The following is a 112,700-nucleotide window of genomic DNA, read 5'->3' on the forward strand; positions in this document are numbered from 1 at the left end:
GCTGGGAAAGCTTCGTCGGGGCCGGGCCGATGCCGATGCGGCACGGGATGACGATGGGCGAATTGGGCCTGTGGTTCATCGACCAGTTCAAGCTGGATGTGGATTATCGGGTGATGGAGATGCAGGGCTGGGCGCCCGAGGCGGCGCCCGGCTTCGGCTGGCCGCTTCTGGACCGGTCGTGGGTCAACCCCAGCCCGAATGCGCCGAACCTGTCGATGGCACGCGCCTATGCTGGCACGGTGATGCTGGAAGGGGCGACGCTGTCGGAAGGGCGGGGGACGACACGGCCGCTGGAGCTGTTCGGAGCGCCGGACATCGATGCCCGGGCGGTGATCGCGGAAATGCACGCCTTTGCCCCGGAATGGCTGGGCGGCTGCGTCTTGCGCGACATGTGGTTCGAGCCGACCTTCCATAAGCACGTCGGAAAGCTGTGCAGCGGGGTGCAGATCCATGTCGATCACCCCGGCTATAACCACGCCGCCTTCAAGCCGTGGCGGGTTCAGTCCCTGGGCTTCAAGGCGATCCGGCGGCTGTATCCCGATTACGATCTGTGGCGAGATTTTCCGTATGAATATGCGTTCGGCAAACTGCCCATCGACGTGATCAACGGCGGGCCGGGCCTGCGGGAATGGGTGGACGACTCAGGCGCGACGCCTGGCGATCTGGACGCGGCGACGACGCCGGACGAGGCGGCGTGGGAAGAGGCGCGTCGGCCGTTCCTGCTCTACTGAGCAGCCATAACCAAAATCTATTGCGCATCTGCAAATAAGTGATTGGGCTTATTTGGTGCGGTGCGGTAGGGAGAGCGCCTCCCAACCACCTTGCATTGGATTTTGCGCATGGCCCTCATCAACACGACCATCAAACCCTTTACGGCCGAAGCCTATAAGGGCGGCAAATTCCTGACGGTCACGGACGCCGACGTCGCGGGCAAGTGGGCGATCTTCTTCTTCTATCCGGCCGACTTTACCTTCGTGTGCCCGACCGAACTGGAAGACCTGGCTGACCACTACGCCGAGTTCCAGAAGCTGGGCGTCGAGATCTATTCGGTGTCGACCGACACCCACTTCTCGCACAAGGCCTGGCACGACTCGTCGCCGGCGATCGGCAAGATCGAATACACGATGCTGGGCGACCCGTCGGGCCTGGTGACCAACAACTTCGACGCCATGCGACCGGGCGTGGGCCTGGCCGACCGCGCGACCTTCCTGGTCGATCCGGACGGCGTGATCCAGTTCACCGAGACGACGTCGGAAGGCATCGGCCGCAACGCCACCGAACTGCTGCGCAAGGTCAAGGCCGCCCAGTATGTGCGTTCGCACCCCGGTGAAGTCTGCCCGGCCAAGTGGGAAGAAGGCGAAGCCACCTTGGCCCCGTCGCTCGACCTCGTCGGCAAGATCTAAGACTGACTACGCCTATCGGGTCCGGCCTTCGGGTCGGACCCACCCGGCCGCCTCCCAAACGCGGGACGCGGACCTTATCGCGCAGGCCTCGCCGGGATCGGCTCGAAGGCGGCGCGTTACCCTGAAATTTGAGGAGCATCCGATGCTAGACGCCAATCTGAAATCCCAGCTCGAAGCCTACCTCAAGAACATCGTCCATCCCGTCGAACTGGTCGCCTCGCTGGGCGCGGGGCCCAAGTCGATCGAGCTGAAGACCCTGCTGGAGGAGATCGTGTCGGTCTCGCACGGCAAGGTGGAGATGGGCCGCGACTATGATGACGAGCGCCAGCCCAGCTTCCTGATCCGTCGCAAGGGCACGGACATCGGCGTGCGGTTCGCGGGCATTCCGCTGGGCCACGAGTTCACCTCGCTGGTGCTGGCCCTGCTGCACGTCGGCGGCCATCCGTCCAAGGCGGCGCAGGAGGTGATCCAGCAGGTCAGGGACCTGGACGGCGACTATGTGTTCGAGACCTACTTCTCGCTGTCGTGCCAGAACTGCCCGGACGTGGTGCAGGCGCTGAACCTGATGAGCGTGATCAATCCGCGCATCAAACACGTCGCCATCGAGGGCGGCCTGTTCAAGGACGAGGTCGAGGAACGCAAGATCATGGCCGTGCCGACGGTCTTCCTGAACGGCGAACTGTTCGGTCAGGGCCGGATGGAGCTGGAGCAGATCGTGGCCAAGCTGGATTCCGGCGCCGAAGCCCGTGCGGCCGAGCGGCTGAAGTCCAAGGATCCGTTCGAGGTTCTGGTGGTCGGTGGTGGGCCGGCCGGGGCGGCGGCCGCCATCTATACGGCGCGCAAGGGCATTCGCACGGGCGTCGTCGCCGAACGCTTCGGCGGTCAGGTGCTGGACACGATGGCGATCGAGAACTTCGTCTCGGTCCCCTACACCGAAGGGCCCAAGCTGGCGGCCCATCTGGAGCAGCATGTCCGCGAGTATGAAGTGGACCTGATGAACCTGCAGAAGGCGGCCAAGCTGATCCCGGCCAAGGTGGCGGGCGGCCTGCACGAGGTGGTGCTGGAGAACGGCGCATCGCTGAAATCGCGGACAGTCATCCTGTCGACCGGGGCGCGCTGGCGCCAGATGAACGTGCCGGGCGAGGACCAGTACAAGAACAAGGGCGTGGCCTATTGCCCGCACTGCGACGGGCCGCTGTTCAAGGGCAAGCGGGTGGCGGTGATCGGCGGCGGCAACTCGGGCGTCGAGGCGGCGATCGACCTGGCGGGCATCGTCGCCCATGTGACGCTGATCGAATACGACAGCGAACTGCGGGCCGATGCGGTGCTGCAGCGAAAGCTGGCGACCCTGCCGAACGTGCGGATCGTGACCTCGGCCCTGACGACCCAGGTACACGGCGACGGCGAGAAGGTGACGGGCCTGTCCTACAAGGACCGCAACTCCGACGCCCATCACGACGTCGATCTGGAAGGCATCTTCGTCCAGATCGGTCTGGTCCCGAACACGGAATGGCTGCACGGCGCGGTGGGCCTGACCCCGCGCGGCGAGATCGAGGTGGATCACCGCGGCGAGACCTCGCAGCCGGGCATCTTTGCGGCCGGCGACGTTACGACCGTGCCCTACAAGCAGATCGTCATCGCCATGGGCGAGGGGTCCAAGGCAGGGCTGTCGGCATTCGACTACATGATCCGTACCGAACCGGCGAAAGAGGCGGTGGCCGAACCGGCGTGACCGCTTAACGGTGAGGGCAGCCGGGCCAGCAACAGGGGCGGCGCTTGCCGTCGGTCAAGCTCGCCCGGCCCCAATCCAGCCGTTTGCGCCGGGTTTCCGACTTCTTGGCGGACTCGATCCAGCAGATCCATTCGTTGCGGGCCAGGGGCGTGATGTCGCGCCAGGTCGCCAGGGCGTCAGGCGCGGCGACCAACGCCGCGCGCAGGTCGTCCGGCAAGTCGTGAACCACGCCGCCGGTGATGTCGGTCGCATCGGCCATGCCCATTTGTCGCAGCGACAGGTCTGGTCCGCAACGGCGCGTTAGAACCGCCGTGCGAGACCGACTCCGAACTCCACATCCGGGCTGTCGTCGTTCAGGCCGAAGTTGAGACCGAAATCCAGTTGGGCGTCGGGCAGGAACGGGGGCGACCAGACGGCGGTCAGGTCGAAGGTGGACTGGGTGGTCGCTTCCACCGGATCATCGTCGCGGCTAACCCAAAGCTCGGCACTCAGATCCCAGCGGCCGAAGCCGCGGCCGACGCCGGCGACCATCGTGTAGGCGGCGTGGCGGCCGTCCCCGTCCGCGTCCGAGACCCAATCGACTTCGGGTGACAAAGCCAGGCTCCAGTCGTCGTTCAGCGGGATGGAGACCGGCAGGATGACGCCGCCCTCGAAACCGTCGGCGCGAATGCCGCGCGCACCGGTCGGCGCGGTGATGAAGCCGGAAATCGCGACGGACAGGCCCGAGCCATCCGGGTTTTTCAGAGAATGGCGCAGGCCGAGACTGAGATCGCCGACGCCTTCGTTCACATCACGATCGCCGGTCGCGCGGTCGAGAATGCGTTCGTGGTTCCAGGTCGTGAGCCCGACTTGAAGCTCAGTCAGGCCGGTCAGGCCATAGCGCACGAACAGGTCACCGGCGTCCCAGGTGTCGTTCCGTGTCGTGCCGTCCGTCTGACGCGCGCCGTCGAACAGGCCGAGTTCGACCTGCCAGCGGCCTTTGTCGAGGATGCAGGTCGGGGTGCCCTTGCCGGGGCGATCGGCGCAGAAATCGCGCTCTTGCGCGGGAGTCGACTGAGCCGCAACGGCCGTGGGCAAGGCCAGGGAGGCGATCAAGGCGATCAGAAGGGGCGGACGCATGGCGGATCTCGTAGCGATGTCTCGCCCGATCATGCCGCCCGCGCCTTAATCAGCCGTGACGCCAAGCCGGATACTAGGCCGGCTTTTCTTCCAGACGCTTGTCCAGATAGGCGCCGACGCGGGTTTCGACCGCGCTCATGTGGTCCTGCCAGAAGTGGCTGGCGCCCTCTTCCAGTTCGTAGTCGATGATGATGCCCTTTTGGGTGCGCAGCTTGTTGACCACGCGCTCGACCTCGACCGGCGGGACGATGGTGTCGGCCGTGCCGTGCAGGAACAGGCCGGACGCAGGGCAGGGCGCCAGGAAGCTGAAGTCATACATGTTCGACGGCGGCGAGACGGAGATGAAGCCGTCCGTCTCGGGGCGACGCATCAGAAGCTGCATGCCGATGTAGGCGCCGAATTGATAGCCGGCGACCCAGGTCTGGCTGGCGCCGGGGTTGTTGGCCTGAAGCCAGTCGAGGGCCGTAGCGGCGTCCGCCAGTTCGCCGATGCCCGAATCGAACTCGCCCTGCGACTTGCCGACGCCGCGCGAGTTGTAGCGCAGGGTCGCAAAGCCGCGCTGCTGGAACAGTTGGTGCAGGGTGACCGCGACCGGGTTGTTCATATGTCCGCCCGCCTTCGGATGCGGATGCAGGATCAGCGCGATCGGGGCGTTCGGGCGCTTGCCCGGGGAATAGCGGCCTTCGATGCGACCGGAGGCGCCGGGCAGGATGACTTCAGGCATAGGGGCTCTGGAATCCGTTCAACTGTCATTTCGCGAGTGCGTAATACTTGACCGCGGAGGTGGGACTTTCTAAGTCCCTCCGCAAGCGCGCCGCCTTTGCGAAGGCGCGGGTTCTAGCACAGGAGCCCCGAAAAGCGCGCAATTTTTGAAGGTGCGAAATGCGTCTGTCGACCAAGGGACGATACGCCGTGATGGCGATGGCCGATCTGGCGAAGAACGGACGCGGCGAGAGCGGTGAAATCCGGGCGGTTTCGCTGGCCGAGATCGCCGCGCGCCAAGAGATTTCGCTGAGCTATCTGGAGCAGTTGTTCGCCCGTCTGAGGAAGAGCGAACTGGTCAAGAGCGTGCGCGGGCCGGGCGGCGGATACCGTCTGGCCAAGGCGGCGCACGAGACGGTGGTCGCCGAGATCGTGCTGGCGGTGGATGAGCCGATCCGGGCGACGCGGTGCGTGGCGCATGGCTCGCCCAAGGGCTGCATGCTGGCCGGCGAACGCTGCATCACTCACAATCTTTGGGAAGACCTGGGCGACGAAATCCATCGCTATCTGGCCGGCGTCTCGCTGGAGGATGTGGTGATGAACCGCACGGGCCAGCGTCGGCGCAACGTTGAGCCCTCGGCCGTGGGGGTCGCGGCATGAGCGGCGTCTATCTGGATTATAACGCCTCGGGCCTGGTGCGGCCGCAGGTGCTGGAGATCATGGCCAGGGCCCTGGCCGACAACGGCAATCCGTCGGCGGTCCATGCGGCGGGCCGGCGGGCGCGGGCGCGGGTCGAGACCGCACGGGCGCAGGTCGCGGACCTGGTCGGGGCCGATCCGACGGCGGTGGTGTTCAACAGCGGCGGCACCGAAGCCAACGCCCAGGGCATCGCCAGCGCCCTGGCGGCCGGGTGCGAACGGTTGATCGTGTCGGCGACCGAGCATCCTTGCGTGGCCGAGACGGCGGCGAATGCGGGGGCGCCGGTCGAGGTGCTGCCGGTCGATGCGAACGGCGTGGTCGATCTGGACTGGCTGGCGCAGGCGTTGAGCCGCCCGGGCCGGGCCGTGGTCGCCATCCATCATGCGAACAATGAAAGCGGCGTCATTCAGCCGATCGCCGAGACGGCGACTCTGGTGCGGGCGGCGGGCGGCTGGCTGCATGTCGACGCCATCCAATCGGCGGGCAAGATCGCGGTCGATATGCGCGCGCTGGACGCGGACACCCTGACCCTGTCGGCGCACAAGCTGGGCGGGGCGCAGGGCGTGGGCGCCCTGATCTTCAAGGAAGGCCTGTCGGGCGTGCGGATTTTGCACGGCGCGGGGCAGGAGCGAGGCCTGCGCGCCGGGACCGAGAACGTGCCGGGCATCGCCGGGTTCGGCGTCGCGGCCGATTGCGCCGTGCGGGATCTGGAGACGATGGCCTCGCACGTCGCCTGGCGCGATGCGGCCGAGGCGAAGGTCAAGGCTGCGGGCGCGACCATCATCGGCGGCGGGGTGGCGCGGCTGCCCAACACCCTGTTCATGGCGGTCGAGGGCTGGGACAGTCCGCAGCAGCTGATCACCCTGGACCTGACGGGCGTCATGGTGTCGGCCGGCTCGGCCTGTTCGTCGGGCAAGGTCAAGCCGTCCAAGACCATCAGCGCCATGGGGCTGAACAGCTTGGCGACCGGGGGCGTTCGCGTGTCCGGCGGCTGGGGCACGGTCGAGAGCGACTGGGCAAGGTTCGCCGACGCCTGGGTCGCCGCCTACAACAAGCACAAGACGCGCGCCGCCGAGCGCGTGAGAGAGGTCGCCTGATGGCCGCCGTCAAGGAAACCATCGACGCCGTCGCCGCGCTGGAGAAGTACGAGCACGGCTTCACGTCCGACATCGAGACGGAATATGCGCCGAAGGGATTGAGCGCGGAGATCGTGCGCTTCATTTCCGAAAAGAAGGGCGAGCCGGAATGGATGCTGGAATGGCGTCTTGCCGCCTATGAGCGCTGGCTGGCGATGGAAGAGCCGACCTGGGCGGCGGTCCGTTACGAGCCCGTCGACTATCAGGATCTGTTCTACTATGCGGCGCCCAAGAAGAAGGACGGGCCCAAGTCGCTGGACGAGGTCGATCCCGAAATCCTGGAAATCTACAAGAAGCTGGGCATCCCGCTGAAGGAGCAGGAGGTGCTGGCCGGGGTGCAGGGCGCGCCCAAGGTCGCCGTGGACGCCGTCTTCGACAGCGTGTCGGTCGTCACGACCTTCAAGGAGGAACTGGCCAAGGTCGGCGTGATTTTCATGCCGATTTCTGAGGCCTTGCGCGAATATCCTGATCTGGTTCGGCAATATCTGGGGTCGGTGGTGCCGGTCTCGGACAACTATTTCGCAGCGCTGAACAGCGCAGTCTTTTCGGACGGGTCGTTCGTCTACATCCCGCCGGGCGTCAAATGCCCGATGGAGCTGTCCACCTATTTCCGCATCAACGCCAGCCAGACAGGCCAGTTCGAGCGGACGCTGATCATCGCCGACAAGGGGGCTTACGTTTCCTACCTCGAGGGCTGCACCGCGCCGATGCGCGACGAGAACCAGCTGCACGCGGCCGTGGTCGAGATCGTGGCGCTGGACGACGCCGAGGTGAAATATTCGACGGTCCAGAACTGGTATCCGGGCGACGCCGAGGGCAAGGGCGGCATCTACAATTTCGTGACCAAGCGCGCCGACTGCCGGGGCGATCGGTCCAAAGTCAGCTGGACACAGGTCGAGACCGGCTCGGCTGTGACCTGGAAATATCCGTCCTGCATCCTGAAGGGCGAGGAATCGTCCGGCGAGTTCTATTCCATCGCCATCACCAACGGACATCAGCAGGCCGACACCGGCACGAAGATGATCCACCTGGGCAAGAACACCAAGTCGCGGATCATCGCCAAGGCGGTGTCGGCGGGTCGGTCGGATTCGACCTATCGCGGCCTGGTCTCGGTGCATCCGAAGGCGACGGGGGTGCGCAACTTCACCCAGTGCGACAGCCTGCTGATCGGCAAGGAGTGCGGCTCGCACACCATCCCCTATATCGAGGCCCGCAACGGCTCGGCCCAGCTGGAGCACGAGGCGACGACGACGCGCCTGTCCGACGACCAGATGTTCTACGCCCAGCAGCGCGGCCTGTCGCAGGAGGAGGCGGTCGCCCTGCTGGTCAACGGCTTCGTCCGAGACGTGATGCAGAAGCTGCCGATGGAGTTCGCCGTTGAGGCGCAGAAGCTCGTGGCGATCAGTCTGGAAGGGAGCGTGGGGTGATGTTCGGCTGGTTGAAAAGACCCAAATCAGTCAGCGTTGAACCTTGGGCCGAGTATGACCCCGTGGGCGACACGCCTGACGGTTGGTCTTCGTTGTTCCGCCATCCGCGAGACGGATCGCTCTGGGAGCGGACCTACGCGCAAGGCCAGATGCACGGCGGCGGCCCCGTCAGCTTCAAGAAAATCGGGCTAAGCGAAGCCCAGCAAAAATACGGCTTCAACTAATGCTTTCCATTTCCAACGTCCACGTCTCCGTCGGTGAAAAACCGATCCTCAAGGGCCTGACGCTCGACGTCCCCGCCGGCGAGGTGCACGCGATCATGGGTCCGAACGGGGCCGGGAAGTCGACGCTGGGTTACGCTCTCTCGGGGCGGCCGGGCTATGAGGCGACCGAAGGCGCGGTCGAATGGGCGGGCGAGGACCTGCTGGCGCTGGACACGGCCGAGCGGGCGGCAAAGGGCGTCTTCCTGTCGTTCCAGTATCCGATCGAAATCCCCGGCGTGCCGGCCCTGACCTTCGTGCGGACGGCGCTGAACGCCCAGAAGCGGGCGCGGGGCGAGGAGGAGGTGGCGGCGCCCGCCTTCCTGAAGCTGGTTCGCGAGGCGTCGAAGGCGCTGAAGATGGACTTCGACATGCTGAAGCGGCCGCTGAACGTCGGCTTCTCCGGCGGCGAGAAGAAGCGGATGGAAATCCTGCAGATGGCCCTGCTGGAGCCGTCGTTGCTGATCCTGGACGAAACGGATTCGGGTTTGGACATCGACGCCCTGCGCATCGTGTCGGAGGGCGTGAACGCGCTGCGTCGTCCCGACCGCGCCATGTTGGTCATTACCCACTATCAGCGCCTGCTCGACTACATCAAACCGGACCGGGTGCACGTGCTGGCCGGGGGTCGAATCGTCGCGTCGGGCGGGCCGGAGCTGGCCCTGGAGCTGGAGGCGGAAGGGTACGACAAGTATTTGCCGCCAGTCCTAGAGGGGGCGGCATGAGCGCGGCCTTCGCCATCGACCTGACCGACGCCGAGACCTACCCGTCGCGCCGGACGGAGACGTGGAAATACAGCGACCTGAAGCGCCATCTTCGCGCCGCGCCGGAGCCGTCAGGCACGGCTGAGGTCGGGCCGCCGGGACCGTTTTATGATCTGGGCGGGGAGGCGATCGTCTTCGCCAACGGGCGCGCTGTCGGCGTGACCGACTTCATTGCCTCGGGCGAGCGGACCCTGCGACTGCGCTATGTGTCGGACGCCGTCGGCACGGGTCACACGGCCAGCGCGCGGGTTTCGGCGCGCGCCGGCGCCAAGCTGCTGCTGCTGGAAACGCACGAGGGCGCGGGCTCGGCCTATGTCGCGCACAATACGCTGGAACTGGACGTGGCGGCCGGGGCCGAGGTGACGCGCGTCGTCCTGGTCGAGGAGCCGGAGGACGCCATCTCCATCGCCGAGGCCCATGTGAAGGTCGAGGCGGGCGGCGTCTATCGCCAGACCATCGTCACGACCGGCGCCAAGCTGCAGCGGATCGAGACCCGCATCACGCATTACGCCCAGGGCGCCCAGGTTCAGGCGGACGGCCTGTATCTGCTGAACGGATCGCGTCACACCGACCTGACCAGCGTGGTGCGCCACGTCGAGCATGACGGCGCGACCAGCCAGTTGATAAAGGGCGTGGCCCGCGACACGGCGCGCGGCGTCTTCCAGGGCAAAATCGTGGTCGAGCGCGGCGCCGACGGCACGGATGCGCGCATGGGCCATCACGCCCTGATCGCGTCCGAACGGGCCGAGATCGACGCCAAACCGGAACTGATCATCTATGCCGACGACGTGCAGTGCGCGCACGGCAATACGGTGGGGACGCTGGACGAGAGCGCCCTGTTCTACATGCAGCAGCGCGGCATTCCGGCCGAGGAGGCCCGCGCCCTGCTGACCCAGGCCTTCCTGATCGAGGTCATCGACCGGATCGAGCACGAGGGCGCGAGAGAGGTGGCGCGGGAATGGCTGACGGCGCGGTTGTGAAGACCTTCGATCCCTACGCCGTGCGGGCGCAGTTCCCGATCCTGTCGCGACAGGTGAACGGCAAGCCGCTGGTCTATCTGGACAACGCGGCCTCGGCGCAGAAGCCGCGCGCGGTGATCGACGCCCTGGTCACGACGATGGAGGGCGGCTACGCCAACGTCCACCGCGGCCTGCACACCCTGTCGAACGAGGCGACCGAAGCCTTCGAAAAGGCGCGCGAGATCGTCGCCCGTTTCCTGAACGCCGAAAGCGCCGAACAGGTGGTCTGGACCAAGGGCGGGACCGAGGCGATCAATCTGGTGGCCAATGGGCTGGGCCTGTCGATCCAGCCAGGCGACGAGATCATCGTCTCGGAGATGGAGCATCACTCCAACATCGTGCCCTGGCATCTGCTGCGTGAACGCCGCGGGGCGGTGATCAAATGGATTCCGGTCAAGGACGACGGGTCGCTGGACATGGCGGCCTATGCCGACCTGCTGGGGCCCAGGACGCGGATGGTCGCGGTCACCCACATGTCCAACGTGCTGGGGACCATCAATCCGGTCGCCGAGATCAGCCGCCTGGCCCATGCGGCCGGGGCTCAGGTGCTGATCGACGGCTGCCAGGGGGCGGTCCATGCGACGCCGGACGTGCAGGCCATCGGCTGCGACTTTTACGTTCTGACCGGGCACAAGCTGTTCGCCCCAACCGGCATCGGCGCCCTGTACGGGAAGGCCGAAGCGCTGGAGGCGCTGCCGCCTTATCAGGGCGGGGGCGAAATGATCGAGACGGTCGAGCAGGACCGCGTGACCTATGCCCGGCCGCCTCACCGGTTCGAGGCGGGGACGCCCCCGATCCTGGAGGCCATCGGCCTGGGCGTGGCGTTGGAATGGCTGGCGCAATACGACCGGGCGGCCGTGCAGGCGCATGAGCACGCCCTTTATCAGCACGCTGTTGACCGACTTCAGGGTGAGACCTGGCTGCGGATTCTGGGGCAGGCGGAAGGCAAGGGCGCGATCCTGACCTTCGCCGTCGAGGGCGCGCACGCCCATGACGTGGCCCAGATCATGGATCGTTACGGGGTCGCGGTGCGGGCGGGTCTGCACTGCGCCGAGCCACTGGCGAAAAGAATGGGGGTGACGTCGAGCACCCGCGCCTCCTTCGCCCTATATAACACCGTGGAGGATGCCGACGCCTTCGTGGATGCGCTGATCAAGGCGCGGAACTTCTTCGTGTAAGCCGATGACAGATCAACCGATTCAAGACAGCGACGCCTTCAAGGACGCCTGGGACGAACCCCAGAAGAGCGCCCTGTCGCAGGCCGAGCTGGACACTCTGACCGATCAGCTGATCGAGGCGCTGAAGTCGGTCTATGATCCGGAAATTCCGGTCGACATCTATGAGCTGGGCCTGATCTACCGCGTGGACGTCAACGATGACCGCGATGTGGTGGTGGACATGACGCTGACGGCGCCGGGCTGTCCGGTCGCCGGCGAAATGCCGGGCTGGGTGGAGACGGCGGTGGAAAAGGTCGAGGGCGTGCGCAGCGCCAAGGCCAATCTGGTGTTCGATCCGCCGTGGGACGCTTCAAAGATGAGCGACGAGGCCAAGCTGGCCCTGAATATGTTCTGATGGATATGTTCTGATGACCGAGCTTCAAGCCACATCCCGTCCGCGCCGCCCGCGCCCCAAGGCCGTCACCCTGACGGACGCGGCCGCCGAGCGGGTGCGTGAGATCCTGGACAATGCCGAGAACGATCACATCGGCCTGAGGATCGGCGTCAAGAACGGCGGTTGCGCCGGACAGGAATACACCTTCGCCTATGCCGACGAGATCGGGCCGATGGACGAGGTGGTCGAGGACAAGGGCGTCACCATTCTGATCGAACCTCGGGCCGTGCTGTTCCTGATCGGCACCGAGATCGACTATGAGACGACGCGTCTGGCGTCCAAGTTCGTGTTCAACAATCCGAACCAGACCGACGCTTGCGGCTGCGGCGAGAGCGTGACCATCGTGCCGGTCGCCGCCGACTGAGAGGGGTCCGGTCTGATGGCTTATGACGCGGACTTCGGCGAATGGGTTCGCGAGCATTTCCACGCGCTCGGCCGCCTGGAGATCAGGCGCATGTTCGGCGGGGCCGGGGTCTATGCCGCCGGCGTCATGTTCGCCCTGCTGGACGACGGCGTGGTCTGGCTGAAGGGCGACGAGGCGCTGGGCGAGGCCTTCGTCGACGCCGGCTCGCGTCAGTTCACCTATCCGACCAAGGACGGCCGCATGATGAGCATGGGCTACTGGAGCCTGCCCGAACCCGCCCTGGACGATCCCGACGAGGCTGTCGCCTGGTCGCGACGATCGCTGGACGTGGCGGTCAAGAAGGCGTCGGGGAAGAAGCGCTAGGCCGTATCGGGTCGAACCATCCGAACCGAGTGCCACGGGTGCGCCTCGGCCTCCGCTCTGGCGCATCGGACGGCGCTTTTGGCGTCGGTGAAGACGCCTTCGAACAGGCCGTCGCTTGAGGTGATGCGCCAGCGATCGCCGACAGGCTGGATCGTCAGGATTTCGAACGCGGGTGGTGAGGCTAGCGGCATTATCATTGTGTGAGGCGATGTTGGTCGCGGTTCAGGCGGTCGGCCTCGGCCTGAAGTCGGGCGGCGAGACGTTCGGCCGAGATGCGATCGGGCAGGGGGCGGGTGCAGGCGTTGTTGACCGCCACGGCCCAACCGCTGGCGCGAGGCACGACCCTGTATCGTCGGGGAGGGGCGGCGCGTGTCACGCCGCCCTCGACATGGCCCTGCATCATCGCGCGCGGCCTTTGCGAATCGGGGCGCCGAACAGGGCGCCGATGAAGGTCAGCGCCATTTGAAGGGTTGTCGGCGCTGGGGCGGGACGTTTCAGGGTCTCGGCCAGCAGGTGGGAACGGCTCATGGTCATCTCCTTGGAGCGGCAGAAGACGCCCGATCCCCGTAAAGCGGCCATGTCGAAAGCGCCGCCGGGCGTAATGCGGACCTAAAGCGACGTGATCGGAAGGGCTTGTGGCCACGCAGATGTGGGCCGTTCCGCGGTCACGCTTGAACCGCGGGTCTTTCAAACCACATACTCATCCGAACGCCGTCGGAATCGACGGGCCGTCATGCGCCGGTCGGGCCTCTTGCCCGGCGGACCCTGACGGCGGGCCGGAGATGATCAATGGCCCAGGAGTACGCATCATGACTGAACCAAAAATCCTGCCCGTCCTGCCGCTGAGAGACATCGTCGTCTTCCCGCACATGGTCGTGCCGCTCTTCGTCGGACGCGAGAAGTCGGTGAAGGCGCTGGACGAGATCATGAAGGGCGAAAAGCAGATCCTGCTGGCGACCCAGAAGAACAGCGTCGACGACGATCCGTCGCCGGACGCCATCTATCCCATCGGCGTGCTGGCCTCGGTGCTGCAACTGCTGAAACTGCCCGACGGCACGGTGAAGGTGCTGGTCGAGGGCAAGGGCCGCGCGCGCCTGACCCGCTTCACCGACCGTGAGGAGTATTTCGAGGCCGAGGCCGTCGAGATCGAAGACGAAGCCGGCGACGCCTCGCAGGCGGAAGCCATGCTGCGCGCCGTGGTCGAGCAGTTCGAAAACTATGTGAAGCTGAACAAGAAGGTTCCGCCCGAGGCCCTCAGCTCCATCCCCCAGATCACCGACGCCTCCAAGCTGGCCGACTCGGTCGCCGCACACCTGTCGGTCAAGATCGCCGACAAGCAGGGCCTGCTGGAAACCTTCGACGTGCCCAAGCGGCTGGAGAAGGTCTATGGGCTGATGGAGGGCGAGATCTCGGTCCTTCAGGTCGAGAAGAAGATCCGCTCGCGCGTGAAGCGCCAGATGGAGAAGACCCAGCGCGAATATTATCTGAACGAGCAGATGAAGGCGATCCAGCGCGAGCTGGGCGAGACCGACGACGCGCGCGACGAGATCATGGATCTGGAGAAGCGCATCCGCAAGACGCGCCTGTCCAAGGAGGCGCGCACCAAGGCCGAGGCCGAGGTCAAGAAGCTGCGCAACATGAGCCCGATGTCGGCGGAGTCGACCGTCGTGCGCAACTATCTCGACTGGCTGCTGTCCGTGCCGTGGGGCAAGGCCAAGCAGAAGCCGATCGACCTGGCCAAGGCCGAGGACATCCTGGAAGAGGATCACTTCGGCCTGGAGAAGGTCAAGGAACGGATCATCGAGTATCTGGCGGTTCAGGCCCGCACCGGCAGCCTGAAGGGTCCGATCCTGTGCCTGGTCGGCCCTCCCGGCGTCGGCAAGACCTCGCTGGCCAAGTCCATCGCCAAGGCGACAGGGCGTGAATACGTTCGCATGTCGCTGGGCGGCGTGCGCGACGAGAGCGAGATCCGCGGCCACCGCCGGACCTATATCGGCTCCATGCCCGGCAAGATCATCCAGTCGATGAAGAAGGCCAAGACCCCCAACGCCTTCGTCCTGCTGGACGAGATCGACAAGCTGGGATCGGACTGGCGCGGCGATCCGTCGTCGGCCCTGCTGGAGGTGCTGGATCCGGCCCAGAATTCGACCTTCGGCGACCACTATCTGGAGGTGGACTACGACCTGTCCCAGGTGATGTTCGTGACGACCGCGAACAGCCTGAACATGCCGCAGCCGCTGATGGACCGGATGGAGATCATTCGGGTCTCGGGCTACACCGAGGACGAGAAGGTCGAGATCGCCAAGCGCCACGTCCTGCCCAAGCAGTTGGCGGACCACGGTCTGAAGGATGGTGAGCTGATCGTGCCGGAAGATACGATCCGCGACCTGATCCGCTACTACACCCGCGAAGCCGGCGTGCGGTCGCTGGAACGCGCCCTGGGCGGTCTGGCGCGCAAGGCCGTGCGCGAGATGGCAAAGACGGGCGCCAAGTCGATCACGGTCAATGAGGCCAAGTTGGCCGAATACGCGGGCGTCAAGAAGTTCCGCTACGGCGAGACGGATGAGGAGGATCAGGTCGGCATCGTCACCGGTCTGGCCTGGACCGAGTTCGGCGGCGACATCCTGACCATCGAAGCCATCAAGATGCCGGGTCGCGGGCGCATGACCGTGACCGGCAACCTGAAAGACGTGATGAAGGAGTCGATCTCGGCTGCGGCGTCCTATGTGCGGTCGCGGGCCCTGGCCTTCGGCGTCAAGCCGCCGGTGTTCGAGAAGACCGACATCCACGTCCACGTGCCGGATGGCGCCACGCCCAAGGACGGCCCGTCCGCCGGCGTGGCCATGACGGTGGCGATGGTCTCGGTCCTGACTGGCATTCCGATCCGTAAGGATATCGCCATGACCGGCGAGATCACTTTGCGCGGCCGGGTCACCGCCATCGGCGGCCTGAAGGAGAAGCTGCTCGCGGCCCTGCGCTCCGGCGTCAAGACGGTGCTGATCCCGCAGGAGAACGAGAAGGATCTCGCCGACGTGCCGGACAATGTGAAGTCGGCGCTGGAGATCGTGCCGATCTCCACGGCGGACGAGGCGCTGAAGTGGGCGCTTGTCGGCACCCTGACGCCGGTGGAGTGGGACGAGGCGGCCGAACCCCTGCCGGCCCCGGTCGCGGCTCCAGAAGGGCCGGCGGCGGCGGTCAGCCACTAACGCCGAGTTGAACAGCGAGCGCCGCCGGTGCCCCCACCGGCGGCGTTTTCGTTTTTGACGCAACCGCCGATCTGTCCTTTAGTGATTCGTTCTGGAGGGGGACGGATGACCAAGGCGGAACTGATCGGCCGGATGGCCAGCGCGGCGAACATCAGCCGCGACCAAGCCAAGACGGCGCTGGAGGCGTTCACGGACGGCGTGACCGAGTCGCTGACGCGGGGCGCGGACGTGAAGCTGATCGGCTTCGGCAGTTTCGTCGCCGTGGACCGCAAGGCTGGCGTCGCCCGTAACCCGCAGACCGGCGCTGCCGTCGCGCGCCCGGCCTCGCGCACCGCGCGCTTTCGCCCGGGTGAAGGTTTGAAAAGCGCCTTGAACGGTTGAGGCGCGACGGGCATAAGCCCGTCTCTCCCTTGGGGGCGGCTAGCTCAGCTGGTCAGAGCATCTCGTTTACACCGAGAGGGTCGGCGGTTCGAACCCGTCGCCGCCTACCAAACAAAAAGGCCGCCGGAGCGATCCGGCGGCCTTTCGTTTGTGTGAATCAGGGTGCGATCAGAAGCGGAAGCTGGCCCGCAGCAGCAGCGAGTAGCGGACGTAGTCTTCCAGCAGCTCGGCGTCGCCGGTCAGCGACAGCATGCCCAATTCGTTGCCGAAGTTCAGGCGGAAGCCCAGGATCGGCCCGCCGCCTTCGATGGCGTCCGGCGACAGGATGAAGTCCGGGCCGCCGCTGGCGAAGCGGGCGATGGTTTCGCCGGCGTCGACCGAGATGTTCTGACGATAGCCAATGCGCAGTTCCGGACGGATCCAGCCGTTGCGGCCGAAGCCATAGCCGACGTTCATCGCCGCCACCGCCGAGAAGATGTGGCTGTCGCGCGAATCGATGTCGAGATCGAAGCCGTCGCCGCCGCCCTTCTCGCTGCGCGACCCTTCCGACAGGCTGAAATACTCGCCGTAGATTTCGGGGCGGATGTTCAGGCGGCCGAAGTTGCGCTCATAGGAGGCGCCGCCGGCGACCGCCGCCGTCCAGCCGTGCCAGTCGGACTTGTTGTTCAGATAGACGCCGGTGGCGACCAGCGAACGATCGGCGCTGAAGGAGGCGTAACCGCCCGCGGCACGGGCCCAGGTCGTCCAGTACTGACCCTGGGCGCGCCAATAGAGGCCCAGCTCCAGCAGGTTGGCGGACAGGACCTCTTCGGCCTCGGCCTCGGGATCCTTGATGTCGGACGAGGTGAAGGCGGCCGAGATGCCGACGGCGCCCAGGCTGGTGCCCTTTTCGACGCCGCCGGCGACGCCGAAGCCTTCGGACCGGAAGCCGTAGGAGTCGGTCTTGTCCTTGTCGGCGTAGAAGTTGATCTCCTGGACCCAGGCGCTGGTTTCACCCGGCGCAGCGGCAGCGTTACGTCCGGTCAGCGCGCGGGTGACCGCGTCCACGCCGGCCGACAGCGACATCAGCGGTCCGCCGGAGTGGTCGGGCAGCATCTGCTCATAGGCGTCGATGAAGCCGTCGCGCGACGTTTGCGACAGGAACAGGTTGCGCAGCGCCTCATTGGAGCCCAGCGCGCCATAGACGGCGTCGTAGGCGGACGCCTCGACCGGGATCAGCCCAGCCTCGGAAGCCGTGCGGCGACGGGCGTCGACATAGACGGTGTTGCCGGCGACGCCACCCTGCACGACGTAGAGATAGGGCGAGTTGTCCGACAGCAGGGTCTGGTTGATCTGACCCACATTCAGCGTGCCGGCCGTGATGACGTTGAACCGCTCAGGCTGATCGATCAGCGAAGAGAAGCGGACGCCCAGGGTGGACCCTGTCGCCAGGGTCGCATTGCCGCTGACGTTGAAGCCGCCGGCGCGGTCGTTTGCGGGGTCAAGATTGACCAGCAACGTCCCTTCGGCTCCGATGTTCAGGTTGGAGATGGCCGTGGCGCCGGTCTGGGTGGCGGCCAGGGTGCCCTTGGACACATTGATGTCCAGCAGGCCATCGCTGTTGGCGATGGCGCCGGTCACGACCGCGCCGCCGCTGATGTTCAGCCGGTCGGCGCCGGCGCCGAAATCGATGTCGCCGTTGACGACGCCGTTCTCGATATTGACCGTGTCGGCGCCAGAGCCGAGCTTGATCGCGCCGACGATGGCCGGTTCGTTCGCGTCCGGCACGCCGTCGCCGTCCGTGTCGGTCGCCGTGCTGCCTGCTGCGGCGGAAATTCCATGCTGACGTAGGGTGACGCCGGTCGTGTTGGCCGACAGGTCGATGGCGGTGACAGTGCCAGTTACGGGATTCGTGTCAGTGGTGTCTAGGCTGAGCGCCCCGATGATCGAACCGGCGTTGTTCAACTGGGTCAGGCTGCCGGACTGGTCACGAATAACGGTTGCCGAACCCTGATTGCCTCCGAACGTGGCGACGAGATTGCCGGTGTTGGTTAGGGAGCCAACGTTGGCCCCCGCACCAATCAGAATACCGGTAGCACTTTGGGTCTGCTTGCCCGAAGCGACGGCCTGAATGGAGCCGGAGTTGTTGATCGTAGGAACGGTCACGCCCGAGCCGATCCAAAGACCGGTAGCGTTGGCGTTCACGGCGGTCGATGAGATGCCGCCCTCGTTACGCACGCCGCCGACGACGTTGACGGCCTGGCCACCGGTCACGCCGAGTTGCACGGCGCGCGACTCCACGCCGGAATAGAGGCCGGAACCGACAATGGTGCCGCGGTTGATCAGGCCATAGGCCGCGTCGCCTGTACCGACGGCGCCGAGGGTCACGGTGTTGGTCGTCGAGCCGATCAGCAGGGCAGGCGCGCCGCCTAGCGACGTGAGGGAGGCAGTCGTCTCGCTGGCGTCCGGGACGCCGTCGCCGTCGCGGTCCGTGTCGTCGCGGTTCTTGACGCCGTCGCCGTCATCGTCCTCGTCGCCGTTCTTGATGCCGTCTCCGTCGTCGTCGCCTTCGATGCCGGCAGCAGAATAGGCGAGCGCCTTATCCAGAAGCACGCCGCCGGCGACATTGGCGCCAACGCGCACAGCCGGTCCGCCCTGCAACAGATCGTCAGCGTCGAGTTCGTCTAGGAAGAGGGTTGTTGCGTTGTCGAATGTGCCGGTTGTTGGGCGCGCGGCTGGCGGGGTGGTGTACCGATATCCCGTGGCGACGACCGAGGAATGAATCTTGAGCGCGCCGCCGACATCGCCCTCGATGGACACACCCGTCGCATTGGCGCCGAGAGCGGAGATGGCGCCAGCGAGATCGACATTGCCGGAAATCGGGCCCGTCGTGCGGATGGCGGCGCTGTCGTTGCCAGTGACACGGACGGCACCCAGGCTTTGGAGTTTGCCGTTCAGCGCTGATTCGACCGCAAGTCCGTAGGAGTTGTTGCCCTCGACGGCGATGACGCCCGTGCCCTCGACAAGGATGTTGCCGGTGAAGGGCGAGGCTCCAGTGACCCGTACGCCGTAGCGGCCAGTTCCGCTGGCGAAAGAACCGTCCAGATCGCCGTCGCCGTCCGTGTCCTTGATGTCTGCCGTTTCTTGAGTGTCGTTGACGGTGATCGAGCCACCGACGATCACCGAACCGGTGTTGCCGCCGTTGACCAGAAGACCCGTCGAGCCGTCGGCCGACTTGTCCATCGTGATGGAACTGCCGCTGTCCAGATCGACCGTGTTGTTGCTGTTCAGCGTAACCGCCGCGCCCGAGGCGATGGCGACGCTGCCGCCGCTGGCGATGCGGATGTTGTCGGCGGCCGTGCCCGTCGCATTGGACGTCTGGATCGGCGTGGTCCGGGCGTTCGAGATGACGATCTCGGCCTGGGATCCTGTGGCGACCATCAAGGGGGCGATCGCCACGGCGGTCGCGAGCAAAATACGCATTCGGTAGAAACCCCTGGTGGTCACGCGTCACGTTACGGGAGACCCCATAGCAGGGTCCGCGCCAGCGTTCCAAGTTTATCGAATTTGAGGCGAATGCAAGGCCGTGATGGTCCTGAGGCGATCCTGTAAGGCGACCCGCGTTCGCTCGTCGATGCCTCATAGGCCGAATGCGGAGGAAATCGCGACGGCGCGCACTTGAGCTTTGCCGCGCCCGGGTCTACGGGCGTCGAACGGTCCAAAGGCCGCGTCCCGTGGACGCATCCATCGAACCCCTCCGGCGTTCGACAGCCCAGACCAGGCGAGAACACTCCATGAGCATGACAGACCTCGACGTCCAGGAAAGCGAACTCCGACTGATTCCGGGGCTGGATGTGGAAGTCGCCGATACGCTGCGGGCTCTGAAGGCGGCGGCGATGGACGAGCGGCCCCGCTTGGTGGACACCACAATGCTTTATGCACCGCGCTCGGGCGGCGTGAAGCGATATATCCTGTCCAAGAAGGCGTGGATTGAGGCCAATCGGCCGGGGGTCAGTCACTCGCTGATCGTGCCCGGCGCGCGTCACAAGGCGCGCGCTGACGGCATCGTGCAACTGAGGGCGACCAAGCTGCCGTTCGGCGATGGCTATCGCTGGCCCAGTTCAGTCAAACGCTGGAGCGCCTGGGTGGCGGCTATGAAGCCGTCGATTATCGAGGCCGGAGATCCTTACACGCCCGGGCAAGGGGCTTTGGAGGCCGGTCAGCGAGTCGGATGCCCGGTCGTCGGCTTCTGCCACTCCGATCCGGCGGGCCTCGCGGCGCTGCATTTCGGCGAATGGGCCAAGAAGCCGGTGGAAAAGCGCTGGGCGAAGCTGTTTTCACAGTTTGATCGGGTGGTGTCGCCCAGCCGCTTTATCGCACGGCGCCTGGAAGAGGCGGGTGTGAACAACATCGTCATTCGGCCTCTGGGCGTGGAGATCGACACTTTCCGTCCGGACCGTCGTGACCGGCAGTGGCTGCTGAAACAGCTGGGTCTGGGCGATGACGCGCGGCTGCTGTGCTTCGCCGGTCGTCCGGCCAAGGAGAAGAACGTCGATGTGCTGATCGAGGCGGTCCAGAAGCTGGGGGCGCCCTATCATCTGGTTCTTGTCGGCGCAGGCGCGGGGATGCCTGAAGAGGATCGCGTCATCTCCATGCCCTATGAAAGCGATCCCAAGGCGGTCGCAAAGATCATCGCCAGCTGCGACGCCTTCGTTCACGCCAATGACAAGGAGCCGTTCGGGCTGATCGTGCTGGAGGCCATGGCCTGCGGCCGGCCCGTCGTCGGGGTCAACGCGGGCGGGGTCGCCGAAACCGTCGACGAAAGCGTGGGGCAACTGGCCGCCAGCGCGGACGCCGACGATTACGCCCAGGCGGTCGAGGCCCTGTTCACGCGCGACATCGAAGCGATCGGTCGGGCGGCGCGCGAGAAGGCCGTCAGCCAATTCGCCTGGAACCGCGTCTTCGAAGACCTCTGCATGGTCTATGGCGAGCTGACGGGCGAAGCGGCTTTCGTGAACCCGGATATTGCACTGCCGCTGCACTGAGGCGGCCAGGGCCACGACGCGTTCGAATGGCGCGTTTCCGAAAACGGGAGTGCGCCACTTCTTTTATCGATGTCTTGAAAAGAAGTGGCGCGAGTGACGGGGCTCGAACCCGCGACCTCCGGCGTGACAGGCCGGCACTCTAACCAACTGAGCTACACCCGCGTATCAGGTCGAAACTTTTGAGCTGTTTCGAAAGCTTTTTGGGAAGGCGGTGTGCGCCACTCTTCTATTTCTAGAAAGAGTGGCGCGAGTGACGGGGCTCGAACCCGCGACCTCCGGCGTGACAGGCCGGCACTCTAACCAACTGAGCTACACCCGCGTTTCCCGGCCGAAGCGGCTGTGCGCCCCGGCGAGGGGCGTCGTTTAGGCGGGCTGACACATCGCGTCAAGCGACCTTTTCGGAGAAACGCGCCGCTCAACGCGAAGGGGCTGTGGACGGTGCCACCATCGCCGCCTGGGGCGGGCTGTGCGGGCCCGCTACGCCGCCGTCGGCAGGCTCATGGGCCGCCACGGCGGGAGGTGGCGGCTCATAGTGGACGCCGACGCCCGGCCCCAGCGGCAGGTCGAAAGCGACCCAGGCCGCCACCATGGCCAGACCGGCGACCAGGAAGGCCCCGGCGTAGGGAAGCATGGTCGCCATCAAGGAACCGAGGCCGAATCGCGGATCCCATCGCTGGGCGAAGGTCAGGATCAGCGGGAAGTAGCTCATCAACGGCGTGGCGATGTTGGTGACGGAATCGCCCATCCGATAGGCGGCGGTCGTCATCTCGGGCGAAATGCCCAGCAGCATGAACATCGGCACAACGATGGGCGCCAAGGCCGACCACTTGGCCGAGGCCGAGCCGATGAAAAGGTCAAAGAAGCAAGAGACAAAGACCACGCAGATCAGCAGCAGCGGGGCGGGCAGGGCCAGGGTCTTCAGACCCGCCGCCGCATTGACCGCCAGGATCGGCCCCAGGCCCGACCAGTTGAACATGGCCACGAAGTGGGCGGCGAAGAAGGCCAGCACGATATAGGGCGCCAACTGGGCGATGCCGTCGCGCATCATCGTGACCATGTCGCGATGCGACTGGATCGTGCCAGCTCCCGCGCCATAGGCGCCGCCGGTGACGAAGAAGGTGATGGCGAAGAAGGCGACCAGGGACTTGTAGAGCGGATTGAACTTCTGCTCCGGGTCCACCTCGGGATCGACGAACGGCGAGCCCGGTATGAAGGTCAGCAGGGTCCAGAGCGCGATCATGCCGAGAAGCGCCAGGCCGGCGAACTTCAGGCCACGCTTTTCGGCGGCGGTCAGGGGCTGTTTTTCCGAGGCGTTCGCTGCGGCGACGCCTTCTGACGGTTTCCAGACGCCGAGGCGCGGCTCGATCACCCGGTCGGTCAGGAACCAGACGATGGGGGTGAAGACGAAGACGACGCCGACGATGAAGAACCAGTTGCCGGCGATGTTCACGGAATAGGACGGATCGATCAGGCGGGCGGCCGGCTCGGTGATGCCCAGGATCAAGGCGTCGCTGGCGCCGGGAAACAGGTTGCCGGCGTATCCGCCCGACACGGCGGCGAAGCCTGCGGCCAGACCCGCCAGCGGATGTCGGCCCGCTGCGGCGAAGATGACGGCCGCCAGCGGGATGACCACCACATAGGAGGCGTCCGACGCGTGATGGGACACCATGCCGGTGATCACGACGACAGGCGTCAGTATGGAACGCGGGGCGTTCAGCAGGGCGCCGCGAATGGCGGTGGCGAACATCCCTGTGCGTTCGGCGACCGAAGCGCCATAGATGATGGTGATGACGATGCCGAGGGGCGGGAAGTCCGCCAGCGTGCGCGGCATGCCGATGATCAACTGTTCCAGATTTTCTGCAGACAACAAGCTCTTGGCGACCAGTTGATCGCCGGTGACCGGATTGACGGCCGACCAGCCCAGGCCGGCGCCGACCATGCTGAGGACGATCAAACCGCCGATCAGCCACAGGAACAGGAAGACAGGATCGGGAAGTCGATTGCCGATCCGCTCGACAGCGTTCAGGGCGCGGCTGGCTAGGCTCATTCGGATGACTTTCGGTTACGCGATCGGCTCGCCAATAGGCCTTTGCAGCCCGGCGACGCGCAAGCGTCGGCCCTGCGACATATGGCGCGCAAAGTTGCGAGCCGTTCTCAATGAAAATCCAATGGCCGCAGGGGTTTGAACGGCGGCGGTCTTGGGTCTAAGAAGCGCCGAATCCCGCCTCTCCCCGGCGGACGAGGTTCTTCGAATGAACGCATTCCTTCTCGAATATCTTCCGGTCCTGGTCTTCGCCGGCGTAGCCGCCTTCATCGGCGTTCTTTTCATCGTGCTGCCGCTGCTGCTGGCGCCGAAGAGCCCCGATAGCGAGAAGCTGTCGGCCTATGAGTGCGGCTTCAACGCCTTCGACGATGCCCGGATGAAGTTCGACATCCGCTTCTATCTGGTGTCGATCCTGTTCATCATCTTCGACCTGGAAGTCGCCTTCCTGTTCCCATGGGCAGTGTCGATGTTCGATCTGTCGCACGCCGGCATGGTCTTCGCCTTCTGGTCGATGATGGTCTTCCTGGGCGTGCTGACCATCGGCTTCATCTACGAATGGAAGAAGGGAGCCCTGGAATGGGAGTAGTCGCCGCTTCCAAGCCCGCAGGCCTGGTGTCTGCATCGGGCGCGCCGCTGGTTCCGGCCGGCGCCGGCGCGCGTTCGACCGTCGAGGGTTATGACCCAAAGGTCCACGACAAGTTCTTCGAAGCCGTGAACATGGAGCTCGGCGAGCGGGGCTATCTGGTCGCCGCCGCCGACGACGTCATCAACTGGGCCCGCACGGGCTCGCTGATGTGGATGACGTTCGGCCTGGCCTGCTGCGCCGTCGAGATGATCCAGATGTCGATGCCGCGCTTCGATGTCGAGCGCTTCGGCATGGCGCCGCGCGCCAGCCCGCGTCAGTCGGACCTGATGATCGTCGCCGGCACCCTGACCAACAAGATGGCCCCGGCTATCCGCAAGGTCTACGACCAGATGCCCGACCCGCGCTACGTCGTGTCGATGGGCAGCTGCGCCAACGGCGGCGGCTACTACCACTATAGTTACAGTGTCGTGCGCGGTTGCGACCGCGTCGTGCCGGTCGACGTCTATGTGCCCGGCTGCCCGCCGACGGCCGAGGCGCTGCTTTACGGCCTGCTGCAACTGCAGAAGAAGATCCGTCGCACGGGGACCATCGACCGATGACCTCTCTGGCTGTTCAAGCGCAACTCGAAGCCGCCCTGACGCCGCTGGGCGCCGAGATGGTCGGGGCGCTGGGCGTCGAGGCCCAGGTGGCGTTCGGCGAACTGACGCTGGTCGCGCCGCGCGAGCGGATCGTCGAGGTGCTGACGGCGCTGCGCGATCAGTTCGGCTTCCAGCAGCTGCTGGACCTCTGCGGCGTGGACTATCCGGATCGCAAGGAGCGGTTCGAGGTCGTCTATCACCTGCTGTCGATGACCCGGAACGCGCGCCTGCGCGTCAAGGTGTCGACCGACGAGACCCAGCCGGTGCCCTCGGTCATCTCGGCCTATCCGGCCGCCAACTGGTTCGAGCGTGAAGCCTACGACATGTACGGCATGCTGTTCTCGGGCCACCCGGACATGCGTCGCCTGCTGACGGACTATGGGTTCGAAGGCCATCCGCTGCGCAAGGACTTCCCGATGACGGGCTATGTCGAGGTCCGCTACGACGAGGAACAGCGCCGCGTGGTCTATGAGCCGGTCAAGCTGACCCAAGAGTTCCGCACCTTCGATTTCCTGTCGCCCTGGGAGGGCGCCGAATACCCCGCGCCGGTCCTGCCCGGCGACGAGAAGGCGGGAGGCCAGGCGTAATGGCTGACGGAAACCCCACCCTGCCGCCGCTGGGCGTCGATGTGTTCGAGGACGACCTCGACACCCGCACCGCCCACGCGCGCGAGATGGAAGACCGCAAGTTCACCATCAACTTCGGTCCGCAACACCCGGCCGCGCACGGCGTGCTGCGCCTGGTGCTGGAGCTGGACGGCGAGATCGTCGAGCGCGTCGATCCGCACATCGGCCTGCTGCACCGCGGCACCGAAAAGCTGATGGAGGCCCGCACCTACCTTCAGAACGTGCCGTATCTGGACCGGTTGGACTACGTCTCGCCGATGAACCAGGAGCACGCCTTCTGCCTGGCCATCGAGAAGCTGCTGGGCATCGAGGTTCCGTATCGGGCGCAGTTGATCCGCGTCCTGTACTCTGAAATCGGCCGTATCCTGTCGCACATGCTGAACGTGACGACCCAGGCCATGGACGTCGGCGCCCTGACGCCGCCGCTCTGGGGCTTTGAGGAACGCGAAAAGCTGATGGTGTTCTACGAGCGCGCTTGCGGCGCCCGTCTGCACGCCAACTATTTCCGTCCCGGCGGCGTCCACCAGGACCTGCCGATGGACCTGATCGACGACATCGGCCGCTGGTGCCACGAGTTCCCGCCGGCGCTGAAGGACATCGAAAGCCTGGTCACCGAGAACCGCATCTTCAAACAGCGCAACGTCGACATCGGCGTGGTGTCCAAGCAGGAAGCCCTGGAATGGGGCTTCACCGGCGTGATGCTGCGGGGCTCGAACATCGCCTGGGACCTGCGCAAGTCGCAGCCCTATGAGTGCTATGCCGAGCTCGACTTCGATGTGGTGGTCGGCAAGAACGGCGACTGCTGGGACCGCTATCTGGTGCGCATCGAGGAGATGAAGCAGTCGGTGCGGATCATGGAGCAGTGCATCCATAAGCTGCGCAACTGCCCCGGCGAGCCGGTGATGGTCGAGGACAACAAGATCGTCCCGCCGCGCCGTGGCGAGATGAAGCGCTCGATGGAGTCGCTGATCCACCACTTCAAGCTCTACACCGAAGGCTTCAAGACGCCCGAGGGCGAGGTCTACGCCTCGGTCGAGGCGCCCAAGGGCGAGTTCGGCATCTATCTGGTGTCGGACGGCACGAACAAACCCTATCGCGTGAAGATCTCGGCGCCGGGCTTCCGCTCGCTGCAGGCGATGGACTGGATGAACCGAGGCCACCAGCTGGCCGACGTGTCCGCCATCCTGGGCTCGCTCGACATCGTTTTCGGAGAAGTGGACCGATGAGCGTTCGTCGTCTCGCCAAGGAACAGCCCGCCTCGTTCGCCTTTTCGGCCGATACGACCGCCAAGGCTGAATGGTGGATCAAGAAGTATCCCGAAAGCCGCCGTCAGTCGGCGGTGATCCCGATCCTGTGGCTGGTGCAGAAGCAGGAAGGCTGGGTGTCCGAACCCGCTATCCGCGCGATCGCCGAGCTGCTGGACATGGCCTACATCCGGGTGCTGGAGGTCGCGACCTTCTACACCATGTTCATGCTGGAGCCGGTCGGCAAGACGGCGCTGATCCAGGTGTGCGGCACCACGCCGTGCATGCTGCGCGGCGCCAATGAGCTGATGCGCGTCTGCAAGGAAAAGATCGGTCCCAAGGATCATCTGTCCGCCGACGGTCGCTTCACCTGGCAGGAAGTCGAGTGCCTAGGCGCCTGCTCCAATGCGCCGATGGCCCAGATCAACGACTATTATTTCGAGGACCTGACGCCCGAGACGATCGGCCGGATCATCGACGACTTCGCCGCCGGAAAGACGCCCGAGCCGGGCTCCTACATCGGTCGCACCAATGCGGCGCCGGAAGGCGGGCCCAAGACCCTGCTCGATGCGACGCTGTATAACGGCTCGGCCGCCGAGCCGATCAAGAAGCTGCCGAACAGCGACCCCGCGCCGGTCGAGAAGGCGCCGGCCTGATGTCGCCGCCGGATCTGAACACTGAGGAGGGCCGCGCAGCCTACCGCAAGGAACTGCGCAACGTCGGGCGTCCGCTGCGCGCGGGCGGCCTGGCCATGGTCGTCGGCGCGGCCGTTCTGATCCTGATCTCGCGTCAGGGCGTAGTCGGGCCGTGGGCGGTCAATCTCTCCTACTTCATGCTGGCGGCGGGCTGGGTGATGGTCATCGCGGCCATCTGGATGCGCACGCGCCACCACAAACGCCGTCTGGCGGAAGGACTCTGAGGGCCATGGTCGGCATTCTCGAAGACAAGGATCGCATCTTCACCAACCTGTACGGCTTCCACGACTGGACGCTGGACGGGGCGAAAAACCGCGGCGCCTGGAACGCCACCAAGGACATGCTGGACCTTGGGCGCGACTGGATCATCAACAACGTCAAGGCCTCGGGGCTGCGCGGCCGGGGCGGCGCGGGCTTCTCGACCGGCCTGAAATGGTCCTTCATGCCCAAGGAAGTGAAGGATCGTCCTCACTACCTGGTCATCAACGCCGACGAATCCGAGCCCGCGACCTGCAAGGACCGCGAGATCATGCGCCATGATCCGCACCTGCTGATCGAAGGCGCGCTGATCGCCAGCTTCGCGATGCAGGCCCATGCCTGCTACATCTATCTGCGCGGCGAATACGTGCTGGAGCGCGAGCGGATGGAAGCCGCCGTCAAGCAGGCCTATGAGGCTAAGCTGATCGGCGACGGCAACGTCCACGGCTGGGACTTCCACGTCTATATCCACCACGGCGCGGGCGCCTACATCTGCGGCGAAGAGACGGCGCTGCTGGAATCGTTGGAAGGCAAGAAGGGTCAACCGCGCCTTAAGCCGCCGTTCCCGGCCGGCGCGGGCCTGTACGGCTGCCCGACCACGGTGAACAACGTCGAGTCGATCGCCGTCGTCGGCACGATCCTGCGTCGCGGCGCCGACTGGTTCGCCGGCTTCGGCCGTCCGAACAACACCGGCACCAAGCTGATGTCGCTGTCCGGCCACGTGAACACGCCGTGCGTGGTCGAAGAGGCCATGTCGATCCCGCTGCGTCAGCTGATCGAGGATCACGGCGGCGGCGTGCGTGGCGGCTGGAGCAATCTGAAGGCCATCATCCCCGGCGGCGCGTCCTGCCCGGTGATCACGCGCGAACAGGCCGAGACGGTCCTGATGGACTTCGATTCCATGCGCGAGGTTCGCTCTTCGTTGGGCACCGCCGGCGTGACGGTGATGGACGAGTCGACCGATATCGTGAAGGCGATCGCCCGCATTAGCTACTTCTTCAAGCACGAGAGCTGCGGCCAGTGCACGCCGTGCCGCGAAGGCACCGGCTGGATGTGGCGCGTACTGGAGCGGATGGCCGTGGGCGAGGCCGATCCGTCGGAAATCGACCTGCTGCTGGACGTCGCCGGCCAGGTCGAGGGCCACACCATCTGCGCCCTGGGCGACGCCGCCGCCTGGCCGGTTCAGGGCCTGATCCGTCACTTCCGTCACGAGATCGAAGAGCGGATCGCCAACTATCGCAGTCGCCGCGCGAACTTCGCCGGCCACGCGATCGCGGCGGAGTAGAGATGCGCCTCGCCGTCGCCCTGTTGCTGATGCTCCCGATCCTCGCGGCTTGCGACGAGGGGGGAAGGGTTGCGCCCGAAGCCCCGCCAGCGCCCGAGGCGGCGTCGGCCGAGGCTGCGCCGGTCGCGGCTCAAGCGGCGTCGGCGGCTCCGGCGAACCTCGAAGCGGTCTGCCGCGACGTGGTGAACCGCATGTATGGCCAGGAAGGCGACTCCGTCGCCTTCACCGCCACCGGCGAACGCACGGCCCAGGTGTCGTGGCGCGGGCCGGTCGATGGCGGCAGGCTGGAATTCGAATGCCGGGCGCAAGCCGACGGCGCGGGCCTGTTCCGCGACGGTCAGCCGATGTCCGTGGATGTACAAATGGCGGCTCCCGCCGCCAAGCAAGAGGCCCGCTGATGCCTATCGCCAAGGTCAACGGCGTCGAAACCGAGTTTGAGCCCGGGATGACCGTGCTCCAGGTCGCCGAACGTGCCGGACAAGAGATTCCGCGCTTCTGCTATCACGAGCGCCTGTCCATCGCCGGCAACTGCCGCATGTGCCTGGTCGAGGTGAAGCCTGGACCGCCGAAGCCGCAGGCCTCGTGCGCGCTTCCGGCCGCCGAAGGTCAGGAAATCTTCACCGACACGCCGATGGTCAAGAAGGCCCGCGAAGGGGTGATGGAGTTCCTGCTCATCAACCACCCGCTGGATTGCCCGATCTGCGACCAGGGCGGCGAGTGTGACCTGCAGGACCAGTCGGTCGGCTACGGCCGCGACGGCTCGCGCTATTCGGAGAACAAGCGCGCGGTCGAAGAAAAGGCGATGGGTCCGACCATCAAGACCTTCATGACGCGCTGCATTCAGTGCACGCGCTGCGTCCGCTTCATCACCGAAGTCGCCGGCGTGCCGGACATCGGCATGATCTCGCGCGGCGAGGACGCCGAGATCACGACCTATCTGGAGAAGTCGGTCGCCTCGGAACTGTCGGGCAACGTCAACGACCTGTGCCCTGTCGGCGCCCTGACACACCGTCCGTGGCAGTACCACTATCGTCCGTGGGAACTGAAGAAGACCGAGACCATCGACGTCATGGACGCCCTGGGCTCGAACATCCGCGCCGACTACCGCGGGTCCGAGGTCATGCGCGTGCTGCCGCGCGTCAATGAGGGCATCAACGAGGAGTGGCTGTCGGACAAGAGCCGCTACGTCGTCGACGGCCTGACCGCGCGTCGTCTGGACCGTCCGTGGATCCGTGAGAATGGCAAGCTGCGCGCCGCCTCGTGGAATGAGGCGCTGGACGCCGTCGCCGCCAAGCTGAAGGCCGCACCGGCCGACCGCATCGGCGTGATCGCCGGCGATCTGCAGGACGCCGAGTCGATGAAGGCGACGCTGGACTTGTTCCGCGCGCTCGGCTCGAACAACACCGACTGCCGCCAGGACGGCGCCGCCGTGGGCTACGGCCCGCGTGAGGGATGGCTGTTCAACTCCGGCCTGGAAGGCATTGAAAAGGCTGACGCCGTTCTGATCGTCGGCGCCAATCCGCGCACCGAGGCGCCGCTGCTGAACGCCCGCCTTCGCAAGGCCTGGCTGAAGGGCGACATGGAGATCGGTCTGATCGGCGAACAGGCCGACTTGACGTTCGACTACGCCTATCTGGGCGCAGGTACGCAGACCCTGACCAAGCTGCCCAAGTCGGCGCTCGACTTCCTGACCAAGGCCGAGCGTCCGGCGATCATCGTCGGCTCCGGCGCGCTGGGCGGGGAGGGCGGTCCGGCCGTCCTGAACGCACTCGGCGCCCTGGCCAAGAAGGTCGGCGTGGTCGCTGACGGCTGGAACGGCTTCAACGTCCTGCACCACGCCGCCTCGCGCGTCGCCGGTCTGGACATGGGGTTCGTGCCGGCAGAGGGCGGCCTGACCGTCGCCGAAATGCTGAAGCCGGATGCCCTGGACGTTCTGTTCCTGTTGGGCGCCGACGAGGTTGATCCGACCGGTTCGAACGCCTTCCGCGTCTATCTGGGCAGCCATGGCGACCGCGGCGCGCACGGCGCGGACGTGATCCTGCCGGGCGCGGCCTACACCGAGAAGGCCGGCCTGTACGTTAACACCGAGGGCCGGGTGCAGCTGGCCGAACGCGTCGTCTTCCCCAAGGGCGAGGCCAAGGAAGACTGGGCCATCATCCGCGCCCTGTCGGCGCGCGTCGACAAGACCCTGCCTTACGACACGCTGGAGCAGCTGCGCGCCAAGCTGATGAGCGATCACCCGACCTTTGGCCGGATCGACTATCTGCCGGCGCCGGCGACGTTCGACGTGGCGGCCTTGGGCGCCAAGGGCGATCTGGGCGACCGTGCCTTCGTCTCGGCCGTGACCGACCCGTATCTTTCCAATCCGATAGCGCGCGCCAGCGCGACGATGGCCGAGCTGTCCGCCCTGCGGACCCAGCCGGTCGCAATGGCGGCGGAGTAAGCCATGGACCCCGTTTCCTTCTGGGCCACGCCTCTGGGCTGGACGCTGATCACGGTCGGCCAGGTCCTGCTGATCACGGTCGGCGTGCTGATCGCCGTCGCCTTCCTGCTGTTGGCCGACCGCAAGGTCTGGGCCGGGGTGCAGATGCGCAAGGGTCCGAACGTCGTCGGTCCCTTCGGCCTGCTTCAATCCTTCGCCGACATGATCAAGTTCGTGCTGAAGGAGGTCGTGATCCCGGCCGGCGCGGACAAGGCGGTCTTCATCATCGCCCCGATCATCACCGTCATCCTGGCCTTCATGGCCTGGGCGGTCATTCCGTTCGCGCCCGGCTGGGTGGTGTCGGACCTGAACGTCGGCATCCTGTACATCTTCGCCGTGTCGTCGCTGGGCGTTTACGGCATCATCATGGGCGGTTGGGCTTCGAACTCGAAGTATCCGTTCCTGGGTTCGCTGCGTTCGGCGGCGCAGATGGTGTCGTATGAAGTCTCGCTGGGCCTGATCATCATCAATGTGATCCTGCTGGCCGGCACCATGAACCTGTCGGCCATCGTCGACAGCCAGAAGGGCATGTTCTGGAACTGGTACGGCTTCGGCGGCGGCGCCGATACCTGGCCGCTGGTCGTGATCCTGTTCCCGATGTCGATCATCTTCTTCATCTCGGCCCTGGCCGAGACCAACCGCCCGCCGTTCGACCTGCCCGAGGCCGAGTCCGAACTGGTCGCGGGTTATCAGGTCGAATACAGCTCGACGCCGTATCTGCTGTTCATGATGGGCGAGTACGTCAACATCGTCTTCATGTCGGCGATGATCAGCCTGCTGTTCTTCGGCGGCTGGAACCCCGGCGTGCCGCAGGCGTGGATGGATGGGCTGCCGGCCTGGATCGCCTATACGATCTATCTGCTGACCTTCATGGCCAAGACGGTCTTCTGGTTCATCATGATCTCGATGGTGAAGGCGTTCGTGCCGCGCTATCGCTATGACCAGCTGATGCGTCTGGGCTGGAAGATCTTCCTGCCGACGTCGCTGGTCGCGGTCGTGATCGTGTCGGCATGGCGCGTCTTCGTGGTGGGGTCGTGATGCGCGGCGTCATCATCGGCCTCGGTCTTCTGACGATGACCGCCGCATGCGCGCCCGACGCGTCGCGCATGCCCGAGTCGAGCTATCAATGGCAGCAACGCCAGGACCGCATCGAACAGGACTGGCGCGCCAGCCAGCCCGCACCCCAGACGACGCCCGCCCCCAAGGATAAGCCCTGATGTTCACCCGTATCGTCCAGGCGACCAAGGGCGCGATGATGCTGGACGTCATCGGCGCCATCGGTCTGTCGCTGAAATATATGGCCCGTCCCAAGATGACGGTGAACTATCCGTTCGAGCGCAATCCGCAGTCGCCACGTTTCCGTGGCGAACACGCGTTGCGTCGCTATGCGAACGGTGAGGAACGCTGCATCGCGTGCAAGCTGTGCGAAGCCATCTGCCCCGCCCAGGCCATCACCATCGAGGCCGAGCCGCGCGCCGACGGCAGCCGCCGCACGACCCGCTACGACATCGACATGGTCAAGTGCATCTACTGCGGCCTGTGCCAAGAGGCCTGCCCGGTGGACGCCATCGTGGAAGGGCCGAACTCGGAGTTCGCCGTCGAGACGCGCGAAGAGCTGCTCTACGACAAGCAACGCCTGCTTGATAACGGCGACCGCTGGGAACGGCAGATCGCCAAGAATCTGGAACTCGACGCGCCTTACCGCTAAGGCGCATCTCGCTAAACGGGTCGGCGATTCCTGAATGGGGGTCGCGGCCGATACGAAAGGGGCTTCGTCCCGACATGCTGCAAGGCATAGCCTTCTATCTGCTGGCGGCGGTCGCCACGGTTTCCGGCCTTTTGGTCGTGACCGCGCGCAACCCGGTGCACAGCGTGCTGTGGTTGATCCTGGCCTTCTTCTCGTCGGCGGGTCTGTTCGTCCTGCTGGGCGCCGAGTTTCTGGCGATGCTGCTGGTGGTCGTCTATGTGGGCGCGGTCGCGGTGCTGTTCCTGTTCGTCGTCATGATGCTGGACGTGGACTTCCTGAAGCTGCGCGAAGGTTACGCTCGCTATCTGCCGCTGGGCGCCATCATCGCCGCCGTGCTGCTGGTCGAGATGATCATCGTCTCGGTCGCCGTGGTTCAGGGCGGCGCTGCTGCGGGCCTGCCGGCGCCGGGCGCGCCGGACGCCAGTGTGACGAACGTCGAGGCCATCGGCCGCGTGCTCTACACAGACTATGTCTACTTCTTCCAGGCGGCTGGGATCGTTCTGCTGATCGCGATGATCGGCGCCATCACACTGACCCTGCGCCACAAGCCGCACATCAAACGCCAGAACCCCGGCGACCAGGTGAACCGTGACCGTCGCAAGTCGGTCGAGATCAAGTCCGCCGCCACGGGCGAAGGCGTCAGCGCCGAGGAGCTTCTCTGATGATCGGTCTGACCCACTATCTGACGGTCGCTGCGATCCTGTTCACCATCGGTGTGTTCGGCATCTTCGTGAACCGTAAGAACGTCATCATCATCCTGATGTCGATCGAGCTGATCCTGCTGGCGGTGAACATCAACTTCGTCGCCTTCTCGGCCTATCTGAACGAGATCAGCGGGCAGATCATGGCGATGTTCGTCCTGACCGTCGCCGCGGCCGAGGCCGCCGTCGGCCTGGCGATCCTGGTGACCTTCTTCCGTAACCGCGGCGACATCGCCGTGGACGACGCCTCCGTGATGAAGGGCTGAGCGTGACCTTCCATACCCTCGTCATTCTCGGGATCTTCGCCCCGCTGCTGGGCGCGGCGATCGCCGGCTTCTTCGGACGCCGGATCGGCAACATCCCGTCGCAGGCCGTTACGACCGGCCTGCTGTTCTTCTCTTGCGTCGTGGCCTGGACGGTGTTCGTCCAATGGACCTGGGGCCATCTGGAGCCCTTCACCATTCGCCTGGCGCCCTTCATCAACGTCGGCGACTTCCAGTCGGCCTGGTCGATCCGTATCGACGCCCTCTCGGCGATCATGCTGATCGTGGTCACCAGCGTGTCGTCGCTGGTTCACCTGTACTCCTGGGGCTACATGACCGAGGACGACAGCCGGCCGCGCTTCTTCGCCTATCTGTCGCTGTTCACCTTCATGATGCTGGCGCTGGTGACGGCGGCCGACTTCATGCAGATCTTCTTCGGCTGGGAAGGCGTGGGCCTGGCGTCCTATCTGCTGATCGGCTTCTGGTTCAAGAAGCCGACGGCCAGCGCCGCCGCCATCAAGGCCTTCGTCGTCAACCGCGTCGGCGACTTCGGTTTCGTGCTGGGGATCATGACGATCTTCTGGATGTACGGCACCATCAACTTCGCCGAACTGTTCCCGCTGATCGCCACCAAGGCCGGCACGACGTGGGAGTTCCTGGGCGTCCAGTGGTCCGCGCTGGATCTGGCCGGCTTCCTGCTGTTCATCGGCGCCATGGGCAAGTCGGCTCAGTTCTTCCTGCACACCTGGTTGCCGGACGCGATGGAAGGCCCGACCCCGGTGTCGGCGCTGATCCACGCCGCGACCATGGTCACCGCCGGCGTCTATATGGTCTGCCTGTTGAGCCCCATCTATGAATATGCGCCGGGCGCGTCGCAGATCATCGCCATCATCGGCGCCATCACGGCCCTGTTCGCCGCCACGGTCGGCCTGACCCAGAACGACATCAAGCGGGTCATCGCCTATTCGACCTGTTCGCAGCTGGGCTACATGTTCTTCGCGGCGGGCGTCGGCGCCTATCAGGCGGCCATGTTCCACCTGTTCACGCACGCCTTCTTCAAGGCGCTGCTGTTCCTGGGCGCCGGTTCGGTCATCCACGGCATGCATCACGAGCAGGATATGCGGAAGATGGGCGGGCTGTGGAAGCTGCTGCCGGTCACCTATGCAGTGATGACCATCGGCACCATCGCCATCACCGGCCTCGGCATCCCCGGCGTCGGCGGCTTCGCCGGCTTCTACTCCAAGGATTCGATCATCGAGAGCGCCTATGCCTCGGCGGCCTCGGGTCACTCGGCCATCGGTCTGTTCGCCTTCTTCGTCGGCATCATCGCCGCCGGTCTGACGGCCTACTATTCGTGGCGCCTGGTCTTCATGACCTTCCACAACAAGCCGGTGTGGAAGGAAGAGGGCGACGCCCATCATGCTGACGACCACGCTTCCCACGCCCAGCTGGAAACCCATTCCGAGCCGGTCGGCGATCATCACGACGATCATGCGCATGACGACCACGGTCATCATGGTCCGCTGAAGCCGCATGAGAGCCCGCTGGTCATGCTGGTTCCGCTGATCCTGCTGTCGGTCGGCGCCGTCGCCGCCGGCTTCGTCTTCGCGCCGCACTTTATCGGCCACCATGAGGGCGAGTTCTGGCGCGGCGCGATCTTCACCGGTGCGAACAACCACGTCCTGCACGAAAGCCACGACGTTCCGACCTGGGTGAAATGGTCGCCGCTGATCCTGACGCTGATCGGCACCGCCTTCGCCTATTGGATCTACGTCGCTCGCGAGGGCATGGGCCGTCGCATGGCCGAGCGGAACGGCGTCATCTACCGCTTCCTCTACAACAAGTGGTACTTCGACGAGCTGTACGACTTCGTCTTCGTGCGCGGCTTCCGCGCCATCGGGAACTTCTTCTGGAAGATCTGCGACGTGAAGATCATCGACGGTCTGGGCCCGAACGGCGCCGCCTGGGTGTCGCTGAAATCCGCCGCTCGACTGGGCAAGATCCAGTCCGGCTATGTCTATCACTACGCCTTCGTGATGCTGCTCGGGGTGGCTGGTCTGCTCACCTTCGCCATCCTCGCGTGGGGAGCCTGATCTCGTGCCCTACATCCTGAGCCTCGTTACATTCCTGCCCCTGGTCGGGGCCCTGGCGATCTTCGCCGCCCGGCTGACGTCAAAGTCGGCCGATGCGACCGCACCGGCCGCGCGCTGGATCGCGTTGATCACCACCCTGGTGACCCTGGTGGTGTCGGTCGCGCTGGTCGCCGGCTTCGATCCGGCTAACACCGGCTATCAGTTTGTGGAGATGGTCCCGTGGTTCGCGGGCGCCAGCTATCACCTGGGCGTCGACGGGATTTCGATCCTGTTCGTGCTCCTGACGGCCTTCCTGATGCCGATCTGCATCCTGGCCAGCTGGAAGTCGGTCGAAACGCGCGTCGTCGAATATATGATCGCCTTCCTGGTGCTGGAGACGCTGGTCATCGGGGTATTCACCTCGCTGGACCTGTTCCTCTTCTACATCTTCTTCGAAGGCACCCTGGTCCCGATGTTCCTGATCATCGGCATCTGGGGCGGTCAGAACCGCATCTATGCGGCCTACAAGTTCTTCCTCTACACCCTGCTGGGGTCCGTCCTGATGCTGCTGGCCATGCTGTGGATGGCGCATGAGGCGGGCACCACCAGCATTCCCGAGCTGAAGCGTTTCGCCTTCGATCCCGCCGTCCAGCCGATCCTGTGGTTGGCCTTCTTCGCCTCGTTCGCGGTCAAGATGCCGATGTGGCCGGTCCACACCTGGCTGCCCGACGCCCACGTTCAGGCGCCGACGGCCGGTTCGGTCATCCTGGCGGGCATTCTGCTGAAGCTGGGCGGCTATGGCTTCATCCTGTTCAACGTGCCGATGTTCCCGATGGCGTCGGAGATGTTCCGGCCGCTGGTCTTCACCCTGTCGGTGATCGCCATCGTCTATACGTCGCTGGTCGCCTGGCGTCAGACGGACATCAAGAAGCTGATCGCCTATTCGTCCGTGGCCCACATGGGCTTCGTGACCTTGGGCATTTTCGCCGGCAACGACATCGGCATGCAGGGCGCCATCTTCCAGATGATCAGCCACGGCCTGATCTCGGGCGCCTTGTTCCTGTGCGTCGGCGTCGTCTACGACCGGATGCACACTCGCGAGATCGCCTTCTACGGCGGCCTGACGTCCAAGATGCCGTGGTACGCCGCCATCTTCCTGATGTTCACCATGGCCAACGTCGGCCTGCCGGGGACCTCGGGCTTCATCGGCGAAGTTCTGACCATGACGGGCGCCTACAACGCCTCGACCTGGGCGGCGCTGGTCGCGGCCTCGGGCGTCATCTTCTCGGCGGTCTACGCCCTGACCCTGTACCGCGCGGTCATGTTCGGCGAGATCACCAATCCGAAGCTTGAGACCATCACCGACATCGACAAGCGCGAACTCCTGCTGTTCGTGCCCCTGATCGTCGGCACCATCTGGCTGGGGGTCCATCCGGCCTCAGTCCTTGATTATACCGGGCCTGCCGTCGAGGCCCTGACCAGCGCGTATCGCGCCGCGATCGGCGGGTGAGACTTACAGATGCCTGATCTATCCTCCGCCCTGCATCTCGCCGCCTCGGAAGTCACCCTCGCGGTCGGCGCCCTGGTCCTGCTGATGGTCGGCGCCTTCATGGGCGACAAGAGCGCCCGTCTGGTCTCGATCCTGTCGGTCCTGCTGCTGATCGCTGCATCGGTCATCTCGATCGTCGGACCGTGGGGCGTCGCCTTCAACGGCGCCTATGTCGCCGATCCGCTGGCCATCTACGCCAAGAGCCTGATCTATTTGTCGGCCGCCGTGGCGGTCGTGCTGGGTGACGGCTGGATGAAGCGTACGCGCATCGCCAAGTTCGAATATCCGGTCCTGATCGTGTTGGCCTCGGCCGGCATGGGGATGATGGCGTCCTCGGGCGACCTGATCTCCATGTATGTCGGGATCGAGCTGCACTCGCTGGCCCTGTATGTGCTCGCCGCCTTCCACCGCAACGACGTCAAGGCGTCGGAAGCGGGCCTGAAGTATTTCGTCCTGGGCGCGCTGTCGTCGGGCCTGCTGCTGTATGGCGCCAGCCTCATCTACGGCTTCGCCGGCTCTATGCGGTTCGAGGACATCGCCGCCGTCGCCGCCGACAATCCCGGCCCGGGCCTGGTCTTCGGCCTTGTCTTCCTGATCTGCGGCCTGGCGTTCAAGGTATCGGCCGCGCCGTTCCACATGTGGACGCCCGACGTCTATGAAGGCGCGCCGACGCCGGTCGTGGCCCTGTTCGCCACGGCGCCCAAGGTGGCGGCCATGGTGCTGATCGCTCGCGCGCTGGAAAACGGTTTCGGCGACGCCCACGCTCAGTGGTCGCAGGTCCTGATCGCCATCTCGCTGATCAGCTTCGTCGTCGGCGCCTTTGGCGGCCTGGCGCAGAAGGACATCCAGCGCCTGCTAGCCTATTCGTCGATCGCCAACATCGGTTACGCGCTGCTGGGAATTGCGGCGGGCACGGCCGAGGGTTTGCAGGCCATGCTGATGTTCATGACGCTGTATGTCATCGACCAACTGGGCTTCTTCGCCATCCTGCTCAGCCTGTCCAAGTCGGGCCGTCCGATCCGCCGCATCGCCGATCTGGCCGGATTGAAGAAGGATCGTCCGCTGACGGCCGTCGCCCTAACCATCCTGTCGCTGTCGGTCCTCGGCATGCCGCCGTTCTCGGGCTTCTGGGGCAAATACTATGTGTTCGGCGCCGCCGCCGATGCGGGACTGTGGCCTGTCGCGGCCGCCGGTCTGGTCGCGTCGGTCGTCGCCGCCTTCTACTATCTGCGCATCATCAAGCTGATGTGGTTTGATGCGCCGGTGGATGACATCGCCACCGACGCCGCGCCGGTCGAGGCCAAGTGGATCGGCTGGGCGTGCGCCGCCTTCGCCTTCCCCCTGGTGATTGTCGGTCTGACCTGGTTGGAGCCGCTGACCAAGGCTGCGAGCGCCGGCTTCGGGAACGGGTAGGGCGTTGGCGCCCGTCCCTCTGGTCATCCTCGACGAGATCGACTCGACCAACGCCGAGGCGCGCCGTCTCGCCGAGGCCGGAGAGGCGGGGCCGCGCTGGATCGTGGCGCGCCGCCAGACAGCCGGCCGCGGTCGGCGGGGTCGCCAGTGGGACACCGATCAGGGCAATCTGGCCGCCACCCTTCTGATCACCACGCCCAAGTCGGCGGCGGAGGCGGCCCAGGCCACCTTCATCGCCGCCCTCGCCGTCGCAGACCTGTTGGACGTCTTCGTTTCGCCCGCACTCGTTTCGATCAAATGGCCCAACGACGTCCTGCTGGACGGGGTCAAGGTGTCGGGCATCCTGGTCGAATCCGGCAGGCATGCGAACGGCGACCTCTGGCTTGCGGTCGGCATCGGCGTGAACTTGGCCCATGCGCCTGAGGGCACCGAACGGGGGGCGACCTCGGTTGCCGAACGACTGCGCGCCGACCTGGCCTATGTCCCGCCGATCGAGGCCGCTGCCGAAATCCTGGCCGAGACCTTCGCCGTCTGGTGGGGGCGTTGGCAGACGATGGGATTCGAGCCTGTGCTGGACGCCTGGACCAGCCGCCTGACGGGCCTGAACGGACCGTGCGTCGCGCGACTAGATAACGAGACGATCGAGGGACAGGCCGAGGGCGTGGAGCCGGATGGCGCCCTGCGCCTGCGTTTGGCCGACGGCTCCGTGCGTTTGATTTCCGCCGGCGACGTCTTCTTCGGGAAAGCCGCCTGATGCTTCTCGCCATCGAGCAGGGCAACACCAATACGCTGTTCGCCGTTCACGACGGTTCGGATTGGATCGCCCAGTGGCGCGCCGCGACCGAGGCCAGCCGCACGGCCGATGAATACGCCGTCTGGCTGAACCAACTGATGGTGATGAAGGGGCTCAAGTTCGACGCCCTCGGCGGCTGCATCATCTCCAGCGTCGTGCCCCAGTCGATCTTCAACCTGCGCAATCTGGCGCGGCGCTATCTGAACATCGAACCGCTGGTCATCGGCGAGAACGCCGAACTGGGCATCGAGGTGCGGATCGCCAAGCCCAGCGAGGCGGGAGCCGACCGTCTGGTCAACGCTGTGGGGGCCTCGCTGATGTATCCGGGCGACCTTCTGCTGATCGACAGCGGCACGGCGACGACCTTTGACATCGTTTCGGGCGACGGCGCCTTCGAGGGCGGTCTGATCGCGCCCGGCATCAATCTGTCGCTTCAGGCGCTGCACGAAGCGGCCGCCAAACTGCCGCGCATCGCCATTCAGAAACCCGAACACATCATCGGCAAGGGCACGGTCGAGGCCATGCAGTCCGGCGTTTTCTGGGGCTATATCTCGTTGATCGAAGGCCTGGTCGGGCGCATCAAGGCGGAGTGGGGCAGGCCCATGACCGTCATCGGCACCGGCGGGGTCGCCAGCCTGTTCGAAGGCGCGACCGACAGCATCGATCACTTCGATCCCGACCTGACTATTCGCGGCCTCCTCGAAATCTGGCGTCGTAACGCCCATTTGACTGATTGAATGAAAAAGCAAACCCAAGACGAACTCGTTTTCCTGCCGCTAGGCGGCTCGGACGAGGTCGGTATGAACCTGAACGCCTATGGCTTTGGCCCAGAGGCGAACCGTGAATGGCTGATCGTCGATGTCGGCGTCACCTTCGGCGACCTGTCTACGCCCGGCGTGGACGTGATCGTGCCGGATCCCACCTTCCTGGAGGGTGAGAACATCAAGGGCATCGTGCTGACCCACGCACACGAAGATCACATCGGCGCTCTGGGCTGGCTGTGGCCGCGCATCAAGGCGCCGATCTACGCCACGCCCTTCACCGCCTATCTGATCCGCGACAAGCTGCGCGAGCGCGGCATTCTGGACGAGGTCGAACTGATCGAGGTGCCGCTCGGCGGGACCGTGGACATCGGCACCTTCGGCGTGACCTTCGTCAACATGACCCACTCGATCGCCGAGCCCAGCGGCTTGGCCATCGATACGCCGCTGGGCATGGTGTTCCACACCGGCGACTGGAAGATCGACGACCAACCGGTGATCGGCACCAAGACCGATGCTCCCGTCATCCGCGCCCTGGGCGACGAAGGCGTGCTGGCCATGGTCTGCGATTCGACCAATGTCTTCGTGCCGGGCGTTGCCGGGTCCGAAGGCGATGTCGCCGTCGCCATCTCCAAGCTGATCGCCAGCCTGAAGGGGCGCGTCGCGGTCGGCTGTTTCGCCTCCAACGTCGCCCGGATGGACAGCGTGATCCGTGCGGCCGAGGCCTGCGGGCGTCGCGTGGCCCTGGCCGGCCGGTCGATGCACCGGATCACGGCGGCGGCCAAGCACGTCGGCATGCTGAAGGACGTGAAGCCCTTCCTGTCGGACGAGGAGGCCCGCGTCTGGCCCGCCGATCAGATTCTGTATCTGTGCACCGGCAGCCAGGGCGAGGCGAGGGCGGCGCTGTCGCGCGTCGCCGACGGCACCCACCCGGTCGTGAAACTGGGTCTGGGCGACCACTGCATCTTCTCGTCGCGCCAGATCCCCGGCAACGAACTGGCGATCGGCAATCTGCAGGACCGGCTCGCGGACCGCGGCGTGCGGCTCTACACCGAGAAGGATCACCCCGGCATCCACGTCTCCGGCCACCCCTGCCGTGACGAGCTGAAGCAGATGTACGAATGGGCCCGGCCGCAGATCGCGGTGCCGACCCACGGCGTGCGTCGCTTCCTCTTGGAACACGCCAATCTGGCCAAGGACATGGGCGTTCCCGAAACGGTGACGCCGCGCAACGGCGACATGGTCCGCCTGGCCCCTGGCCCGGCCAAGATCATCGACGAGGTGCCGAACGGTCGCCTGTACGTCGACGGCGGCATGCTGGTGACCGAACAGGGCGAGGCTCTGAAGGAACGTCGTCACGCCTCGACCAACGGCGTGCTGATCGTCAGCTTCGCCTTGGACAAGCGCGGCCGCATCGCCAGCGACATCGACATCCGCAGCGTCGGTCTGCCCGGCGATACCGCCACGCCGCTGGGCGATGCCTTGGACAAGCTTGCCGAGCGCGTCGAACAGGTGGTCAAGGGTCTGAAGGGCGATGCGCTGGACGACGAAATGGTCATCGAACAGGCCGTCGCCCGCGTGCTGAAAAAGGCCAGCCAGCAGATCTGGGATCGCCGTCCCATCGTCGAGACTGTCGTCCTGCGGGTCTGATGCAACCTTGACCGTTCGGGCGCATTTTTTGCGCGCCTGAACGGTCGGGAGAGCCCATGTCTGACAAACCCACCCGTGCGCGCCGTCTGCTTGAGCGGGTGCGTCATGCCCGCCATCCGTTGCACGGCTGGCGGCGCTGGGCGGTGATCGCAGGGCAGGGGGTGATCGGCTTCGTCGCCCTGTTCGCCGTCGTCAATCTGGTGCTCAGCCTGTCGACGTTCCGGGGCGAGGATCTGTTGGCGCGGACGGTCCACGAACTGCGCGTCCTGTGGTTCAGCCCGCCGGACGGCACGCCCATGTCGCCCACGGCTTTTCCCACTGTCTATGGCCGCGACCTTGGGTCGGCGCCCGACACGGTCGCCATCCATGCCTATCTGGAGCGCGAAGCCGAGGATGGCGTCTTCCTGCTCGACCATGTGATGGTGGATCGAATCCTGAAGCTGAACGGCCGGATGGATGCGCGCAGCGTGCCATCGGGAGTCTATGTCGGCGCCCACGCCCTAGGGCCGGACGGCATGCCTTTGGTGCCGGTGACCAAGTTCCTGGCTCAGTATCTGCTGTTTCCGCGCCACGCATATATTTTGGTGGTGCCGGAGAGCGGGCCGGCCATCGCCTTTTCCGCCAGCCAGAACGCCAAATTCGGCATCGACACGCATCCAGACCGGCTGTCGGCGGAGATCGCGCCGTTCGACCCGAACGCCTATGACTTCCCCAGTTCGGGTGAGGCTCTGCACGAGATGACCCGCATCACCAACGATCCCGCCCGCGTCGCCACGGCCATCGAGACGTTGAAGGGCGCCCAGGCGCGACTGGCGGCCGAGGGGCTGACCTATGGCCTTTTGGCGCCCAACTCCAACACCGCGGTTGGGTGCGTGCTGCAAGGATCGGGGGCGATCAGCCAACAGGCTCGGTCGTCGATCCTGCTGGCCCTGCGGGCGCCGGGGTTTGGCGCATCGTGCGAATAGCGGTCGCGCCGACGGCCTCAACTCGGATATATCCACGCCGATGACCGAGCGACTCTTCCTGCTGAACCCCGACTGGCACGACGACCAGGGCGGTCCGTGGTTCTGCCCGCCCGGGGCCTATATCGAGGGCGTCCTGGGCTTCTATCCTCAGCTTCGCGATGCGCTCGACGTCGTCTATCTGGACCATCCGCGCCCGCGCCTGCCGGTCATCGACCAAGTCGGTGAGGCGCATCAAAGCTGCCCCATCCTGATCCTGGACGGCGAACTGGATTGGCCCGAGGCCGAGGTCAGCGAAACGACCGGCCGGCCATTTCTTCAAGATCACGCCATCGCTCCCTATCTGGCGGCCCGCTACGGCGTCGGCCGGCCCCATCCCTAGAGGTCCGTCATGCCCATCGGCGTCTTCACCATGGTCGGCATCTACATCATCGCCTGGTGGACGGTGCTGTTCGCCGTGCTGCCGCTGGGCACGGCGAGCGAGACGCACGAGCCGCCGACCGACGGCTCACAATGGGGCGCGCCCAAGACGCCCAATCTGAAGAAGAAGTTTCTGACGACCACCTGGGTCTCGGCCTTGGTCTGGGTGTTCGTGATGGTGCTGATCTTCACGGGCTGGCTGCCCCTGCCGAACTTCGCCAGCGGCCCGGCTGTCTAAACGACGCATCGGCCTAGCTTTCGCCCCGTCCGAGCGTCTAAAGCCTTGTTCCGTCTCTACGCCTAGGATTCCCGACCATGCGCCTGTCGCGCTTTTTCCTGCCCACGCTGAAGGAAGCCCCTTCGGACGCCCAGATCGTCTCGCACCAGCTGATGCTGCGCGCCGGCATGATCAAGCAGGAGGCCGCCGGCATCTACGCCTGGCTGCCGCTGGGCCTGCGGGTGCTGCGCAAGATCGAGCAGATCGTTCGTGAAGAGCAGCAGCGGGCCGGGGCGGTCGAACTGCTCATGCCGACGCTGCAACTGGCCGATCTGTGGCGCGAGAGCGGCCGCTATGACGCCTATGGCCCCGAGATGCTGCGCATCACCGACCGCCACGAGCGCGAGCTGCTGTACGGGCCGACGAATGAGGAGATGATCACCGACATCTTCCGGGCCTATGTGAAGTCCTACAAGTCGCTGCCGCTGAACCTGTTTCACATCCAGTGGAAGTTCCGCGACGAGCGCCGTCCGCGCTTTGGCGTGATGCGCGGGCGCGAGTTCCTGATGAAGGACGCCTATTCGTTCGACGTGGACGAGGCCGCGGCCCGCGTCGCCTACAACCGCATGTTCGTCGCCTATCTGAACACCTTCGCCCGCATGGGCCTGAAGGCCGTGCCGATGCGCGCCGACACCGGCCCCATCGGCGGCGATCTGAGCCACGAGTTCATCGTCCTGGCCGACACCGGCGAGAGCGAGGTCTTCTGCGACCGCAAGCTGGTCGAGATGCCCGCGCCCGGCGACGACTTCAGCCCGGAAGCCGTCCAGGCCGTCTTCGACGAACGCACCGCCCTCTACGCCGCCACCGAAGAGATGCACGATCCGGCGCAGTTCGAGGCCAAGACCGCCGAGGGCGACCGCCTGTCGGCGCGCGGCATCGAGGTCGGCCACATCTTCTACTTCGGCACCAAATACTCCGCCCCGATGAAGGCCAAGGTCGCCGGTCCGGACGGTCAGGACGCCGAGGTCCACATGGGCAGCTATGGCGTCGGCGTGTCGCGCCTGCTGGGGGCCATCATCGAAGCGAGCCACGACGCCGGCGGCATCATCTGGCCCGATGCGGTCGCGCCGTTCGACGTGGTCGTGATCAATCTGCGCGCCAATGACGAGGCCGTCTCGGCGGCCTGCGAGGACGCGGTGGCCCAGCTTGAAAAACTCGGCAAGGACGTCCTCTACGACGACACCGACGAGCGTCCGGGCGGCAAGTTCGCGACCGCCGACCTGATCGGCGTGCCGTGGCAGTTGACCATCGGTCCCAAGGGTCTGGCCGACGGCGTGGTCGAACTGAAACGTCGCGCCACCGGCGAAAAGGTCTCCGTGCCGCTCGCCGAAGCCATCGAAAGGCTGACCGCTTGAGCCTGCCGTCCCGTCCGTCCGGCGCCTTCTCCTCGTGGGAGATCGGCCTTGCCCTCCGCTACCTGCGCGCCAAGCGCAAGGAGGGCGGCGTCGCCACCATTGCGGTGATCAGCTTCATCGGGATCATGCTGGCCGTCGCCGTGCTGATCAGCGTGATGAGCATCATGTCCGGCTTCCGCAGCGAACTGCTGGGCCGCATGCTGGCCTTTAACGGCCACATGTATGTGCAGGGGCAGGTCCTGACCTCGCCCGATCGGGAAGCCGCGCTGAAACGCATCCAGGCCGTGCCGGGCGTCGCCAGCGCCAGTCCGCTGAACGAGGCGCAAAGCCTGATCCGCGTCGGCAGCTATACGACCGGCGCCATCGCCAAGGGCATCCGCCCTGAGGATCTGGCCAAGACCCAGTATGTCTTCGACAGCTTAAGCCCGCAGGAACGCGCCAGCTTCGGCAAGGGCCCTTACGGCGGCGACCGCATTCTAGTCGGCGCGGCCCTGGCCAACTCCATGGGCCTGCGCGTCGGCGATCCTGTGACCCTGTATTCGCCGACCGGGGCCGACAGCGCCTTCGGCAACCTCGGCGGACTTGAGAAGACCTATTTCGTCGGCGGCCTGTTCCGCTCGGGCGCCGCCGATTACGACCGCGCGTTCATCTTCATGCCTCTAGAGCAACAGCAGCTCTTCTTCGGCAAGGAAGGCGTCTGGGACGCGATCGAGATCAAGGTCGACGACCCCGATCAGGTCGGCGCCCTGACCGCCGCCATCCGCGACGCGGCCGGTCCCGGCTCGGTCGTCAGCGACTGGCGCGAGCGGCTCGCCGCCTTCTACGGCGCGCTGAAGGTCGAACGCGTGGCCATGAGCATCATCCTGGGCCTCGTCGTGGCCATCGCCGCCATGAACATCATTTCCGGCATCGTCATGCTGGTGAAGAATAAGGGCCGCGACATCGCCATCCTGCGCACCATCGGCGCCAGCCCCTCGGCGATCCTGCGCGTCTTCTTCATGGCCGGCGCCATGATCGGGGTCGCGGGCACCATCGCGGGGCTGATCCTTGGTCTGCTGTTCTGCTGGAATATTGGTTCGATCCAGCATTTCCTGGAGTTCGTGCTGCAGACCAAGCTGTTCGATTCCGACGTCTATATGCTGGACGCCATCCCGGCCCTGGTCGATCCGGTGGACGTGACCTGGGTGGCCTTCTGGTCCCTGTTGATGAGCTGTATCGCCAGCCTGCCGCCGTCTTGGAACGCGTCTCGCATCGATCCCGTGGAGGCGCTGCGCTATGAGTAAGGCTCCCATCCTTTCGGTGCGCGGCCTGACCCGCACCTATGACACCGCCCAAGGCGGCCTGACCGTGCTGAAGGGCGTGGATCTGGACGTCTATCCCGGCGAACTGGTCGGACTGATCGGACCGTCGGGCTCGGGCAAGTCGTCGCTGCTGCACGCCGCCGGCCTGTTGGAGAAGCCCACCAGCGGCACGGTCGCCATCGACGGCGAACAGGTCGGTGATCTGGACGAGCGCGCCCGCACACGCCTGCGCCTGGGCCGGATCGGCTTCGTCTACCAGTTCCACCACCTCCTGCCCGAGTTCGATGCGCGGGACAATGTCGCCCTGCCGATGCGGATCGCCGGGTTGTCCCAAGACGAGGCGCGCAAACGCGCCGAGGTCACGCTGACGGCCCTGGGGCTAGGCGAACGCCTGACGCACCAGCCGGCTCAGCTGTCGGGTGGCGAACAGCAGCGTGTCGCCATCGGCCGCGCGCTGGCCAACGGCCCGCGCCTGCTGCTGGCCGACGAGCCGACCGGCAATCTGGATCCGACCACCAGCCAGTCGGTGTTTGAATCCCTGCGCGACTTGGCTAAGACCACGGGCGTCGCCGCCCTGATCGCCACGCACAATATGGAGTTGGCCGGCCATATGGACCGCGTCTTCGCCCTGAAGGACGGTCATCTGGAAGAGCGCGAGGCCCAGAGCCACGCCTACTGAGCCACGCCTATCGCTCAGCTGACGGCGGCGTCGCCCCAGATCGCTCGCAGGCGTTCGGGGCGGCGGCATCCGATCCGGTAGGCCTGATAGCTGGCGGCGTGGCGCTTGGCGTAGTTCTGATGCTCCTCGCCGGCTGGCCAGAACCGCTGGGCGCCGACGACTGGCGTCGTGAAGCTCTTTCTCAGCACGCGCATGGCCGCATCGCGCGAGGCGACGGCGTCCGCGCGTTGGGCCGCTGTTGCAAAGACGGCGGATCGATAGGACGGGCCGTGGTCGCAGAACTGACCGTTAGGATCCGTCGGGTCGATGGTGCGCCAATAGCGATCGACCAGGGTGCGATAGCTGACCACGCGCGGATCGAAGGTGACCTGCACCGCCTCCATATGGCCGGTGCCGCCGCGCACCACCTGCTCATAGGTCGGGTTTGCGGTATGGCCGCCGACGAAGCCGGACACGGCCGAGCGCACCCCCGGCACGTCGTCGAAGGCCTTCTCCTCCGACCAGAAGCAGCCGCCGGCGAAGATCGCGGTCTGAAACGCCGTCTGCGCCTCGGCCTGACGGGCCAAGGGCGTGCCGATCGCCAGCGCAGCGACGGTCAAGGATGCAACGGCGGCGAGGGCGGTCGTGCGAAGGGACATGATCTCATCTCCTATTGCAATGACTACGACGGCGACGCGCAAACGGTTTCACCGAGAACGACTTGACCGGAACAAAACGCCAACATAGAACATTAGCAGAACATATCGGATGTCTCGGAGCCAAGGTCATGCCGCGTTTGATGAGGGATATGCTGTCGCTGGCGTCGTGCGGCGGTTTTGTTTGGATGGTCTGGACCGTGGCGATCAGCGTCACCGCCTGAGATCAGACGAATTAGACACTTTAGACGGTGTTTTTTCGAGGACCGTCTGAAGCCAGCGATCCACAGCCGATCCGTGGGGCGACCGGTTTGCGATGGCCGCGCGCCACCCGATATGAGACTCAGGTTAGAGTAGGGCTCTTCAGCGGGCCGGGGTCGAAGAAGGCGTGAACGAGCCGGTGAACAGTCAGGGTTTTGTCCATCTGCGGGTCCGTTCGGCCTATTCGCTGCTGGAAGGCGCGATCAAGGCGGCCAAGGTCGGCAAGCTGGCGGCCGACGCCGGGATGCCGGCGGTTGGGGTGGCGGACAGGGCCAACCTGTTCGGCGCGCTGGAGTTCAGCCAGACGGCTAAAGATGCGGGCGTTCAGCCGCTCGTGGCCTGCGCCCTGCCGGTCTTTGGCATCGGGGGCCAGATCAACGCCCGTTGGGCCAAGGTTCCGACCGTGGTTCTGCTGGCTCAGGATACAGCCGGGTGGCTGAACCTGTGCGCCCTGTCGTCGTCGGCCTATCTGGACGCCGGAGAAATGGCCGAGCCGGGCGTGGCCTGGGAGCAGGTCGTCGCCCGCTCCGAAGGCCTGATCCTGCTGTCCGGCGGCCCGGATGGCCCGGTCGATTCGCTGTTCGCCCAGGGCAAGAAGGCCGAAGGCGCCGCGGCTCTGGCGGCGATGAAGGCGGCGTTCGGCGACCGCTTCTACGTCGAGCTGCAACGCCACGGGCTGGAGGACGAAAAGCGCGCCGAGCCCGGTCTGGTCGAATGGGCCTATGCGAACGACGTGCCGCTGGTCGCCACCAACGACGTCTATTACGCCAAGGCGGCGCAGGCGAAATCCCACGATGCCCTGCTGTGCATCGCCGATGGCGCCTTCACCGGCCAGGAAGATCGCCGCCGCATCACCGGCGAACACTGGTTCAAGCCGGCCGCCGTCATGCGCGAGCTGTTCGCCGACTTGCCTGAGGCTTGCGACAACACCATCGACATCGCGCGGCGCTGCGCCTTCCTGGTCAATACGCACGCGCCCATCCTGCCGCGTTTCGACACCGGGGCCGGGCGCTCCGAGGCCGATGAACTGGCCCATCAGGCGCGCGAGGGGCTGAAGGTCCGCCTGACCGAGGTCACGCCGGCCGTTCCCGAAGAGGAATACTGGACCCGCCTGGAATGGGAGGTCGGGATCATCCAGCAGATGGGCTTCCCCGGCTACTTCCTCATCGTGTCGGACTTCATCAAATGGGCCAAGACCCACGGCATTCCCGTGGGGCCGGGGCGCGGCTCCGGCGCCGGCTCGCTGGTCGCCTGGTCCCTGACCATTACCGATCTGGACCCGCTGCGGTTCGGCCTGCTGTTCGAGCGGTTCCTGAACCCCGAACGCGTCTCCATGCCCGACTTCGACATCGACTTCTGCCAGGAGCGGCGCGAAGAGGTGATCGACTATGTGCAGGACCGCTACGGTAAGGACCGGGTGGCCCAGATCATCACCTTCGGCACCTTGCAGGCGCGGGCCGTGCTGCGCGATGTGGGCCGGGTGCTGCAGATGCCGCTGGGTCAGGTGGACCGGCTCTGTAAGATGGTGCCGAACAACCCGGCAGCGCCCGTCACCCTGGCCCAGGCCATCGACATCGAGCCGCGCCTGAAGGAGGCGCGCGACGCCGAGCCGGCGGTGAAGACCTTGCTGGAAACCGCGCTGGAGCTGGAGGGGCTATACCGCAACGCCTCGACCCACGCCGCCGGCATCGTCATTGGTGACCGGCCGCTGACGGAACTGGTGCCGCTGTATCAGGATCCGCGCTCCACCATTCCGGCGTCCCAGTTTAACATGAAATGGGTCGAGCCGGCGGGCCTGGTGAAGTTCGACTTCCTGGGCCTGAAGACGCTGACGGTGCTGGATCGGGCGCGGGGCTATCTCGAACGGCGCGGCGCAGCCAAGGACTGGAACAGCCTGCCGCTGGATGATGCGCGCACCTATGAGCTGATGGCCTCTGGCCAGACGGTCGGGGTGTTCCAGCTGGAATCTCAGGGCATGCGCGACACCCTGCGCAAGATGCGCTGCGGCTCCATCGAAGAGATCACCGCCCTGATTTCGCTTTATCGGCCGGGGCCGATGGAGATGATCGACACCTATATCGACCGTAAGTTCGGGCGCGCCGAGGTCGACTATCTGCACCCCAGCCTGAAAGAGGTGCTGACCGAGACGTACGGCGTCATCATCTACCAGGAACAGGTGATGAAGATCGCCCAGATCCTGGCGGGCTACAGCCTGGGCGAGGCCGACCTGCTGCGCCGGGCCATGGGCAAGAAGAAGAAGGAGGAGATGGATTTCCAGCGCCTTCGCTTCGTCAAGGGCGCCGCCGAGAAAGCCGTGCCGGAGGTGCAGTCCGGCTCCATCTTCGACCTGGTCGCCAAGTTCGCCGGATACGGCTTCAACAAGTCCCACGCCGCCGCCTATGCTCTGATCTCGTTCCAAACGGGGTGGCTGAAGGCCAATCAGCCGGTCGAGTTCTTCGCGGCCTCCATGAGCCTGGACTTGTCGAACACAGACAAGCTGGCGGTCTTCTATCAGGACGCCAAACGGTTCGACGTGCCGGTCCTGGCGCCCGACATCAATCGCTCGTCGGCCGACTTCGACGTAGCTTGGGACGACGACAAGGGGGCGGTGCTCTACGCTTTGGGCGCGATCCGAAACGTGGGTCTCGAGGCGATGAAACACGTCATCGAGGTGCGCGAGACGGGCGGCCGCTTCGCCGACATCTTCGACTTCCTCGAGCGCGTCGATCCGCGCAGCGTCAACAAGCGCGCGCTGGAAGGTCTGGCCAAGGCAGGCGCCTTCGACAGCATCCACCCCAACCGGCGTCAGTTGCTGGAACAGGCCGACGTTCTGATGGCCTATTGCCAGAGCGTGGCGGCCGAGCGCGCCTCGTCTCAGGTGTCATTGTTCGGCGGCGACCAGGCTCATGCCGGTCGGCCGCGTCTGAAGAGCGTCGAACCCTGGGTCGGGCCGGAGAGGCTGGATCACGAACTGTCGGCGGTCGGCTTCTATCTGTCGGGCCACCCGCTGGACGAGATGACCTCAGCCCTGAAGCGCAAGCGCGTCACCTTCGTCGCCGAAGCGATTCCGCTGGCTGAGTCCGGCCACGAAGCCTTCCAGATGGCGGGTGTTGTTCGCCGCAAACAGGAGCGGGCCAGCGCGCGGACGGGCGAGAAGTTCGCTTTCGTGACCTTCTCGGATCCGACTGGCGAGTTCGAATGCCTGTTCCCGCCCGAACAACTGCGCAAATGCCGCGAGGTGCTGGAGCCCGGCGCATCGGTGATGGTGCGGGTGCGCGCCAAATCGTCGGAGGGGGAGGTGCGTTTCTTCGGCGACGACGCCTCGCAAATGGACAATCTGCTGGACGACGCCAACATCGGCCTTCGGATCCATGTCTCGGCCCGCAGCGCGGACGCCGAGGCCTTGAGGGCGCGGCTGGAACGCGCGCGATCGGGCGCGATCGGCAAGGGCGGGGAGGTGTCGCTGATGATCGCAGGCCTCGATCAGGGGCGCGAGGTCGAGGTCAAGATTCCCGGTCGTTATCGCCTGGACGGCGCGTTGCGCGGCGCGTTGAAGTCAGCGCCGGGCGTCGTCATGCTAGAGGACGCCTGAGCCCTCGCGGATATGGTTAAGCTTTTGATTTTTCGGAACCTCACGGACGCGTGATGGGTTTGGTCAGTCCATAGGGAGACTGTTCCAATGAAATATCTCGCCATCGCCAGCGTCGCCTCGCTGGCCCTTCTCGCCGCCTGCAACCAGGGTGGCGACAGCGCCGCCCAGAACACCGGCGAAGCGGTCAACGCCACTCAGGACGCTACCTCAGGCGTCGTGGGCCAGACGTCGGCCATGACCATGGGCGCCAACACCGTCGACGGTTTCGTCACCGGCCTGGGCACCGGCAACATGTATGAGCTGGAAGCCGCTAAGATCGCTGCCGCCAAGTCCAAGAATGCGGACGTGAAGGCCCTGGCCGCCATGATCACGAAGGATCACACCGCCGCCGGCGAGAAGCTGGCCGCCGCTCAGGCGACCGCTGCGCCGAACGTCGCCATCCCCACGACGTTGGACGAACGCCGCAAGGGCCTGATCGACAATCTGAACGCCGCGACGCCTGACGACTTCGACAAGGTCTATCTGGACCAACAAGTCGCCGCCCACAACGAGACGCTGGCGCTGCTGAACGGCTTTGCCGACAACACCGAAGCGCCCGCCCTGGCCACCCTCGCGCGCGAACTGGTGACGCCCGTCACTGCACACCGCGACCGTGCCCGGACCCTGCTGGACGCGATAAAGTAAAAGCAGCCGTTGCATTGCTGACCAAAGGCGGTCCCGAAAGGGGCCGCCTTTTCCGCATTTGCAGGGCTGCGCTTGCTATTGCGGCCCATCCGGCCTACATGGCCCCCGCATTTCGCAACGCGGGAGAGGCGCGCTTCGGGGAGACATCCCGATCCGCACCATTCCGAGGGTCTTTCAGACCTTTAATCCCCCGCGCCACGTTTGATCGGAAAAAGGACTGAACGATCATGGCTCTGCCTGAATTCTCGATGCGCACCCTGCTTGAAGCAGGCGCCCACTTCGGCCACCAGACGCACCGCTGGAACCCGAAGATGGACCGCTACATCTTCGGCTCGCGCTCGAACATCCACATCATCGACCTGTCGCAGACGATGCCGCTGTTCCACCAGGCTCTGGTGGCCGTGCGCGAAGTCGCCGCCAAGGGCGGTCGCGTTCTGTTCGTCGGCACCAAGCGCCAAGCCGCAGAGCCGGTCGCCGAAGCCGCCAAGCGCTGCGCCCAGTACTACATGAACAACCGTTGGCTCGGCGGCACGCTGACCAACTGGCGCACCGTGTCGGGCTCGATCGCTCGTCTGCGTGAGCTGGAAGGCATTCTGGAAAACGGCGGCGAAGGCCGCGTCAAGAAAGAGCTGCTGAACCTGCAGCGCGAGAAGGACAAGCTTGAGCTGTCGCTGGGCGGCATCAAGGACATGGGTTCGATCCCGGACATCATGTTCGTGATCGACACCAACAAGGAAGCGATCGCGATCCAGGAAGCCCGCAAGCTGAACATCCCGATCATCGCCATCCTGGACACCAACTCGGATCCGGACGGCATCACCTATCCGGTCCCCGGCAACGACGACGCCGCCCGCGCTATCCAGACCTACTGCGACCTGATCGCCGACGCCGTCCTGGACGGCCTGGCCGCCGGCGCTTCGGCCTCGGGCATCGACCTGGGCGCTTCGGAAGCCCCGGTTGAGCCGATGCTGCGTGAAGCCTCGGCCCCCAAGGCCGAAGCCGAAGCCGCGCCGGCCGGCACGGAAGGCGCCGCCGCCGAACTGGAAGCCGCTGCTGAGCCGGCTGCCGAAACCGAGAAGGCCGAGGGCTAATCGCCCGCCGGGCGGCGTTCGCGCTTTAGAGCGCCGCCTGACGAACTGACACACGGCCGGGCTAAATCAGTCCGGCCGTTCCCACATACGAAATCCCCCAAGGAGAAGAACATGGCCGAGATCACTGCCGCCCTCGTGAAGGAGCTTCGCGAGCGTTCGGGCGTCGGCATGATGGACTGCAAGAAGGCGCTGGTCGAAAACGACGGCAACATCGAAGCAGCAATCGACTGGCTGCGCGCCAAGGGCCTGTCCAAGGCCGCTAAAAAGGCCGACCGCGTCGCCGCTGAAGGTCTGGTCGCCGTCGCGTCGAAGGAAGACGGCAAGGGCGAAGTCGCCGCCGCCATCGAGTTCAACGCCGAAACCGACTTCGTCGCCCGCAACGAGCTGTTCCAGAACGCCGCCAAGTCGTTCGCCCAACTGGGTCTGGAGCACCATTCTGTCGAGGCCCTGCACGGCGCCGAACTGGAAGCCGGCAAGACGGTCCAGGACGAAGTGACCAACATGATCGCCACCATCGGCGAGAACATGCAACTGCGTCGCGCCGCCCGCCTGTCGGTGTCGGAAGGCGTCGTTTCGACCTACGTCCACAACGCGGTTTCGCCGGGCGTCGGCCGTATCGGCGTGCTGGTGGCCCTGGAAGGCGAGGGCGACAAGACCGCGCTTCGCGAACTGGGCCGCAAGATCGCCATGCACGTCGCCGCCACCGCGCCGCTGTCGCTGAACACCGACGACCTGGACCCCGCTGCCATCGAGAAGGAACGCACCGTTCTGACCGAAAAGGCCAAGGAAGAAGGTCGCCCGGAAGCCATGATCGCCAAGATCGTGGAAGGTCAGATCAACAAGTTCCAGAAGGACGTGGTGCTGTCCAAGCAGCCGTTCGTCATGGATCCGGACGTGACCATCGAACAACTGGTCGCCAACTCGGCCAAGGAACTGGGCTCCTCCAACCTGCACCTGGCCGGCTTCGTCCGCCTGGCGCTGGGTGAAGGCGTAGAGAAGGTCGAAGGCCCCGACTTCGCGTCGGAAGTCGCCTCCATGATGGGCGGCAACTAAAAAACATTCCCCTCATTCGTGAGGGTTTTGTATCAGAAGGGCGCGTTCGGCTTTGATGGCCGGCGCGCCTTTCGTCTATAAGAAGCCGCCTGATTCAATGGCGCCGCAGTCAAACGGACCTTCCCGCATGCCCGACGCCCCCTCGACCTTCCGCTACAAACGCGTCCTGCTGAAGGTATCGGGCGAGGTGCTGATGGGCGACCAGTCGTTCGGCGTCGATATGAAGACGGTCGATGCGGTGGCCAAGGCCGTCGCGGACGTCGCGGCCGAGGGCGTCGAAATCTGTCTGGTCATCGGCGGCGGCAACATCTTCCGCGGTCTGTCCAAGGCGGCGGCCGGTATGGAGCGCGCCCAGGCCGACTATATGGGCATGCTGGCGACGATCATGAACGCCCTGGCCATGCAGTCGGCGCTGGAGAAGATCGGCGTCTCGACCCGCGTGCAGAGCGCCATCCCGATGGCGGCCATCGCCGAACCCTACATCCGTCGTCGCGCTCTGCGGCACCTTGAAAAGGGCAGGGTCGTGATCTTCGCCGCCGGCGTGGGCGCACCGTTCTTCACCACGGACTCGGGCGCGGCGCTGCGTGCGGCGGAAATGGGCTGCGACGCCCTGCTGAAGGGCACCAGTGTTGACGGGGTCTATACCGCCGACCCGAAGAAGGATCCCGACGCGACGCGTTACGAGACGCTGTCCTATCAGGATGTTCTGGCCAAGGATCTGCGCGTCATGGACGCCTCGGCCATCGCCATGATGCGCGACACGGGCATACCGATCGTGGTCTTCTCCATTCGGGAAGACAATTCGCTGCACCGGACCCTGACCGGCGAAGGCACGTTCACGGTCATTCAGGACGTCGCCTGAACGTTCGCCTGACCAGGAAAGACAAGAGAGACCAAGACCATGGCAAAGCCTGAACTGAAGACCTATCGCGACCGCATGGATCGCTCCGTCGCCGCCCTGAAGGAAGAGTTCAGCGGTCTGCGCACCGGTCGCGCCAACGCCGGCCTGCTGGAGCCCGTGCGGGTCGAAGCCTACGGATCGGCCTCACCCCTGACCGCCGTCGCCGCCATCAGCGTGCCCGAGCCGCGCATGATCAGCGTCAGCGTCTGGGACAAGGGCATGGTGGTCGCCGTCGAAAAGGCGATCCGCAACGCCAACCTGGGCCTTAACCCGATCGTGGACGGCCAGACCCTGCGCATTCCGGTGCCGCCCCTGACCGAGGAACGCCGCAAGGACCTGGTCAAGCTGGCCGGCAAATACGCCGAGCAGCAGAAGATCTCGGTTCGCAACGTCCGCCGCGACGCCAACGACGACCTGAAGAAGGCCGAGAAGGCCGGCGAGATCAGCCAGGATGAGCAAAAGAAGATGGAGACCGAGGTCCAGAAGGACACCGACGCGGCCATCAAGCGCATCGACGAGACCTTGAAGACCAAGGAACAAGAGATCATGCAGGTCTGAGGCGAAACGGCTGGGTCCGGAAGGGATCGCACGACAGATGACGGCAGACCGCGTCGCGCCTTCAGGCCAAAGCCCAGACAAGCAGGGTCAGGACGGCCCGCGCCACGTCGCCATCATCATGGACGGCAATGGACGCTGGGCTAAGGCGCGCGGCCTGCCGCGGGCCCTGGGCCATCGCGAAGGCGTCCAGGCGCTGAAGCGCACGATCCAGGCGGCGCCGGATCTCGGCATCGATTGCCTGACGGTGTTCGGCTTCTCCACCGAAAACTGGAGCCGGCCCGAGGACGAGGTATCGGACCTGATGGGCCTGGTGCGGTCCTACGTCGCCAGCGATCTGGCCCGGCTGACCAAGGCCGGCGTCCGGCTGAAGATCCTGGGGCGACGCGAAGGTCTGCCGGCCGACATCGCCGCCATCATCGAACGGGCCGAGGCCCAGACCGCCCATAACGATCGATTCCTGTTGCAGGTCGCCTTCAACTACGGCGGTCGTGCGGATTTGGTGGACGCGGCGCGTCGCCATATGGAGCGGGTGCTGGCGGGCGAGACGGTCGAGCCTTTCAACGAGGCGATCCTGACCTCGGGCCTGGCCACGGCGGGCTCGCCGCCGCTTGACCTGATCGTGCGCACGTCGGGCGAGCAGCGACTGTCGAACTTCCTGTTGTGGGAGGCCGCCTACGCCGAGCTCGTCTTCCAAGACATTCTGTGGCCCGACTATGGCCCAAAGGCCCTGGCTGAGGCGATCTCGGCCTTTGGTCAGCGCGATCGTCGTTTCGGCGGACGCGTGATCGCGCCTGAGCGCGCTACGGCCTGATGGCGGTCAAGGGTCGGGATATCGCCCTCAGGGCTGCGTCCGCCGTCGTGCTGGCGCCCGCCGCCGTCGCTGCGACGTGGGGCGGCGGCGTGTGGTTCCTGGCGCTGATGATCGTCGCCAGCGTCGTCCTGGCATTCGAATGGGCGGCGATGAGTGCGCCCCATGCGCGCCGCGTCATGGGCGGAGCGGTCAGCTTCGGCGTCGTGGCGGCGGTGATTAGCGCCCATTTCGGCGCCATGTCCGTCGCCTTCATCATGCTGGTGTTCGGCGCGGTCGCGGCCGGGGTCTATGCCCGTAGTCGAGGGCAGGAGGCGCTGGATGCCGCCTACGGCGTGCTCTACCTCGGCTGGCCTTCGGTGCTGCTGATGTGGCTCCGCGACGTCGACAGTTTGATCGGGCTGCACTGGACCGTGCTTGTCTTCGCCGTCGCCTGGTCGGCCGACATCGTGGCCTACCTGGCGGGATCCACCTTTGGCGGACCCAAGCTGTGGCCGCGCTTCTCGCCGAACAAGACCTGGTCCGGGTTCATCGGCGGCGTTGCCGCCGGCGCGGTTGCGGGCGCCGTCATGACGGCCTGGGTCAATATGGGCGCCTTAAGCGTCGTGTGGGGAGCGGTGCTGGGCTTTGCCGCGGCCTTAGCAACCATGGCGGGCGACCTGTGGGAATCGGCGCTGAAGCGACGGTTCGGGGTCAAGGATGCGGGCAACACCATTCCGGGCCACGGCGGCCTGCTGGACCGCGTCGATGGCCTGATGTTCGCGGTCGTGGTCGTCGCGGCTGGCCGACTGATCGTGCTGATGCTGGAGCGTGGGGCATGATCCGACGTCGCATCACTGTGCTTGGCGCGACCGGATCGGTCGGCGCCTCCACGCTAGACCTGATGGCTCAAGCCGAGGCGACGGGCACGGGCGCGTTTGAGGTCGAGGCCCTGACAGGCGGCGCCAACATCGCCAAACTGGCCGAGCAGGCCAGGCGCTGGCGGCCCAAGCTGGCCGTGACCGCCGATCCGGCGCGGTTAGAAGAGCTGCGCGACGCCTTGTCCGGCACGGACGTCGCTGTCGCCGCCGGCGACGCGGCCATCGTCGAGGCGGCGACGCGACCTGTCGACTGGATCATGGCGTCCATCGTCGGAGCGGCGGGTCTGAAGTCCGCCTGGGCGGCGGCGGGGACGGGCGCGACCCTGGCGCTGGCCAACAAGGAAAGCCTGGTCTGCTGCGGCCCCGCCCTGATCGAGCGGGTCAGGCGGGCAGGGGGGCGCTTGATCCCCGTCGATTCCGAGCACTCCGCCATCTTCCAGGTGTTTCCGGCCGAAGCGCCTGAGCGGGTGGCCAAGCTGATCCTGACCGCATCGGGCGGGCCTTTTCGCAATACGCCGCGCGAGCAGATGGTCGCCATCACGCCGGAACAGGCCGTCGCCCACCCCAACTGGAGCATGGGGGCGAAGATTTCGGTCGACAGCGCCACCATGGCCAACAAGGGTCTGGAGATGATCGAGGCGGCCTATCTGTTTGATATGCCGCACGATCGGATCGACGTCGTGGTGCACCCCGAATCGATTATCCACAGCCTTGTGGAATATGTGGATGGTTCGACCCTGGCCCAGATGGGACCGCCGGATATGCGCACGCCGATCGCCTGCGCCCTGGCCTGGCCGGATCGGATCGCGTGGCCGGCGCCCAAGCTGGATCTGGCTGCGCTGGGTCGGCTGACGTTCGAAGCGCCCGATCTGACGCGCTTTCCCGCCCTCGATCTGGCGCGTCAGGCCCTGAAGGCGGGCGGCGCGACGCCCGCCGTGTTCAACGCCGCCAACGAGGTCGCCGCCTTCGCCTTCCTTGACCGCAAGCTGGCGTTTCTCAATATTGCCGCAGTCGTCGCCGAAACCCTTGAGCGTGCGACGAAAGCGGGGATGGCTTTCGGTTCTGGAGACGCCTGCGGCGCGGCCCTTTCGGTCGACGCCGAGACGCGTCGAATGGCCGAGAGCGTCATCGCTGGCCTTGCGAATGCGGCCTGACAGCAGGCCAGGGGAGACGATTTTCGAATGCTGGGCGTCCTGGGTCAGGTCCTGATCTCCATCGCCTCGTTCCTGCTGGTGCTGACCTTCATCGTCACCATCCACGAACTGGGTCACTTCCTCGTCGCGCGCGCCTTTGGCGTGAAGGTGGACCGGTTCGCGGTCGGCTTCGGCAAGGCCGTGGCCAGCCGCACCGATCGTCACGGCATCGAATGGCGTCTCGGCTGGCTGCCGCTGGGCGGCTATGTGAAGTTTTCGGGCGATCTGGATGCGTCCAGCGTGCCTGATCGGGCCGGATTGGACGAACTGCGCCGCCGCGTGGTTGCCGAGCGCGGGCCCGGCGCCGAGCGTGATTATTTCCACTTCAAGCCGGTGTGGCAGCGCGCCCTGATCGTCGCGGCCGGGCCCATCGCGAACTTCATCCTGGCCATCACCATCTTCGCCGTCGTCTTCATGGCCGTCGGCGTGTCTCTGCGCCCCGCGCGTGTTGCTCAGGTCCAGGCGGGATCGCCAGCCGCCGCCGCCGGTTTCCAGGTTGGCGACCTGATCACCGAGGTGAACGGCAAGGCCATCAAGGACGGAAGCGCTGTCACCCGCACCGTCATGCTATCGACCGGCGATCCCGTACGTTTCACGGTCGAGCGCGCCGGGCGTCCCGTCGAACTGGTCGCGACGCCGGAACGTCGCGAGGAAAACGACCCCATCGCCGGACGCGTCAAGGTCGGCCGCATCGGCCTGGGGCTGGGCTCGTCGGCCGGCGATGTCCGCCACGTGCGCTATGGCCCTGTCGAGGCTGTCGCCGAGGGAGCGCGCCAAACGGCCGACGTCATCGGCTCGACCCTGACCTACCTCGGACGCCTGGCGACGGGCCGCGAGTCGGGCGATCAGTTCAGCGGTCCGCTGGGCATGGCCAAGGCGACGGGCTCTCTGACCACGGCCGCGGTCGAGGCCAATCCAGCGCCTGGCGCCATGGCGATCAATCTGATCCTGACGCTGACAACCTTGGCCGCCATACTTTCGATCGGAATCGGCTTTCTAAATCTGCTTCCCATTCCGGTCCTCGACGGCGGGCATCTGCTTTTCTACGGCTATGAGGCTGTGGCGAAACAGCCTGTGTCGGCGCGGTTCCAGGAGATGGGCTATCGTGCAGGCCTTGCGCTTTTGGCGGGATTTATGTTGTTCGCAACGTGGAACGACCTACAGAAGCTCAATATCTTCCAATTCCTCGGCGGGCTCGTCTCGTGAGCCGACGCCAGCCCCCGACGGTTTCCCGAATGAATGACATGACCTCTCGCGCCGCCGTTCGACTGAGCGCCCGCTCCAGCCTGCTGGCTCTGGCGGTCGCCGCCGGGCTGGGCGCACCCGCGCTGGCCCAGACCGCGCCGGTGCCGACGCCTGCTGCGCCGGCTCAAACGCCCGCCCAAACCCCCGCGCCGACGGCCGCGCCTCAGGCGGCGGCGAGCGCCGCCGAACCGCGTGTCGAGATCGCTGCGCCGCAGACGATCACGATCAACCGCATCATCGTCCAGGGCGCGCAGCGGATCGACCAGACGACGGTCCTTTCCTATCTGCCGATCCGTCCTGGTGACGCGGTAGATGCCTCGGTGCTGGACGTCGCGGTGCGCACCCTGTCGCGGACGGGCCTGTTCGCCGATGTGCAACTGGGCATCCAGAACGGCGATCTGATCGTCCAGATCGTCGAGAACCCGATCATCAACCAGGTCGTGTTCGAGGGGAACAAGGCGCTGTCGAAGGACAAGCTGACCAAGGAAGTGACCCTGGCGCCGCGCGGCATCTATACCCGCGCCAAGGTTCAGGAAGACGTCGGCGCCATCGTCGAACTGTATCGCCTGCAAGGCCGCATCTCTGCGACTGTGACGCCGAAGCTGGTCCAGCTGGAACAGAACCGCGTCGATGTGATCTTCGAGATCAACGAAGGACCGCAGACCGGCATCAGCGCCATCAACGTGCTGGGCAACGAGGCGTTTTCGGATCGCGACGTGCGCGGCGTGATGGTCACCGAGAAGTCGACCTGGTGGAAGTTCTTCTCCAATAACGACAACTACGACCCCAACCGCCTGGAATATGATCAGGAGCAGTTGCGGAAGTTTTACACCAACCGCGGCTATTACGACTTCCGCGTGGTGTCCTCGGTCGCCGAGCTACAGCCGGACGATCAGGCGTTCCAGCTGACCCTGACGCTGAACGAAGGCGACAAGTACAACTTCGGTGAGATCAAGGTCGTCACCCAGAACGACCGGCTGAACGCCGACTTCCTCAAGGCCCTGGTGCCGATCCGGGAAGGCCAGCTGTACGAGAGCGACAAGATCGAGCAAGCGGTCGACGCCCTGACGTTCGCGGCAGGTTCGGCCGGCTATGCCTTCGTAGAGATCAATCCGACCTACAAGGCCAATCCCGAGACGGACACGGTCGATGTGACCTTCAACGTGTCCGAGGGCCAGCGCGTCTATATCGATCGCATCAATGTGGTCGGCAACACCCGCACGATCGACCCGGTGATCCGCCGCGAACTGCTGCTGACCGAGGGCGACGCCTTCAACCGCGCCCTGATGGAGCGCTCGCGCAACAACCTGCGCGCCCTGGGCTTCTTCAAGGACGTGACGGTCGAGGAAACGCGTGGCAGCGCGCCGGACCGCTCGATCATCAACGTCAATGTACAAGAGCAACCCACCGGCGAACTGTCCGTCGGCGCGGGCTTTAGCTCCGTCGACTCCTTCACCGTCAATCTGGGCATCTCGGAGCGGAACTTCCGTGGGCGCGGCCAGAACGTGGTCGCCCGTCTGGAGTGGGGCTCGCTGCGCCAGCAGGTCGACTTCCGCTTCACCGAGCCGAAGTTCCTCGGCCGTGACCTGCGCGCCGGCTTCGACCTGTTCCACTCGCGCTATGACCTGAGCCAGTACTCGTCATACGACTATCGCTCGACCGGCGCGGGCCTGCGTCTGTCCTATCCGCTGAACGGAAATATGCTGCTGAGCACGCGCTATTTCCTGAAGTCCGACGAGATCATCGTGCCAACGGGCTTCTGCTCGGGCGTGGGGCAGGGATCTTCGGCGCTGTGTGACCAGATCGGCAGCTTCATCAACTCGTCGGCGGGCTACACGCTTCAGGTCAACTACACCAACGATCCGATCCGTCCGACACGCGGCTGGGCCGGTTCGCTGCGTCAGGACCTCGCGGGTTTGGGCGGCGACGTGAACTATGTGAAGACCGAGGCTGATGCGAGCTGGTACTATGGCATCACGCCAGCCTGGGTCGTCAGCGTTCAGGGTTCGACCGGCTACGTCAGCGGCTGGAACGGTGACCCGATCCGCATCAACGACCGCTTCTTCAAGGGCGGCAACAGCTTCCGCGGCTTCGAGACAGCCGGTATGGGGCCGCGCGATCTGAATACGACCGATGCCCTGGGCGGCAACTTCTACGCCATCGGCACGGTCGAGCTCACCGTGCCGAACTATCTGCCCGAGCAATACGGCATCAAGACCTCGCTGTTCGCCGATGTCGGTACGCTGGGGGTGCTGGACGACCGCTACAAGCTGACGTCCACCGGAACGGTGAACACCAATATTGCCGATGAGCTGTCGCTGCGCGCATCGGCTGGCGTCAGCATCCACTGGAAGTCGCCAATGGGTCCGATCCGCTTCGACATCTCCAAGGTCCTTTCCAAGGAAGATTACGACAAGACGGAATCCTTCCGCTTCTCGACCTCCACTCAGTTCTAATCGCGGCTTTTTCGACCGCACGAGGAAACACCATGAAAGCTCTGATCATCGCGGCGACCGCCGCTGCTTCGCTCATCGCCACCGCCGCTTCGGCGCAACAGGCCGGCGCGCCGGCCAACCCCGGCCCGGTGATCCCCGGCGTCTGCGTCTATTACAACGCGCGTCTGCTGGCCCAGTCGTCGGCCGGTCAGGCCGTCGAAGCCCGCATGCAACAGTTGGCTCAGGAAGTTCAGGGCGAATTGCAGCCTTACGCCACGTCCATCCAGTCGGACGCTCAGCAACTGCAAGCCTCGGGCTCGAGCCTGCCGGCCGACCAACTGCAACAGCGCCGTCAGGCCCTGCAGCAGCGCGCGCAAGAGGCCCAACAGCTGGAAGCCACGCGTGAAAACGAGCTGCGCTACACCCTGGGTATGCAACGCCAGGCCATCACCGAGGCCGTCTCGCCGATCCTGACCGCCCTGTATCAGGAGAAGGGCTGCGGCCTGCTGCTGGACCGCGAGAGCGTCTTCATGATGAACCCGGCCATGGATGTCACTGACCTGGCGATCCAGCGCCTGAACACGGCCCTGCCGACCCTGAGCTTTAACCGTATGGCCGTGCCGGCTCAGACGCAGGCTCAACCGGCCGCCGCCAACTAAGTCGTCGATGCCCGATCCTCGCTTCTTCGAAACCCTGTCGCCCCTCAGCGTCGCCGATCTGGCGGCGCGGATCGGCGGCGAGGTCGAGCGGGGCGGGGATCGCATGATCGCCTCCGTCGCGCCCTTGTCCTCTGCGGACGGGGGCGCGATCGCGTTTTTGGGCGACCGCAAGTTCGCCGCCGCGCTGGCGACGACACAGGCCGGCTGCGTCATCGTGCCGGCTGAGGCCAAGGACGCCGCGCCGTCGTCCGCCGCTGTCATCATCTCGCGCACGCCTCAAGCCGCCTGGGCCAAGGCGTCGTTGGCGCTGCATCGGCCCATACTTCTGGACAAAGCGATAACCCGCGACGAGGCGGGCGAGGACGACAGCGTCGTGGTCGAACCGGGCGCGATCCTGGGGCAGGGCGTCCGCATCGGTCGAGGGTCCCGCATTGGCGCCAACAGCGTCATCGCGCCCGGCGTGCAAATCGGCCGTGATTGCGTGATCGGCGCCAACGTCAGCGTGGCCTTCGCGCTGATCGGCGACCGGGTGAAGCTGTATGCCGGCGCCCGGATCGGCGAAGCGGGCTTCGGCGCCACGGGGACAGCGGCGGGGGTCATGGATATTCCCCAACTCGGTCGCGTCATCCTTCAGGACGGCGTGACGGTGGGCGCCAACTCGTGCATCGACCGTGGCGCCTATGACGACACGGTCATCGGCGAGAACACCAAGATCGATAATCTGGTGATGGTCGGCCACAACTGCGTCATCGGCCGCAACTGCTTGCTGGTCGCCAATACCGGCATCTCGGGCTCGGTGACCGTGGGCGACAATGTCATCTTCGGCGGCAAGGCGGGGATCGCAGACCACATCACGATCGGCGAGGGTGCGCGCGTCGCGGCCGGAGCCGGTGTGCTGGCCGATGTTCCCGCTGGCGAGACCTGGTCTGGTTATCCGGCGCGTCCGATCCGACAGTTCTTGCGCGAGACGGTCTGGCTCGCCAAACAGGCCTCATCAAAGAAGGCTGCAAAGGAATCATAGGGATGAGCGACACGACTGCCGTCGAAGGCAAGATCGATTACGCCGAGGTGATGCGGCGGCTGCCGCACCGTTATCCCTTCCTGCTGGTGGACAAGGCCGAAGACTTCGTGCCTGCTACGTCGATCGTCGGCATCAAGAACGTCACCCACAACGAGCCCTTCTTCCCGGGGCATTTCCCGATCGATCCGGTCATGCCCGGCGTGCTGATCGTCGAGGCCATGGCCCAGACCGGCGCACTGTTGATGTCCAAGACGCTGGATGTCGCCGTGGCCGACAAAGTCATCATGTTCATGTCGATCGACGGGGTTCGTTTTAGAAAGCCCGCGCGGCCAGGCGACCAACTGCGCATGGAGGTCAAGGTGATCCGCGCGCGGGGCGACGCCTACAAGTTCCGGGGCGAGACCTTCATCGACGGCAAGCTGGCGGCCGAAGCCGAGTTCATGGCCATGGTCGTGACTGTGCCCACTCCAGCGCCTGGGCCGGCGGCCTGATGACCGTTCATCCTACCGCTGTGATCGACGCGACGGCGACATTGGGCGAGGGTGTGGAGGTCGGCCCCTGGTGCACGGTAGGACCGAATGTGGTGCTGGGCGACCGTGTGCGCCTGGTCAGCCATGTCGTGGTCCAGCAGGACACGACGGTGGGGGGCGGGACGGTCATCCATCCGTTCGCCGTCATCGGCGGCGACCCGCAGCACAATGGTTACAAGGGTGAGACGGTTCGGCTGGAGATCGGCGAGAACAACCTGATCCGCGAGCACTGCACCTTCAATCGGGGCACGCCGCAGGGGACAGGCGTGACGGTCGTGGGCTCGAACAACCTGTTCATGACCGGCGCCCATGTCGGTCACGACTGCGTCGTCGGCGACAATGTCGTCATGGCCAACAACGCGACTTTGGGCGGTCATGCTCAGGTCGGGGACAAGGTGTTCCTGGGTGGGCTGTGCGCGGTGCACCAGAATGGTCGCGTCGGGCAAGGCGCGATCATTGGGGGCTTAGCGGCGGTGACGCGCGACGTCATCCCCTATGGCTCGGCCTGGGGCAATCATGCGCGGCTACGTGGGCTGAACTTGATCGGGTTGAAGCGCAAGGGATACGGCAAGGATCAGGTGCGGCGTCTGCTTGCGGCCTATCGTGATCTGTTCGAGGGCGAGGGCGAGTTCGCCGGTCGGATCGATGGCGTGGCGGAACGCTATGCCGACCTGCCCGAGATCATAGAGATCATCGCCTTCATCCGTGACGGCGGGCGTCGTCCGCTGTGCCTGCCGAACGCGGAATGAGCGCGGCTGAAAAGCTGGGTCTGATCGCAGGCGGCGGCGATCTGCCGGCGGCCGTAGCGGCGCGTTGCGACGCGCTGGGACGGCCGGTTTTCGTGATCCGTCTGGCGGGGTTTGCTGACGAGCATCTGGCGCGCTGGCCCGGCGCCGAGTTCGGCATGGCTCAGATCGGCGCGATCCTGAAGGCGTTGAAGGCCGAGCGCTGCACGACCGTGTGTCTGGCGGGCATCGTCAATCGGCCGGATTTCAAGACGCTTAAGCCCGACTTCAAGGGGGCGACCCTGTTGCCGGGCATCGTCGCCGCCGCCTCCAAAGGCGATGACGCCCTGCTGCGCAAGATACTGTCGGTGTTCGAGGCCGAAGGCTTCGCCGTCGAGGGCGCCGACGACATACTGGGCGGCGACACGCTCGGCGCGGGCGCCTTGGGCGCCGTCTCACCGACCGTGGAACAGCTAGGCGATCTGAAGAAGGCGCTGCATGTCGCCGAAAAGTCAGGCGAACTGGATATCGGTCAGGGCGCAGTGGTCTGTGACGGCCTGGTCCTTGCGGTTGAGGCGCAGGAAGGCACGGACGCGATGCTGACCCGCGTCGCTGGCCTGTCCGCCGATTTACGTGGAGCGGTTGATAGCCCCAGGGGCGCGCTCGGCAAAGCGCCCAAGCCGATCCAGGATCTGCGCGTCGATATGCCCGTGATCGGGCCGCGCACCATCGAAATGGCGGCGGCGGCGGGTCTGGCGGGCATCGGCGGCGTGGCGGGACGTTTGATCCTGATTGATCGCGACGCCATCGTCGAGGTGGCGGATCGGTTGGGTCTGTTCGTCTGGGGCGAGGACCGGTGAGCCGCCCGCTGAAGATCATGCTCGTGGCGGCTGAGGCTTCTGGCGATGCGCTGGGCGCCGGTCTGGCCAAGGCGTTGAAGGTGCGGTTAGGCGACGGTGTGGCCTTTGTCGGCGTCGGCGGACCCAAGATGGCGGCCGAGGGCGTCGCCAGCCCATTCGATATCGCCGAACTGTCGATCCTGGGCTGGATCGAGGGCTTGCGCGCCTACGGCAAGGTCAAGCGGCGCGTCGAGCAGACGGCTGCGCTGGCCGAGCGGGAAAAGCCCGACGCCGTGGTGCTGATCGACAGTTGGGGCTTCACCATCCGTGTGGCCAAGGCGATCCGGGCCGCGCGGCCGGACCTGCCGCTGATCAAATACGTCGGGCCTCAGGTCTGGGCCTCGCGGCCGGGCCGGGCCAGAACCTTGGCAGGCGCCGTCGACCATCTTCTAGCCCTCTATGGCTTTGATGCGCCCTGGTTCGAGCGCGAGGGCCTGCCCACGACCGTCGTCGGTTCGTCTGCGCTCCATGTGAACGTCGACGCTGCGAACGGCGCAGCGTTCCGCGCGCGTCATGGGATCGCCGCCGATGCGCAACTCCTGTTGGTGCTGCCAGGAAGCCGGCCCAGCGAGATCACCCGAATGGCCCCCGTCTATGAGGCGACGGTCAGAAAACTGAAGACCACGAATCCTGGTCTGGAAGTCGCCGTGGTCGCCGCGGGGACGGTCGCTCAGGATGTTGCAGGCCGAGTCGCCGCTTGGCCCTTCCGCGTTCATCTGGTCGACGAAGCCGAAAAGTATGACGCCATGCGCGCCGCGACCGTCGCCCTGGCCACCAGCGGCACCGTGTCGACTGAGCTCGCGCTTGCGGGCGCGCCGATGGTGATCGCCTACAAGATCGACGGGCTCAGCTATCAGCTGATGAAGCGGTTCGTGACCGCCAAACACATCACCCTGTTCAATGTCGCGGCCGACGACCGGATCGCGCCCGAGTTCATTCAGCACGAGGCGACCCCGGCCATCCTGACGGCGGCGGTCGGGCGGCTGCTGGCCGACCCAGCGCTGGCGGCCGAACAGGCGCGTCGCCAGATGGCGGCATTGGACTTGATGGGGCGCGGAGGACCGGACCCGTCGGAGTTGGCTGCCGACGCCGTGCTCAAGGTCATCGCCGAGAAGTCGCGGAGCTGACGATGGCGCGGGCGCTCAGTCCGCGACGTGCGGCCGAGGTCCGCGCCGCGCTGCAGATGGCGGTGGGCGCGATGGCCGCGCTCTACCTCGCAACCTGGCTGAACCTGCCGCACCCTTACTGGAGCGTGATTTCCGCCATCGTCGTCATCCAGGCGAGCGTCGGCGGCGGCGTCCTCACCGTTGCGCGTGACCGGGCCATCGGCACGGCGACCGGAGCGCTGGCAGGGGCGGTCTTCGCCTTCCTTCGTCCGCCGGGCCTAGAAAGCATGGCCATGAGCATCGCCGTCTCCGCGGGACTGCTGGCCTTCTTTGCAACCGGGCGGCCATGGCTGAAGGTCGCGCCCGTGACGGCGACGATCGTCATCGCCGGCGGGACGGGCGCGGAAGGACCGGCGTCCCTCGCGCTGGATCGGGTGATGGAAATCCTGGTCGGCAGCGGCGTGGGGGTTCTGGCGATACTGGCCCTGTTTCCGCGCCATGCCAGGCAGTCCTTCAAGCTTCAGGCGCGCGAGGCGGCAGGCGAGGCGGCGGTACTGTTGGCTTTGGTCGCAAAGCCCTCTTCACAGGATGCGTCCGAGATTTCGCGCCGTCATGCCGATCTGAAGCGGCGGCTGGATGCGTTGGGTCAGGCCGCCAAGAACGTCATCGATCTGCCCGGCCCGCAACGCGAGACGGCGGATCGAGCCGCGCTCGTGCGCGCCTTCTGGCGCGTGCGCAGCGACATCGTCATCCTGGGGCGCGGTTTCCAGGCTGAGGGCGCGGGCGCACGGCTGGATCCCTGGTCGCAGGACGCGGAGCGGGCGGTGGAGCAACTCAAGGCTCTGTCTCAGGGCAAGGCCGCCCAGCCCATGGGCGCGATCGACCAAAGCCTGGCCCTGTCCATGGCCGTCGAGAGCGACGACGTGGCTCTGGGCGCTGCTGCGATCGGCGTGGCCCATATGCACCGCGATCTGGATGACCTGGCTGCCCGTTTCGCGGATCTGAAGTTGGTCTGACGACAAAGAAAAACGCCGGGGATGTCTCCCCGGCGTTTTGCATTTCAGCTTTCGTCTCAGCCGCGCTGTTCGATCGGCACGTAATCGCGCTGGGTCGGGCCCGTGTAGAGCTGACGCGGGCGACCGATCTTCTGCGACGGATCGGCCATCATTTCCTGCCACTGCGAGATCCAGCCCACGGTGCGGGCCAGGGCGAACAGGACGGTGAACATGGTGGTTGGGAAGCCCATCGCCGACAAGGTGATGCCCGAATAGAAGTCGACGTTCGGGAACAGCTTGCGCGAGGTGAAGTATTCGTCAGACAGGGCGACCTTCTCCAACTCCTTGGCGACCAGGAACAGCGGATCGTTTTCGCGGCCCGTGGCGGCCAGCACTTCATAGGCCGACTGCTGCATGACCTTCGCGCGCGGGTCGTAGTTCTTGTACACGCGGTGGCCGAAGCCCATCAGCTTGTACTTGCGGTCCTTCACGCCCTGGATGAACTCCGGGATCTTGTCCGGGGTGCCGATTTCCTTGAGCATCGTCAGCGCCTCTTCGTTGGCGCCGCCGTGCGACGGGCCCCACAGGCAGGCGATGCCGGCGGCGATACAGGCGAACGGATTGGCGCCCGACGAACCGGCCAGACGCACGGTCGAGGTCGAGGCGTTCTGTTCGTGGTCGGCGTGCAGGGTGAAGATGCGGTCCATGGCGCGAACCAGGGCCGGATCGACATGATAGTCCTCGGCCGGAACGGCGAAGCACATGCGCAGGAAGTTTTCGGCGTAGGACAGGTCGTTGCGCGGCGACACGAACGGCTGGCCGATGTGATATTTGTAGGCGCGGGCCGCGATCGTGGGCATCTTGGCGATCAGGCGAATGGCCGAGATGTCACGCTGGATCGGATCGTGGATGTCCAGGCTGTCGTGATAGAAGGCCGACAGGGCGCCGACGGTGCCGACCATGATCGCCATCGGGTGGGCGTCGCGGCGGAAGCCTTCGAAGAAGCGATCGAACTGGCTGTGCAGCATCGTGTGCGTGGTGATGCTGTTTTCGAACTTCTCGTACTGAGCGGCGGTCGGCAGTTCGCCGTGCAGCAGCAGATGGCAGACTTCCACGAAGTTCGACTTCGACGCCAGCTGGTCGATCGGATAGCCGCGATGAAGCAGAATGCCAGCGTCGCCGTCGATATAGGTCAGGGCCGATTCACAGGCCGCCGTCGAGGTGAAGCCGGGATCGAAGGTGAAGGCGCCCGTACCCGCATAGAGTTTGCGGATGTCGATGACGTCCGGGCCGGTGGAGCCCGAAAGGACCGGCAACTCGATCGTCTTGTCCTCGAAGGACAGGGTCGCCGAGCCGGCGGGTTTGGCTTGTTCAGTCATGAATGCCCCTTTGCATCACACGTCCAGGCGCGGGGAGGCGTCGGCCGCTTTTTGGTTTGTGGGTGATCACTTAGTCTGTTGCAGCGCATCATCCAAGCGCCCGAGACTTTCGTCGCGCCCAAGAGCCGACAAAGTTCGTGCAATATCAGGTGATGTTGACCCTGCGGTAAGCGCTGCGCGCATGGGCGGGCCGATTTTTCCGAACCCGACGCCCTCGGATTCCGCAAAGGCCTTGAGCTCGGCTTCCAGCGCAAAGACATCCCAGGATTGGAACAGGGACAGCCGCTCGCGCAGGCGGGCTAGGCGATCCAGCGTCTCACCGGACAGCAGCGCCTTCGCCTTATCGTCCAGGGTCAGCGGGCGCGATTTAAGTACGAAGACCGTTTGGTCGGCTAGGTCGAGGATCGTCTTGGCGCGATCCTTGACGAAAGGCATGGCGCGCTGAAGCCGGGCTTCGTCCGCCTCCGCCAGGGCGTGGCCCTTTTGCAGATGCGCATCCAGCGTCAGCTTGGCGAGCCGCTCGTCGTCGGCGAGACGCAGCCAGTGCGAGTTGACGTGGGCCAGCTTGTCAAAGTCCAAACGGGCCGGCGCCTTGCCGATGCCGGCGAGATCGAACCACTCGATGGCCTGGGCGTCGCTGAACAGTTCGTCGTCGCCGTGCGACCAGCCCAGGCGGGCCAGATAGTTGCGCATAGCCTCGGGCACGTAGCCCATCTCGGCGTATTCATGCACCGCCTGCGCGCCGTGACGCTTCGACAGCTTGGCGCCGTCCGGTCCGTGGATCAGGGGGATGTGGGCGAAGGTCGGACGCGTCCAACCCAATGCATCGTAGATCAGGCTCTGCCGCGCGGCGTTATTCAGATGGTCGTCGCCGCGAATGACGTGGGTCACCCCCATGTCGTGGTCGTCCACGACGACGGCGAGATTATAGGTCGGCGCGCCGTCCGAACGCAGCAGCACCAGATCGTCCAGGTCGTCGGTCGACCAGTTCACGTCGCCCTGGACCTCATCGGCTACCGTGACCGTCGTCGCCTTTGGCCGGCGGAAGCGCACGACGTGCGGCAGGGCCAGATCGTCGACGGTCGGCTCGCGGTCGCGCCAGGGCGATTCGAAAGTGCGCTTTTCCGCCTTGGCCTCGTCACGCAGACGACCGGTCTCCTCGGCCGAGGTGAAGTCGCGGTAGGCGTGGCCGGCTTCGAGCAGTTGATCAACCACCTCGCGGTGGCGGTCGGCGCGGCTGAACTGGAACACCGGCTCGTCGTCGGCGAACAGCTCCAGCCAGCTCAGGCCGTCGAAAATGGCCTTCACCGCCTCGTCCGTCGAGCGTTCGCGGTCGGTATCCTCGACACGGATCAGGAAACGCCCAGCGTGTCTCTTGGCATACAGCCAGTTGAACAAAGCGGTTCTCGCCCCGCCGATATGCAGATAGCCTGTCGGCGAGGGGGCGAAGCGGGTGACGACAGTCGAAGAAGGTGAGGTCATGGGGGAGGGGTCCGTAAGCGAGGCCCTTATACGCCCCGATGCGGCAAAACCTACCCCCGCTCCGCGATTGCGCGCCTGGCTGCATGCCGAAGTCGCCGCCCAGACCCTGAGATGGCGGCTATGGGCACCGGTCGCATTCGGCGCGGGCGGCGGCATCTATTTCGCCCTGCGAGCCGAGCCGGTCTTGTGGCCCTTGTTGCTGGGTGCCGTCTTAACCTTTGTGCTGTGGGTTGTGGCGCGTCGGCGCGCCGGGTCGCGACGTCTGACCTGGCTGCTGTTGATGGTGGCCTGCGCGTCAGGCGGGCTGGCGGCGGCCAAGGTGCGCACCGAAGCCGTCGCCGCGCCGATCGCGCCCGCCCTCAGCGAACCGACCGTGATCGAAGCCTGGGTTGTCGATGTCGACAGCCCGGGGCAGCGAGGCGCGCGGGTCGTGATCGCGCCGGTCTGGATTCGCGGACTGACGCCCGAACAGACGCCGGTGCGCTTGCGGGCGACGGTGCGGGGCGAGCCGCCGCGGCCCGGCGAAGCGATCCGCTTGTTCGCCATTCTGAATCCGCCGCCTGCGCCGGCCAGCCCCGGCGCCTACGATTTCGGGCGCAACGCCTTCTTTCAGGGGATGGGCGGCGTTGCGTTCGCCTTGAGCGACACGCGTACGGCCGATCTGACGCCGCCGCCGTGGCGACTTCGACTTGAAATGGCGGTCAACGGCGCCCGCTTCGCACTGGCCGAGAGGATCGTGGCAAGACTCGGCGAACGGACCGGCGGGATCGCCGCCGCCATGACGACCAGCCACGAAACCTGGATCAGTCAGGAGGACATGGATGTGATGCGCGATTCCGGCCTGGCGCACATCCTGTCGGTGTCAGGGCTGCATATGGCGATCGTCGGCGGTTTCGTCTTCTTCGCCGTGCGGCTGGGCGTGGCGGCCTGGCCCTGGTTGGCCTTGCGGGTTCACGGCAAGAAGGTCGCGGCCTTGGCGGGCCTGACGGCGGTCGGGGTCTATCTGGTGGTGTCGGGCGCGCCGCCCCCGGCCGAGCGGGCCGCCATCACCGCCTCCATCGCCTTTCTGGCCATCCTGCTGGATCGACAGGCGGTGACCATGCATGGCCTGGCTGTGGCGGCCTTCATCGTTTTGGCCATACAGCCTGAAGCCATCGTCACGCCGGGTTTCCAGATGTCGTTCGCGGCGACTGCGGCCTTGGTCGCCCTGGTCGAGGCTTGGCCGAAGCGCCCGCGCGAAATATCCGCGCCTTGGCCGATCCTGGCAGTCCAACGGCTGGGCGGGTGGCTGACGGCGGCTGTGGCGGCCAGCGTCGTCGCAGGATTGGCGACGGGACCTTTCGCCATGCAACATTTCAACCGCACCGCCATGTACGGACTGCTGGCCAATCTCGGCACGTCGCCCGTGGCGGACTTCATCCTGATGCCGGCGCTTGCCTTGGGCGCAGCGCTTGAGCCCTTGGGGCTGGGGGGACCGTTCCTGGCGGTCGCGGGATGGGGCGTGGATCTGATGCTGGCGATCGGCGCCTGGACGGCGGGGTTGCCTGGGGCGGTCAGAACGGTCGCCAGCGCGCCGAACTATGTCCTGCCGATCGCCTTTCTGGGCGTGCTGTTTGTCTGTCTGTGGCAGGGCCGCCTGCGATGGATGGGACTGCCCTTCGCAGCCGCCGTCCTGATCTGGCCGCGTGCGCCGACGCCGAACCTCTGGATTGGCGATGGCGGAACAAACGCCGCCTTTCACCGTGATCAGGCGGCCGTCGTGGTCCGGCCCGGCGTGCGCGAGTTTGCGGTGGATCTCTGGTCGCGGCGACGGGGGCTGACCATGATGGATCGGTCGGAGACGGGCTGGGTCTGCGACCGCTTTTCATGTCGCCCGGAGACCGGTGAGGCTGGCCCCGTGGCGATCTGGTGGGGGCGGAAGTCGCCGAGCTCAGATCAGATGGAGGCGTTATGCCGCGCAGCGCCCGTCGTCAGCGTCCGCGCTGTCGTCACCTCAATTCCAAGCGCCTGTCAGGATCGCCTTGTCCTGGACGGGGTGGATTTTGCGCGAGGCGGGGCAGTGGAGTTGTGGCGCGTCCGTTCGGGCGAGCCGAATCGATGGCGCGCGGTGTGGACGGCCGACGTTCGCGGCGACCGCCCCTGGGCGCGTCAGTCCGATCCGGACGTCAGTGATAGCGGCGCATAAGGCCGACCAGCTTGCCTTGGACCGCGACCTGATCCGAGCCGTAGATCTTGGTCTCGTAGTTGCGGTTGGCGGGTTCCAGCGCGATCGAGGCCCCCTTCTTGCGAAGGCGCTTCAGCGTCGCCTGCTCGCCTTCCACCAGAGCCACCACGATTTCTCCGGAGGCGGCGTTGTCGGTCGATTTGATCACCACCATGTCGCCGTTCAGGATGCCCGCCTCGATCATGGAGTCGCCCTCGATCTCCAACAGATAGTGCTCGCCCGAACCCAGCATGGATTCCGGGACCGGATAGCGCGCCGTTTCATGCTCGATTGCGTCGATCGGCGTGCCGGCGGCGATCTTGCCCATCAGCGGCAGTTCGCGGGTGTCGTTGGCCGCCATCGGAGCCGCAGGTCTGACACCGCCGCCGCCCTCGATGACGTCGGGCTTGAACCCGGCGCGACCGCGCGGCGCGCCGGCCGTCGCCTGTTCGGGCAGCTTCGTGACTTCCAAAGCGCGAGCGCGGTGAGCGAGACGGCGAATGAAGCCTCGTTCCTCCAGCGCCGTGATCAGCCGGTGAATGCCGGACTTGGAGGCCAGATCGAGCGCCTCCTTCATCTCGTCGAACGAAGGGGAGACGCCGGTCTCCTGGATGCGTTCGTGGATGAACATCAGCAGTTCGTGCTGTTTGCGCGTGAGCATCGCCAGGCCCTCATGCGCCCGCCGACGAATCGGAACGGGCCGTGAACATTTGTCGATGTTCTGTAAGTGTTCCTTGCTAATGTCAACTTAACGGCGAGGCTTGCCGCCGCGTCTCGGCTCAAACGGCCAGCAACTGACGGGTCGCCACCTCGACATCGGCCTGGCGCATCAGGCTCTCGCCGACCAGGATCGCCTGGGCATGGGCAGCCGAAACGCGCGCCACGTCGTCGGGCGTGAAGATGCCGCTCTCGGCGACCAGCAGAGCGCGCACGGGGCTGAGCATCGACAGCCGCTCCGTGGTTTCCAGATCGACCTCGAACGTGCGCAGCGAGCGATTATTGACCCCCACCAGATCGCCGCCCAGCGCACAAGCGCGCGCCATTTCTTCCTCGTCGTGCGTCTCGATCAGCGCGTCCATGCCAAAGCGTTCGGCTTCCGACAGCAGCTCGGCGGCCAACCGGTCATCGACCATGGCCAAGATGATTAGGATGCAGTCGGCGCCCAGGGCGCGGCTTTCGGCGACCTGCCAAGGATCGACCAAGAAATCCTTGCGCAGGCAGGGCAGGGCGACGGCCTCGCGGGCCTGGCCCAGATAGGCGTCGTCGCCCTGGAAGCTGGGGGCATCGGTCAGCACCGACAGACAGGCCGCACCGCCGGCCTCATAGGCGCGGGCCAGAGCCGGTGGATCGAAATCGGGCCGGATCAGGCCCTTAGACGGGCTGGCCTTCTTTATCTCGGCGATCAGGGCGGGACGACCGGTTTCCTCTCCGACCCGCTCCAAGGCGACGCGAAAGCCGCGCGGAGCCGACGCATTGCGGGCCAAGGCTTCGATCGCGTCCTGTGAGGTCGCAGCCTTGCGGGCAGCGACGTCCTCGCGCTTGTAGGCGGCGATACGGTCCAGAACGTCGGTCATGCGGGCTCTTCGCTTTCCAGCGGCGTGGAGGTGATGAGGGCCAGGCGATCCAGCGCCTCGGCGGCTCGACCGTCGTCGATAGCGGCCGCGGCGAGCGCGGCGCCCTCGGCCAGATCCGCCGCGCGGTCTGACACAACCAGGGCGGCGGCGGCGTTCAGCAGCACGATGTCGCGGTAGGGTCCGGCCGCGCCGGCCAGAAGCGCGCGCAGGGCGACGGCATTCTCCTCGGCGTCGCCGCCGCGAATGTCTGCGATAGAGGCGCGCGGCAGGCCGGCGTCCTCGGGCGTGACCTGGAAGCGACGAACCGCGCCATCCTTCCACTCGGCGACGTCCGTGGGTCCGGAAGTCGCCAGTTCGTCCAGGCCTTGACCGTGAACGGTCCAGGCCCGGGTGGCGCCGAGCCGGCCCAGCACCTCGGCCAGCGGCTCCAGCAGGCGCGGATCATAGACGCCCATAACCTGTCGCCTTGCAGACGCCGGGTTCGAAAGCGGTCCCAACAGGTTGAAGACGGTGCGAAAACCGATTTCGGCCCGCACCGGCCCGACGTGACGCATCGCCCCATGATAGGCGGGCGCGAACAGGAAGCAGATACCGGCCCCGTCCAACGCCTTCTTCTGCTGCGCCTGCGACGCCATCAGGTTCACGCCTAGGATCGACAAGACGTCGGAAGAGCCTGATTTCGATGACATTGCGCGGTTGCCATGCTTGGCGACCTTCAGACCGGCGCCGGCCAGAACCAGGGCTGCGGCGGTCGAGATATTGTACGTGTGCTGACCGTCGCCCCCGGTGCCGCAGGTGTCGATCACCTCATAGGGATGGTCCAGCGTCAGGGCGGCTTCACGCATGGCGCCCGCGAAGGCGGCGATCTCGTCCACGGTCTCGCCGCGCATCCGCATGGCGGTGACGGCGGCGGCGACTTGCGACGGGGTCGGCTCGCCGCGCAGGCAGGCGGCGAAGAAGTCGTGCGCCTGCTGGGACGTCAGGGAATGGCCCTCGACCAGTCGGGCGAGGATCGGCTTGAACCCGTCGCCCATGGTCAGGCGGCCGCGAGGCGCTTTACGCCGGCGATATCAAGGAAGTTGGCCAGCATGTCGTGACCATGTTCGGTGGCGATGGATTCCGGGTGGAACTGCACGCCGTGGATCGGGCGGACGCGATGCTGCAGGCCCATGATCTCGCCATCGGCGGTCCAGGCGGTGACCTCCAGACAGTCGGGCAAGGTTTCGCGCTTGACCGCCAGCGAGTGATAGCGTGTCGCGGTGAAGGGCGAGGGCAGGTCGGCGAAGACGCTCTGGCCCTCATGCAGGATCGGCGAGGTCTTGCCGTGCATCAGGGTCTTGGCGCGGATGACGTCGCCGCCGAACGCTTGGCCGATGGCCTGATGACCCAGGCATACGCCTAGGATCGGCATCGACGCTGGCGCTGTCGTGATCAACGGCAAACAGATGCCGGCCTGATCGGGCGCGCACGGGCCGGGCGACAGCAGAACGGCGGCGGGGTTCAGCGCCCACGCTTCGTCCACCGTCAGGTCGTCGTTGCGCACCACATGCGTCGGCGCGCCCAACTCCGCGAGGTAGTGGACGAGATTGTAGGTGAAGCTGTCGTAGTTATCGACGACGAGGATCATGGTTTGGCTTCTAGGCGTGACGCGCGTCCGCGCCAAGCGGGCGCGGCCTTAAAGCGCATTTTAACTCGGCGGGACTAGGACTGAGCGGGTGAAACTCGCCGCTGAACAAGACATCGCCGCCAAGATCGCCGCCGCCAAGGCGAAGCTGGTCGTGGTCGAAACCAAACCCAACCCCGTCGCCGCGCTTGGCGCAGCCGCGTTCGCGGCCACCGCAGCGGTTCTGATGGCGGGCGTCGTCATCATCGGCCCCGGCGTGCAGTTCAACGACCCGGCGATGACGATTTCGCGCTAGCGATTGCCGGTCCCAAAGCGCCAGGCGTCTTCCGCCGCCCGCATCGGCGCGCGCGCCTTGTGCTGGGTCTCTGCATATTCGGCCGCAGGGTCGCTGTCGGCGACGACGCCGGCCCCGGCCTGAACGAAGATCCGATCGTCAGCGAACAGGGCGGTGCGCAGGGTGATGCAGATGTCCGCCTCGCCGCCGGCCGAAATATAGCCGACGCCGCCGCCATAACCGACGCCGCGCTTTTCGCTTTCCAGTTCGTCGATGATCTCCATCGCGCGCACCTTGGGCGCGCCCGACAGTGTGCCGGCGGGCAGGGCGGCCAGCAGCGTGTCCACCGCGTCCAGCCTGGGATCAGCCTTGCCGCGCACGTTGGAGACAATGTGCATGACCTGACTGTAGCGTTCGACGACGAAGCTCTCGGTGACCTCGACCGTGCCGGGCGCCGCGACTCGCCCCACATCGTTGCGGCCCAGGTCCAGCAGCATCAGGTGCTCGGCCAGCTCTTTCGGATCAGCCAGCAGTTCGACTTCCAGCGCCTTGTCCGCCTCTGGCGTCGCGCCGCGCATGCGGGTGCCGGCCAACGGCCGGATCGTGACCTCGCCGTCTTTCAGCCGAACCAGGATCTCGGGGCTGGAGCCGGCGAGCTTGAAGCCTTCGAAGTTCAGATAGAACAGATAGGGCGACGGGTTCTGGCGACGCAGCGAGCGATAGAAGGCGAAGGGATCGTCCGTCCACGGCGCCGAAAAGCGGTGGCTGAGGACGACCTGGAAGATGTCGCCGGCGCCGATATAGTCCTTGGCTTTTGCGACCATCTCGCCGAAGGCCGGCTCGTCCACCCGCGAGGTGAAGACAGGAGCCGGCGTTTGCTGCGGAGCGGCGCGGACGGGCAGGGGTTCGCGCAAGGCCGTCTCGAACGCGTCCAGCCGCGCCGTCGCGGCGTCGAACGCCTCTTGCGCTGCGATGCCGGCGTCGGGATAGGCGGCCGACACCAGAACAATCTCGTGGCGGACCGAATCGAAGATGGCCACCAGCGACGGCCGCGTCAGCACGGCGTCGGGCAGATCGAGCGGATCGGGGTTTGGCGCACCCAGCGGCTCCAGCAATCGCACCATGTCGTAGCCGAAGACGCCAAACAGGCCGGCGGCCATCGGCGGCAATCCCTCCGGCAGATCGAACTTCGACGCCGCGATCAGTGCGCGCAGGGATTGCAGCGCCGGCAGGGGTTCGGCCGTAAACCGACCTTCACCTATGGCTGAGCCGCGCGACAATTCCGCCGCGTTGGATCGACAACGCCAGACCACATCGGGATCCAGCGTCAGGATGGAGTAGCGACCTTTGACCGCGCCACCCTCGACCGATTCCAGCAGACAGGCGTACGGCCGGTCGCGTCCCAGCTTCAGGTAGGCCGAGACCGGGGTTTCCAGGTCGTCGATGACCCGCCGGACCAGGACCTGCGGCCGACCGGCCGAAAGGCCGGCGGCGAAGGCGTCGAACGTGACGTCGCGCGAAGCGTCGTCGGTCATTGCGCCGGTGCGGCGGGCGTTGCGCCACCCGACAGACCCAGGGCCGACAGCGCTTGGGCCGGGTCGTTCTTGGCCTTGGAGCGCTGGGCGCCCGCCGAGACCGACGATTCGACCATCGCCTGCACCAACTCCTGGGTCAGGCGCGGGCGGACCTGCTCGGCCAGTGGTCCGGCCACGGCCGGACTGGCGGCGCGGACGTTGTCGACGCGGCCGACCACATAGGCGGTCTGCGACGCCGGCTGTGAGAAGGCCTGGCCCTTGGATTGGCCGAACAGACCTTGAAGCACGCCCTGACCTAAGGCTTCCTGGGTTTGCTGATTGCGGATGACGCCGGTGCGCACGGTCAGCGGCGCATTTACCGAGCGGGCGACTGCGGCGATGTCCTCGCCATTGCGCACGCGGGTCGTCAGTTCTTCAGCCTTGGCCGACAGGCGACGCATGGTCTCACGCTGGATCCATTGGGCGGCCAGGGGCTCGCGCACCTCGGCCAGGGTCGGCAGGGCCGACGGGCGGATGTCGTTGACGCGCACGGCGAAATACTGGCCCTGACCGGCGTCGATGACGTCGCTTTCGCCGCCCTTGGTCAGGCTCCAGGCCGTCTCGAAGATTTGCGGCGGGGCGTTCAGCGCCTGACCGTTCGGCAGCTTGCCGTCCTTGGTGAAGGGCGGCAGATCGACGATGCGACCGCCGGCTTCACGCGCCGCGTCAGCCAGATTCTTGCCGGCGGTGCGGGCGGCTTCGTATTTCTCGACCTTGGCGTAGGTCTGGGTCTTCACGTCCTCGGCGCGCAGTTCCTGGATCAGTTCCTCGCGAGCGCTGTCCAGCGTTGCGGGCGCAGCGGGTTGAACCGCCGTGACCTTGGCGACGGCGAAGCCGACACCGGCCTGGACCGGATTGGACACCTGATTGGCTTGCAGGCCGAAGACGGCGGCTGCGGTTGCGGCGTCGCCGATGGCCGAGCGGGGGGTTTCGTTGAAGGCGGCCGGCGTGATGTTGTTGGCGCGGCCGACGTCGGCGGGCGATTGGCCCGCGCGCAGGGCGGCGGCGATCTTCTGGGCCGTCTCGCGGTTGGGCGCAGTCAGGGTGACGAACGAGCGCGTCTCGGGCGTGCTCAGCGTGTCCTTCTTGAACTCGAAGCGCTCGCGGATGCGGTCTTCCGAGATCGGCGCATTGGCCGAAGCCTCAGGCGTGAACAGAACCACCGACACCATGCGGAACTCGGGCGCGCGCAGGCGGTCGGCGTTCTCCTGGATGAAGGCGTTCAACTGGGCGTCGGTCGGGGCGGGGATCTGACCGGCCATCGCCGGGGTCACCTCAAACCAACGACCGTCGCGGCTTTCGAAGGCGGAACCGGCCAGCAGCGCGCCATAGATGCGCGGCACGCGGGCGCCGGCGAAGACGGCGGCGCCGAAATGCTCCGTCGCGTACTGATCGCGCAGGTCCTGCTCCAGCATGGCGGGCGTCAGATTTTGTTGCGCCAGAGCCGCCTCATAGGCCTGCTGGTCGAACTGTCCGGTGACCGAGTTGAAGAAGGCCGGGATCTGGCGGATCTGCTTGACGATCAGTTCCTTGCCCGGGCGGATGCCCGCCTTGTAGGCCCAGTTCAGGAAGCCCAGCTGCTGCGTCTGCTCGGTCAGGAAGCGAACGTGAATGTTTTCCGCGACCAGCTCCTGGTTCGTCAGGGGACGGCCGACCTGCTGCTGCAGCCGTTCACGTACCTGATCGAAGGCGGTGCGGAACTCGACTTCGTTCATCGAGCGGTCGCCCGCGTCGATGACGTGTTTTGGTCCCAGGTTGGAGAAGACATCCATCCGCGCGCCGACGATCACGAAGCTGATCGCGATCAGGACAAGCAGGGCGGCCGCCCATTTGGATCGAGAGAAGGCGCGGAAGGCGGTGAGCATTCGAAAACCCGGGACTGGCCGATATTGGCGTCAATCGTCGCGTATAGTCGGGCCGGGGCCGCCGCTGCAAGGATGGCTTCGTGTCCGGATTGCGGCGGCACCTCTTGGCTTGGCGGTTTTCGCCTTCTAGACAGGCGGCCATGAAACAATCCGTGAAGATGATCGTCGGCAATTGGAAGATGAACGGCGTCTCGGCCGCCTTGGCGCAGGCTGAGGCGATCAGGGACGCCGTCGGAACGACGGAGCAGGGATGCCGTGTGGTGCTATGCCCGCCGGCGACGCTGATCTCGCGTATGCAGTCCGCGCTGGCAGGCAGCGGCGTGGGCGTGGGCGGTCAAGATTGCCATGAGAAGCCCGCCGGCGCCTTCACCGGCTCGGTGTCGGCCGAAATGCTGCTCGACGCCGGCGCGACCGTGGTGATTCTGGGGCATTCCGAACGCCGCTCGGCTTTCGGCGAGACTGATGCGGACGTCGCCGCCAAGGTCGAGGCCGCCATCGCTGCCGGACTGGAGCCCATCGTGTGCGTCGGTGAAACCTTGCAGCAGCGGGAAGCGGGCGACGCCATCGCCGTGGTGTCGGGCCAGGTCGCGGGCTCGCTGCCGTCCAGCTTGGCCGAGCGCGACTTCGCGGTGGCTTATGAACCCGTCTGGGCCATCGGGACGGGCCTGACCCCGACGCTGGATCAGATCGCCGAGGTGCATGCCGCCGTGCGCGCCGCCATCGTCGAAAAGCTGGGAGAGGGCGCTCGCACCGCGCCCATTTTGTATGGCGGTTCGGTCAAACCGGAGAATGCGCGCGACATTCTGGCTACGCCGGAAGTCGGCGGCGCCCTGGTCGGCGGCGCGTCCTTGAAGGCCGAGGACTTCATGCCGATCGTCAACGCCGCCGCGTGACGTTTGCCCCTGGCGCGCTTCGATGATAGAGGCCGCCGCTTGATCGGCGCAGATCCGCGCCCACATGAATGACGCCATGCTCCAGACCATCCTGCTCGTCGCCATCATCATCGTCGCCATCGCGCTGACGGGCATCGTCCTGCTTCAGAAGTCCGAGGGCGGCGCCCTGGGCATGGGCGGCGGTCCGTCGGGCTTCATGACCGCACGCGGGGCAGGCAATCTTCTGACCGTCACCACCTGGTGGCTTGCGGCCGCGCTGTTCGCCCTGACGATCATTCTGACCGTCGTCGGCAATATGGATCGCGCCTCGGTGTCCGGCATCGACGCCGAAGCTGTGGGTTCGTTGGCCACGACGCCGCAGACCCAGACGCAACAGCCCGCCCAGCAGCAGCCCGCTGCGCCGGCCAAACCGGCGACGCCTTCGCTGGATGATCTGGAAGCCAGCCTGCCGTCGGCCTCCACGGCGCCGGCGCCGGCCCAGCAGCCCGCCCAGTAAGGCTCAGACAGAGACCCGAGTTTCAGAAAGCGCGCCGCAGGGCGCGCTTTCTTCTTTTGATCAACAGTTCGATTCGACGGCGGCATGACCGAGCCGCGAATCATCGAGTAAGGTGTCCCCCCATGGCTCGCTATGTGTTCATCACCGGCGGCGTGGTTTCCTCGCTAGGAAAAGGCCTCGCCTCCGCCGCTCTCGGCGCTCTTTTGCAGGCGCGCGGCTACAAGGTCCGCCTGCGCAAGCTCGACCCCTATCTGAATGTCGATCCGGGCACGATGAGCCCTTATCAGCACGGCGAGGTCTTCGTGACCGACGACGGCGCGGAGACGGACTTGGACCTGGGCCACTACGAGCGGTTCACCGGCGTGTCGGCGGCCAAGTCCGACAACATCACGACCGGCCGGATCTATTCGACCATCCTGGAGAAGGAGCGTCGCGGCGACTATCTGGGCGCCACCGTCCAGGTCATTCCGCACGTGACCGACCAGATCAAATCCTTCTGCCTGACGCCCGCCCTGACCGACGCGGGCGAAGACGTCGACTTCGTGCTGGTCGAGATCGGCGGCACGGTCGGCGACATCGAAGGGCTGCCCTTCTTTGAGGCGATCCGCCAGTTGGGGCAGGACCTGCCGCGCGGCCAGAGTTGCTTTGTCCATCTGACGCTGCTGCCGTTCATCAAGACGGCCGGCGAGATGAAGACCAAGCCGACCCAGCACTCGGTCAAGGAACTGCGCTCCATCGGCATCCAGCCGGACATCCTGCTGTGCCGCTGCGAGCAGCCGATCCCGGCCGAGGAAAAGCGCAAGATCGGTCAGTTCTGCAACGTGCGCGAAAGCGGCGTCATCCAGGCGATGGACTCCGCCGACATCTATGCCGTGCCGCTGGACTATCATCGTGAGGGTCTGGACCGCGAGGTCCTGGCGCATTTCGGCATCAACGATGCGCCCGAGCCGGATCTGACCGGCTGGCAGGAGATCGCGCGCCGCCGCCTGCAGCCCGATGGCGAAGTCACCATCGCCGTGGTCGGCAAATACACGGTCCTCAAGGACGCCTATAAGTCCCTGATCGAGGCGCTTCACCACGGCGGCGTGGCCAACAACGTCAAGGTCAACATCGACTGGGTCGAGGCCGACACCTTCGAAGGCGATCCCGAGGCCTGCGAGGAGCGGCTGCAAGGCGCGCACGCCGTCCTGGTGCCGGGCGGCTTCGGCGAGCGCGGCTCGGAAGGCAAGATCGAGGCGGCCCGCTTCGCCCGTGAGCGCAACATCCCTTACTTCGGCATCTGCTTCGGCATGCAGATGGCGGTGATCGAGGCGGCGCGGAACCTGGCCGGCTATCCCAAGGCCTCGTCAACCGAGTTCGGCCCGACCGCCGAGCCGGTCGTTGGCCTGATGACCGAATGGACCCAAGGCAACCAACGCGTCCTGCGTCAGCAGGGCGGCGACCTGGGCGGCACCATGCGTCTCGGCGCCTATGATTCGACTCTGACAGCCGGGTCCAAGATCGCTGAGATCTACGGCTCGACCGCGATCAGCGAGCGTCACCGCCACCGCTACGAGGTCAACATCAACTATCGCGAGGCGATCGAGCAGAGGGGCGGGCTGGTCTTCGCCGGTCTCTCGCCTGACGGCGTCCTGCCCGAGACGGTTGAACGCCCGGACCACCCCTGGTTCATCGGCGTTCAGTATCACCCCGAGCTGAAGAGCCGTCCGTTCGCGCCGCACCCGCTGTTCGCCAGCTTCATCGGCGCGGCCGTGGTGCAAAGCCGGCTGGTCTGACGGAACGCGGTTCGCACAGACTCCATCAGGTCCGCGTTTTGCAGTAGACTGTCCGGAACGGATCGAATTGGCACGATCCGAATGCGGCGGGACCGTCGATGATCGGCGAGTTGCTTTATCACCTGCACCGGCACGTGCGCCTGGTGCTGATCGCCGGAGCGCTGATGCTCATGCTCGGCGTGGTCTTGGTCGGCTATGAAGCGCTGCGCGTTCTGGACCAGCCGCCGGCCCGCCCGGCCGAAGCCGGACAGGCCTTGAGCTAGATCAGTCGATCTTCAGCCGCACGAAGAGCATCGCCCCGTCGGGATCGCCGCCGTACAGCGGCTCCAACGCCATCGGCACACGGTTCATGGCGTAGAGACCGCCGAGGCCGAAACGGACGTGTTCGGCGATCCGCCAGTCGCGGACCACGCCGACCGAAGCCTTGCCCACCGTATAGAGCGGGCCATGGCCGCCGCCGACGCCGGGAACCAGTTCATCCGTCTCGATCCGCTCGGCTCGGGCGAAGACGGTCCAGCGGTCGTTCGGATGGACCGCCGATTCCAGCAGCCAGCCGTCTTTCGACTCGCCGTGGTCATTGGTCTTGCGGCCCCAAGCCAGGGTCGAGGACAACCAGCCGTCTTCGCCTAGTCGCCGCGTATGGATGGCGCTGGCCGACCATTTCGTCTCGTCCTCGTCGGGTTCCAGCTGTTCCGGCGCGGAAACATCGGCGTAGGAGGCTTGCAGCGACCATTCGTCGCTTGGATTCCAGACTGCGCGAACGGACCAACTGTCCAGCCGTGGCGAATCGATGCCCCAGCGTTCCTCGTCCGGCTCGCGTCCCTTGAAGGCCGAGGTCTCGATCTTGAAGCGATCGTGCGCCCAGCCCAGGGTCGTCACGCCGAAGACGATATGGGTCGAATCCAGCCAGTGGTGGGTGATCGGCGCCTCGGGACTGTCCATCGCGCTCATGCGGTGCATGAAGGCGGGCGGGCCGAAGGCAGGTTCGCCGGGCAGGCCGATGTAGCCATAGACGCTGTCCTTGTCGGACAGACGCTTCGAATAGCTGGCCGACAGCTCCATGAAGAGATCATGCGGATGCTGTCGATCGACCAGAGGATTGACCCCGTCTGCCGTCTCGCCCGCCGCCAGAAGCAGCGGATAACCGGACTTGCCCATCAGTGGGTCGGGACTGAGCATGGCGCGCAGGTTCAGCTTCGAACCGTCGTCGAAGTCACGCCGCGCCGAGGTCATGAGCATGCCGGCAACGAAGGTCTTGTCGCCGCCGCGCCCTCCGGACTGGGTGTCATAGACCAGGTTCAGCATGGCGTGGGTCATCACCATCCAATCGCCACGGACGCTGTGGATTCCGCCGTGTTCGCTGGCGTCGGTCTGCCAGCCGGTGCCTGAGGCGTCGCGGCTCATGGGCCAGGGGCCATACGGGCTGGTCATCGTGTGACCCATGCTGGCGTGATCGGTCATCGGCTCGGCCGATGACATGGGCATGTCGTGGCCTGCGTGCGGATCGGCAGTGGGCTTGGTCGACGCGTGGTGCGCGTGATCCTGCGCCGCCGCGGCCTGAGCCAGGGCGAGCAGGGTTGCGCCGGCGCAGGCGCCGACGAGAGTACGGATAGCCATTCAAGGCCTCCTCTGATGATCGTGACGGAGTGCGCCTTGCGAGAAGCGCGAGGTGTGTCAGACGAACAGGAGGCGGGGTGGTCCGGGGTCGGGCGCCAGCAGGCGACCGGCCGGCAGAGCGGCCGGAACGGCGACGACGCGCGACGGCGACAGGGTCGGACCGGAAACCGGCGCGGGGTCCAGCGTCGGCGTCGCCACGCAGGCGACGCAGCAGATCATCGCTTTCATGGCCTTGGGAGCCTGGTTCGGGGTCTGGTCGGGCGAGGACTGGCCTGTCTCATGGCCCGTCTCATGGCAAGGCGCGGCGGTCGCCGGCGACGCCGACGCGCCGACCGCGCCGAGCGCCAGCACCGACAGGGCGCTGATCAGCAGCAACAGGGATTGGACCATCTTCACGGCGTCAGGATAGGCGTCGGGTGATGACGCCGCAATGCGTCAGCGCAGCGGCTTTTTGTCGACAAGCGGTAGGCCCGCCGCGTCGGGCGCTGTGGCGCCGCCATTGCCCAGCGCGCGCTGCATGAACACCACGTCGCGCCAGTCGTCGTGCTTCCAGCCGGCCGCCTTGAACACGCCGGCGTCGGTGAAGCCGCGCGTGCGGTGCAGGGCGATTGAGCCGACGTTCTCCGAATCGCCGATGACCGCGACCATCTGACGAAGACCCAGCGCTTCGCACCGAACGATCAACGCATCGAGCAGGGCGCCGGCGACGCCGCGCCCCCTGGCCCAGGGCGCGACGTAGATGGAGTCCTCGACCATATAGCGATAGGCCTGACGCGTGCGAAACGGCCCGGCATAGGCGTATCCGGCGACCGCGCCGTCGATCTCGACCACCAGTCGCGGCAGGCCGAGCGCCTCGACGGCGGCGAGCCTTGCGGCCATCTCGGTCTCGTCAGGCGCCTCCAGCTCGAAGGTGCCGCGCCCATTGGCGACGCTTTCGGCATAGATGGCCGTGATCGCCGCAATGTCGTCGGGACCGGCGTCGCGAACCGTCAGTCCGCTCACGCGTGCTCCCAACCCTTGTCGATGGCCCAGACGGCGAAGGCGTAGTCGTGGGCGACTTCCTTCAGATAGTCGAACCGCCCGGCCGCGCCGCCGTGACCAGCCTCCATATTGATCTTCAGCAGCACGGGCTTGCCCGAGGTGGTGGCGGGCCGAAGTTTGGCCACCCACTTCTCCGGCTCCCAGTAGGTGACGCGCGGATCGGACAGGCCGCCCGTCGCCAGCACCGCCGGATAGGCTTTCAGTTCGACCTGATCGTAGGGGCTGTAGCTCATCATGTAATCGTAGGCGGCGGGGTCCTCGATCGGGTTGCCCCACTCGGGCCATTCGGGCGGCGTCAGCGGCAGGGAGGTGTCCGACATGGTGTTGATCACGTCCACGAACGGCACCTGACCGATGATCCCGGCCCACAGGTCGGGCCGCATATTGTTGACCGCCCCCATCAGCAGACCGCCGGCCGATCCGCCCTGAGCGACGATGTTTCCAGCCGTCGCGTACTTCTTGTCGATCAGGTGTTCGGCGGAAGCGATGAAGTCGGTGAAGGTGTTCTTCTTCGTCATCTTCCGGGCGTCCAGGAACCAGCCCCAGCCCTTGTCGGACCCGCCCCGAATGTGGGCGATGGCGTATATCCAGCCGCGATCCACCAGCGACAGCCGGTTGGTCGAGAAGCTGGCCGGCATGGGGATGCCGTAGGAGCCGTATCCGTAGAGCAGCAGGGGCGCCGAACCATCGACTGGCGTCGATTTGCGACGCAGCACCGTCACCGGCACCAACTGGCCGTCCGATGCCGGCGCGTTCAGCCTCTCGACCACATAGTCTTCAATGTTGTGACCGGACGGGATCTGCTGCGTTTTGCGCAGGGTCCGCTCGCGCGACGCCATGTCGTAGTCGAACGTCTGCGTCGGCGTCGACGGCGAGTTGTAGGTGTAGCGTGTGGTCGTCGTCTCGTATTCGGAGGCGCCGGCCAGCGACAGGGCGAAGGCCGGTTCGTCGACCGCGATCTCATGCTCGGCGCCGGTCCGATCGCGGATGATGATGCGGGTGTTGGCGTCGGCACGTTCCTGACGCGCCAGGTGATCATTCGTCAGGTCCAGGCCTTCGATGAAACGACCGGGCGTGTGGGGGACCAGGTCGGTCCAGTTCGCCTTGGACGGCGTCGTCGTCGGGGCCTGGACGATCTTGAAATCGATGGCGTCGTCGGCGTTGGTCCGGATCACCCAGCGGTCGCCCCAGTGATCGACGTCGTAGCGGATGGCCACCACGCGCGGCTCCAGCACCACGGGTTCGGCCGTCGGCGTGGCGGCGGGGATATAGCGCGCCTCCGACGTTTCCTGGTTCTGGATGCCGATGATGATGAACTGGTCGTCGGCCGTTCGTCCGACGCCGATGAACATGCCGTCGTCGGCCTCCTCATAGACCAGTGCAGTTTCGCCGCCGCGCGCCGCACGACGGAAGATCTTGTCGGGGCGGCCGTTGTCGTCGCGATTGGTCCAGAAGATCCACTGGCTGTCCGGCGAGAAGACGAAGTCGCCGGTGGCGCTGTCGATCACGTCGGGCAGGACTTCGCCGGTCGCCAGATCCTTGACGTAGATCTTGTGGACCTCGGAGCCCTGGGCGTCCTCGGCATAGGCGAACAGCGTATGATCCGGGCTGTGGCTCGCAGCCGACACTTCCGAATAGGCCTTGCCCTTGGCCAGTTCGTTGGCGTCCAGCAGCAGCTGAGGCGTGGGGGCCATGACGAAATTCTTCGTCACCGGCTGACCGTCGACCATCCACGTGCCCTGACGCTCGACGCGCATGTAGCGGGGGTGCTGATCGCCGGTCTGGTATTCGACATAGTAGTTCCAGCCGCCGTCCGGCGCGGGAACCGAGCTGTCGTCTTCCTTGATGCGACCGCGCATCTCGGCAAACATCGTCTCCTGCAAGGGCAGGGTGGAGGCCATCATGGCCTCGCGGTAGGCGTTCTCGGCGGTCAGGTGTTCCTTAACCTCGGCCTTGATCAAGGTCGGATCGCGCAGGACCGCCTGCCAATTGTCGTCCTTCATCCACTGATAGTCGTCGGTCCGGGTGCGGCCCAGTTGTTCGATGACGACAGGGATTTTCTTGGCGACGGGCGGCTGAGGCATGGGGGATCCGGTGGACTGACGGGCGAGCGCGGGGGAGGCCGAGACGGCGAGGGCGGTCGCCGCCGTGGACATGATCAGTTGCCGACGATTCATCGGACGCTCCCTGCTTGTTTGAAGGGCGGACCTTGAAGGTCCGGCCCCCTCTACGTCAAACGGAGAAACGCCGAGCCGATCATCCGGCCAGCGCGTCCACCGTCATCCGCCGCAGCAGGTCGCCGCCCTGACCCACGGCAGCCAGTCGGCTGGAGACGTGGCCCAGCACATTGGCGGCATAGACTTCGTAGAGGTCCAGCTTGCCCTGCAGCCAAACCGGATCGCCGTCGTTGGCGTCCAGCTTCGCCTTGGCGGCAAGCGCGCCTTTGGCCAGCATCCAGCCGCCGGCCACATCGCCCAGCAGTTTCAGATAGGCGTCGGCCGCCGCCAGCACATCCGCCGCGGCGTTCGGATCGGCCTTCTGATCCAGCAGCCACAGGGTCGCGTCCACGACCGCCTCGATGGCGGTGGCGAACCGTTCGACCGGCTTGCCGCTGTAGAGCTTGCCGAGATCGACCAGCGTCGCCTTCATGTCCGCGATCAGCGCCTTGGCTGCATCGCCGCCGTCCATCGACAGTTTGCGACCGACCAGATCCATGGCCTGAATGCCGTTGGTGCCTTCGTAGATCGGGGCGATGCGGGCGTCGCGATAGTATTGCGCCGCGCCGGTCTCCTCGATGAAGCCCATGCCGCCATGGATCTGGACGCCCATCGAGGCGACCTCGCAGCCGATATCGGTGGACCAGGCCTTGGCGATCGGGGTGAACAGGTCTTCGCGTCCCTTCCAATGGCGGCGTTCCTCTTCGGTCCCGGCGTGGCGGGCCAGATCGGCGGCGACGCCGGTCGACAGGCACACGGCGCGCGCCGCCGAAATCTTGGCCTTCATGACGCTGAGCATGCGGCGCACGTCGGGATGGTCAAAGATCGGGGCGTTGGCCTCGCCGGTCCAGACCGAGCGACCCTGACGGCGGTCCAAGGCATAGGCGAGGGCGTGCTGATAGGCGCGTTCGGCGATGCCGACGCCTTCGACGCCGACGGCCAGGCGCGCCGCGTTCATCATCACGAACATATGGGCCAGGCCCTGGTTCGGCTGACCGACCAACTCCGCGGTTGCCCCTTCATAGCTCATGACGCAGGTCGGAGAGGCGTGGATGCCCAGCTTGTGCTCGACGCCGACCGGGCGGAAGGCGTTGCGGTCGCCCAGCGTGCCGTCTTCCTTCACCGCAAACTTCGACGCCAGGAACAGGCTGATGCCCTTGGGGCCCTTGGGCGCGTCCGGCAGGCGGGCCAGCACCAGATGGACGATGTTGTCGGTCGCGTCGTGGTCGCCCCAGGTGATGTAAATCTTCTGCCCGTTCAGCGCATATGTCCCGTCGCCGTTCGGCGTCGCCGTGGTGATCAGCGAACCAAGGTCCGATCCGGCGCCCGGCTCGGTCAGCACCATGGCGCCGGTCCATTCGCCGCTGACCAGCTTGGTCAGATATTTGGCCTTCTGCTCTTCCGTTCCGACCTGCTCCAGCGCCTCGATCGAGGCCAGCGACAGCATGGGGCACAGGCCGAACGCCATGTTGGCGGCATGGACGGTCTCATAAGCCGCCAGTTCCAGCGCCTTGGGCAGGGCCTGTCCGCCGGCTTCGGTCGAGGCCGACAGCCCGGTCCAGCCGCCGGCCGCGAACTGGCGATAGGCGTCGGCGAAGCCAGGCGCGGCGGTGACGGCGCCGTTGGCGTAGGTCGAGCCCTTCTGATCCCCAATCCGGTTTAGCGGCGCCAGCACCTCTTCGGAGAACTGTCCCGCCGCCTCCAGAACGGCGCCGGCGACATCGGCGTCATAGTCGGGAAAGGCGCCGGTTGCGGCCACGTCGGCCATGCCGGCGACGGATTCCAGAGTGAAGGCCAGGTCTCGAACGGGCGCGCGATAGGTCATGGGTTTCCTCAATCGTCTTTGCGGCCTAAGTGCCGCGTCGGGGCCTGTCGCTGCAAGCGTCTTGGCGACGCGCCCCGTCTCAGTGCAAAGTGGCTGAATGCATGGTGACGCCGTGCCGTCGCGGAAGGGAAGACATGGGCGAGCCCCGCAATCGATATTCGGTCGTTTCCCTGATGATGCATTGGGGCATCGCCGCCGCCGTTCTGGCGCAGGTGCTGCTGATCACGGCGCATGAGAATACAGAAGGGCCGATTTCGGGCCAGTTCGTCATGCTGCACAAGTCGCTGGGTCTGACGATCCTGGTGCTGACCCTTGCGCGGATCGGATGGCGCCTGGCGCATCCGGCGATTCCTCTGCCATCCGTTTTGCCGCGCTGGCAGAAGGTGGCGGCGCGCGCGACGCACGTCCTGTTTTACCTGGCTCTGATCGTCATTCCGATGACCGGTTGGCTCGCATCATCGGCGGGCGGGCGCGCGATCGAGTGGTTCGGCCTCTTCTCCTGGCCCCTCTTGCCCGTCAGCGGCGGGCGTGAAGTGGCGCGCAGCCTGATGGTGCTGCACGAACTGGCGGTGAAGGGGCTCTATGTCTTGATCGCGCTGCATGTGATCGCGGCGCTCAAGCATCAGTTCATTGATCGGGACAATGTGCTGCACCGGATGATCCCGATCATCCCGCGCCGACCGTGAACCAAACGCCGCTGCAAGCCGCACAGGCGCTGGCGAACGGCGATCTGATCCTGCTGCCGACCGAGACCGTTTATGGACTGGGCGCCGACGCAAGCAATGCCGAGGCGGTCGCCGCCATCTTCGCCGCGAAAGGGCGGCCGAAGTTCAATCCGCTGATTTCTCATGTCGTCGATGCCGATGCGGCGGCCCAGATTGGGGAGTTGGGTCCGCTCGGACTTGCCTTGGCGGACGCCTTCTGGCCCGGGCCCTTCACCCTGATCACGCCAATCCTGGACATGCGCAGCGTCTGCGATTTGGCGCGCGCCGGATTGGACAGCGTCGCGATCCGCGTTCCGGCGCATCTGGTGGCGAGGGAAGTATTGGCGGCGTTCGGCGGCCCGGTCGTGGCCCCCTCGGCCAATCGTTCCGGTCGACCGAGCCCGACGACCTTCCCCGATGCTGTCGAGGAGACGGGCTTTGCGGTCTCAGCGGCTGTCGATGGCGGACCCTGCCAGGTCGGTCTGGAAAGCACGGTCGTGTCAGTGCTGGGAGGAAGGGTCGCCTTGCTTCGTCCCGGCGCCATCACCCGGTCCGAGATCGAGGCGGTCGTCGGCGCCATTGAAGAGGGCTCAGAAGGGCATCGTTCGCCCGGGCGACTGACCCTGCACTATGCACCGGATGCTCCGGTTCGCATCGAGGCCGGCGCGGCGCGTGACGGCGAAATCCTGCTCGGCTTTGGCCCCGAAGCCGGCGAGCCACGCTGGAGCCTGAGCCCGTCGGGCGACCTGCGCGAAGCCGCCGCCAATCTGTTCCGACTGCTGCGCGAGGCCGACCGCACACGGCCGACGGGTATCGCCGTGTCGCCGATTCCGACGACGGGACTGGGTGAAGCCATCAACGACCGTCTGCGACGCGCCGCAGGCTTCGTCGGCTAGCCGAAGCGGGCCTGAAGATCGACGCTGGACTGGCGTCCGACGCTGCCCAGGCAAGCATTCAACCAATCGTCGGCGGCCGCACGTCCCCGCGCCTTCATGTCGTTGAGGAAACCCCATTCGGTATTGAACTTGGATCGCAGCGACAGGTCCGAGAGCCAGCCGTCCGCCTCAATGGCGTGCAGTCGGACGTGCCGATAAGGTCCGGCGCCGCCGCCTTTCAACTGCCCATGTTCGATCAGTTCACCCGCCAGGGCGATGGCGCGCAGTTCTGCGACCAGCGGCGCGTTGAAGACGATCTCGTTTAGCCGATCGACGATGTCGCCTGCGCTTTTCGGCGTCTCGTCGCGCACCATCGGATTGAGTGTGATCAGCAGGACGTCGTCCGGCGTGTCGTCTCCGGTCAACGGCCACAGCGGCGGATTGGTCAGATAGCCGCCGTCCCAATAGGGCTCCCCATCGATCTCCACGGCTTGAAACAGATGGGGGAGGCAGGCCGACGCCATCAGGACATTGGCGTTGATCTCATTCGTCTGGAAGATGCGCGCTTTCGCTTGGCGCACAGCGGTGGCGGCGACGAAAAGCCGGATGTCCGAGGCCTGGACGGCGCGGAAATCGACCGAGGCCTGCAAAACCCGTTTCAGAGGATTATGGTTCAGTGGATTGAATTCATACGGGTTCATCGACATCGCCAGCGTCTCGCCCGCACGCCAGAATGGGTTGTCCTTGATCCAGTCAGGCGTCCGCGCTGCGGTCCAGATCGCGCTGTCGCCGAAGACGTTGCGACCGCCGGACTGGTTCACCTCTCGCCAAAGCTTGTCCAACGCGGCGCGGCCATCCCCTGACGCGAGGCCCGACACCAGGGCCGCGCCGTTCATCGCCCCCGCTGACACGCCGGACACCGCGCGAATATCCAGACGATCGTCTTCCAGCAGACGATCCAGCACGCCCCATTGGAACGCGCCGTGTGCGCCGCCGCCCTGAAGCGCAAGGCAGATGGGCCGTCGGGCGGGAACAGCGGGAACGATGTCCGCCGCTTCGGCGGTCTTGCGCTTGAAAATCGCCATGACCGCCGCCTTCCTTTGCTACTGCGCGGTCCAGCCGCCGTCGATGGAGAAGCTGGCCCCGTTGGCCGAGGCGCCGAGGTCGCTGACCAAGTAGAGGAAGATGCCGGTCAGTTCCTCCGTCGTGACGAACCGCTTTGTCGGCTGGGCCGCCAGGATCACGTCCGTCAGCACCTGCTCCTCGGTCATATTTCGCGTGCGCGCCTGATCCGCAATTTGTTTGGTAACGATCGGCGTCTCGACAAAGCCGGGGCAGATGGCGTTGCAGGTGATGTTGTCGCGCGCCAGTTCCAGTGCGACCGTCTTCGTAAAGCCGATGACGCCATGTTTCGCCGCGACATAGGCGGACTTGAACGGACTGGCCACCAGACCGTGCGCAGAGGCCATGTTGATGATCCGGCCGCGCCCCTGCGCCTTCATGATCGGGATCGCCGCGCGCGTGGCGTAAAAGGCCGACGACAGGTTGATGGCGATGATTTTCTCCCACTGATCGGTGGGGAATTTCTCGACGGATTCGACGTGCTGGATCCCGGCGTTGTTGACCAGGATGTCCAGGCGGCCCAGTTCGCGTTCAGCGAAGGCGATCATGTCGGCGATTTCGTCACCGCGCGTCATGTCCGCCGGATGATAGAGGACGCGAACGCCGGATGAGGCCTCCAGATCGGCGCGGGTGCGCTCGATCTCCGCGGGGTCGCCCAGGCCGTTCAGAACGACTTCACCGCCGCCTCCCGCCACGGCGCGTGCGAGAGCCAGCCCGATGCCAGAGGTCGAGCCCGTGATGACCGCGACCTGCCCTTTCAGATCGCCGATACCGCGTGCCGCCCGACTGTCGGCGCCCGTGGAGTCTTTAGGCTCTTGCGACATGAATCCGCCCCTTCGTTTGTTTTGGCGAGATTAGCGGGAGGTCGATGTCGGGATCAAGAATTTCCCGATCTGATGAATATCCACTCGGCGTCGGTCGAGGCGGCCTTGTCGAACGCATAACCGTCCCGGTCGAACGCCTTCAGGTCCGCGACCCGTTCCACGCGCTCGTCGATCGCGAACCGCGCCATGGCCCCGCGCGCCTTCTTGGCGAAGAAGGAGATGATGCGGCTCTCGCCGTTCTTCTCTTCCCGGAACTGGGGCGTGACGACAGGCAGTTTCAGAGCCTTTGCATCGACGGCCCCGAAATATTCCTGGCTGGCCAGATTCACCAGCGTCGGATCCGACTGGCCCTCGGCGTCTTCGTTCAATTGTTTGGAAATCCGGTCGCCCCAGAAGTCGTACAGGCTGGCCCCACGACGCGTCTTCAGCCGCGTGCCCATCTCCAGCCGATAGGGCTGAATCCGGTCCAACGGACGCAGCAGGCCGTAAAAGCCGGACAGAATGCGCAAATGATCCTGCGCGAAAGCCAAGTCGTCGGCGTCCAGTTCGCGCGCTCGCAAGCCCTCATACACATCGCCGGCAAAGGCGAAGGCCGCCTGAACGCCCTCTGTGGATTCTGGATCGAATGCCTTGAAGCGCGAGGCGTTCAGGGTCGCCAGATTGTCCGAAATCCCCATCAGCCGACGCAGATCCGCCTTGGTCTGGCGCTTGGCGGTTTTGGACAGGCTGGCGGTGTCTTCGACGAACCGGCGGTCGCTGCCGGGAATAACCCCATCGGCTTCGGTGAAATCGAGGCGCTTGGCCGGGGAAAGAACAATCAGCAAGACGCGGCTCCGTAATGTCGCCGCCCACATAGGATGCTTCGATGACGATTTGAACCGGCTGCGGCGAAGCGGCGATTAGGGTCGCTAGAACAAAACGGCTGGGTTCATGATCCGCTTGGGATCGATGGCGCGGCGGATGGCGGCCATGGTTTCGATCTCGAGCAGGGACTTGTAGCGTTTGACCTCTTCGGTCTTCAGCCGGCCCAGGCCGTGTTCGGCGGAGATGGAGCCGTCATAGGTTCCGACAACGTCGTGAACCACTTGCGAGCCTTCCTTCCAGCGGCCGATGAAGGCGGGGATGTCCTGACCCACGCCGGGCAGGATGTCGTAGTGCAGGTTGCCGTCGCCGACGTGGCCGAAGACCGAGATGCGGGCGCCGGGGTGGAAGCGTTCGACGGCGGCCGAGGCTTCGTCGATGAATTCGGCGATGCGGCTGATGGGAACGGAGACGTCGTGTTTCCAGCCGCCGCCCTCGGGCTTGAGGGCCGCCGAATGTTCTTCGCGCAGACGCCAGAAGGCGGCGCGCTGGGCGTCGTTCTGGGCGATGGCGGCGTCGGTGATCAGGCCTTGCTCGAAAGCGACCTCCAGCAATGCCTCGATCTGGGCCTCGGCGCCGCCGGGCGTACCGGAGGCGACCTCGATCAGGACATACCACTCGGGCGTCGAGTCCAGCGGCTCGCGGGTGTCGGGGATGTTCTTGAGGACCAGTTCCATGCCGAGGCGCTTCATCAGTTCGAAGGCCTCGACCCCGCCGCCCGTCTCGGCCTTAGCGCGTGCGAGCAGTTCGACGGAGGCGGCGGCGGTTTCCAGGCCGACCACCGCGACGGCGCGCGAGCGCATGATGGGGAAGAGTTTCAGGGTGGCGGCGGTCACGACGCCCAATGTGCCCTCGGCGCCGATCAGCAGCTGTTTCAGGTCGTAGCCGGTGTTGTCCTTGCGCAGACGCTTCAGGCCCCGGAAGATTTCGCCGTTGGGCATGACCGCTTCAAGGCCCAGCACCAAGTCGCGCATCATGCCGTAGCGCAACACCTGGGTGCCGCCGGCGTTGGTGGAGATGACGCCGCCGATGGTTGCCGAGCCTTCAGCCGCCAGGCTGAGCGGGAAGTAGCGACCGGCCGCCGTCGCCGCCCGCTGCGCCTCAAGCAGGGTCAGGCCGGCCTCGACCGTCATGGCGTCGTCGAGCGGGGTCACATCGCGGACGGCGCGCATCTTGCGGGTCGACAGCAGGACCTCGCCGAAGGGGATCTGGCCGCCGACCAAGCCGGTGCCGCCGCCTTGGGACGTAATGGCGACGCCCTCACGAGCGCAGATCGTCACCGCGCGCGCGACCTCTTCCGTCGAACGCGGGGTCAACAGGATCGGCGTATTGCCGGTCCAGCGATTGCGCCATTCGGTCAGCGACGGGGCGATGACATCAGGATCCTGGGTCCAGCCGCCCGGACCCAGCGCGGCCTTCAGTTCGTCGAGCACGGCGGCGGAGGGGGCGGGCGTCTGCATGCCCCCTTTTGTCAGGCGTTGTCTTGCGTTGGAAGGGCCGCTGGGGCCTCAGACGTCGAGTTCTTCTTTCACGAACTGCGCATTTTCCTGAATGAACTGGAAGCGTGCGTCGGCGCGCTTGCCCATCAGGCGTTCGACCAGGTCTTCGATGCTGGTTTCGGCGTCGGGGACCGTGATGCGGGCCAGGGTCCGCTTCTTGGGATCCATGGTGGTCTCCTTGAGCTGGGAGGCCATCATTTCGCCCAGGCCCTTGAACCGGCCGATCTCGGTCTTCTTGCCCTTGAAGACGGTGCTCAGCAGTTCGTCGCGGTGCGCGTCGTCGCGGGCGTATTCGCTCAAGGGGCCGGCCGAAATTCGGTACAGCGGCGGCAGGGCCATGAAGACCCGACCCTGGCGGATGGTCTCGGGCATGACGCGATAGAAGAAGGTGATCAGCAGGGCTGCGATGTGAGCGCCGTCGACATCGGCGTCGGTCATGATGACAATCCGCTCGTAGCGCAGGTCGTCAATGTTGAAGCGATTGCCCGGCTGGACGCCCATGGCGAGCGCCAGGTCGGACAGTTCGACGTTCTGACGCAGTTTGTCCGCCGTGGCCGAGGCGACGTTCAGGATCTTACCACGCAGGGGCAGAATGGCCTGGGTCGTGCGGTCGCGCGCCTGTTTGGCCGAGCCGCCGGCCGAATCGCCTTCGACAATGAACAGCTCGGTGCCCTGGGCCGACTGGCGGCTGCAGTCCGACAGCTTGCCTGGCAGGCGTAGTTTGCGGGTGGCGGCGGCGCGCTGGACTTCTTTGTCCTTGCGGCGACGCAAACGGTCTTCGGCCCGGTCGATGACGAAGCCAAGCAGGGCGTTGGCCTGTTTGGGGCTTTCAGTCAGCCAGTGATCCAGCGGGTCACGGAGCAACTGCTCCACGATGCGCGTCCCCTCAGGCGAGGACAGGCGGTCCTTGGTCTGGCCCTGGAACTCGGGATTGCGGATGAAGACGCTGATCAGGGCGCCGGCGTTGGCGATGACGTCCTCGGCCGTGATGATGGCGGCGCGCTTTTCGTTGGTCAGTTCGCCATAGGATTTTAGACCCTTGACGAGAGCGGCGCGGAAGCCGGCTTCGTGCGTGCCCCCGTCGGGCGTCGAGACGGTGTTGCAGTAGGACTGGATGAACCCGTCGGATTCGCCGAAACCGATGGGCGACCATGTGACGGCCCATTCGAATGCGCCCGCCTCGCCCTGACGCTCGGCACGGCCGGCGAAGGTGGGGGTGACGGTGTCCAGTTCGCCGATCCGATCAACAAGGGCGTCGGCCAGGCCGCCTGGGAAGTGCAGGCTGGCCTGGGTCGGGGTGGCGTCAGTGATTCGTTCCGGCGCGCAGGTCCACCGGATCTCTACGCCTCGGAAGAGATAGGCCTTGGAGCGGGCCATACGGAACAGGCGGGCGGGCTTGAACGCCGCCCCCATGCCGAAGATTTCGTCGTCCGGCTTGAAGCGGATCAGGGTGCCGCGTTTCTTGGACGGGCCGATCTGCTGGATCGGGGCCAGGACGGCGCCGCGGCTGAAAGCCTGTTTCCACTCGAAGCCGTCGCGCCAGACGGTGACCTCGACGCTTTCGCTCAGCGCGTTGACGACCGAGACGCCGACGCCGTGCAAACCGCCCGAGGTTTCATAGGCTTTGCCCGAGAACTTGCCGCCTGAGTGGAGGACGGTCATGACGACTTCCAGCGCAGACTTGCCGGGATGTTTCGGATGCGGATCGACGGGGATGCCGCGTCCGTCGTCGCGAACCGACAGATAGCCTTCGGCGTCCAGATCGACGGTGATCAGCTTGGCATGCTTCGCCACCGCCTCGTCCATCGCGTTGTCGAGGACTTCGGCGAACAGGTGGTGCAGGGCGCGCTCGTCGGTGCCGCCGATATACATGCCGGGGCGTTTGCGAACAGGTTCAAGCCCTTCCAGCACCTCAATCGATGAGGCGGAATAGCCGGTGGCGGCCGCCGTCGTGGCCGTGGCCTGAACAGGAGGCGGCGCGGGGGTTGGGGCGATAATGGGTGGAGCCGCAGGCGGGGTCACCGCAACAGGCTTGGGCGGCTCGGGTTTGCGAGCTTCGGGTTCGTCGTCAAAAGCGAAGAGGTCGGCGGCCATTCACATAGTCTGAGGCGATTCGGGACCGGGTCTGGTAGGCCCGTGAGGCCGGTCGAGCAAGCGGCGCACGAACCGGGGCCGGATCAAAGGTCACGGCGCGGGCCATAATCGCCAGCATCAGCACCCAGGGCAGGTTGGCGTGGGTCAACAGCACGCTCTCCGACAGGCTCAGCGCGGTGAAAACGGCCAGATAGGCGATGCTCCAATAACCTTCCCGCGCGCCCAGACCGTTCGTCCGCGCGACGATGAAGACGGCGGAAATCGCCATGACGGCGCCGACCGCCACCGCGCCGGGCCAGCCCAACTGGACCAGCAGGTCGATCCAGCCGTTGTGCGCGGACGGCACGGGCCACTGGGTCTCGATGCGGATTTCGCGTGCGGGAATGGAATCCACGCCCCAGAAGGCGCTGAAGCCGTAGCCGGTCCAGGGGCGTTCGGCGACCTTTCGCATCAGAGCCTCCCAGATCAGGGTGCGACCGGTCAGGGAGGGGTCTTTGCCGAGCGCCTCCAGGATCGCAGCGGAATCCGAGTTCCACACCCAGGTCGCGCCTGCCGCCGTGATGACCCCCAGCCAGATGCCGACGACCGTGATGACCGCGCCGCCCTGCTTCAACATCCACCACCCGCCCACCATGCCCAGGCCCAGCCCCCAGCACAGAAGCGAGGTCTTGGATTGGGTTGCGAGCACCAGGAGCGTGGTCAGACCGAGCGTCAGGAGGCACACCCAGAAACGGTTGCTGCGTCCGGAGATATGATCGGCGGCCAGGGTCGCTGCGGCGGAGACGGCGCCCACCACCATGACCAGCCCCATCTGGTTCTTCTCGTACCAGAGGCCGCGCCACAGGCCGGCGTTGTCGAACTGGTGCACCCCGACCTTCGGATAGCCGAACACCATGATCAGGCTGCCGATCGCCATCACCAAACAGGTGTACATCAGGACGCGCGGCAGGGCGTCGTCACGGAACCGGGCGCCCAGATAGACGGCGAAAGCGCTGTTAATCGCCATGGCGATGACGCGGCGCTCAGTGACCTCGGGGTCGATGGACCAGTATTTCGAGACGAAACACAGGGCGACCAGAGCGAACATCATCAGCCAAGCGGGCCAGGCGCGTATGACCTTGTCGAAGCGAAAGACGATCAGGCCGGCGATGACGGCATAGACCGGCAACCAGATGAACCGCAGGATCGGCGTTTCGACCTGGGTCGGCGCGATCACAGGCGCGATCAAGGCGCCGGTCAGCATGAAGATGACGAAGCCGGCCGCCCACTGTTCCCACAGCGGCGGCGAATCATCCGGGGTCTGAACGGGCGGTTCGCGCACGGGCGCACAGTCCTTTGCGGCGCTTAAGGAACCGTGAGCGCGGCGGTGAAGGCGGCGAGACCTCGTTCCAAATCGGCGATCAGTTCGGAGGGGTCTTCCAAACCGACATGCAGTCGGATCAGTTCGCCCTCAAGCACGGGCGGATGGCAGCGGTAGTCCATCTGATGGGTCTCGTGGGTGATCAGGCTTTCGAACCCGCCCCAGGAATAACCGAGGCCGAACAGTGTCAGGGCGTTCAGGCACGCCTCGCCCGCCGCCTTGTCGCCGCCCTTCATAACCACGCCCATCAGGGACGCCGCGCCGGTGAAATCTCGCCGCCACACATCATGGCCGATCGAGCCGGGCAGGGGTGGATAAAAGACGCGGGACACCTCGGGTCGAGCGTGCAGCCACTCCGCGATGATCAAAGCCGACCGCGCCTGTTCGGCATAGCGCAGCGGCAGGGTCCGCAGGCCGCGCAGCGCAAGCCAGGCATCATCGGGCGACACATGCCAGCCGAGATCCTCGATGGTGTCGCCGATCGCGCGCAGGCAGGCGGGATTGTTCGACGCAATACAGCCCATCAGCACGTCCGAATGACCGCCGACATATTTGGTGACGGCCTGAACGCTGACATCCACGCCATGGGCCAGCGGACGATAGGCCAGGCCGGCGGCCCAGGTATTATCGACCACCGTCAGGACGCCTCGTGTGCGGCAGGCCTGGGCCACGGCGGCGACATCGACCATTTCGAATGTGAGAGAGGCTGGCGACTCCATCAGCACCAACCGCGTGCGTTCGCCGATGGCGGCCACAACAGCCTGCGCGTCTGCGTCTGCGGGCAAAAAGCGGGTCGTGACGCCGCGGGTCGATTGATAACGGCTCAGGAACCGGCGCGTCGGACCATAGACGGCGTCCGTTGTGATCACCTCGTCGCCCGGTCTCAAAAGCGCCAGCAGCGGAACTGTGACGGCCGCAAGGCCCGACGGAACGAGGAAGGCCCCCTCCGCGCCCTCCAGATCGGCCAGGGCGCGGCGAAGATCGCGGGCGGCGCTGGTCCCGCTGAGGCCATAGGTCGGCCCGTCGGTCTCGTCGCGCATGACGGCCGCGCTATCGCTCAACATCGTCGAGGCGCGTTCGATCGGCGGATTGACGCCGCGCCGGCCCTGGCCGCGTCGCGTGGCGGCGGCGATCAGGCGGGTGCGGTCCGAATGCGGCGACATGGCCCCTCCGATGGGTTGCGGATCGAGCCCTAAAGGCCTCTAAAGCCAGCGGGGCGCAAGCGGCGAGGGACTGGAACGCGATGCGGTGCTGGATGATCGGAGCGATGGCGGCGGTGCTGCTGACGGCGGCTTGCGGGCGCAAGGACGCCAATCCTGCGCCGGAAACCAGCCCTGTCACGTCCGCGCAAGCGTCCTCGACTGCGGTCGCGAAAAGCCCGACGCTGGCCGCCATCAAACGCCGCGGTCGCTTGAACTGCGGCGTGCATCAGGGGTTGGTCGGCTTTGCCTACACCGACAATCGCGGCCAGTGGCGCGGCTTCGACGTGGACTTCTGTCGCGCGACGGCGGCGGCTGTGCTGGGTGATGCCGACGCGGTGCGGTTCGTGCCTCTGTCGGCGTCCGATCGTTTCACGGCGCTGAACGACGGCCGCATCGATGTGCTTTGGCGCAACTCGTCCTGGACCATGAGCCGCGACGCGGGCGAGGGGTTCGTCTTCGCCGGCGTCAACTATTACGACGGCCAGGGCTTTCTGGTTCGGCGTTCGCTGAACCTGAACAGCGCGACTGAACTGACGGGCGCGCGGGTTTGCGTTCAATCGGGTTCGACGTCCCAGGCCAACGCTGCCGATTATTTCCGGTCTCGAGGCATCGAATATCGACCTGTCGTGTTCGAGACGGAGGAGGCGGCGCGCGACGCCTATGGTCGCGAGGATTGCGACGCGTTCAGCGCCGACATCTCTGCGCTAGCGGCTGCGCGGACCGTGCTGACCAATCCCAACGAGCATGTGATCCTGTCCGATGTGGCGTCCAAGGAGCCGCTGGGGCCGGTTATCAAGGCGGGCGACGAACGCTGGGCCTCTACCGTCCGCTGGACCCTGAACGCCCTGATGCTGGCCGAAGAACTCGGGGTCACCAAGGCCAATGCCGAAGATCAGTTCAAGACGACGACGGACCCACGCGTGCGACGTCTTTTGGGCGCCGAGGGCGAGTTCGGACCCATGCTGGGGCTGTCGAACGCCTGGGCCAAGGACGCCGTGGGTGCGGTCGGAAACTATGGCGAAATCTTCGAGCGGAATCTGGGGTCGCAATCGGCGCTCGACCTAGCGCGCGGTTTGAACGCACAATGGAACGCGCGCCCGGCCGGCTTGATCTATGGCCTGCCGATCCGATAAGCGCCGACGCTTGCATCGCTTCCTGGGGGACAGATGACCGAGACGAAACGCGGCGGCCTTGCGCTGCACTGGCTGATGTTGATCGGTTTCGCGGTCGGTCTGATCGGGGGATTGCTGATCAATCTGACGCTGGGAGCGGATACGGCCTGGGTGGTCTGGCTGACGGACAACGTCACCGGACCGCTGGGCCAGATCTTCCTGCGCCTGCTGTTCATGATGGTGATCCCGCTGCTGTTCTCGGCCCTGGTGGTCGGGGTGGCCGAGATGGGCGATCTCAGCTCGCTTGGACGGGCGGGGATCAAGACCCTGCTGCTGACGATCCTTGTGTCCAGCATCGCCGTGGTGATCGGCCTGATGATGGTCAATGTGTTCCAGCCGGGACGCGGGGTCGATCCGGTGCTGGCGCAACAACTGCTGGATCAAGGACGTGACGGCGCCGCCGGTATCGTCAGGGGCGCGCCCGAAACCATCCAGCTGGGTGATTTCTTCCTCGACCTGATCCCGTCGAACGTCTTCACCGCGGCATCCGAGAACCAGATCTTGCCGGTGATGGTGTTCGCCCTGTTCTTCGGCATCGGCCTGGTGATGGCCAAGTCGCCCGCGACCGACCGGTTGCAGCAGGCCATCGAGGGCATGTTCGAAGTCACGATGAAGCTGATCAACCTCTTCATCAAACTGGCCCCCATCGCCATCGCCTGCTTGATGTTCAACCTGGCGGCCCTGTTCGGCTGGGACCTTTTGGTGCGCCTCGCGGCCTATGTCGGCGTCGCGGTGGGCGCGATGGCGATCCACATGTTCGTCGTCTATCCGGTCGTGATCTGGATCCTTGGCGGCCGGTCGCCGATTGCCTTCTTCAAGGGCGTGCGCGAGCCGATGGTGGTGGCCTTCTCGACCGCTTCCTCCAACGCGTCTCTGCCTGTGTCGCTTAAGGCGGCCGAGCAGGAGCTCAAGCTGCCGCGCAAGATCGCCCGCTTCGTCCTGACGGTCGGCGCCACCGCCAACCAGAACGGCACGGCCCTGTTTGAAGGCGTGACGGTGCTGTTTCTGGCTCAGTTCTTCGGCATCGACCTAACAATTACGCAGCAGATCATCGTCATGCTGGTCTGCATCCTTGGCGGCATCGGTACGGCAGGCGTGCCGGCAGGTTCGCTGCCGGTCGTGGCGATGATTCTGGTGATGGTGAAGGTGCCGCCGGAGGGCATCGGCCTGATCCTGGGCGTCGACCGCTTCCTGGACATGTGCCGCACAACGCTGAACGTCACGGGCGACCTGGTTCTGGCGACTGTCGTTTCGCGCGGCGAGGAAGACGAGCCGATCGACGCCGACGATGTCGTCTCCGTGGCGCCGCCGGCCTGATCTCAGCCGGTTTCGACGGGGGTGTCCGTTCGGGCACCCCATTCAGCCCAGGAACCGTCATAAAGCCGCGACGAACGACCGAGTTCTGTCAGGCCCAGTGTCAGTATTGCGGCGGTCACTCCGGATCCGCAGGTCGTGATCACGGGTCGGCTGATATCCACGCCGGCGTCCGCAAAGGCCTGCGCCAAGGCGGCTCCACGCTTCATCGTGCCGTCGTCGTTTAGCAATCGGCCGTAGGGGAGGTTGCGCGCGCCGGGCATATGGCCGCTGCGAACGCCGGCGCGAGGTTCGGGCGCCGCGCCGTTGAATCGTGGTGCGCCTCGCGCATCCACGACCTGGGCGTCCTGGGCCAAGGACGCGCTCACGTCATCCAACGAGGCGACAGCATCGAGCGCCATCTTGGCATGGAAGTCTTTTGCATCTGCGACTGAAGGCCCGGAGACGGTTGGCAGGCCGTCGTCACGCCAGCGCGGCAGGCCGCCGTCGAGCACCTGAACCCTCGTCGCGCCCATCGTCTTCAGCATCCACCAGACGCGCGCCGCCGAGAACAGTCCGGTCGTATCATAGACGACGATCTGCTCGTCGACGGAGAGGCCCAGCGTCCCGACCGCCGCCCCAAAGGCCTCTGGCGTCGGCATCATGTGGGGCAAAGCGCTGTCGCGATCCGATATGGCGTCCAGATCGAAGAAGACGGCGCCAGGGATATGGGTCTGTTCGAAGTCGACGCGCGCATCTCGCCCATCCAGATGCCAGCTGCCATCGACGATCCGTAAATCCGGCGCGCCCAATCGCGCGGCGAGGTCCGTCGTGGAAATCAGCGGACTCATGAGCGAGACAGGCTCAGTTGGATGACGTCGGTGCGGCTAGAGCGGAAACCGGCCTCGCAATAGGCCAGATAGAAGTGCCAGAGCCGACGGAATCGTTCGTCAAAGCCGGAAAGCTTTCTGATCTCGCCCCAGGATGCCTGGAAACGTTCATCCCAAAGCTTGAGCGTGGCAGCGTAGTCGAGGCCGAACCGTTCCACCGATTGCCAGGACAGACCGGCTTTCGCGACGACCGGCGCCAGCCGGTCTTCGGAGGGCAGCATGCCGCCGGGGAAGACGTACTTCTGGATAAAATCCGTCCGGGCATTGTACTCGTCGAACAGGTCGTCCTGGATCGTGATGATCTGCAGTCCGGCCTTACCGCCAGGTCGAAGAACGTCGTGGACCTTGCCGAAGTAAGCGGGCCAGTACTCCATGCCCACAGCCTCGAACATCTCGATGGACGCCACCCGATCAAATCGACCCTGCACATCGCGGTAGTCGATCAGCTGAATATCGGCGCGGTCGCTCAAACCCGCGTTGAACATGCGCTGGCGAGCGAAATCGTGCTGCTCTTTGGAAATCGTGATCCCGGTGACCTTGGCGCCGATCTCGCGAGCCGCGAACTCGGCGAAGCCGCCCCAGCCGCAGCCGATTTCCAGCACTGACATGCTTGGCCGAAGATCCATCATTCGGGCCAGGGCGGCGTATTTCTCACGCTGCGCCACCTCCAACGCCTCACCATCGCGGCTGAAGCGGGCCGATGAATATGTCATCGTGCCGTCCAGCCACTGGGAATAGAAGGCGTTGCCCAGATCGTAGTGGGCGTGGATGTTTTTCTTCGATCCGGTCTTGCTGTTACGATTGGTGCGATGGCTCAGCCAGTTGACCACCCACATGATCAGGTTGCCGTCGAACAGGCGCCGGATGTGATCGTAGTTGTCCACCAAGGTTTCGAGCAGACCGGCCAGGTGCGGACTGTCCCACTCGCCCGCGATATAGCCTTCGGCGAAGCCGATATCGCCGGCCGCCAGGACGCGGCGTGCAAACCGATAGTCGCGCACGGTCATCATGCCGCTGGGACCCGGCCGCTTGCCTTGAAGCACATGGGTCTCGCCATTGGGCAGTTGCACGGTCAAGCGGCCGAAGGTCCAGTTGGCGGCCAGAAGCCGCAGCAGCATGGCGAACACGCGCGGTGTTCGGCTGGCGACGGCTTCGATATCGGCGTGTGCGACGCTCATCTTTTGACTTTCAACGCGGAATACAAAGGGGGTCAATCACGGTCGCTGTGGTCGTCGCCGCGACCGGAAACGGTCTTCAGGGCAGCGAGCGCCCGGGCGCGGCCCTTCTCGTGTTCGACGATCGGTTTGGGGTAATCGCGCCCTAGAACGATTCCGGCGTCACGCAGCACTTCAGCGGGTGCGCTCCAGGGTGACTGTAGCCAGCGGTCCGGCAGGCGGCGAAGTTCAGGCACCCACCGACGGACATAGCCGCCGTCGGGATCGAACTTTTCACCCTGCGTGATGGGATTGAAGATGCGGAAGAAGGGGGAAGCGTCTGCGCCAGAGCCTGCGACCCACTGCCAGTTCTGCGCATTGCTGGCCCGGTCGGCATCCACCAGCGTGTCCCAGAACCAGGCTTCACCTTCGCGCCAGTCGATCAGCAGATGTTTGATCAGGAAGGAGGCGACGACCATCCGGACCCGATTATGCATCCAGCCCGTCGTCCAGAGCTGGCGCATACCGGCGTCCACCAACGGGTATCCGGTCCGCCCCTGTCGCCACGCCCTGAGGCTCGCGTCGTCCTTACGCCAGGGCATGGCGTCATATTCGGGACGGAACGCGCGCTCGGTGATGTAGGGAAAATGGTGCAGCAGGTGCGCCGAGAACTCGCGCCAGCCGATCTCAGCAATGAATTTGTCGGCCTCCGATGATGACACCTTGCCGTCTTTGGCCTCCTGTCGGGCGCGGTCTATCGCCCGCCAAGGGCTGATCTCGCCCCAGTGAAGATGCGGCGACAGGCGGCTGTTGGCGCCTTGCCGGTCGGGAAAGTCGCGATCCTTCGCATAGGTCTTCAGGCCGGATGGTATGAACCTGGATAAGGCCTGCGAGGCCCCATCCTCCCCCGGCGTCCAGTCGAAGCCCTTGGACCAATCCGGACGGTGGGGGTGCAGCTTCCAGCCGTCGAGGTCGTCGGATTGAACCGTTTCGGGCGTCTGTATCTGGCGAGGTCCCGTTGTGTGAGCCGGCGCCTCGGCCGTGGCCAGCAGAGCTCTCAAGAACGGCGTGAAGACTTTGTACGGCTGGCCCGAACCGTTCAGCACCTCGCCCGGGCGGCAGAGCAGGGCGCCATTGAAGCCACGGCATTCGACGCCGTCCGCCTTGAGCGTATGGGCGATTTCGGCGTCATGCTCAAACGCCTCTGGTTCGAACAGGCGGTTCATAAAAACAACGTCGGCGCCGGTTTCGGCGATCAGCGCCTGAAGCTGGCTCAGCGCATTGCCCTTGCGCAGAATCAGGCGCGAACCGCGATATTGAAGCGCGGCATCCAGCGCCCTCAACGACTTGTCGAGCCACCAGCGCGACGCGGCGCCCATCGGCCGCTCGAAATGCTCGTCTAGAATATAGACGGGCAGGATTGGTCGCCCCGTCTCCGCCGCGTGGTTCAGGGCGGGATTGTCATGCAGTCGCAGATCGCGGCGAAACCACAGGATGACAGGTTTGGTGGCCACGCGGGCGAACTCCGTGATAACTTGCGCTCATCCCTTCAGAGCGCCACCTGATGGCCCAATAGCTGCGGCAAAAGCCGCCTCCACAACACCGAACGTCGAAAGAGCCGCCTCGTGAGCCGACCCAACGCTGTCATTACGTTGTCCGAAGGTCTTCGGACGCCTGTCGTCATCGGTGGCGGCGCAAGAATCGCTTTCATCGCCGGTCCTTGCCAGATGGAGAGCCGCCAGCACGCGCTGGAGACGGCCCATGCCCTGAAGGAAATCGGCGAGCGGTTGAACGTCGGCATCATCTACAAGACCAGTTTCGACAAGGCGAACCGGACCAGCGCCAGCGCCGCGCGGGGCATCGGTCTGAAAGACGCCATGCCGATCTTCGCCGAGATTCGCGAGGTGACCGGCCTGCCAACCCTGACGGACGTCCACTCCGAGGTTCAGTGTGGTCCGGTCGGCGAGGTCGTCGATGTGTTGCAAATCCCGGCCTTCCTCAGCCGCCAGACCGACCTGCTGCTGGCCGCCGCCGCCACCGGCAAGGCGATCAACATCAAGAAGGGTCAGTTCCTGGCTCCTTGGGACATGAAGAACGTCATCGCCAAGGTCGTCGGCGCCGGCAATCCGAACGTCATGGCCTGCGAACGCGGCGCCAGCTTCGGCTACAACACTCTGGTCAGCGACATGCGAGCGCTTCCGGTGCTGCGAGAGATCGGCTGCCCCGTCGTCTTCGATGCGACCCACAGCGTTCAGCAGCCGGGCGGGCAGGGCGCGTCGTCGGGCGGTCAGCGCGAGTTCGTGCCGGTGCTCGGGCGCGCGGCGGTGGCCGTCGGCGTCGATGCAGTCTTCATGGAAACGCACCAGGATCCGGATAATGCGCCGTCGGATGGCCCAAACATGGTGCCGCTGAGCCAGTTCGAGGCCCTGGCCGCCGAACTGATCGCCTTCGACGACCTGGCCATCAAGATCGGGGCCAAGGCGCCGGTGGCGCAGGCCGCCTGAATCCTCTAGGTCGGACCCATGTCTGACACCTTGGATCTGGGCGCCCTTCAAAGCCTGTTGGAGCGCGTGCGCGGCCTGAAGATCGCCTGCGTCGGCGATCTGATGCTGGATCGCTACGTCTATGGCGAGGTGAGCCGCATCTCGCCCGAGGCGCCGATCCCTGTGCTCCGCACCAGCCGCACCGTCGCCATGCCGGGCGGCGTCGGCAACGTCGCGCGTAATATCGCGGCTATGGGTGGGGTGGCGCGGCTGGGCGCCGTGATCGGCGACGACGCGGCTGGAGCGGAACTGACCGCTCTGATCGCCGCCGAGCCGCACATAGAAGACGTCGTGGCGAGGCCGGCAGGCGCGTCCACCATCGTGAAGACGCGCTTCGTTTCGGGAGGGCAACAGCTGTTGCGTTTGGATGACGAGGCTGCGCCGACCTCGATCCAAGATTCGGACGCGTTTGCAGACGCTTCGGTGTATTTGCTCTCAGATTACGCCAAGGGCGTCGTCAGCGATGCACTTCTGGCTTCGGCGCTGAACGCGGCGCAGACATCGGGTGCGCCGGTTGTCGTCGATCCAAAGGGAAGGGACTTCGCTCGCTACGGCGCGGTCGATGTCATCAAGCCCAATGCTTCGGAACTGGCCGGCGCCACAGGCCTGCCAGTCGGGACGGACGCCGAGGTCGAGACGGCGCTGGCCGCCTTGCTGGCCGCCACGACCGTCAAGGCGATCATCGTCACACGTGCGGGTAAGGGCATGAGCCTGGCGCGGCGCGGCGAACCGGTGAAGCACTTCCCCGGCCGGGCGCGCGAGGTCTTCGACGTGTCTGGCGCGGGCGATACAGGCCTGGCCGCGATCGGGTTGGCGCTGGGCGCCGGCGCGTCGCTTAAGATGGCGGTCGAGTTCGCCATCCTGGCCTCGGGCGTGGTTGTCGGGAAGGCCGGCACAGCCGTGGTGACACCCGCCGAGCTGATCGAAGCCGAACTGAGCCAGCACGCCACCGCTGCGGTATCCAAGGTGACGCCGCTCGACGAGCTGGCGGTTGAGGTCGAAGGCTGGCGGCGTCAGGGCCTGAAAGTCGGTTTCACCAACGGCTGTTTTGACATCCTGCATCGCGGCCATGTCGCCTATCTGACGCAGGCGCGCAGCTGGTGCGATCGTCTGGTCGTGGCGCTGAACACCGACGCCTCCGTCAAACGACTGAAGGGCGAGGGGCGACCTTTGAATGATCTGGACAGTCGCGCCGTCGTCATCGGCGGGCTGGCCAGCGTCGACCGCGTCACTAGCTTCGATGATCCGACGCCGATCGCCCTGATCGAACGGCTGCGTCCTGATGTTCTTATCAAAGGCTCGGACTATACGCGAGAGGGCGTCGTGGGCGGCGATCTGGTCGAAAGCTGGGGCGGCGAGGTCAAGCTGGCGGATTTCAAGGATGGCTATTCGACCACGCGAACGATCGAGAAGATGACAGGGAGCGCGCAGTGACGCCGAGAATGATCGTCGTGACCGGCGGCGCCGGTTTCATCGGTTCAAACATCGTTGCGCGGCTGACAGCCGAGACCGCCTATGATGTGGTCGTCTGCGATCGGTTGGAGACGGCCGATCTGGCCAAGTGGAAGAACCTGGCGAAACACGCGATCGCTGACTTCTGGTCGTCCGAAGAGTTGTTCGAACAGCTGGAGCGTCATGCCGCGCGGATTGAGGCCGTGGTGCACATGGGCGCGATCTCTTCGACGACAGAGCCGGACGCTGATCTGATTCTGCGGACCAACTTCACCCTGTCGCGCGACCTGTGGGACTGGTGCGCAGTTCGGGGCTCGCGGATGATCTACGCGTCTTCCGCTGCGACCTATGGCGACGGCGAGACGGGCTTTGATGACGACGACGATGCAGAGTCATTGTCTCAGCTTCGTCCGCTAAACGCCTACGGCTACTCGAAAATGCTGTTCGATCAGTATGCAGTCCGGCAGGCGGATCGGGGGCAGGCGCCGCCCCAGTGGGCGGGGCTGAAGTTCTTCAACGTCTATGGCCCGAACGAAGGTCACAAGGGCGGAATGAAATCGGTCGTGGCTCAAATCTGGCCCAAGGTCGCGGCGGGCGAGACTGTGACCCTGTTTCGGTCGCACAATCCGAACTATTCGGACGGCGGTCAGATGCGTGACTTCGTCTATGTCGACGATGTGGTCGATATCATTGAGTTTCTGCTTCAGTCGCCGCAGGTCTCGGGCATCTTCAACGCCGGCTCGGGCCAGGCGCGGTCGTTCGCCGATCTTGCGCGCGCCACTTTCGACGCCGCCGGCAAGACGCCCTCCATCGACTATGTCGATACGCCCCTGTCGATCCGCGACCGCTACCAATATTTCACGGAAGCCCGCATGGACCGCATCCGCGCCGCAGGCTTCGAGGGTCAATCCACGCCGTTGGAAGAGGGCGTGCGGCGCTACGTGCAGGACTTCCTCGCCACGGCTGATCCGTACCGCTGATGCGTCGGCTGACCTTCAGGCAATGGGTCGGATATGCAGGCTTCGCCGCCGTCTTCGTGCTGACGGCGGCCGTCGCGGTTTGGAGCGGCGACATCCTGAGGGCAGGTCTGGACCCGCAGGTGCCGTTTCAAACCTACAAGCCGCCGCCCGCGCCCGACTATCGAAAGACATCCTCCTGGGCGCTGATCGATCAGGGCGCGCCTAACCAGGCGGCGGTCTTCTTCGTCATGCCGACCACTTTCGATGGCGGGGCCGAGTGGAATGGGCCGATCGACGATGCGCGGGCCAACGCCTATATGCGTCGCGTCGTGCTGCCCAACTATGCGTCGCCCTTCGCCCGAGAAGGCAGGGTCAGCGCGCCGCTTTATCGCCAAGCCAGCCTTTATACGCGACTGACCTTGCGTGACGACGCGCGCGAAGCGCGCGCCTTCGCCTATGAGGACGTGAAGGCCGCCTTCGAATTGTGGCTGCAGCAGCATCCCTCTGGCCCCATCGTTATCGCGGGGGTCGAACAGGGCGGGGAGCTGACGGCGCGCCTGGTTCGCGACCAACTCCGCGCCGAACCGGCGCTGAAGGACAGGCTTGTCGCCGCCTATCTGATCGAGACCCTGGTCGGGAGCGAGATGTTCCGGCAGGCGATCTCGCCCTGCGACGCCGCTGGTCAAACGGGATGTGTCGTGGCCTGGGCGTCGGTGCAGGACGGCGACGAACCGGGCGCGCGGCGAAAGCTGAGACGCGCTCTGGAATGGGACGATCGCGGCGATCTGGTGAACTTGTCGACCGATCCCATCTGCGTGAATCCAGTGACGGGTGCTGCGAGCCAGCCGCGCGCCCCTGCGCGTCAGCACAGCGGCGCGACCAATGCGACCGGCCTGGAATGGGGCGCCCGACCGGCTCTCACTGGTCGGTTGATCTCCACCGAATGCCGTGGCGGCCTGTTGCGGCATAGCGCGCCGGACGCCGATTTCTTGACGGCTGGCGGCAGCTGGGCGGATCGGCGCAAGATCGTCCCCTACAATCTGTTCTACGGCGACATCGAACGTGACGCCAGCGTGCGTCTGGCGGCCTGGCGGGCCAAGCACGGCCTTTAAAGCGGCCGTCCTCTCGGTTTGTCTGGCGCCGCTCGCGCGCAGCGGGTAGGCTTGCCGCGTCAGGGAGGGATCTGAATGGACGTGACCACCATCTTCGCCGGCGTAGTGCTGCTGCTGGCCATCGTGCTGTTGATCAGCGTGATCAAGATCGTGCCGCAAGGCCGTGAATTTACGGTCGAACGCTTCGGCAAGTACACCAAGACGCTGAGCCCTGGCATCGGCTTCCTGACGCCGTTCGTGGAACGCGTCGGCCGCCGCATGAACATGATGGAACAGGTGCTGGACGTGCCGACCCAGGAGGTCATCACCAAGGACAACGCCATGGTGAAGGTCGATGGCATCGTCTTCATCCAGGTGATGGATTCCGCCCGTGCCGCCTATCGCGTCGACGATCTGCCCTATGCGATTTCGCAGCTGTGCATGACCAATCTGCGGACCGTCGTCGGTTCAATGGAACTGGATGAGGTGCTGAGCCAGCGCGACAGCATCAACACGCGACTGCTGCATGTCATCGACGCAGCGACCGAGCCGTGGGGAGTCAAGGTCAATCGGATCGAGATCAAGGACCTGACCCCGCCGACCGACATCACCAACGCCATGGCCCGTCAGATGAAGGCCGAGCGCGAACGTCGGGCCGTCATCACCGAGGCCGACGGCGAGAAATCCGCCGCCATCGCCCGCGCCGAGGGCGCCAAACAGGCTGCCATCCTTCAGGCCGAGGGTCGCAAGGAAGCCGCCTTCCGCGACGCCGAGGCGCGCGAGCGCGAGGCCGAAGCCGAGGCCCGCGCCACGGCCATGGTGTCGGAAGCCATCGCGCGCGGAGACGTCAACGCCATCAACTATTTCGTGGCTCAGAAATACGTCGAGGCCTTCGCGGAACTGGCGCGCAGTCCGCAGCAGCGCACCGTCATCGTGCCCGCCGAAATGGGCGCCCTGGTCGGCACGATCGCCGGCATCGGCGAGATGGTCAGCCTGGCCAAGGATCAGAACTCGGGCGCGACCCCACCCGTGCGGCCCGCGCCGCCCCGCCGCCCCTCCGGGGGCTCGGTTCCACCCTCGGCCTGATCCTAGGAGGCTCACCGATGATGTCGCTTGCTGATCTCTATGTCGCCCAGCCGTTCTGGATCTGGTTGGCGATCGGGGTTCTGCTGCTGGCGGTCGAGGCGATGTTCTCGACCGAATGGCTGCTGTGGCCGGCTGTGTCGGCCGGCGTTGTCGCGGTCATGACGGCGGCGGGCGTGCGGTTAGGGCTACCGGGCGAGGTCGCCGTCTTCGCGGTTCTGACCGTCATCGCCACACTGCTGTCCCGCCGTCTGATCTCCAAAGCCAATCCCGACGGTCCCGACATCAATGACCGCGACAGCCGTCTGGTCGGCCAGCGGGCGCGGGTGGTCGAAACGTTCGTCTCGGGCCGCGGTCGCGTCTTCATCTCAGGCGCTGAATGGCCGGCGGAGATCGTGGGCGAGGCGCCGGTCGAAGGACAG

Annotated in this window: 108 protein-coding genes and 3 tRNA genes (2 of these 111 only partly in view); 77 read left to right on the forward strand and 34 right to left on the reverse strand. The window is 65.6% G+C overall.

Going from position 1 to position 112,700, the window contains the following annotated elements; translation table 11 throughout:
* The 3 genes from ASF31_RS04040 to ahpF all read left to right on the forward strand — a co-directional run.
* Positions 1-731, forward strand: partial view of an exo-beta-N-acetylmuramidase NamZ domain-containing protein gene (locus tag ASF31_RS04040; RefSeq protein WP_055753466.1) — the 3' portion only. Its footprint begins 472 nt before the window's first position; the window shows 731 of its 1,203 coding nt (coding positions 473-1,203); its start codon lies beyond the left edge, outside the window; its stop codon occupies positions 729-731.
* A 108-nt stretch (positions 732-839) separates the two neighbouring features.
* Positions 840-1,403 carry an alkyl hydroperoxide reductase subunit C gene (gene ahpC / locus ASF31_RS04045; RefSeq protein ID WP_055753467.1) on the forward strand — a complete coding sequence of 188 codons (564 nt, stop codon included), beginning with the start codon at positions 840-842 and terminating at the stop codon, positions 1,401-1,403.
* 142 nt (positions 1,404-1,545) lie between these two features.
* Entirely contained in the window at positions 1,546-3,135 is a 1,590-nt protein-coding gene (ahpF, locus tag ASF31_RS04050) for an alkyl hydroperoxide reductase subunit F (RefSeq protein WP_055753468.1), read from the forward strand.
* A 4-nt stretch (positions 3,136-3,139) separates the two neighbouring features.
* On the opposite strand, the gene ASF31_RS04055 is transcribed toward ahpF, so the two are convergent.
* From ASF31_RS04055 to ASF31_RS04065, 3 genes are all read right to left on the reverse strand, one after another.
* Positions 3,140-3,394, reverse strand: a complete 255-nt coding sequence (locus ASF31_RS04055; RefSeq protein WP_055753469.1) for a YdeI/OmpD-associated family protein — start codon at positions 3,392-3,394, stop codon at positions 3,140-3,142.
* Positions 3,395-3,435: 41 nt separating this feature from the next.
* On the reverse strand, positions 3,436-4,254 hold the full coding sequence (locus ASF31_RS04060) for a transporter (protein WP_055753470.1): 819 nt from the start codon (positions 4,252-4,254) through the stop codon (positions 3,436-3,438).
* 73 nt (positions 4,255-4,327) lie between these two features.
* Positions 4,328-4,978: an alpha/beta hydrolase gene (locus tag ASF31_RS04065; RefSeq protein ID WP_017504016.1), complete on the reverse strand. Its 651-nt coding sequence runs from the start codon at positions 4,976-4,978 to the stop codon at positions 4,328-4,330.
* A gap of 158 nt (positions 4,979-5,136) precedes the next feature.
* On the opposite strand from ASF31_RS04065, the gene ASF31_RS04070 reads away from it, so the two are divergent.
* The 10 genes from ASF31_RS04070 to ASF31_RS04115 are packed head-to-tail and all read left to right on the forward strand — an operon-like array spanning position 5,137 to position 12,599.
* Complete coding sequence (locus ASF31_RS04070; RefSeq protein ID WP_055753471.1) at positions 5,137-5,616, forward strand: Rrf2 family transcriptional regulator; 480 nt, start codon at positions 5,137-5,139, stop codon at positions 5,614-5,616.
* Positions 5,613-6,752 carry a cysteine desulfurase family protein gene (locus ASF31_RS04075; protein ID WP_055753472.1) on the forward strand — a complete coding sequence of 380 codons (1,140 nt, stop codon included), beginning with the start codon at positions 5,613-5,615 and terminating at the stop codon, positions 6,750-6,752. The genes ASF31_RS04070 and ASF31_RS04075 overlap by 4 nt, the downstream gene beginning before the upstream one ends.
* On the forward strand, positions 6,752-8,218 hold the full coding sequence (sufB, locus tag ASF31_RS04080; RefSeq protein WP_055753473.1) for a Fe-S cluster assembly protein SufB: 1,467 nt from the start codon (positions 6,752-6,754) through the stop codon (positions 8,216-8,218). Before ASF31_RS04075 ends, sufB begins: the two co-directional genes overlap by 1 nt.
* Entirely contained in the window at positions 8,218-8,442 is a 225-nt protein-coding gene (locus tag ASF31_RS04085; RefSeq protein ID WP_055753474.1) for an Imm27 family immunity protein, read from the forward strand. The genes sufB and ASF31_RS04085 overlap by 1 nt, the downstream gene beginning before the upstream one ends.
* Positions 8,442-9,203: a Fe-S cluster assembly ATPase SufC gene (gene sufC / locus ASF31_RS04090; protein ID WP_055753475.1), complete on the forward strand. Its 762-nt coding sequence runs from the start codon at positions 8,442-8,444 to the stop codon at positions 9,201-9,203. The genes ASF31_RS04085 and sufC overlap by 1 nt, the downstream gene beginning before the upstream one ends.
* On the forward strand, positions 9,200-10,222 hold the full coding sequence (gene sufD / locus ASF31_RS04095; RefSeq protein ID WP_055753476.1) for a Fe-S cluster assembly protein SufD: 1,023 nt from the start codon (positions 9,200-9,202) through the stop codon (positions 10,220-10,222). The genes sufC and sufD overlap by 4 nt, the downstream gene beginning before the upstream one ends.
* Positions 10,201-11,439 carry an aminotransferase class V-fold PLP-dependent enzyme gene (locus ASF31_RS04100; RefSeq protein ID WP_055753477.1) on the forward strand — a complete coding sequence of 413 codons (1,239 nt, stop codon included), beginning with the start codon at positions 10,201-10,203 and terminating at the stop codon, positions 11,437-11,439. Before sufD ends, ASF31_RS04100 begins: the two co-directional genes overlap by 22 nt.
* A gap of 4 nt (positions 11,440-11,443) precedes the next feature.
* Positions 11,444-11,833 (forward strand): SUF system Fe-S cluster assembly protein, encoded by a 390-nt coding sequence (locus ASF31_RS04105; RefSeq protein WP_017504008.1) that lies wholly within the window; start codon positions 11,444-11,446, stop codon positions 11,831-11,833.
* Between the two features lie 13 nt (positions 11,834-11,846).
* Positions 11,847-12,236 (forward strand): iron-sulfur cluster assembly accessory protein, encoded by a 390-nt coding sequence (locus tag ASF31_RS04110; protein WP_055753478.1) that lies wholly within the window; start codon positions 11,847-11,849, stop codon positions 12,234-12,236.
* Positions 12,237-12,251: 15 nt separating this feature from the next.
* Positions 12,252-12,599, forward strand: a complete 348-nt coding sequence (locus ASF31_RS04115) for a TfoX/Sxy family protein (protein ID WP_055753479.1) — start codon at positions 12,252-12,254, stop codon at positions 12,597-12,599.
* Here the strand turns inward: ASF31_RS04115 and ASF31_RS04120 are convergent.
* From ASF31_RS04120 to ASF31_RS14815, 3 genes are read right to left on the reverse strand one after another with little or no spacing between them, the layout of a single operon-like run.
* Positions 12,596-12,796: a hypothetical protein gene (locus ASF31_RS04120; protein WP_162233933.1), complete on the reverse strand. Its 201-nt coding sequence runs from the start codon at positions 12,794-12,796 to the stop codon at positions 12,596-12,598. The genes ASF31_RS04115 and ASF31_RS04120 overlap by 4 nt on opposite strands.
* Entirely contained in the window at positions 12,793-13,002 is a 210-nt protein-coding gene (locus ASF31_RS04125) for a hypothetical protein (protein WP_055753481.1), read from the reverse strand. The genes ASF31_RS04120 and ASF31_RS04125 overlap by 4 nt, the downstream gene beginning before the upstream one ends.
* Entirely contained in the window at positions 12,999-13,127 is a 129-nt protein-coding gene (locus tag ASF31_RS14815) for a hypothetical protein (protein WP_255353551.1), read from the reverse strand. Before ASF31_RS14815 ends, ASF31_RS04125 begins: the two co-directional genes overlap by 4 nt.
* A 281-nt stretch (positions 13,128-13,408) precedes the next feature.
* Between ASF31_RS14815 and lon the strand changes: the two genes are divergently transcribed.
* The 3 genes from lon (at position 13,409) to ASF31_RS04140 (ending at position 16,296) form a co-directional block, all read left to right on the forward strand.
* Positions 13,409-15,805: an endopeptidase La gene (gene lon, locus ASF31_RS04130; RefSeq protein WP_055753482.1), complete on the forward strand. Its 2,397-nt coding sequence runs from the start codon at positions 13,409-13,411 to the stop codon at positions 15,803-15,805.
* Between the two features lie 105 nt (positions 15,806-15,910).
* Positions 15,911-16,186, forward strand: a complete 276-nt coding sequence (locus tag ASF31_RS04135; RefSeq protein ID WP_017504003.1) for an HU family DNA-binding protein — start codon at positions 15,911-15,913, stop codon at positions 16,184-16,186.
* A 33-nt stretch (positions 16,187-16,219) separates the two neighbouring features.
* Positions 16,220-16,296 (forward strand) — tRNA-Val (locus ASF31_RS04140).
* Positions 16,297-16,354: 58 nt separating this feature from the next.
* Here ASF31_RS04140 and ASF31_RS04145 read toward each other — a convergent pair.
* A complete protein-coding gene (locus tag ASF31_RS04145) occupies positions 16,355-19,648 on the reverse strand; it encodes an autotransporter outer membrane beta-barrel domain-containing protein (RefSeq protein ID WP_055753483.1) in 3,294 nt (1,097 codons plus the stop codon).
* Positions 19,649-19,959: 311 nt separating this feature from the next.
* On the opposite strand from ASF31_RS04145, the gene ASF31_RS04150 reads away from it, so the two are divergent.
* Complete coding sequence (locus ASF31_RS04150; RefSeq protein WP_082465006.1) at positions 19,960-21,210, forward strand: glycosyltransferase; 1,251 nt, start codon at positions 19,960-19,962, stop codon at positions 21,208-21,210.
* An 85-nt stretch (positions 21,211-21,295) separates the two neighbouring features.
* Here ASF31_RS04150 and ASF31_RS04155 read toward each other — a convergent pair.
* The 3 genes from ASF31_RS04155 to ASF31_RS04165 form a co-directional block, all read right to left on the reverse strand.
* Positions 21,296-21,372 (reverse strand) — tRNA-Asp (locus ASF31_RS04155).
* 80 nt (positions 21,373-21,452) lie between these two features.
* Positions 21,453-21,529: transfer RNA gene (locus ASF31_RS04160), tRNA-Asp, on the reverse strand.
* A 96-nt stretch (positions 21,530-21,625) separates the two neighbouring features.
* Positions 21,626-23,257, reverse strand: a complete 1,632-nt coding sequence (locus ASF31_RS04165) for an AbgT family transporter (RefSeq protein ID WP_055753484.1) — start codon at positions 23,255-23,257, stop codon at positions 21,626-21,628.
* 205 nt (positions 23,258-23,462) lie between these two features.
* On the opposite strand from ASF31_RS04165, the gene ASF31_RS04170 reads away from it, so the two are divergent.
* The 26 genes from ASF31_RS04170 to ASF31_RS04295 all read left to right on the forward strand — a co-directional run bounded on the left by ASF31_RS04170 (position 23,463) and on the right by ASF31_RS04295 (position 47,011).
* The gene (locus ASF31_RS04170; protein ID WP_055753485.1) at positions 23,463-23,840 is read left to right on the forward strand and encodes an NADH-quinone oxidoreductase subunit A; all 378 of its coding nucleotides are present in this window, start codon (positions 23,463-23,465) and stop codon (positions 23,838-23,840) included.
* Positions 23,810-24,439, forward strand: a complete 630-nt coding sequence (locus tag ASF31_RS04175) for an NADH-quinone oxidoreductase subunit B family protein (RefSeq protein WP_087119131.1) — start codon at positions 23,810-23,812, stop codon at positions 24,437-24,439. The genes ASF31_RS04170 and ASF31_RS04175 overlap by 31 nt, the downstream gene beginning before the upstream one ends.
* Positions 24,436-25,065 carry an NADH-quinone oxidoreductase subunit C gene (locus tag ASF31_RS04180; RefSeq protein ID WP_055753486.1) on the forward strand — a complete coding sequence of 210 codons (630 nt, stop codon included), beginning with the start codon at positions 24,436-24,438 and terminating at the stop codon, positions 25,063-25,065. The genes ASF31_RS04175 and ASF31_RS04180 overlap by 4 nt, the downstream gene beginning before the upstream one ends.
* Before the next feature lie 86 nt (positions 25,066-25,151).
* Positions 25,152-26,330, forward strand: a complete 1,179-nt coding sequence (locus ASF31_RS04185) for an NADH-quinone oxidoreductase subunit D (RefSeq protein ID WP_156355926.1) — start codon at positions 25,152-25,154, stop codon at positions 26,328-26,330.
* A complete protein-coding gene (gene nuoE / locus ASF31_RS04190; protein WP_055753487.1) occupies positions 26,327-27,004 on the forward strand; it encodes an NADH-quinone oxidoreductase subunit NuoE in 678 nt (225 codons plus the stop codon). Before ASF31_RS04185 ends, nuoE begins: the two co-directional genes overlap by 4 nt.
* On the forward strand, positions 27,004-27,267 hold the full coding sequence (locus ASF31_RS04195; protein WP_055753488.1) for a hypothetical protein: 264 nt from the start codon (positions 27,004-27,006) through the stop codon (positions 27,265-27,267). Before nuoE ends, ASF31_RS04195 begins: the two co-directional genes overlap by 1 nt.
* A 5-nt stretch (positions 27,268-27,272) precedes the next feature.
* Positions 27,273-28,586 carry an NADH-quinone oxidoreductase subunit NuoF gene (nuoF, locus tag ASF31_RS04200; RefSeq protein WP_055753489.1) on the forward strand — a complete coding sequence of 438 codons (1,314 nt, stop codon included), beginning with the start codon at positions 27,273-27,275 and terminating at the stop codon, positions 28,584-28,586.
* A 2-nt stretch (positions 28,587-28,588) separates the two neighbouring features.
* Positions 28,589-28,984 (forward strand): hypothetical protein, encoded by a 396-nt coding sequence (locus ASF31_RS04205; protein ID WP_055753490.1) that lies wholly within the window; start codon positions 28,589-28,591, stop codon positions 28,982-28,984.
* A complete protein-coding gene (nuoG, locus tag ASF31_RS04210; protein WP_055753491.1) occupies positions 28,984-31,029 on the forward strand; it encodes an NADH-quinone oxidoreductase subunit NuoG in 2,046 nt (681 codons plus the stop codon). The genes ASF31_RS04205 and nuoG overlap by 1 nt, the downstream gene beginning before the upstream one ends.
* A 3-nt stretch (positions 31,030-31,032) precedes the next feature.
* Positions 31,033-32,106 carry an NADH-quinone oxidoreductase subunit NuoH gene (nuoH, locus tag ASF31_RS04215; protein ID WP_039247406.1) on the forward strand — a complete coding sequence of 358 codons (1,074 nt, stop codon included), beginning with the start codon at positions 31,033-31,035 and terminating at the stop codon, positions 32,104-32,106.
* Complete coding sequence (locus tag ASF31_RS04220; protein WP_055753492.1) at positions 32,106-32,285, forward strand: hypothetical protein; 180 nt, start codon at positions 32,106-32,108, stop codon at positions 32,283-32,285. Before nuoH ends, ASF31_RS04220 begins: the two co-directional genes overlap by 1 nt.
* On the forward strand, positions 32,285-32,776 hold the full coding sequence (gene nuoI / locus ASF31_RS04225) for an NADH-quinone oxidoreductase subunit NuoI (RefSeq protein WP_017503987.1): 492 nt from the start codon (positions 32,285-32,287) through the stop codon (positions 32,774-32,776). The genes ASF31_RS04220 and nuoI overlap by 1 nt, the downstream gene beginning before the upstream one ends.
* A 74-nt stretch (positions 32,777-32,850) precedes the next feature.
* Positions 32,851-33,477 carry an NADH-quinone oxidoreductase subunit J gene (locus ASF31_RS04230; protein ID WP_017503986.1) on the forward strand — a complete coding sequence of 209 codons (627 nt, stop codon included), beginning with the start codon at positions 32,851-32,853 and terminating at the stop codon, positions 33,475-33,477.
* Positions 33,477-33,782 carry an NADH-quinone oxidoreductase subunit NuoK gene (nuoK, locus tag ASF31_RS04235; protein WP_039247409.1) on the forward strand — a complete coding sequence of 102 codons (306 nt, stop codon included), beginning with the start codon at positions 33,477-33,479 and terminating at the stop codon, positions 33,780-33,782. The genes ASF31_RS04230 and nuoK overlap by 1 nt, the downstream gene beginning before the upstream one ends.
* A gap of 2 nt (positions 33,783-33,784) precedes the next feature.
* A complete protein-coding gene (gene nuoL / locus ASF31_RS04240; RefSeq protein WP_055753493.1) occupies positions 33,785-35,872 on the forward strand; it encodes an NADH-quinone oxidoreductase subunit L in 2,088 nt (695 codons plus the stop codon).
* A gap of 4 nt (positions 35,873-35,876) precedes the next feature.
* A complete protein-coding gene (locus ASF31_RS04245; protein WP_055753494.1) occupies positions 35,877-37,361 on the forward strand; it encodes an NADH-quinone oxidoreductase subunit M in 1,485 nt (494 codons plus the stop codon).
* A gap of 9 nt (positions 37,362-37,370) precedes the next feature.
* Positions 37,371-38,813, forward strand: coding sequence for an NADH-quinone oxidoreductase subunit NuoN (nuoN, locus tag ASF31_RS04250; RefSeq protein WP_055753495.1), 1,443 nt, complete (start codon positions 37,371-37,373; stop codon positions 38,811-38,813).
* Positions 38,814-38,817: 4 nt separating this feature from the next.
* Positions 38,818-39,567 (forward strand): biotin--[acetyl-CoA-carboxylase] ligase, encoded by a 750-nt coding sequence (locus tag ASF31_RS04255; RefSeq protein ID WP_082465007.1) that lies wholly within the window; start codon positions 38,818-38,820, stop codon positions 39,565-39,567.
* The gene (locus ASF31_RS04260; protein WP_055753497.1) at positions 39,564-40,343 is read left to right on the forward strand and encodes a type III pantothenate kinase; all 780 of its coding nucleotides are present in this window, start codon (positions 39,564-39,566) and stop codon (positions 40,341-40,343) included. Before ASF31_RS04255 ends, ASF31_RS04260 begins: the two co-directional genes overlap by 4 nt.
* On the forward strand, positions 40,344-42,017 hold the full coding sequence (locus ASF31_RS04265; RefSeq protein WP_055753498.1) for a ribonuclease J: 1,674 nt from the start codon (positions 40,344-40,346) through the stop codon (positions 42,015-42,017).
* 56 nt (positions 42,018-42,073) lie between these two features.
* Positions 42,074-42,982, forward strand: a complete 909-nt coding sequence (locus ASF31_RS04270; RefSeq protein WP_055753499.1) for a hypothetical protein — start codon at positions 42,074-42,076, stop codon at positions 42,980-42,982.
* A 40-nt stretch (positions 42,983-43,022) separates the two neighbouring features.
* Positions 43,023-43,361: a DUF3088 family protein gene (locus tag ASF31_RS04275; RefSeq protein WP_055753500.1), complete on the forward strand. Its 339-nt coding sequence runs from the start codon at positions 43,023-43,025 to the stop codon at positions 43,359-43,361.
* Between the two features lie 9 nt (positions 43,362-43,370).
* Entirely contained in the window at positions 43,371-43,637 is a 267-nt protein-coding gene (locus tag ASF31_RS04280) for a DUF1467 family protein (protein ID WP_055753501.1), read from the forward strand.
* A gap of 77 nt (positions 43,638-43,714) precedes the next feature.
* Positions 43,715-45,031 (forward strand): proline--tRNA ligase, encoded by a 1,317-nt coding sequence (gene proS, locus ASF31_RS04285; RefSeq protein WP_055753502.1) that lies wholly within the window; start codon positions 43,715-43,717, stop codon positions 45,029-45,031.
* Entirely contained in the window at positions 45,028-46,314 is a 1,287-nt protein-coding gene (locus tag ASF31_RS04290; RefSeq protein WP_082465008.1) for a lipoprotein-releasing ABC transporter permease subunit, read from the forward strand. Before proS ends, ASF31_RS04290 begins: the two co-directional genes overlap by 4 nt.
* A complete protein-coding gene (locus ASF31_RS04295) occupies positions 46,307-47,011 on the forward strand; it encodes an ABC transporter ATP-binding protein (protein ID WP_055753503.1) in 705 nt (234 codons plus the stop codon). Before ASF31_RS04290 ends, ASF31_RS04295 begins: the two co-directional genes overlap by 8 nt.
* Before the next feature lie 14 nt (positions 47,012-47,025).
* Here ASF31_RS04295 and msrA read toward each other — a convergent pair whose 3' ends face one another.
* Positions 47,026-47,649, reverse strand: coding sequence for a peptide-methionine (S)-S-oxide reductase MsrA (msrA, locus tag ASF31_RS04300; RefSeq protein ID WP_055753504.1), 624 nt, complete (start codon positions 47,647-47,649; stop codon positions 47,026-47,028).
* Between the two features lie 385 nt (positions 47,650-48,034).
* Between msrA and dnaE the strand changes: the two genes are divergently transcribed.
* The 18 genes from dnaE to ASF31_RS04390 all read left to right on the forward strand — a co-directional run bounded on the left by dnaE (position 48,035) and on the right by ASF31_RS04390 (position 68,283).
* Entirely contained in the window at positions 48,035-51,499 is a 3,465-nt protein-coding gene (gene dnaE / locus ASF31_RS04305) for a DNA polymerase III subunit alpha (RefSeq protein ID WP_082465009.1), read from the forward strand.
* 87 nt (positions 51,500-51,586) lie between these two features.
* The gene (locus ASF31_RS04310) at positions 51,587-52,183 is read left to right on the forward strand and encodes a DUF4142 domain-containing protein (RefSeq protein WP_055753505.1); all 597 of its coding nucleotides are present in this window, start codon (positions 51,587-51,589) and stop codon (positions 52,181-52,183) included.
* A 227-nt stretch (positions 52,184-52,410) separates the two neighbouring features.
* Positions 52,411-53,274: a 30S ribosomal protein S2 gene (rpsB, locus tag ASF31_RS04315; protein WP_017503967.1), complete on the forward strand. Its 864-nt coding sequence runs from the start codon at positions 52,411-52,413 to the stop codon at positions 53,272-53,274.
* A gap of 111 nt (positions 53,275-53,385) precedes the next feature.
* On the forward strand, positions 53,386-54,327 hold the full coding sequence (gene tsf / locus ASF31_RS04320) for a translation elongation factor Ts (RefSeq protein ID WP_055753506.1): 942 nt from the start codon (positions 53,386-53,388) through the stop codon (positions 54,325-54,327).
* A gap of 127 nt (positions 54,328-54,454) precedes the next feature.
* The gene (gene pyrH, locus ASF31_RS04325) at positions 54,455-55,189 is read left to right on the forward strand and encodes a UMP kinase (RefSeq protein WP_055753817.1); all 735 of its coding nucleotides are present in this window, start codon (positions 54,455-54,457) and stop codon (positions 55,187-55,189) included.
* A gap of 39 nt (positions 55,190-55,228) precedes the next feature.
* Positions 55,229-55,786, forward strand: a complete 558-nt coding sequence (gene frr / locus ASF31_RS04330) for a ribosome recycling factor (RefSeq protein ID WP_055753507.1) — start codon at positions 55,229-55,231, stop codon at positions 55,784-55,786.
* 37 nt (positions 55,787-55,823) lie between these two features.
* Positions 55,824-56,597, forward strand: a complete 774-nt coding sequence (gene uppS / locus ASF31_RS04335; protein ID WP_055753508.1) for a polyprenyl diphosphate synthase — start codon at positions 55,824-55,826, stop codon at positions 56,595-56,597.
* Positions 56,597-57,415 (forward strand): CDP-archaeol synthase, encoded by an 819-nt coding sequence (locus ASF31_RS04340; RefSeq protein WP_055753509.1) that lies wholly within the window; start codon positions 56,597-56,599, stop codon positions 57,413-57,415. The genes uppS and ASF31_RS04340 overlap by 1 nt, the downstream gene beginning before the upstream one ends.
* Positions 57,412-58,608, forward strand: a complete 1,197-nt coding sequence (gene dxr / locus ASF31_RS04345; protein ID WP_055753510.1) for a 1-deoxy-D-xylulose-5-phosphate reductoisomerase — start codon at positions 57,412-57,414, stop codon at positions 58,606-58,608. The genes ASF31_RS04340 and dxr overlap by 4 nt, the downstream gene beginning before the upstream one ends.
* Positions 58,609-58,635: 27 nt before the next feature.
* Positions 58,636-59,853: an RIP metalloprotease gene (locus ASF31_RS04350; protein WP_055753511.1), complete on the forward strand. Its 1,218-nt coding sequence runs from the start codon at positions 58,636-58,638 to the stop codon at positions 59,851-59,853.
* Between the two features lie 29 nt (positions 59,854-59,882).
* Positions 59,883-62,348, forward strand: a complete 2,466-nt coding sequence (bamA, locus tag ASF31_RS04355) for an outer membrane protein assembly factor BamA (protein WP_082465010.1) — start codon at positions 59,883-59,885, stop codon at positions 62,346-62,348.
* A gap of 32 nt (positions 62,349-62,380) precedes the next feature.
* Positions 62,381-62,986: an OmpH family outer membrane protein gene (locus ASF31_RS04360; protein WP_055753512.1), complete on the forward strand. Its 606-nt coding sequence runs from the start codon at positions 62,381-62,383 to the stop codon at positions 62,984-62,986.
* 7 nt (positions 62,987-62,993) lie between these two features.
* Positions 62,994-64,007, forward strand: coding sequence for a UDP-3-O-(3-hydroxymyristoyl)glucosamine N-acyltransferase (gene lpxD / locus ASF31_RS04365; RefSeq protein ID WP_055753513.1), 1,014 nt, complete (start codon positions 62,994-62,996; stop codon positions 64,005-64,007).
* A complete protein-coding gene (gene fabZ, locus ASF31_RS04370; RefSeq protein WP_055753514.1) occupies positions 64,004-64,498 on the forward strand; it encodes a 3-hydroxyacyl-ACP dehydratase FabZ in 495 nt (164 codons plus the stop codon). Before lpxD ends, fabZ begins: the two co-directional genes overlap by 4 nt.
* Positions 64,498-65,286: an acyl-ACP--UDP-N-acetylglucosamine O-acyltransferase gene (gene lpxA / locus ASF31_RS04375; protein WP_055753515.1), complete on the forward strand. Its 789-nt coding sequence runs from the start codon at positions 64,498-64,500 to the stop codon at positions 65,284-65,286. The genes fabZ and lpxA overlap by 1 nt, the downstream gene beginning before the upstream one ends.
* Positions 65,283-66,122, forward strand: a complete 840-nt coding sequence (locus ASF31_RS04380) for an LpxI family protein (RefSeq protein ID WP_055753516.1) — start codon at positions 65,283-65,285, stop codon at positions 66,120-66,122. The genes lpxA and ASF31_RS04380 overlap by 4 nt, the downstream gene beginning before the upstream one ends.
* A complete protein-coding gene (gene lpxB, locus ASF31_RS04385; protein WP_055753517.1) occupies positions 66,119-67,288 on the forward strand; it encodes a lipid-A-disaccharide synthase in 1,170 nt (389 codons plus the stop codon). The genes ASF31_RS04380 and lpxB overlap by 4 nt, the downstream gene beginning before the upstream one ends.
* Before the next feature lie 2 nt (positions 67,289-67,290).
* Positions 67,291-68,283, forward strand: a complete 993-nt coding sequence (locus tag ASF31_RS04390) for an FUSC family protein (protein ID WP_055753518.1) — start codon at positions 67,291-67,293, stop codon at positions 68,281-68,283.
* 56 nt (positions 68,284-68,339) lie between these two features.
* Here the strand turns inward: ASF31_RS04390 and gltA are convergent, their stop codons facing one another.
* Positions 68,340-69,641 (reverse strand): citrate synthase, encoded by a 1,302-nt coding sequence (gltA, locus tag ASF31_RS04395; protein WP_055753519.1) that lies wholly within the window; start codon positions 69,639-69,641, stop codon positions 68,340-68,342.
* A 66-nt stretch (positions 69,642-69,707) separates the two neighbouring features.
* The gene (gene gltX, locus ASF31_RS04400; RefSeq protein ID WP_055753520.1) at positions 69,708-71,123 is read right to left on the reverse strand and encodes a glutamate--tRNA ligase; all 1,416 of its coding nucleotides are present in this window, start codon (positions 71,121-71,123) and stop codon (positions 69,708-69,710) included.
* Between the two features lie 67 nt (positions 71,124-71,190).
* On the opposite strand from gltX, the gene ASF31_RS04405 reads away from it, so the two are divergent.
* Positions 71,191-73,308, forward strand: coding sequence for a ComEC/Rec2 family competence protein (locus tag ASF31_RS04405; protein ID WP_082465012.1), 2,118 nt, complete (start codon positions 71,191-71,193; stop codon positions 73,306-73,308).
* Here the strand turns inward: ASF31_RS04405 and lexA are convergent.
* The 4 genes from lexA to ASF31_RS04425 all read right to left on the reverse strand — a co-directional run bounded on the left by lexA (position 73,289) and on the right by ASF31_RS04425 (position 76,527).
* Positions 73,289-73,987, reverse strand: a complete 699-nt coding sequence (gene lexA, locus ASF31_RS04410; RefSeq protein ID WP_039247444.1) for a transcriptional repressor LexA — start codon at positions 73,985-73,987, stop codon at positions 73,289-73,291. The genes ASF31_RS04405 and lexA overlap by 20 nt on opposite strands.
* A gap of 118 nt (positions 73,988-74,105) precedes the next feature.
* Positions 74,106-74,900 (reverse strand): indole-3-glycerol phosphate synthase TrpC, encoded by a 795-nt coding sequence (gene trpC / locus ASF31_RS04415; RefSeq protein ID WP_055753522.1) that lies wholly within the window; start codon positions 74,898-74,900, stop codon positions 74,106-74,108.
* Positions 74,897-75,934 carry an anthranilate phosphoribosyltransferase gene (gene trpD, locus ASF31_RS04420; RefSeq protein ID WP_055753523.1) on the reverse strand — a complete coding sequence of 346 codons (1,038 nt, stop codon included), beginning with the start codon at positions 75,932-75,934 and terminating at the stop codon, positions 74,897-74,899. Before trpD ends, trpC begins: the two co-directional genes overlap by 4 nt.
* Positions 75,935-75,936: 2 nt before the next feature.
* Entirely contained in the window at positions 75,937-76,527 is a 591-nt protein-coding gene (locus tag ASF31_RS04425) for an aminodeoxychorismate/anthranilate synthase component II (RefSeq protein ID WP_055753524.1), read from the reverse strand.
* Positions 76,528-76,615: 88 nt separating this feature from the next.
* Between ASF31_RS04425 and ASF31_RS04430 the strand changes: the two genes are divergently transcribed.
* A complete protein-coding gene (locus ASF31_RS04430) occupies positions 76,616-76,819 on the forward strand; it encodes a hypothetical protein (RefSeq protein ID WP_055753525.1) in 204 nt (67 codons plus the stop codon).
* On the opposite strand, the gene trpE is transcribed toward ASF31_RS04430, so the two are convergent.
* Positions 76,816-78,333 carry an anthranilate synthase component I gene (gene trpE / locus ASF31_RS04435; RefSeq protein WP_055753526.1) on the reverse strand — a complete coding sequence of 506 codons (1,518 nt, stop codon included), beginning with the start codon at positions 78,331-78,333 and terminating at the stop codon, positions 76,816-76,818. The two genes, ASF31_RS04430 and trpE, sit on opposite strands and share 4 nt — an antisense overlap.
* Positions 78,330-80,237, reverse strand: coding sequence for a peptidylprolyl isomerase (locus ASF31_RS04440; RefSeq protein ID WP_055753527.1), 1,908 nt, complete (start codon positions 80,235-80,237; stop codon positions 78,330-78,332). Before ASF31_RS04440 ends, trpE begins: the two co-directional genes overlap by 4 nt.
* 140 nt (positions 80,238-80,377) lie before the next feature.
* Here ASF31_RS04440 and tpiA point away from each other — a divergent pair, with 140 nt between their 5' ends.
* The 4 genes from tpiA (at position 80,378) to ASF31_RS14615 (ending at position 83,664) form a co-directional block, all read left to right on the forward strand.
* Complete coding sequence (gene tpiA, locus ASF31_RS04445; RefSeq protein ID WP_055753528.1) at positions 80,378-81,130, forward strand: triose-phosphate isomerase; 753 nt, start codon at positions 80,378-80,380, stop codon at positions 81,128-81,130.
* Between the two features lie 64 nt (positions 81,131-81,194).
* Positions 81,195-81,626: a preprotein translocase subunit SecG gene (gene secG / locus ASF31_RS04450; RefSeq protein ID WP_055753529.1), complete on the forward strand. Its 432-nt coding sequence runs from the start codon at positions 81,195-81,197 to the stop codon at positions 81,624-81,626.
* A 122-nt stretch (positions 81,627-81,748) separates the two neighbouring features.
* Positions 81,749-83,401: a CTP synthase gene (locus ASF31_RS04455; RefSeq protein WP_055753530.1), complete on the forward strand. Its 1,653-nt coding sequence runs from the start codon at positions 81,749-81,751 to the stop codon at positions 83,399-83,401.
* A gap of 98 nt (positions 83,402-83,499) precedes the next feature.
* The gene (locus tag ASF31_RS14615) at positions 83,500-83,664 is read left to right on the forward strand and encodes a hypothetical protein (RefSeq protein WP_200918565.1); all 165 of its coding nucleotides are present in this window, start codon (positions 83,500-83,502) and stop codon (positions 83,662-83,664) included.
* A 1-nt stretch (position 83,665) separates the two neighbouring features.
* Here the strand turns inward: ASF31_RS14615 and ASF31_RS04460 are convergent, their stop codons facing one another.
* The 5 genes from ASF31_RS04460 to ASF31_RS04480 all read right to left on the reverse strand — a co-directional run bounded on the left by ASF31_RS04460 (position 83,666) and on the right by ASF31_RS04480 (position 90,100).
* Positions 83,666-85,018, reverse strand: a complete 1,353-nt coding sequence (locus ASF31_RS04460) for a hypothetical protein (protein ID WP_055753531.1) — start codon at positions 85,016-85,018, stop codon at positions 83,666-83,668.
* Positions 85,019-85,075: 57 nt separating this feature from the next.
* The gene (locus ASF31_RS04465) at positions 85,076-85,408 is read right to left on the reverse strand and encodes a hypothetical protein (protein ID WP_235551264.1); all 333 of its coding nucleotides are present in this window, start codon (positions 85,406-85,408) and stop codon (positions 85,076-85,078) included.
* Between the two features lie 45 nt (positions 85,409-85,453).
* Entirely contained in the window at positions 85,454-86,020 is a 567-nt protein-coding gene (locus ASF31_RS04470) for a GNAT family N-acetyltransferase (RefSeq protein ID WP_055753533.1), read from the reverse strand.
* The gene (locus ASF31_RS04475) at positions 86,017-88,236 is read right to left on the reverse strand and encodes a S9 family peptidase (protein ID WP_055753534.1); all 2,220 of its coding nucleotides are present in this window, start codon (positions 88,234-88,236) and stop codon (positions 86,017-86,019) included. The genes ASF31_RS04470 and ASF31_RS04475 overlap by 4 nt, the downstream gene beginning before the upstream one ends.
* 79 nt (positions 88,237-88,315) lie before the next feature.
* The gene (locus ASF31_RS04480; RefSeq protein WP_055753535.1) at positions 88,316-90,100 is read right to left on the reverse strand and encodes an acyl-CoA dehydrogenase; all 1,785 of its coding nucleotides are present in this window, start codon (positions 90,098-90,100) and stop codon (positions 88,316-88,318) included.
* A 134-nt stretch (positions 90,101-90,234) separates the two neighbouring features.
* On the opposite strand from ASF31_RS04480, the gene ASF31_RS04485 reads away from it, so the two are divergent.
* Positions 90,235-90,786 (forward strand): cytochrome b, encoded by a 552-nt coding sequence (locus ASF31_RS04485; RefSeq protein WP_055753536.1) that lies wholly within the window; start codon positions 90,235-90,237, stop codon positions 90,784-90,786.
* Positions 90,783-91,700, forward strand: coding sequence for an L-threonylcarbamoyladenylate synthase (locus tag ASF31_RS04490; protein WP_055753537.1), 918 nt, complete (start codon positions 90,783-90,785; stop codon positions 91,698-91,700). Before ASF31_RS04485 ends, ASF31_RS04490 begins: the two co-directional genes overlap by 4 nt.
* Here ASF31_RS04490 and ASF31_RS04495 read toward each other — a convergent pair.
* From ASF31_RS04495 to metC, 7 genes are all read right to left on the reverse strand, one after another.
* Entirely contained in the window at positions 91,697-92,764 is a 1,068-nt protein-coding gene (locus ASF31_RS04495) for a patatin-like phospholipase family protein (RefSeq protein WP_082465013.1), read from the reverse strand. The genes ASF31_RS04490 and ASF31_RS04495 overlap by 4 nt on opposite strands.
* 18 nt (positions 92,765-92,782) lie before the next feature.
* The gene (locus ASF31_RS04500) at positions 92,783-93,625 is read right to left on the reverse strand and encodes a 3-hydroxybutyrate dehydrogenase (protein ID WP_055753538.1); all 843 of its coding nucleotides are present in this window, start codon (positions 93,623-93,625) and stop codon (positions 92,783-92,785) included.
* A 53-nt stretch (positions 93,626-93,678) separates the two neighbouring features.
* A complete protein-coding gene (gene yaaA / locus ASF31_RS04505; protein WP_055753539.1) occupies positions 93,679-94,449 on the reverse strand; it encodes a peroxide stress protein YaaA in 771 nt (256 codons plus the stop codon).
* Positions 94,450-94,533: 84 nt separating this feature from the next.
* Positions 94,534-95,946 (reverse strand): FAD-binding oxidoreductase, encoded by a 1,413-nt coding sequence (locus ASF31_RS04510; protein ID WP_055753540.1) that lies wholly within the window; start codon positions 95,944-95,946, stop codon positions 94,534-94,536.
* A 48-nt stretch (positions 95,947-95,994) separates the two neighbouring features.
* Positions 95,995-98,079, reverse strand: coding sequence for a DNA topoisomerase IV subunit B (locus ASF31_RS04515; protein WP_055753541.1), 2,085 nt, complete (start codon positions 98,077-98,079; stop codon positions 95,995-95,997).
* Positions 98,054-99,400 carry an O-antigen ligase gene (locus tag ASF31_RS04520; RefSeq protein WP_055753542.1) on the reverse strand — a complete coding sequence of 449 codons (1,347 nt, stop codon included), beginning with the start codon at positions 99,398-99,400 and terminating at the stop codon, positions 98,054-98,056. Before ASF31_RS04520 ends, ASF31_RS04515 begins: the two co-directional genes overlap by 26 nt.
* Before the next feature lie 23 nt (positions 99,401-99,423).
* Positions 99,424-100,602 carry a cystathionine beta-lyase gene (gene metC / locus ASF31_RS04525; protein WP_055753543.1) on the reverse strand — a complete coding sequence of 393 codons (1,179 nt, stop codon included), beginning with the start codon at positions 100,600-100,602 and terminating at the stop codon, positions 99,424-99,426.
* A gap of 92 nt (positions 100,603-100,694) precedes the next feature.
* Here metC and ASF31_RS04530 point away from each other — a divergent pair, with 92 nt between their 5' ends.
* A complete protein-coding gene (locus ASF31_RS04530; protein WP_235551242.1) occupies positions 100,695-101,774 on the forward strand; it encodes an amino acid ABC transporter substrate-binding protein in 1,080 nt (359 codons plus the stop codon).
* Between the two features lie 33 nt (positions 101,775-101,807).
* The gene (locus ASF31_RS04535) at positions 101,808-103,130 is read left to right on the forward strand and encodes a dicarboxylate/amino acid:cation symporter (RefSeq protein ID WP_055753544.1); all 1,323 of its coding nucleotides are present in this window, start codon (positions 101,808-101,810) and stop codon (positions 103,128-103,130) included.
* Between the two features lie 2 nt (positions 103,131-103,132).
* On the opposite strand, the gene sseA is transcribed toward ASF31_RS04535, so the two are convergent.
* Genes sseA through ASF31_RS04550 form a run of 3 tightly spaced genes read right to left on the reverse strand, consistent with a single transcriptional unit; the run spans position 103,133 to position 106,664 of the window.
* Complete coding sequence (gene sseA / locus ASF31_RS04540; protein ID WP_055753545.1) at positions 103,133-103,957, reverse strand: 3-mercaptopyruvate sulfurtransferase; 825 nt, start codon at positions 103,955-103,957, stop codon at positions 103,133-103,135.
* Positions 103,954-105,174 carry a cyclopropane-fatty-acyl-phospholipid synthase family protein gene (locus ASF31_RS04545; RefSeq protein ID WP_055753546.1) on the reverse strand — a complete coding sequence of 407 codons (1,221 nt, stop codon included), beginning with the start codon at positions 105,172-105,174 and terminating at the stop codon, positions 103,954-103,956. Before ASF31_RS04545 ends, sseA begins: the two co-directional genes overlap by 4 nt.
* Positions 105,175-105,206: 32 nt before the next feature.
* Entirely contained in the window at positions 105,207-106,664 is a 1,458-nt protein-coding gene (locus tag ASF31_RS04550) for a deoxyribodipyrimidine photo-lyase (protein ID WP_082465014.1), read from the reverse strand.
* 111 nt (positions 106,665-106,775) lie between these two features.
* Here ASF31_RS04550 and kdsA point away from each other — a divergent pair, with 111 nt between their 5' ends.
* The 6 genes from kdsA to ASF31_RS04580 form a co-directional block, all read left to right on the forward strand.
* Positions 106,776-107,654, forward strand: coding sequence for a 3-deoxy-8-phosphooctulonate synthase (kdsA, locus tag ASF31_RS04555; RefSeq protein ID WP_026108227.1), 879 nt, complete (start codon positions 106,776-106,778; stop codon positions 107,652-107,654).
* Between the two features lie 18 nt (positions 107,655-107,672).
* Complete coding sequence (rfaE2, locus tag ASF31_RS04560; RefSeq protein ID WP_055753548.1) at positions 107,673-109,127, forward strand: D-glycero-beta-D-manno-heptose 1-phosphate adenylyltransferase; 1,455 nt, start codon at positions 107,673-107,675, stop codon at positions 109,125-109,127.
* 8 nt (positions 109,128-109,135) lie between these two features.
* Positions 109,136-110,125, forward strand: coding sequence for an ADP-glyceromanno-heptose 6-epimerase (gene rfaD, locus ASF31_RS04565; protein WP_055753549.1), 990 nt, complete (start codon positions 109,136-109,138; stop codon positions 110,123-110,125).
* Positions 110,125-111,216: a DUF3089 domain-containing protein gene (locus ASF31_RS04570; RefSeq protein ID WP_055753550.1), complete on the forward strand. Its 1,092-nt coding sequence runs from the start codon at positions 110,125-110,127 to the stop codon at positions 111,214-111,216. The genes rfaD and ASF31_RS04570 overlap by 1 nt, the downstream gene beginning before the upstream one ends.
* A 75-nt stretch (positions 111,217-111,291) precedes the next feature.
* Positions 111,292-112,281 (forward strand): SPFH domain-containing protein, encoded by a 990-nt coding sequence (locus tag ASF31_RS04575; RefSeq protein ID WP_055753551.1) that lies wholly within the window; start codon positions 111,292-111,294, stop codon positions 112,279-112,281.
* Between the two features lie 17 nt (positions 112,282-112,298).
* A protein-coding gene (locus ASF31_RS04580) for an NfeD family protein (RefSeq protein ID WP_055753552.1) crosses the window boundary here: on the forward strand, positions 112,299-112,700 show its 5' portion. It continues 57 nt past the right edge of the window; the window shows 402 of its 459 coding nt (coding positions 1-402); the start codon lies at positions 112,299-112,301; its stop codon lies beyond the right edge, outside the window.

Origin of the sequence: Brevundimonas sp. Leaf280 (assembly GCF_001422455.1) — a bacterium.
GTDB lineage: Bacteria > Pseudomonadota > Alphaproteobacteria > Caulobacterales > Caulobacteraceae > Brevundimonas.

Excerpts from the sequence above, each read along its gene's own strand:
- ahpC (WP_055753467.1), top strand. The coding sequence starts at position 840 with ATGGCCCTCATCAACACGACCATCAAACCCTTTACGGCCGAAGCCTAT.
- ahpF (WP_055753468.1), top strand. The coding sequence starts at position 1,546 with ATGCTAGACGCCAATCTGAAATCCCAGCTCGAAGCCTACCTCAAGAAC.
- ASF31_RS04055 (WP_055753469.1), bottom strand. The coding sequence starts at position 3,394 with ATGGCCGATGCGACCGACATCACCGGCGGCGTGGTTCACGACTTGCCG.
- ASF31_RS04060 (WP_055753470.1), bottom strand. The coding sequence starts at position 4,254 with ATGCGTCCGCCCCTTCTGATCGCCTTGATCGCCTCCCTGGCCTTGCCC.
- ASF31_RS04065 (WP_017504016.1), bottom strand. The coding sequence starts at position 4,978 with ATGCCTGAAGTCATCCTGCCCGGCGCCTCCGGTCGCATCGAAGGCCGC.
- ASF31_RS04070 (WP_055753471.1), top strand. The coding sequence starts at position 5,137 with ATGCGTCTGTCGACCAAGGGACGATACGCCGTGATGGCGATGGCCGAT.
- ASF31_RS04075 (WP_055753472.1), top strand. The coding sequence starts at position 5,613 with ATGAGCGGCGTCTATCTGGATTATAACGCCTCGGGCCTGGTGCGGCCG.
- sufB (WP_055753473.1), top strand. The coding sequence starts at position 6,752 with ATGGCCGCCGTCAAGGAAACCATCGACGCCGTCGCCGCGCTGGAGAAG.
- ASF31_RS04085 (WP_055753474.1), top strand. The coding sequence starts at position 8,218 with ATGTTCGGCTGGTTGAAAAGACCCAAATCAGTCAGCGTTGAACCTTGG.
- sufC (WP_055753475.1), top strand. The coding sequence starts at position 8,442 with ATGCTTTCCATTTCCAACGTCCACGTCTCCGTCGGTGAAAAACCGATC.
- sufD (WP_055753476.1), top strand. The coding sequence starts at position 9,200 with ATGAGCGCGGCCTTCGCCATCGACCTGACCGACGCCGAGACCTACCCG.
- ASF31_RS04100 (WP_055753477.1), top strand. The coding sequence starts at position 10,201 with ATGGCTGACGGCGCGGTTGTGAAGACCTTCGATCCCTACGCCGTGCGG.
- ASF31_RS04105 (WP_017504008.1), top strand. The coding sequence starts at position 11,444 with ATGACAGATCAACCGATTCAAGACAGCGACGCCTTCAAGGACGCCTGG.
- ASF31_RS04110 (WP_055753478.1), top strand. The coding sequence starts at position 11,847 with ATGACCGAGCTTCAAGCCACATCCCGTCCGCGCCGCCCGCGCCCCAAG.
- ASF31_RS04115 (WP_055753479.1), top strand. The coding sequence starts at position 12,252 with ATGGCTTATGACGCGGACTTCGGCGAATGGGTTCGCGAGCATTTCCAC.
- ASF31_RS04120 (WP_162233933.1), bottom strand. The coding sequence starts at position 12,796 with ATGATAATGCCGCTAGCCTCACCACCCGCGTTCGAAATCCTGACGATC.
- ASF31_RS04125 (WP_055753481.1), bottom strand. The coding sequence starts at position 13,002 with ATGATGCAGGGCCATGTCGAGGGCGGCGTGACACGCGCCGCCCCTCCC.
- ASF31_RS14815 (WP_255353551.1), bottom strand. The coding sequence starts at position 13,127 with ATGAGCCGTTCCCACCTGCTGGCCGAGACCCTGAAACGTCCCGCCCCA.
- lon (WP_055753482.1), top strand. The coding sequence starts at position 13,409 with ATGACTGAACCAAAAATCCTGCCCGTCCTGCCGCTGAGAGACATCGTC.
- ASF31_RS04135 (WP_017504003.1), top strand. The coding sequence starts at position 15,911 with ATGACCAAGGCGGAACTGATCGGCCGGATGGCCAGCGCGGCGAACATC.
- ASF31_RS04145 (WP_055753483.1), bottom strand. The coding sequence starts at position 19,648 with ATGCGTATTTTGCTCGCGACCGCCGTGGCGATCGCCCCCTTGATGGTC.
- ASF31_RS04150 (WP_082465006.1), top strand. The coding sequence starts at position 19,960 with ATGAGCATGACAGACCTCGACGTCCAGGAAAGCGAACTCCGACTGATT.
- ASF31_RS04165 (WP_055753484.1), bottom strand. The coding sequence starts at position 23,257 with ATGAGCCTAGCCAGCCGCGCCCTGAACGCTGTCGAGCGGATCGGCAAT.
- ASF31_RS04170 (WP_055753485.1), top strand. The coding sequence starts at position 23,463 with ATGAACGCATTCCTTCTCGAATATCTTCCGGTCCTGGTCTTCGCCGGC.
- ASF31_RS04175 (WP_087119131.1), top strand. The coding sequence starts at position 23,810 with ATGGAAGAAGGGAGCCCTGGAATGGGAGTAGTCGCCGCTTCCAAGCCC.
- ASF31_RS04180 (WP_055753486.1), top strand. The coding sequence starts at position 24,436 with ATGACCTCTCTGGCTGTTCAAGCGCAACTCGAAGCCGCCCTGACGCCG.
- ASF31_RS04185 (WP_156355926.1), top strand. The coding sequence starts at position 25,152 with ATGGAAGACCGCAAGTTCACCATCAACTTCGGTCCGCAACACCCGGCC.
- nuoE (WP_055753487.1), top strand. The coding sequence starts at position 26,327 with ATGAGCGTTCGTCGTCTCGCCAAGGAACAGCCCGCCTCGTTCGCCTTT.
- ASF31_RS04195 (WP_055753488.1), top strand. The coding sequence starts at position 27,004 with ATGTCGCCGCCGGATCTGAACACTGAGGAGGGCCGCGCAGCCTACCGC.
- nuoF (WP_055753489.1), top strand. The coding sequence starts at position 27,273 with ATGGTCGGCATTCTCGAAGACAAGGATCGCATCTTCACCAACCTGTAC.
- ASF31_RS04205 (WP_055753490.1), top strand. The coding sequence starts at position 28,589 with ATGCGCCTCGCCGTCGCCCTGTTGCTGATGCTCCCGATCCTCGCGGCT.
- nuoG (WP_055753491.1), top strand. The coding sequence starts at position 28,984 with ATGCCTATCGCCAAGGTCAACGGCGTCGAAACCGAGTTTGAGCCCGGG.
- nuoH (WP_039247406.1), top strand. The coding sequence starts at position 31,033 with ATGGACCCCGTTTCCTTCTGGGCCACGCCTCTGGGCTGGACGCTGATC.
- ASF31_RS04220 (WP_055753492.1), top strand. The coding sequence starts at position 32,106 with ATGCGCGGCGTCATCATCGGCCTCGGTCTTCTGACGATGACCGCCGCA.
- nuoI (WP_017503987.1), top strand. The coding sequence starts at position 32,285 with ATGTTCACCCGTATCGTCCAGGCGACCAAGGGCGCGATGATGCTGGAC.
- ASF31_RS04230 (WP_017503986.1), top strand. The coding sequence starts at position 32,851 with ATGCTGCAAGGCATAGCCTTCTATCTGCTGGCGGCGGTCGCCACGGTT.
- nuoK (WP_039247409.1), top strand. The coding sequence starts at position 33,477 with ATGATCGGTCTGACCCACTATCTGACGGTCGCTGCGATCCTGTTCACC.
- nuoN (WP_055753495.1), top strand. The coding sequence starts at position 37,371 with ATGCCTGATCTATCCTCCGCCCTGCATCTCGCCGCCTCGGAAGTCACC.
- ASF31_RS04265 (WP_055753498.1), top strand. The coding sequence starts at position 40,344 with ATGAAAAAGCAAACCCAAGACGAACTCGTTTTCCTGCCGCTAGGCGGC.
- ASF31_RS04270 (WP_055753499.1), top strand. The coding sequence starts at position 42,074 with ATGTCTGACAAACCCACCCGTGCGCGCCGTCTGCTTGAGCGGGTGCGT.
- ASF31_RS04275 (WP_055753500.1), top strand. The coding sequence starts at position 43,023 with ATGACCGAGCGACTCTTCCTGCTGAACCCCGACTGGCACGACGACCAG.
- ASF31_RS04280 (WP_055753501.1), top strand. The coding sequence starts at position 43,371 with ATGCCCATCGGCGTCTTCACCATGGTCGGCATCTACATCATCGCCTGG.
- proS (WP_055753502.1), top strand. The coding sequence starts at position 43,715 with ATGCGCCTGTCGCGCTTTTTCCTGCCCACGCTGAAGGAAGCCCCTTCG.
- ASF31_RS04295 (WP_055753503.1), top strand. The coding sequence starts at position 46,307 with ATGAGTAAGGCTCCCATCCTTTCGGTGCGCGGCCTGACCCGCACCTAT.
- msrA (WP_055753504.1), bottom strand. The coding sequence starts at position 47,649 with ATGTCCCTTCGCACGACCGCCCTCGCCGCCGTTGCATCCTTGACCGTC.
- ASF31_RS04310 (WP_055753505.1), top strand. The coding sequence starts at position 51,587 with ATGAAATATCTCGCCATCGCCAGCGTCGCCTCGCTGGCCCTTCTCGCC.
- rpsB (WP_017503967.1), top strand. The coding sequence starts at position 52,411 with ATGGCTCTGCCTGAATTCTCGATGCGCACCCTGCTTGAAGCAGGCGCC.
- tsf (WP_055753506.1), top strand. The coding sequence starts at position 53,386 with ATGGCCGAGATCACTGCCGCCCTCGTGAAGGAGCTTCGCGAGCGTTCG.
- pyrH (WP_055753817.1), top strand. The coding sequence starts at position 54,455 with ATGCCCGACGCCCCCTCGACCTTCCGCTACAAACGCGTCCTGCTGAAG.
- frr (WP_055753507.1), top strand. The coding sequence starts at position 55,229 with ATGGCAAAGCCTGAACTGAAGACCTATCGCGACCGCATGGATCGCTCC.
- uppS (WP_055753508.1), top strand. The coding sequence starts at position 55,824 with ATGACGGCAGACCGCGTCGCGCCTTCAGGCCAAAGCCCAGACAAGCAG.
- ASF31_RS04340 (WP_055753509.1), top strand. The coding sequence starts at position 56,597 with ATGGCGGTCAAGGGTCGGGATATCGCCCTCAGGGCTGCGTCCGCCGTC.
- dxr (WP_055753510.1), top strand. The coding sequence starts at position 57,412 with ATGATCCGACGTCGCATCACTGTGCTTGGCGCGACCGGATCGGTCGGC.
- ASF31_RS04350 (WP_055753511.1), top strand. The coding sequence starts at position 58,636 with ATGCTGGGCGTCCTGGGTCAGGTCCTGATCTCCATCGCCTCGTTCCTG.
- bamA (WP_082465010.1), top strand. The coding sequence starts at position 59,883 with ATGAATGACATGACCTCTCGCGCCGCCGTTCGACTGAGCGCCCGCTCC.
- ASF31_RS04360 (WP_055753512.1), top strand. The coding sequence starts at position 62,381 with ATGAAAGCTCTGATCATCGCGGCGACCGCCGCTGCTTCGCTCATCGCC.
- lpxD (WP_055753513.1), top strand. The coding sequence starts at position 62,994 with ATGCCCGATCCTCGCTTCTTCGAAACCCTGTCGCCCCTCAGCGTCGCC.
- lpxA (WP_055753515.1), top strand. The coding sequence starts at position 64,498 with ATGACCGTTCATCCTACCGCTGTGATCGACGCGACGGCGACATTGGGC.
- ASF31_RS04380 (WP_055753516.1), top strand. The coding sequence starts at position 65,283 with ATGAGCGCGGCTGAAAAGCTGGGTCTGATCGCAGGCGGCGGCGATCTG.
- ASF31_RS04390 (WP_055753518.1), top strand. The coding sequence starts at position 67,291 with ATGGCGCGGGCGCTCAGTCCGCGACGTGCGGCCGAGGTCCGCGCCGCG.
- gltA (WP_055753519.1), bottom strand. The coding sequence starts at position 69,641 with ATGACTGAACAAGCCAAACCCGCCGGCTCGGCGACCCTGTCCTTCGAG.
- gltX (WP_055753520.1), bottom strand. The coding sequence starts at position 71,123 with ATGACCTCACCTTCTTCGACTGTCGTCACCCGCTTCGCCCCCTCGCCG.
- lexA (WP_039247444.1), bottom strand. The coding sequence starts at position 73,987 with ATGCTCACGCGCAAACAGCACGAACTGCTGATGTTCATCCACGAACGC.
- trpC (WP_055753522.1), bottom strand. The coding sequence starts at position 74,900 with ATGACCGACGTTCTGGACCGTATCGCCGCCTACAAGCGCGAGGACGTC.
- trpD (WP_055753523.1), bottom strand. The coding sequence starts at position 75,934 with ATGGGCGACGGGTTCAAGCCGATCCTCGCCCGACTGGTCGAGGGCCAT.
- ASF31_RS04425 (WP_055753524.1), bottom strand. The coding sequence starts at position 76,527 with ATGATCCTCGTCGTCGATAACTACGACAGCTTCACCTACAATCTCGTC.
- trpE (WP_055753526.1), bottom strand. The coding sequence starts at position 78,333 with ATGACCGACGACGCTTCGCGCGACGTCACGTTCGACGCCTTCGCCGCC.
- ASF31_RS04440 (WP_055753527.1), bottom strand. The coding sequence starts at position 80,237 with ATGCTCACCGCCTTCCGCGCCTTCTCTCGATCCAAATGGGCGGCCGCC.
- tpiA (WP_055753528.1), top strand. The coding sequence starts at position 80,378 with ATGAAACAATCCGTGAAGATGATCGTCGGCAATTGGAAGATGAACGGC.
- secG (WP_055753529.1), top strand. The coding sequence starts at position 81,195 with ATGAATGACGCCATGCTCCAGACCATCCTGCTCGTCGCCATCATCATC.
- ASF31_RS04455 (WP_055753530.1), top strand. The coding sequence starts at position 81,749 with ATGGCTCGCTATGTGTTCATCACCGGCGGCGTGGTTTCCTCGCTAGGA.
- ASF31_RS14615 (WP_200918565.1), top strand. The coding sequence starts at position 83,500 with ATGATCGGCGAGTTGCTTTATCACCTGCACCGGCACGTGCGCCTGGTG.
- ASF31_RS04460 (WP_055753531.1), bottom strand. The coding sequence starts at position 85,018 with ATGGCTATCCGTACTCTCGTCGGCGCCTGCGCCGGCGCAACCCTGCTC.
- ASF31_RS04465 (WP_235551264.1), bottom strand. The coding sequence starts at position 85,408 with ATGGTCCAATCCCTGTTGCTGCTGATCAGCGCCCTGTCGGTGCTGGCG.
- ASF31_RS04475 (WP_055753534.1), bottom strand. The coding sequence starts at position 88,236 with ATGAATCGTCGGCAACTGATCATGTCCACGGCGGCGACCGCCCTCGCC.
- ASF31_RS04480 (WP_055753535.1), bottom strand. The coding sequence starts at position 90,100 with ATGACCTATCGCGCGCCCGTTCGAGACCTGGCCTTCACTCTGGAATCC.
- ASF31_RS04485 (WP_055753536.1), top strand. The coding sequence starts at position 90,235 with ATGGGCGAGCCCCGCAATCGATATTCGGTCGTTTCCCTGATGATGCAT.
- ASF31_RS04495 (WP_082465013.1), bottom strand. The coding sequence starts at position 92,764 with ATGGCGATTTTCAAGCGCAAGACCGCCGAAGCGGCGGACATCGTTCCC.
- ASF31_RS04500 (WP_055753538.1), bottom strand. The coding sequence starts at position 93,625 with ATGTCGCAAGAGCCTAAAGACTCCACGGGCGCCGACAGTCGGGCGGCA.
- ASF31_RS04510 (WP_055753540.1), bottom strand. The coding sequence starts at position 95,946 with ATGCAGACGCCCGCCCCCTCCGCCGCCGTGCTCGACGAACTGAAGGCC.
- ASF31_RS04515 (WP_055753541.1), bottom strand. The coding sequence starts at position 98,079 with ATGGCCGCCGACCTCTTCGCTTTTGACGACGAACCCGAAGCTCGCAAA.
- metC (WP_055753543.1), bottom strand. The coding sequence starts at position 100,602 with ATGTCGCCGCATTCGGACCGCACCCGCCTGATCGCCGCCGCCACGCGA.
- ASF31_RS04530 (WP_235551242.1), top strand. The coding sequence starts at position 100,695 with ATGATCGGAGCGATGGCGGCGGTGCTGCTGACGGCGGCTTGCGGGCGC.
- ASF31_RS04535 (WP_055753544.1), top strand. The coding sequence starts at position 101,808 with ATGACCGAGACGAAACGCGGCGGCCTTGCGCTGCACTGGCTGATGTTG.
- sseA (WP_055753545.1), bottom strand. The coding sequence starts at position 103,957 with ATGAGTCCGCTGATTTCCACGACGGACCTCGCCGCGCGATTGGGCGCG.
- ASF31_RS04545 (WP_055753546.1), bottom strand. The coding sequence starts at position 105,174 with ATGAGCGTCGCACACGCCGATATCGAAGCCGTCGCCAGCCGAACACCG.
- rfaE2 (WP_055753548.1), top strand. The coding sequence starts at position 107,673 with ATGTCTGACACCTTGGATCTGGGCGCCCTTCAAAGCCTGTTGGAGCGC.
- rfaD (WP_055753549.1), top strand. The coding sequence starts at position 109,136 with ATGATCGTCGTGACCGGCGGCGCCGGTTTCATCGGTTCAAACATCGTT.
- ASF31_RS04570 (WP_055753550.1), top strand. The coding sequence starts at position 110,125 with ATGCGTCGGCTGACCTTCAGGCAATGGGTCGGATATGCAGGCTTCGCC.
- ASF31_RS04575 (WP_055753551.1), top strand. The coding sequence starts at position 111,292 with ATGGACGTGACCACCATCTTCGCCGGCGTAGTGCTGCTGCTGGCCATC.